The 115,343-nt window shown below is 63.8% G+C and carries 98 protein-coding genes and 2 pseudogenes (1 of these 100 running past the window's edge); 51 read left to right on the top strand and 49 right to left on the bottom strand.

Features of this window, described 5'->3' with window-relative positions:
• Positions 1-178 carry the 3' portion of a ribbon-helix-helix domain-containing protein gene (locus AC1Z32_RS35180; RefSeq protein WP_483483481.1) on the top strand. The gene continues 152 nt to the left of window position 1, outside the view, so 178 of the gene's 330 nt are visible here — the last part of the coding sequence; the start codon falls outside the window, past its left edge; the stop codon is at positions 176-178.
• Positions 179-233: 55 nt separating this feature from the next.
• On the opposite strand, the gene AC1Z32_RS35175 is transcribed toward AC1Z32_RS35180, so the two are convergent.
• From AC1Z32_RS35175 to AC1Z32_RS35130, 10 genes are all read right to left on the bottom strand, one after another.
• Positions 234-959: a hypothetical protein gene (locus AC1Z32_RS35175; protein ID WP_483483480.1), complete on the bottom strand. Its 726-nt coding sequence runs from the start codon at positions 957-959 to the stop codon at positions 234-236.
• A gap of 12 nt (positions 960-971) precedes the next feature.
• Positions 972-2,273, bottom strand: a complete 1,302-nt coding sequence (locus AC1Z32_RS35170; protein WP_483483479.1) for a hypothetical protein — start codon at positions 2,271-2,273, stop codon at positions 972-974.
• Positions 2,274-2,283: 10 nt separating this feature from the next.
• The gene (locus AC1Z32_RS35165) at positions 2,284-6,024 is read right to left on the bottom strand and encodes a tubulin-like doman-containing protein (RefSeq protein ID WP_483483478.1); all 3,741 of its coding nucleotides are present in this window, start codon (positions 6,022-6,024) and stop codon (positions 2,284-2,286) included.
• Positions 6,025-6,084: 60 nt separating this feature from the next.
• Positions 6,085-6,528 (bottom strand): hypothetical protein, encoded by a 444-nt coding sequence (locus AC1Z32_RS35160; RefSeq protein ID WP_483483477.1) that lies wholly within the window; start codon positions 6,526-6,528, stop codon positions 6,085-6,087.
• 47 nt (positions 6,529-6,575) lie between these two features.
• On the bottom strand, positions 6,576-8,048 hold the full coding sequence (locus AC1Z32_RS35155; protein ID WP_483483476.1) for a hypothetical protein: 1,473 nt from the start codon (positions 8,046-8,048) through the stop codon (positions 6,576-6,578).
• Entirely contained in the window at positions 8,045-9,526 is a 1,482-nt protein-coding gene (locus tag AC1Z32_RS35150) for a hypothetical protein (protein ID WP_483483475.1), read from the bottom strand. Before AC1Z32_RS35150 ends, AC1Z32_RS35155 begins: the two co-directional genes overlap by 4 nt.
• A gap of 371 nt (positions 9,527-9,897) precedes the next feature.
• Positions 9,898-12,636, bottom strand: a complete 2,739-nt coding sequence (locus AC1Z32_RS35145) for an MGH1-like glycoside hydrolase domain-containing protein (protein WP_483483474.1) — start codon at positions 12,634-12,636, stop codon at positions 9,898-9,900.
• Positions 12,637-12,705: 69 nt separating this feature from the next.
• Positions 12,706-13,467, bottom strand: coding sequence for a bZIP transcription factor (locus tag AC1Z32_RS35140; RefSeq protein ID WP_483483473.1), 762 nt, complete (start codon positions 13,465-13,467; stop codon positions 12,706-12,708).
• Between the two features lie 186 nt (positions 13,468-13,653).
• Positions 13,654-14,340, bottom strand: a complete 687-nt coding sequence (locus AC1Z32_RS35135) for a DUF3313 domain-containing protein (RefSeq protein ID WP_483483472.1) — start codon at positions 14,338-14,340, stop codon at positions 13,654-13,656.
• Positions 14,341-14,582: 242 nt separating this feature from the next.
• Positions 14,583-15,506, bottom strand: a complete 924-nt coding sequence (locus AC1Z32_RS35130; protein ID WP_483483471.1) for a transporter — start codon at positions 15,504-15,506, stop codon at positions 14,583-14,585.
• A gap of 215 nt (positions 15,507-15,721) precedes the next feature.
• On the opposite strand from AC1Z32_RS35130, the gene AC1Z32_RS35125 reads away from it, so the two are divergent.
• Both AC1Z32_RS35125 and AC1Z32_RS35120 read left to right on the top strand, forming a co-directional pair.
• Positions 15,722-16,783 (top strand): catalase family peroxidase, encoded by a 1,062-nt coding sequence (locus AC1Z32_RS35125; protein ID WP_483483470.1) that lies wholly within the window; start codon positions 15,722-15,724, stop codon positions 16,781-16,783.
• Positions 16,780-17,313 carry a cytochrome b gene (locus tag AC1Z32_RS35120; protein WP_483483469.1) on the top strand — a complete coding sequence of 178 codons (534 nt, stop codon included), beginning with the start codon at positions 16,780-16,782 and terminating at the stop codon, positions 17,311-17,313. Before AC1Z32_RS35125 ends, AC1Z32_RS35120 begins: the two co-directional genes overlap by 4 nt.
• 10 nt (positions 17,314-17,323) lie before the next feature.
• Here the strand turns inward: AC1Z32_RS35120 and pdxR are convergent, their stop codons facing one another.
• Positions 17,324-18,841, bottom strand: coding sequence for a MocR-like pyridoxine biosynthesis transcription factor PdxR (pdxR, locus tag AC1Z32_RS35115; protein ID WP_483483468.1), 1,518 nt, complete (start codon positions 18,839-18,841; stop codon positions 17,324-17,326).
• A 289-nt stretch (positions 18,842-19,130) separates the two neighbouring features.
• Here pdxR and AC1Z32_RS35110 point away from each other — a divergent pair, with 289 nt between their 5' ends.
• From AC1Z32_RS35110 to AC1Z32_RS35080, 7 genes are all read left to right on the top strand, one after another.
• Positions 19,131-20,279 (top strand): MGDG synthase family glycosyltransferase, encoded by a 1,149-nt coding sequence (locus AC1Z32_RS35110; RefSeq protein WP_483483467.1) that lies wholly within the window; start codon positions 19,131-19,133, stop codon positions 20,277-20,279.
• Positions 20,276-20,785: a hypothetical protein gene (locus AC1Z32_RS35105; protein ID WP_483483466.1), complete on the top strand. Its 510-nt coding sequence runs from the start codon at positions 20,276-20,278 to the stop codon at positions 20,783-20,785. Before AC1Z32_RS35110 ends, AC1Z32_RS35105 begins: the two co-directional genes overlap by 4 nt.
• Positions 20,778-21,416 (top strand): dual specificity protein phosphatase family protein, encoded by a 639-nt coding sequence (locus AC1Z32_RS35100; RefSeq protein WP_483483465.1) that lies wholly within the window; start codon positions 20,778-20,780, stop codon positions 21,414-21,416. The genes AC1Z32_RS35105 and AC1Z32_RS35100 overlap by 8 nt, the downstream gene beginning before the upstream one ends.
• Before the next feature lie 28 nt (positions 21,417-21,444).
• On the top strand, positions 21,445-22,074 hold the full coding sequence (locus tag AC1Z32_RS35095) for a YdcF family protein (RefSeq protein WP_483483464.1): 630 nt from the start codon (positions 21,445-21,447) through the stop codon (positions 22,072-22,074).
• A gap of 136 nt (positions 22,075-22,210) precedes the next feature.
• The gene (locus AC1Z32_RS35090; RefSeq protein ID WP_483483463.1) at positions 22,211-23,611 is read left to right on the top strand and encodes a saccharopine dehydrogenase NADP-binding domain-containing protein; all 1,401 of its coding nucleotides are present in this window, start codon (positions 22,211-22,213) and stop codon (positions 23,609-23,611) included.
• A 16-nt stretch (positions 23,612-23,627) separates the two neighbouring features.
• On the top strand, positions 23,628-24,800 hold the full coding sequence (locus AC1Z32_RS35085; protein ID WP_483483462.1) for a glutathionylspermidine synthase family protein: 1,173 nt from the start codon (positions 23,628-23,630) through the stop codon (positions 24,798-24,800).
• Between the two features lie 6 nt (positions 24,801-24,806).
• Positions 24,807-25,496, top strand: coding sequence for a hypothetical protein (locus AC1Z32_RS35080; RefSeq protein ID WP_483483461.1), 690 nt, complete (start codon positions 24,807-24,809; stop codon positions 25,494-25,496).
• On the opposite strand, the gene AC1Z32_RS35075 is transcribed toward AC1Z32_RS35080, so the two are convergent.
• The 15 genes from AC1Z32_RS35075 to AC1Z32_RS35005 all read right to left on the bottom strand — a co-directional run bounded on the left by AC1Z32_RS35075 (position 25,413) and on the right by AC1Z32_RS35005 (position 42,363).
• Complete coding sequence (locus tag AC1Z32_RS35075; protein ID WP_483483460.1) at positions 25,413-26,336, bottom strand: metal-dependent hydrolase; 924 nt, start codon at positions 26,334-26,336, stop codon at positions 25,413-25,415. The genes AC1Z32_RS35080 and AC1Z32_RS35075 overlap by 84 nt on opposite strands.
• Complete coding sequence (locus AC1Z32_RS35070; RefSeq protein ID WP_483484134.1) at positions 26,333-27,445, bottom strand: sterol desaturase family protein; 1,113 nt, start codon at positions 27,443-27,445, stop codon at positions 26,333-26,335. The genes AC1Z32_RS35075 and AC1Z32_RS35070 overlap by 4 nt, the downstream gene beginning before the upstream one ends.
• A gap of 5 nt (positions 27,446-27,450) precedes the next feature.
• Positions 27,451-28,107, bottom strand: coding sequence for a phosphatase PAP2 family protein (locus tag AC1Z32_RS35065; protein WP_483483459.1), 657 nt, complete (start codon positions 28,105-28,107; stop codon positions 27,451-27,453).
• On the bottom strand, positions 28,104-29,396 hold the full coding sequence (locus tag AC1Z32_RS35060) for a F390 synthetase-related protein (protein ID WP_483483458.1): 1,293 nt from the start codon (positions 29,394-29,396) through the stop codon (positions 28,104-28,106). The genes AC1Z32_RS35065 and AC1Z32_RS35060 overlap by 4 nt, the downstream gene beginning before the upstream one ends.
• The gene (locus AC1Z32_RS35055) at positions 29,393-30,199 is read right to left on the bottom strand and encodes an MBL fold metallo-hydrolase (protein ID WP_483483457.1); all 807 of its coding nucleotides are present in this window, start codon (positions 30,197-30,199) and stop codon (positions 29,393-29,395) included. The genes AC1Z32_RS35060 and AC1Z32_RS35055 overlap by 4 nt, the downstream gene beginning before the upstream one ends.
• Positions 30,177-31,190 carry an NAD-dependent epimerase/dehydratase family protein gene (locus AC1Z32_RS35050; RefSeq protein ID WP_483483456.1) on the bottom strand — a complete coding sequence of 338 codons (1,014 nt, stop codon included), beginning with the start codon at positions 31,188-31,190 and terminating at the stop codon, positions 30,177-30,179. Before AC1Z32_RS35050 ends, AC1Z32_RS35055 begins: the two co-directional genes overlap by 23 nt.
• Positions 31,187-32,167 (bottom strand): 3-oxoacyl-[acyl-carrier-protein] synthase III C-terminal domain-containing protein, encoded by a 981-nt coding sequence (locus AC1Z32_RS35045; RefSeq protein WP_483483455.1) that lies wholly within the window; start codon positions 32,165-32,167, stop codon positions 31,187-31,189. Before AC1Z32_RS35045 ends, AC1Z32_RS35050 begins: the two co-directional genes overlap by 4 nt.
• A gap of 7 nt (positions 32,168-32,174) precedes the next feature.
• Positions 32,175-33,287: a fatty acid desaturase family protein gene (locus AC1Z32_RS35040; protein ID WP_483483454.1), complete on the bottom strand. Its 1,113-nt coding sequence runs from the start codon at positions 33,285-33,287 to the stop codon at positions 32,175-32,177.
• Positions 33,288-33,444: 157 nt separating this feature from the next.
• The gene (locus AC1Z32_RS35035) at positions 33,445-34,767 is read right to left on the bottom strand and encodes an MFS transporter (RefSeq protein WP_483483453.1); all 1,323 of its coding nucleotides are present in this window, start codon (positions 34,765-34,767) and stop codon (positions 33,445-33,447) included.
• Positions 34,768-34,800: 33 nt separating this feature from the next.
• Positions 34,801-36,474 carry a GMC family oxidoreductase gene (locus AC1Z32_RS35030; RefSeq protein WP_483483452.1) on the bottom strand — a complete coding sequence of 558 codons (1,674 nt, stop codon included), beginning with the start codon at positions 36,472-36,474 and terminating at the stop codon, positions 34,801-34,803.
• Between the two features lie 195 nt (positions 36,475-36,669).
• Positions 36,670-37,494 carry an IclR family transcriptional regulator gene (locus AC1Z32_RS35025; RefSeq protein ID WP_483483451.1) on the bottom strand — a complete coding sequence of 275 codons (825 nt, stop codon included), beginning with the start codon at positions 37,492-37,494 and terminating at the stop codon, positions 36,670-36,672.
• Between the two features lie 9 nt (positions 37,495-37,503).
• On the bottom strand, positions 37,504-38,517 hold the full coding sequence (gene pta / locus AC1Z32_RS35020; RefSeq protein WP_483483450.1) for a phosphate acetyltransferase: 1,014 nt from the start codon (positions 38,515-38,517) through the stop codon (positions 37,504-37,506).
• 64 nt (positions 38,518-38,581) lie between these two features.
• Positions 38,582-40,348 carry a sulfoacetaldehyde acetyltransferase gene (gene xsc / locus AC1Z32_RS35015; RefSeq protein WP_096031860.1) on the bottom strand — a complete coding sequence of 589 codons (1,767 nt, stop codon included), beginning with the start codon at positions 40,346-40,348 and terminating at the stop codon, positions 38,582-38,584.
• 295 nt (positions 40,349-40,643) lie between these two features.
• Positions 40,644-41,492, bottom strand: a complete 849-nt coding sequence (locus tag AC1Z32_RS35010; RefSeq protein WP_483483449.1) for an IclR family transcriptional regulator — start codon at positions 41,490-41,492, stop codon at positions 40,644-40,646.
• A gap of 118 nt (positions 41,493-41,610) precedes the next feature.
• The gene (locus tag AC1Z32_RS35005) at positions 41,611-42,363 is read right to left on the bottom strand and encodes an IclR family transcriptional regulator (RefSeq protein ID WP_483483448.1); all 753 of its coding nucleotides are present in this window, start codon (positions 42,361-42,363) and stop codon (positions 41,611-41,613) included.
• Positions 42,364-42,523: 160 nt separating this feature from the next.
• Here AC1Z32_RS35005 and AC1Z32_RS35000 point away from each other — a divergent pair, with 160 nt between their 5' ends.
• The 5 genes from AC1Z32_RS35000 (at position 42,524) to AC1Z32_RS34980 (ending at position 48,928) form a co-directional block, all read left to right on the top strand.
• The gene (locus tag AC1Z32_RS35000; protein ID WP_483483447.1) at positions 42,524-43,510 is read left to right on the top strand and encodes an AAA family ATPase; all 987 of its coding nucleotides are present in this window, start codon (positions 42,524-42,526) and stop codon (positions 43,508-43,510) included.
• Entirely contained in the window at positions 43,507-45,240 is a 1,734-nt protein-coding gene (locus AC1Z32_RS34995; protein ID WP_483483446.1) for a cobaltochelatase CobT-related protein, read from the top strand. The genes AC1Z32_RS35000 and AC1Z32_RS34995 overlap by 4 nt, the downstream gene beginning before the upstream one ends.
• 275 nt (positions 45,241-45,515) lie before the next feature.
• Entirely contained in the window at positions 45,516-46,949 is a 1,434-nt protein-coding gene (locus AC1Z32_RS34990; protein WP_483483445.1) for an NAD(P)/FAD-dependent oxidoreductase, read from the top strand.
• Between the two features lie 43 nt (positions 46,950-46,992).
• The gene (locus AC1Z32_RS34985) at positions 46,993-47,382 is read left to right on the top strand and encodes a nuclear transport factor 2 family protein (protein WP_062609508.1); all 390 of its coding nucleotides are present in this window, start codon (positions 46,993-46,995) and stop codon (positions 47,380-47,382) included.
• 106 nt (positions 47,383-47,488) lie between these two features.
• A complete protein-coding gene (locus AC1Z32_RS34980) occupies positions 47,489-48,928 on the top strand; it encodes an amino acid permease (protein WP_483483444.1) in 1,440 nt (479 codons plus the stop codon).
• A gap of 44 nt (positions 48,929-48,972) precedes the next feature.
• Here the strand turns inward: AC1Z32_RS34980 and AC1Z32_RS34975 are convergent, their stop codons facing one another.
• Positions 48,973-49,734, bottom strand: coding sequence for an IclR family transcriptional regulator (locus AC1Z32_RS34975; protein WP_483483443.1), 762 nt, complete (start codon positions 49,732-49,734; stop codon positions 48,973-48,975).
• A 210-nt stretch (positions 49,735-49,944) separates the two neighbouring features.
• Here AC1Z32_RS34975 and sauS point away from each other — a divergent pair, with 210 nt between their 5' ends.
• The 3 genes from sauS (at position 49,945) to AC1Z32_RS34960 (ending at position 54,441) form a co-directional block, all read left to right on the top strand.
• Positions 49,945-51,408, top strand: a complete 1,464-nt coding sequence (gene sauS, locus AC1Z32_RS34970; RefSeq protein WP_483483442.1) for an acylating sulfoacetaldehyde dehydrogenase — start codon at positions 49,945-49,947, stop codon at positions 51,406-51,408.
• Positions 51,405-53,039 (top strand): AMP-binding protein, encoded by a 1,635-nt coding sequence (locus AC1Z32_RS34965; RefSeq protein ID WP_483483441.1) that lies wholly within the window; start codon positions 51,405-51,407, stop codon positions 53,037-53,039. Before sauS ends, AC1Z32_RS34965 begins: the two co-directional genes overlap by 4 nt.
• 61 nt (positions 53,040-53,100) lie before the next feature.
• The gene (locus AC1Z32_RS34960) at positions 53,101-54,441 is read left to right on the top strand and encodes an MFS transporter (protein WP_483483440.1); all 1,341 of its coding nucleotides are present in this window, start codon (positions 53,101-53,103) and stop codon (positions 54,439-54,441) included.
• A gap of 114 nt (positions 54,442-54,555) precedes the next feature.
• Here the strand turns inward: AC1Z32_RS34960 and AC1Z32_RS34955 are convergent, their stop codons facing one another.
• The gene (locus AC1Z32_RS34955) at positions 54,556-56,121 is read right to left on the bottom strand and encodes an AAA family ATPase (protein WP_483483439.1); all 1,566 of its coding nucleotides are present in this window, start codon (positions 56,119-56,121) and stop codon (positions 54,556-54,558) included.
• A gap of 604 nt (positions 56,122-56,725) precedes the next feature.
• On the opposite strand from AC1Z32_RS34955, the pseudogene AC1Z32_RS34950 reads away from it, so the two are divergent.
• The 3 genes and pseudogenes from AC1Z32_RS34950 to AC1Z32_RS34940 all read left to right on the top strand — a co-directional run.
• Positions 56,726-56,845: pseudogene (locus tag AC1Z32_RS34950) on the top strand (type VI secretion system contractile sheath small subunit); the annotation flags it as partial.
• A 45-nt stretch (positions 56,846-56,890) separates the two neighbouring features.
• Positions 56,891-58,444: a type VI secretion system contractile sheath large subunit gene (gene tssC, locus AC1Z32_RS34945; RefSeq protein WP_483483438.1), complete on the top strand. Its 1,554-nt coding sequence runs from the start codon at positions 56,891-56,893 to the stop codon at positions 58,442-58,444.
• Positions 58,445-58,663: 219 nt separating this feature from the next.
• The gene (locus AC1Z32_RS34940; protein WP_483483437.1) at positions 58,664-60,289 is read left to right on the top strand and encodes an FAD-dependent monooxygenase; all 1,626 of its coding nucleotides are present in this window, start codon (positions 58,664-58,666) and stop codon (positions 60,287-60,289) included.
• A 2-nt stretch (positions 60,290-60,291) separates the two neighbouring features.
• On the opposite strand, the gene AC1Z32_RS34935 is transcribed toward AC1Z32_RS34940, so the two are convergent.
• A complete protein-coding gene (locus AC1Z32_RS34935; RefSeq protein ID WP_483483436.1) occupies positions 60,292-61,116 on the bottom strand; it encodes a class I SAM-dependent methyltransferase in 825 nt (274 codons plus the stop codon).
• Positions 61,117-61,280: 164 nt separating this feature from the next.
• Between AC1Z32_RS34935 and AC1Z32_RS34930 the strand changes: the two genes are divergently transcribed.
• From AC1Z32_RS34930 to AC1Z32_RS34920, 3 genes are all read left to right on the top strand, one after another.
• Entirely contained in the window at positions 61,281-62,027 is a 747-nt protein-coding gene (locus AC1Z32_RS34930) for a glucose 1-dehydrogenase (protein WP_483483435.1), read from the top strand.
• Between the two features lie 127 nt (positions 62,028-62,154).
• On the top strand, positions 62,155-62,787 hold the full coding sequence (locus AC1Z32_RS34925; RefSeq protein ID WP_483483434.1) for a LysE family translocator: 633 nt from the start codon (positions 62,155-62,157) through the stop codon (positions 62,785-62,787).
• Positions 62,788-62,853: 66 nt separating this feature from the next.
• Complete coding sequence (locus tag AC1Z32_RS34920; protein WP_483483433.1) at positions 62,854-66,126, top strand: adenylate/guanylate cyclase domain-containing protein; 3,273 nt, start codon at positions 62,854-62,856, stop codon at positions 66,124-66,126.
• Between the two features lie 29 nt (positions 66,127-66,155).
• Here the strand turns inward: AC1Z32_RS34920 and AC1Z32_RS34915 are convergent, their stop codons facing one another.
• Together AC1Z32_RS34915 and AC1Z32_RS34910 are read right to left on the bottom strand one after the other, a co-directional pair.
• On the bottom strand, positions 66,156-66,413 hold the full coding sequence (locus AC1Z32_RS34915; protein WP_483483432.1) for a hypothetical protein: 258 nt from the start codon (positions 66,411-66,413) through the stop codon (positions 66,156-66,158).
• 106 nt (positions 66,414-66,519) lie between these two features.
• A complete protein-coding gene (locus AC1Z32_RS34910) occupies positions 66,520-67,623 on the bottom strand; it encodes a catalase family protein (RefSeq protein ID WP_483483431.1) in 1,104 nt (367 codons plus the stop codon).
• Between the two features lie 226 nt (positions 67,624-67,849).
• On the opposite strand from AC1Z32_RS34910, the gene AC1Z32_RS34905 reads away from it, so the two are divergent.
• The 6 genes from AC1Z32_RS34905 (at position 67,850) to AC1Z32_RS34880 (ending at position 75,131) form a co-directional block, all read left to right on the top strand.
• Complete coding sequence (locus tag AC1Z32_RS34905; protein ID WP_483484133.1) at positions 67,850-68,095, top strand: DUF6723 family protein; 246 nt, start codon at positions 67,850-67,852, stop codon at positions 68,093-68,095.
• A 168-nt stretch (positions 68,096-68,263) separates the two neighbouring features.
• A complete protein-coding gene (locus AC1Z32_RS34900; protein WP_483483430.1) occupies positions 68,264-68,491 on the top strand; it encodes a hypothetical protein in 228 nt (75 codons plus the stop codon).
• A gap of 183 nt (positions 68,492-68,674) precedes the next feature.
• The gene (locus AC1Z32_RS34895; RefSeq protein WP_483483429.1) at positions 68,675-69,334 is read left to right on the top strand and encodes a recombinase family protein; all 660 of its coding nucleotides are present in this window, start codon (positions 68,675-68,677) and stop codon (positions 69,332-69,334) included.
• A 324-nt stretch (positions 69,335-69,658) separates the two neighbouring features.
• Positions 69,659-73,825: a CheR family methyltransferase gene (locus AC1Z32_RS34890; RefSeq protein ID WP_483483428.1), complete on the top strand. Its 4,167-nt coding sequence runs from the start codon at positions 69,659-69,661 to the stop codon at positions 73,823-73,825.
• A gap of 52 nt (positions 73,826-73,877) precedes the next feature.
• Entirely contained in the window at positions 73,878-74,888 is a 1,011-nt protein-coding gene (locus AC1Z32_RS34885; RefSeq protein WP_483483427.1) for a chemotaxis protein CheB, read from the top strand.
• Between the two features lie 12 nt (positions 74,889-74,900).
• Complete coding sequence (locus AC1Z32_RS34880; protein ID WP_483483426.1) at positions 74,901-75,131, top strand: hypothetical protein; 231 nt, start codon at positions 74,901-74,903, stop codon at positions 75,129-75,131.
• Between the two features lie 366 nt (positions 75,132-75,497).
• On the opposite strand, the gene AC1Z32_RS34875 is transcribed toward AC1Z32_RS34880, so the two are convergent.
• On the bottom strand, positions 75,498-75,767 hold the full coding sequence (locus AC1Z32_RS34875; RefSeq protein WP_483483425.1) for a hypothetical protein: 270 nt from the start codon (positions 75,765-75,767) through the stop codon (positions 75,498-75,500).
• A gap of 68 nt (positions 75,768-75,835) precedes the next feature.
• The gene (locus AC1Z32_RS34870) at positions 75,836-76,375 is read right to left on the bottom strand and encodes a hypothetical protein (protein ID WP_483483424.1); all 540 of its coding nucleotides are present in this window, start codon (positions 76,373-76,375) and stop codon (positions 75,836-75,838) included.
• A gap of 675 nt (positions 76,376-77,050) precedes the next feature.
• Here AC1Z32_RS34870 and AC1Z32_RS34865 point away from each other — a divergent pair.
• Positions 77,051-78,289: a hypothetical protein gene (locus tag AC1Z32_RS34865; protein ID WP_483483423.1), complete on the top strand. Its 1,239-nt coding sequence runs from the start codon at positions 77,051-77,053 to the stop codon at positions 78,287-78,289.
• On the opposite strand, the gene AC1Z32_RS34860 is transcribed toward AC1Z32_RS34865, so the two are convergent.
• A complete protein-coding gene (locus AC1Z32_RS34860; protein ID WP_483483422.1) occupies positions 78,286-78,879 on the bottom strand; it encodes a ParB-like protein in 594 nt (197 codons plus the stop codon). The genes AC1Z32_RS34865 and AC1Z32_RS34860 overlap by 4 nt on opposite strands.
• A gap of 154 nt (positions 78,880-79,033) precedes the next feature.
• Between AC1Z32_RS34860 and AC1Z32_RS34855 the strand changes: the two genes are divergently transcribed.
• The 4 genes from AC1Z32_RS34855 to AC1Z32_RS34840 are packed head-to-tail and all read left to right on the top strand — an operon-like array spanning position 79,034 to position 83,379.
• Positions 79,034-79,876 carry a SulP family inorganic anion transporter gene (locus AC1Z32_RS34855; protein ID WP_483483421.1) on the top strand — a complete coding sequence of 281 codons (843 nt, stop codon included), beginning with the start codon at positions 79,034-79,036 and terminating at the stop codon, positions 79,874-79,876.
• A 13-nt stretch (positions 79,877-79,889) separates the two neighbouring features.
• Positions 79,890-81,098 carry a zinc-dependent alcohol dehydrogenase gene (locus tag AC1Z32_RS34850; protein ID WP_483483420.1) on the top strand — a complete coding sequence of 403 codons (1,209 nt, stop codon included), beginning with the start codon at positions 79,890-79,892 and terminating at the stop codon, positions 81,096-81,098.
• Positions 81,095-81,991: an alpha/beta fold hydrolase gene (locus tag AC1Z32_RS34845; protein ID WP_483483419.1), complete on the top strand. Its 897-nt coding sequence runs from the start codon at positions 81,095-81,097 to the stop codon at positions 81,989-81,991. Before AC1Z32_RS34850 ends, AC1Z32_RS34845 begins: the two co-directional genes overlap by 4 nt.
• On the top strand, positions 81,988-83,379 hold the full coding sequence (locus AC1Z32_RS34840; RefSeq protein WP_483483418.1) for a hypothetical protein: 1,392 nt from the start codon (positions 81,988-81,990) through the stop codon (positions 83,377-83,379). Before AC1Z32_RS34845 ends, AC1Z32_RS34840 begins: the two co-directional genes overlap by 4 nt.
• Here AC1Z32_RS34840 and AC1Z32_RS34835 read toward each other — a convergent pair.
• The 3 genes and pseudogenes from AC1Z32_RS34835 to AC1Z32_RS34825 all read right to left on the bottom strand — a co-directional run bounded on the left by AC1Z32_RS34835 (position 83,367) and on the right by AC1Z32_RS34825 (position 85,766).
• Entirely contained in the window at positions 83,367-83,567 is a 201-nt protein-coding gene (locus tag AC1Z32_RS34835) for a glycoside hydrolase family 15 protein (protein ID WP_483483417.1), read from the bottom strand. The genes AC1Z32_RS34840 and AC1Z32_RS34835 overlap by 13 nt on opposite strands.
• A 165-nt stretch (positions 83,568-83,732) precedes the next feature.
• A pseudogene (locus AC1Z32_RS34830) lies at positions 83,733-83,915 on the bottom strand (enolase C-terminal domain-like protein); the annotation flags it as partial.
• Positions 83,916-83,969: 54 nt separating this feature from the next.
• Positions 83,970-85,766, bottom strand: a complete 1,797-nt coding sequence (locus tag AC1Z32_RS34825) for a thiamine pyrophosphate-requiring protein (protein WP_483483416.1) — start codon at positions 85,764-85,766, stop codon at positions 83,970-83,972.
• Between the two features lie 277 nt (positions 85,767-86,043).
• Between AC1Z32_RS34825 and AC1Z32_RS34820 the strand changes: the two genes are divergently transcribed.
• A complete protein-coding gene (locus tag AC1Z32_RS34820) occupies positions 86,044-86,739 on the top strand; it encodes an MgtC/SapB family protein (RefSeq protein WP_483483415.1) in 696 nt (231 codons plus the stop codon).
• Positions 86,740-87,213: 474 nt separating this feature from the next.
• Here AC1Z32_RS34820 and AC1Z32_RS34815 read toward each other — a convergent pair whose 3' ends face one another.
• Both AC1Z32_RS34815 and AC1Z32_RS34810 read right to left on the bottom strand, forming a co-directional pair.
• A complete protein-coding gene (locus AC1Z32_RS34815; RefSeq protein WP_483483414.1) occupies positions 87,214-87,645 on the bottom strand; it encodes an RcnB family protein in 432 nt (143 codons plus the stop codon).
• Between the two features lie 313 nt (positions 87,646-87,958).
• On the bottom strand, positions 87,959-89,953 hold the full coding sequence (locus tag AC1Z32_RS34810; protein ID WP_483483413.1) for a protein-L-isoaspartate(D-aspartate) O-methyltransferase: 1,995 nt from the start codon (positions 89,951-89,953) through the stop codon (positions 87,959-87,961).
• Positions 89,954-90,082: 129 nt separating this feature from the next.
• Here AC1Z32_RS34810 and AC1Z32_RS34805 point away from each other — a divergent pair, with 129 nt between their 5' ends.
• From AC1Z32_RS34805 to AC1Z32_RS34795, 3 genes are read left to right on the top strand one after another with little or no spacing between them, the layout of a single operon-like run.
• Positions 90,083-92,050 carry a potassium transporter Kup gene (locus AC1Z32_RS34805; RefSeq protein ID WP_483483412.1) on the top strand — a complete coding sequence of 656 codons (1,968 nt, stop codon included), beginning with the start codon at positions 90,083-90,085 and terminating at the stop codon, positions 92,048-92,050.
• A gap of 9 nt (positions 92,051-92,059) precedes the next feature.
• Positions 92,060-93,331 carry an MFS transporter gene (locus tag AC1Z32_RS34800; RefSeq protein ID WP_483483411.1) on the top strand — a complete coding sequence of 424 codons (1,272 nt, stop codon included), beginning with the start codon at positions 92,060-92,062 and terminating at the stop codon, positions 93,329-93,331.
• Between the two features lie 60 nt (positions 93,332-93,391).
• On the top strand, positions 93,392-93,568 hold the full coding sequence (locus AC1Z32_RS34795; RefSeq protein ID WP_483483410.1) for a hypothetical protein: 177 nt from the start codon (positions 93,392-93,394) through the stop codon (positions 93,566-93,568).
• Between the two features lie 12 nt (positions 93,569-93,580).
• On the opposite strand, the gene AC1Z32_RS34790 is transcribed toward AC1Z32_RS34795, so the two are convergent.
• The 5 genes from AC1Z32_RS34790 to AC1Z32_RS34770 form a co-directional block, all read right to left on the bottom strand.
• Positions 93,581-93,799, bottom strand: a complete 219-nt coding sequence (locus tag AC1Z32_RS34790) for a hypothetical protein (protein WP_483483409.1) — start codon at positions 93,797-93,799, stop codon at positions 93,581-93,583.
• 33 nt (positions 93,800-93,832) lie between these two features.
• On the bottom strand, positions 93,833-94,111 hold the full coding sequence (locus AC1Z32_RS34785; RefSeq protein ID WP_483483408.1) for a hypothetical protein: 279 nt from the start codon (positions 94,109-94,111) through the stop codon (positions 93,833-93,835).
• Entirely contained in the window at positions 94,108-94,326 is a 219-nt protein-coding gene (locus AC1Z32_RS34780; protein WP_483483407.1) for a hypothetical protein, read from the bottom strand. The genes AC1Z32_RS34785 and AC1Z32_RS34780 overlap by 4 nt, the downstream gene beginning before the upstream one ends.
• A gap of 216 nt (positions 94,327-94,542) precedes the next feature.
• Entirely contained in the window at positions 94,543-94,779 is a 237-nt protein-coding gene (locus AC1Z32_RS34775) for a hypothetical protein (protein ID WP_483483406.1), read from the bottom strand.
• 75 nt (positions 94,780-94,854) lie between these two features.
• Complete coding sequence (locus AC1Z32_RS34770) at positions 94,855-95,439, bottom strand: glutathione binding-like protein (protein ID WP_483483405.1); 585 nt, start codon at positions 95,437-95,439, stop codon at positions 94,855-94,857.
• Between the two features lie 231 nt (positions 95,440-95,670).
• On the opposite strand from AC1Z32_RS34770, the gene AC1Z32_RS34765 reads away from it, so the two are divergent.
• Positions 95,671-96,789, top strand: coding sequence for a GGDEF domain-containing protein (locus AC1Z32_RS34765; protein WP_483483404.1), 1,119 nt, complete (start codon positions 95,671-95,673; stop codon positions 96,787-96,789).
• Positions 96,790-96,796: 7 nt separating this feature from the next.
• Here AC1Z32_RS34765 and metE read toward each other — a convergent pair whose 3' ends face one another.
• The gene (gene metE / locus AC1Z32_RS34760; protein ID WP_483483403.1) at positions 96,797-99,088 is read right to left on the bottom strand and encodes a 5-methyltetrahydropteroyltriglutamate--homocysteine S-methyltransferase; all 2,292 of its coding nucleotides are present in this window, start codon (positions 99,086-99,088) and stop codon (positions 96,797-96,799) included.
• Positions 99,089-99,201: 113 nt separating this feature from the next.
• Here metE and AC1Z32_RS34755 point away from each other — a divergent pair, with 113 nt between their 5' ends.
• Positions 99,202-100,110 carry a LysR family transcriptional regulator gene (locus AC1Z32_RS34755; protein WP_483483402.1) on the top strand — a complete coding sequence of 303 codons (909 nt, stop codon included), beginning with the start codon at positions 99,202-99,204 and terminating at the stop codon, positions 100,108-100,110.
• Positions 100,111-100,113: 3 nt separating this feature from the next.
• On the opposite strand, the gene AC1Z32_RS34750 is transcribed toward AC1Z32_RS34755, so the two are convergent.
• A complete protein-coding gene (locus AC1Z32_RS34750; RefSeq protein WP_483483401.1) occupies positions 100,114-102,183 on the bottom strand; it encodes a hybrid sensor histidine kinase/response regulator in 2,070 nt (689 codons plus the stop codon).
• Between the two features lie 268 nt (positions 102,184-102,451).
• On the opposite strand from AC1Z32_RS34750, the gene AC1Z32_RS34745 reads away from it, so the two are divergent.
• Together AC1Z32_RS34745 and AC1Z32_RS34740 are read left to right on the top strand one after the other, a co-directional pair.
• Positions 102,452-102,988, top strand: coding sequence for a DUF4142 domain-containing protein (locus AC1Z32_RS34745; protein WP_483483400.1), 537 nt, complete (start codon positions 102,452-102,454; stop codon positions 102,986-102,988).
• A gap of 68 nt (positions 102,989-103,056) precedes the next feature.
• Entirely contained in the window at positions 103,057-103,440 is a 384-nt protein-coding gene (locus tag AC1Z32_RS34740; RefSeq protein ID WP_483483399.1) for a DUF1801 domain-containing protein, read from the top strand.
• On the opposite strand, the gene AC1Z32_RS34735 is transcribed toward AC1Z32_RS34740, so the two are convergent.
• Positions 103,437-103,571, bottom strand: coding sequence for a hypothetical protein (locus AC1Z32_RS34735; protein ID WP_483483398.1), 135 nt, complete (start codon positions 103,569-103,571; stop codon positions 103,437-103,439). The genes AC1Z32_RS34740 and AC1Z32_RS34735 overlap by 4 nt on opposite strands.
• Before the next feature lie 231 nt (positions 103,572-103,802).
• Here AC1Z32_RS34735 and AC1Z32_RS34730 point away from each other — a divergent pair, with 231 nt between their 5' ends.
• From AC1Z32_RS34730 to AC1Z32_RS34715, 4 genes are all read left to right on the top strand, one after another.
• Positions 103,803-105,998, top strand: a complete 2,196-nt coding sequence (locus AC1Z32_RS34730) for a TonB-dependent siderophore receptor (protein ID WP_483483397.1) — start codon at positions 103,803-103,805, stop codon at positions 105,996-105,998.
• 167 nt (positions 105,999-106,165) lie between these two features.
• On the top strand, positions 106,166-107,179 hold the full coding sequence (locus tag AC1Z32_RS34725; protein WP_483483396.1) for an ABC transporter substrate-binding protein: 1,014 nt from the start codon (positions 106,166-106,168) through the stop codon (positions 107,177-107,179).
• 40 nt (positions 107,180-107,219) lie between these two features.
• Entirely contained in the window at positions 107,220-108,167 is a 948-nt protein-coding gene (locus tag AC1Z32_RS34720; protein ID WP_483483395.1) for a TauD/TfdA dioxygenase family protein, read from the top strand.
• 339 nt (positions 108,168-108,506) lie between these two features.
• The gene (locus AC1Z32_RS34715) at positions 108,507-110,090 is read left to right on the top strand and encodes an alanine/glycine:cation symporter family protein (protein ID WP_483483394.1); all 1,584 of its coding nucleotides are present in this window, start codon (positions 108,507-108,509) and stop codon (positions 110,088-110,090) included.
• On the opposite strand, the gene AC1Z32_RS34710 is transcribed toward AC1Z32_RS34715, so the two are convergent.
• Positions 110,087-110,833 carry a carbonic anhydrase family protein gene (locus tag AC1Z32_RS34710; protein WP_483483393.1) on the bottom strand — a complete coding sequence of 249 codons (747 nt, stop codon included), beginning with the start codon at positions 110,831-110,833 and terminating at the stop codon, positions 110,087-110,089. The two genes, AC1Z32_RS34715 and AC1Z32_RS34710, sit on opposite strands and share 4 nt — an antisense overlap.
• A 111-nt stretch (positions 110,834-110,944) precedes the next feature.
• Positions 110,945-111,841, bottom strand: a complete 897-nt coding sequence (locus AC1Z32_RS34705; RefSeq protein ID WP_483483392.1) for a LysR family transcriptional regulator — start codon at positions 111,839-111,841, stop codon at positions 110,945-110,947.
• A gap of 217 nt (positions 111,842-112,058) precedes the next feature.
• Between AC1Z32_RS34705 and sdhC the strand changes: the two genes are divergently transcribed.
• The 4 genes from sdhC to AC1Z32_RS34685 all read left to right on the top strand — a co-directional run.
• The gene (gene sdhC, locus AC1Z32_RS34700) at positions 112,059-112,469 is read left to right on the top strand and encodes a succinate dehydrogenase, cytochrome b556 subunit (RefSeq protein ID WP_483483391.1); all 411 of its coding nucleotides are present in this window, start codon (positions 112,059-112,061) and stop codon (positions 112,467-112,469) included.
• Positions 112,470-112,471: 2 nt separating this feature from the next.
• Positions 112,472-112,840: a succinate dehydrogenase, hydrophobic membrane anchor protein gene (gene sdhD / locus AC1Z32_RS34695; RefSeq protein WP_483481743.1), complete on the top strand. Its 369-nt coding sequence runs from the start codon at positions 112,472-112,474 to the stop codon at positions 112,838-112,840.
• 5 nt (positions 112,841-112,845) lie between these two features.
• A complete protein-coding gene (gene sdhA / locus AC1Z32_RS34690; RefSeq protein WP_483481744.1) occupies positions 112,846-114,621 on the top strand; it encodes a succinate dehydrogenase flavoprotein subunit in 1,776 nt (591 codons plus the stop codon).
• 22 nt (positions 114,622-114,643) lie between these two features.
• On the top strand, positions 114,644-115,343 hold a 700-nt coding region (locus AC1Z32_RS34685), incomplete at its 3' end, for a succinate dehydrogenase iron-sulfur subunit (protein WP_014193767.1).

Below are 115,343 nucleotides of genomic sequence, written 5' to 3'. Positions count from 1 at the left end.
CCAGTTCGCCGTCAAGCTCTACGATGAACTCATCGCGCTGCGCGGCGAGGTGCCGACCAACTTCGCCTCGTTCCTTCGCGTGTGCTGTCTGCGCTATCTGTCGATGCGCGAGGCGCAGCAGACGGAGGAAAGCGAGGCGGCGGGCGCCGTGGCGCTGCGGGTGCTGAAGGCGGGGTAGGGGCGCAGTATCGAGGGCCGGGTGAAGCGGTCGTGACGGCCCTCGCGGCTGGCTCTCAACGCGCCGCTACGATCTCCATCGCTCCATCCTCCAGCACGAGGCGCGTCTGCAAATCGCGCGTGGCGATCAGGCGATCGTTGACATAAAGCTCCGCTTTCATCGGATAGACGCCCTGGGTCACGCCCGGCGGCACGGTCAATTCGAACGTATTCTCGAAGCGCCCGCTCGACGCGTTCTGCGTCTCCAACGGCTTCGATCCCTGCTTGAACGGCGTGCCGTCCGGACTCGTGACGACGAGGCGTTCCTTCACCGTCTGCACTGGCTGCTCGCGGCCGTTCACCAGCTCGACCGTCGTGTTGATGAGCACCGGCTTTCCGCGCCTCGCGACGCCGTTCGTCTTGACGTCGTAAGCGACCACCTGCGGCTCGGGCGGAAGCTCGCCGCGCGCGCGGATATAGTCGCGGTCCGCCTGTGCCGCCGTCTTGATCTGACGCGAGCGCACATTGACCGCCCAGCAGCCCGCGCCGCCCAGCGCACCGCCCGCGGCGGCGCCGATCATGGCGCCCTTGCCGCCACCGGCCAGCGCACCGATGAGCGCGCCGATCGCCGCTCCGGCGACCACCGTGCCGGTCATCGAGCAGGGATCCTGCGCCGCCGCCGTGCTGCCCGCCGGGGCCGCGCCGGGTCCCGGCTGCGGAGGCGCCGCGCAGCCCGCGAGCAGCGATATCGCAAGGACCGCGATCGCGGACTTCTTCATGTTGTTGACGTTTCTGGCCTGCATTCCCCGTACCTTTTATTTGAGCGTGGTCTGTTCCGCGAGAACCTGATGTTCTCTTTCGGAGACGATCCGGGCGAGCGCGTCGATGTGCGGATTGGTCGGATCCATGCGTCGCGCGCTTTCCACGTACGTCCTCGCGACGTCGAAGCGGTTTTCACCGAGGGCCTTCTCGGCATCCCTGAGAAACTGGCGCGCCGCGCCCGCCTGCGAGGCTCCCGCGTTCTGCGCCGGCGCGTAGGCGGCAGGCTGCAATGGCGGCGCGGATTGTGCCTGTGCCTGTGCCGCCGTAGCCTGTGCCGCCGCAGCCTGCGCTGCCTGCGCAGCCTGCGCCGCCTGCACCGCCTGTGCGGCCGACGCGGCATCCGCCGCGCGCAGCATCTCCAGCCGCGCGTGCATATCGGACATGCCTTCGTGCTCGTGATCGAGCTTGTAGAGCTCCGTCAGCGCGGCGTTCGCCAGCATGACGTTGCTGGCATCGAGCGCATCGCTTGCCTTCTGTTCGACGGCCTTCGCCGCGGCCTTCGCCTGCTCCAACCGCTCCTTGAGGGACTCGGCATCGTTGAGCGCGGCGCATCCCGGAGACAGATTGCCGAATGCGTTGTCGGCGGCATCCAGCCGCTTCTCGTTCAGGCGGATGGCCACCGCTCGCAGCGCCTTCGTGCATTCGCGGCGAGTTGCCTGCGCCTCCGCGATCATCGTTTCCAGATCGCTTGCCTTCTGCGCGAGTTCACCCTTGCAGACGGCGCCTGCCGCCTTGCCCTGTTCCTGTGCCCCCTTCAGATCGCCGCTCTTGACGAGGTTGAGGCCTTGCTCGACGGCCTGGTTGCATTGCACCGTTTCCTTGTCCGGGCCGCGGTTCAAAAAGGCAGCGACGGCGATGACACCAGCCACGCCGAGCGCGACGTTGCGCAAGCCCTTGCCGCGCTTGGGCGTCGGAGCCGTCCGCGCCGATGGGCCAGCGGCGTCCCCACCGCCTGCGTCTTTCGCCTGCGCCGTTGCCCGCAACTCCGGTTCGCGCCGCGGCTGCTCGGGCACGGGCGCATCTGGCGCGCGTTTGGGCACGCGTTCGATCCGGCGCGCGGGCTTCGGCGGCTCCGGCGCTCGCGGCGCGGCAGCCGTGCGGTCGCTGGCGGGCGTTTGCACGGGCGCGGGCTTCGCCTGCGCCGGCGCTTCCGGCACGGCGCGCGCAGCCGGCTTCTGCGACTCTTGCGGCGCGGCCGCGCGGCCGGCGATCACGACGCCGGTCGCCGTCCCGCAGTAAGGGCAATAAGCGACGCTCGTAAAGAGACGTTGCTTGCATGAAGTGCACTTTTCCACGTCACGTTTCCTACATCGAGAGCGGCGGCGCCTGAGCGACGAGCGGCGGAACTGTCAGTTGCAGACTGCCGGCGAGTTCCTGCAGCGCCATGAGATCCGTCCACTCGGCGAGTCCCTGCCGCCATACCTTGGTCGATGCCGGCGCTACTTGCCCCGCCTGCACGAACTGCGCGATCTGCGCAGCGCTGTAAGGACCGTACTGCTGGCCGTTTACGCCGAGGAAATACTGCGCGGCGACGGGCGGCGGCGCGAAGCCGGGCGGCGCGGCGGGCGCGAGCGGCGGAGGCGCGTCGGGGGCAGCGCCCCATGCGGCGGCTTTCGGCTCCTGCGCAAGCACTGCGTCGGCTACGATCGGCCCGGACGAACGCAGCAGCGCATCGAAGGCGCCGGGCGTCAGCATCTCCGGCTTCAGCGCGTACTTGAGACGCGGCAGCTCGTCGTCGCCGGGCTCGCGGACTTCCCATTCGTAGGCATCGGCGTCGGACTCGCCGATGAGGGTCGTCCACGTCGCGAGTTCGTCCAGCAGGTGGTGCTCGTGACGGTCCGCGTCCTTCTCCGCGATGCCCTTGCGGCGCGCGCTTTCGCGCAATTCGCGCCTGGCTTCGGCGGCGATGGCGCTCGCAAAGCCCTTGCGCTCCTGCTGCGCGCCGTTGGCGTCGGCGACGAGCTTCGGCGTATAGACCCGCTTTTCATAGAAGCTGCACAGCGCCGACAACGCCACGGTCTGCAACCCGTCGAGCTCCGCGAGTCTTTCCTGCACGCGCGAGACGATCGCGCCCCGGTAGGTGACGGGCAAGCCGTTCTGACGGATCGCGCGCTCGTTGCCGATACGGCGGATGTCGCCGCGCGCCACCGCGAACTGATACTGGCCCGGCGGCGTCACGCGCTGCGTCGCGCGCGTGAGCACGCCCAGCATGATCGCGAGGATGAACTGCCTGAAGTCCTCGGCCAGACGGTTGATTTCATCGGTCGTGGGCGCCATCGGATGACTGAACTGCGTCGAGTCGATGTGCGTATGCGTCGGGCTCTTCTCATACTCCTTGCGATAGCTCGTGCGCCAGCTCTCCATGCCGCGCAGGATCGTCATCGGCACGCCGGAGAGTTCGCAATAACACACGGCGCGTCCCGGCTTGCCCGTCTCCACGATCGAAATCTGCGCCGGCGTGATGCCCGCATGCGTCGGCACGCATGCATCGATCTCCGCGCCGAAACGGCGATCGAACTCATCCGCGCGATACACGCCGATGAAGCACTTGTACTGGTCGGCGTTCACGGTGAAGTCGCCGGTGACGTTGCCATCGATCCACGGCATCGCGCACGCCAGCATCTTGCGGAAGACCTCGGCGCGCTGCGCGACTGGCATCTGCTCGAGCGCGGCGGCGAGCGGATCGCTGTCGTCGGCGGATTCGCTCGCCATCAGCCGTGTGAGCTGACGCTCGGCCATGCGCTTGACCTTGGTGAGGATCTCGATGCGCTGCTCCGAGTCGTTCAGCATCGGAAACAGGTGTTGCGAGCCGCCCAGATCCTTGAATGCCTCGTCCGCCCATTCGCGCAGGCGCGCCGAATCCGGCAGCGGCACATCGCGGCGCTCGGCGGCGACCGTGATGAGCGTGCTGTAGCGGTTGTTCAGATCGTTGACGAGGATTGCATTCGCATGGTTGAGCTGATGCAGCATCTCGATCACGTGATTGCGCCCGTCCTGCAATTCGCCGACGAGACCGTTCCACACCGCCCGGCCGTGCGAATCGATGCCCACTTTCGAGCCGAGCCACGCCGAAAGGTCGCCCATGAGCACGGCTGCCTCCGCCGCGGCTTTCGCGCGCAGATGGAACTTGAGCGCGTTGGCGATTTCTGTGCGCAGATGATCGAGGATGAGCGATGCCTGTTTCTCGCTGCTGCCGAGCGAGAAGCGCCGCTTCGTCTGCGCGAGGTTGTCGAGCAGGCGTTCGTATTCGCGCGTGCGGACCGCTTCCTTGATCTCGCGATAACGGTCCGCGTTCAACTGAAGCGCGGAGATGAGGCCCGTGCCGGGCGCTTCGAGCCGGTCCTTGATCTGCTCGACGAGCGAGAGCACATATTCGAGGCCGCCATACTCCTTGTTGTCGAGATAGGCGTACAGCTGGTCGCGGATCGCGCGCTTGATGCGCTCCAGCACTTCCTGACGACGCTTGATGACGCGGTCTTCGGTGGTGTCGGCGGTGGAGTCCTGGTCGCGCACGGCGTCGCGCTCCAGCTGCTTCATCGCCTCGCGGATCTGCGTGGGCCACTCGTCGCGCATGAATCCGGTGCGGATTCCGTCGATGCGCGTGGCCACGCGTTGCTCGATACCCGCAAGCAGCAAGCCCTGCTTGTCCTGCAGCAGATCCTCGGTGATCGCATAGTCGACGAACTCGCCGCTCGATCGCTTCAGCTCGACGGTCTTGTCGGAGAACTCCGGAAAGTCGCTGAACGGCATCGCGCTCAGAGCGGCATGCGCGGCCATGAAATCGTCGCGCTGCTTGTCGGTCGCGCGATTGGCGCCGAAGTCCGTGCCGCCGACGCCGAAGAACGCCTTGAGCATCTCGCCCGCCCAGCGATGCGTGCGCTCGTCGCGCAAGGCTTCCTGGCGCGTGTCGAGCACGGACTGCCCGAACGCGGAGTAGCGCTTCGAATAGGAGAGGCGCATGTCCGCGAAGCGGTTGCGCGGCACGAGCGCGTCGTGCAGGAAGTTCTTGTGCTGGGCCTGATTGACCGCGACCGAACGCTTGCGGCGCGCGAAGTCGCCCGAGGCGAAGTCCTCGAACAACGCGTCGGCCACCATGCTGTAGACATCCTGGATGTCCTTGGTGTGCTGTTGCGCGAGGTTGCCCGAATCGATCAGATAGACCTCGTTGTACGGCTCGCGCGGCAATTCGGGCTGGTCGACGGCGTCCCAGCGGCCGACATAGCCCTTGTTGCCCATCATCGCGGATTCGAGCTCCATCAGCGCCGCGTAGCCGTTCGCCTCGGTGCGGTCCTTGTTCTGCGCCGCATAGCCGGTAGGCAGGAACAGCATCAGTTCGACGTCGGCCTGGCCCACGCCGGTCTTCGCGAGCCAGCGTGCGAGGAGGCCCATGTCGAGAAACGCGCCCGAACCCGTTCCGCCCGCCACGGACCCGACGACGACGATCCGGAATTTCTTCGATTCCATGCGCAGGCCGAGTTCGACGAGCTGCTTCTCGTGCGACAGCCCGGACTGAAGCATCTTGAGCTTCGCGCGGATCTTGTCCCGGAGCTTCGCGTACTTGTCGAAGAGATAGAGGCGCGACACGGCGCGCACCTGTCCCGCGCCCTTCGCCGGATCGATGCCCAGTTCCCTGATCTTCTTCGGCGTGAGCGACAGCCATTCCTTGACGTGCGGATACTTCTCGAGCGCGTCGTCGTCACGGCTGTACTTGTCCATGTCGAACGGCTCGACGATCTTCTCGTCGTCCGTGAACTGCACGAGCGGAAACTGCAGATCGTCCGCCTGCGCCCGTCCGCTCTCGACCACGGCGCCGCTGTCGAGGTCGAACTGGATGAATTGCGCAACCGGAAAAGCGGTGAGACTTTCGAGCCGGTGCCGGCCGCGTTCGCCGCCCCACAGCGAGTTCAGAATGCGGCGGCGCACCCGCAACAGCACTTCCATCCCTGTTCCGCCGACACCGATGAACAGCGTAGGACGCAACTCGATGCTCTGTTCCTGCTTCTTCGCGGGATCGGTGCCAATGGTTTGATTGATGTTTCCTTGCATGTCTTTTTGGTCAGTCTTCAGATGGCGTGTGCTTGGAGGCGGGCTGCGTCGATCGACCGATTACTTGCGTCCCGACACGAACGTGAGAAGGAGCGCGACCACGGCGATCGCGCTGACCGGGCCGACGACGAAACCGTTCAGGAATTTCGCCGAGCTCACGCCGACGAGCACCACACCCGTCGCGAGGCTCGCGAGGAAGACGAACAGCCACCAGCCCGACGCGTTGGCGCGGGTGGGCGGCACGCGCTTGCCGACGAGCATGTTCGCGTAGGCGCCGCGCGCGAACAGGAACGCGATGAAGAGCACGAGCAGGATCGCGCCGCCGACCAGCAGATCGCGTGAGGACAGATCCGCGTTGATGACCGTCGTGTGGCTGGATACTTCGGTCGTGCCTGAAACCGAGCTGACGCTGGTGGTGGTCGTGGTCGTGCCCGGCTCGCTCGCTGCGGCGGTCTGCGGCGCGGGCAATGCGAAGCCGGGATTGTCCTTACGATCTTGTGCCACGTTGAATCTCCTGAGCCTCGAATGGGCGATGTTTGAAAAGAAAGGCGTTAAAGCACCGCGAGCGTGTGACCGCTGGCGATATTGGAGGGGATAGGCTTACCCAGCTTGCGCGCGATGGTCCCGATGACCTTCCCGTGCTCGTCCTTGATCTCGACGCTGGCGAAGGGCTTGAGCATCACGTTGCGGCGGCTCTGATCGACGAGGATCGAATAGCGCGCGCTTTTCCCGAATGCGAAAGCGAGGCCCGCCGCCGCGCCCACGAGCGCGAGAACCCCGAGGAGCGCGGCCACGACCGGCAGCAGCGGATACTGGATGCGCAGCAAGACCGGCACGATGGCGAGCGACGTGTGAACGCTCTTCGGCGCGAGGAAGATCTCGGAGATGGGGTCGCCGGGAAAATCCTTGCGCAGTTGCGCGGCGAAATCGTCCGACAGCGCGAGCTGCTGTCCGCTCAGGCTGAGACTGACGGACATCGGCACGACGACGCGCTTGCCCATCGCGGCGAGCGCCTGTGCCGACCAAGGCGACGGCACCTTCTCGACGGGCAACTGGAACCGCACTTCCACGACCTGCCGCTCGCCGGGCGCGAGATTCGCGACCGTTGCCGGCGACACCTGCACATCCGTGCGCTGGCCGTCGCGCTCGAGCGTGGCGTGCACCTGCGCTTGCTGAATGACGTAGGGATAGAAGAGGTTCTCGAGCGACGCCCGCAGCACGAAAGTCGGAACGACGCTCTTCGCATCGATATCGAGGACCAACGTTTTGCGGTCGTCGCCGAGGCTCGGGCGCACGTCCGGCATGTCCTTCACACTCTCGGGAACGAGCCGCAGGCCGTCGACATCGAGCGGCTTGAGCCGTGCCGGCGGGCGCGTGAGCACGCGCGACAGCCGGCCATCGCCGAGAATGCGGTCGAGCGCGGCGCCGGCGGGCTCACCGTAGGCGAGGGCGTAGACCATCAAGCCCTGCGCCGAATAGAGCTTGCCCTTCACCGGCATGCTCAGCGGAAACACGACGGTCTTCGTGATCGACGGATCGAGGTGAACGAGCCGGTAGAAATCGCGGTTGCGTTCGGCCGTGGCGGGATCGTTACCCGGGCTGTTCCGGTTGTTCGTGAAGATCCAGACGATGCCGGGCGTCGACCTGAACGGACCGATGATGGTCTTCGTCACCGCCTCGCGGAAGTCCGTGTCGGCGAGCGCCGGGCCGGACGCCTTGCGCGCCACGTCGAGCTGGCTCAAGGGCAGGGACGCCGCGCCTGTCTGCCGGCTCAGGAGTTTCGGCGAGACGTTGCCTGCGGTGTTCTGGTTGAACGCCAGCAGAAACACCGGATCGTCCTTGTCGGTGACCGCCTGCGCGACGGCCGCGACCAGGGGCTTGAGCCTCGATTGCGGATCGGCGTAGAACGGCTCCATCCATCCCGAGTTCTGCACGAGAAAGGCCTGCTGGATGCCCGCCGCGCCGGCGCTGCCCGCGCATGCGAAACACAGCATGGCGAGGCACGTTCGGATCAGGTGCTTCATGCGAGACTCCAGCCTTCGATGCGACGCATTTCCGGGTGCCAGGCCCATAGCCTGTTTTCGTGGACGAAGAGGCGGACGCGCCACGGCTCCGACAGGCTCAGCGTGTGAAAGGCGATTTCGTTGTCGTGGCCGTCGAGCCAGAGCGCGCCAGTGAGCCGGTCCTTCGAGCGAAGCACATCCGCTATGCCGGCGCCGCTCTTCGCGTGCAGGCGCAGGCCCACGACGCAGGCGCCTTTGTGAGATTCGAGAAGCGGCACGATGAAGTCGTCCGTCGAACTGTCGTCGCCGTGCTCGGGCTCTTCCCAGGGCGGTCTCGTCGATTTGGTCGAGAAGCGGAAGTTGATGCGGCCCGAGCAGGTGCGCGGAGCCGACACTTCCTGACACTCGAAGCGGGAGGAATCGATGCGGACGTAGACGTATATCTCCTGCGCCGCGTCGAAGCAGAGCTGCCACAGTTCTCCCGTGCCGGACAGGTAGGCGCTGCCGAAGCCGAATTCCGGTCTGATCCGGACGGGCCATGCCGAGAAAGACGCCTTGAAGTCTCCGCTGGCCAGCTTCTGCAGGCGCAGCACGCCGTTCGCGCACGGCCACAGGACGTTGCGTGCATTGGAGACCGGCAAGCCGATCTCGCCCGTATCCGCCGGCTCGTCGAGCGATGCGCCCGCGACGGCTTTGCCTTCTCCGTCGATGCCGATGAACGCGATGGCGCCGGCGCTATCCGTGGTCACCGCCCAGACGAGGTGTTCCAGCGCGATGGGCGAACCGGTCACCGGCGCGCCGCCTGCATACGAGAATTCGTACGTGAGCGCCGCTACGTCGAGACGCAGCGTGCAGAGCCCGGAGTCGGTCGGCACGTGGACGAGCGTGCTTCCCTGTTCGGCCGATCGCGCGAACTCGGCGCGCCAGGCCGCCGAGTCGATGCGGCATAGATCGACGGAGGTCTTCCCGGGTCCGCGCATGGGCATCCATTCGTTCGATGCCGGCAGATGCGCGTGCAGCCTGCCTTGCGCGGCATCGAATGCGACCAGCGCCGGCGCGCGCGTGCCGAAGCAGCCGGACAGAAAGTGATAGTCGCCTGCGGGCGGCAAGGGCATCGTCGCATCGGACGCGTCCTCCGCGCCGCGCGATCGGGCTTTGGCCAGATTCAGCGCGCTCGACGTCTGACGCAGGCCGCGAGCGTCGGTGACCGCCGATGTGTCGAAGAGCGCCTCGCCGAACGGCGGGAGCCATGTCGAGGCCGACGTGTCCGTCGCGACCGACAGCGGCTTGCCCGTCATCGGGGAATAGCGAAACTCGGGCGGATATCGCGTATCGCGGTGATCGCTTTCGACCGACATCCGAAAGAGCAGCGCGATATCGGTTGAAGCGAGTTCCGATGCTCGTTTGCCGCCCAGTGGAGTGTCGACGAGCGTGTAGCCCTGGTCGGACGTCTCCCAGACGCCCGAAGGCAAACTCCACGTGTTGTTTGTGCTCTGCATTCTCTTTCGCCTCTCGCGCCAGAGGGAAAGAAACGCTGCCGCTGGCATCTTGCGATCCGCGAACTGCCGCTACCCCTCGTGACATGGCCCAACTCTTGTTCTTTGTTCGAATGCCACTACTGCCACCTTTTTTCCTGCTGATGGCCGACATGCATGATGCGAACGCTTAAAAGCGTTATCGGCATCGGATGAGGAATCTTTAGGTTGATTCGGGGAGGAAGAGGACGAGCCGAGCGATGAATTCGCGGCGGGGCAGGCGTGATATGAACGCTGCCGAGGAGGTCATTCAATTATCGTATTGATAAGTATCGTGAATGGAAAGATCATTTTCGAGCCGGCTCGCCCACAGCGCCAGAACGCCGGCGTGGTCCTCACGTTCCGTTGCCATGTCCACCGCCCGCTTCCTGCCCGACGACTCCGGCCATGATGCGCCAGCGCTCGCTTTCCAGAACGGTCCGGGCGTCGATGCGTCCGAACAGGTCCAGGAGCGGTGCGACGAGACCCGTCCAGCCCGTCTGATGACTGGCGCCAAGCCCCGCGCCGTTGTCGCCGTGAAAGTACTCGTAGAACAGGATCAGGTCGCGCCAGTGCGGATCATCCTGGAACTTGCGGGTGCCGCCGTAGACGGGGCGTCTGCCATCCTCGCCGCGCAGAAACGTACCCGTCAGCCTACGGACGATCTCCTGCGCCACCTCGAAGAGCGTCATGTGCGTGCCGGACCCGGTCGGGCATTGAACCTTGAACTCGTCACCGAAGAAGCCGTAGAGATTCATCAGCGCCCTGACGATCAAAAGGTTCACCGGCATCCAGACCGGGCCGCGCCAGTTCGAGTTTCCACCGAACATACCGGTATTCGATTCGGCGGGCAGATACCGCACCTCGTAATCGAGGCCGCCGACATTGAGCACGTACGGATGGTCCAGATGATAGCGAGAGAGCGAACGAATGCCGTGCGGCCCAAGGAACTCATTCTCGTCGAGCAGATATCCGAGGACGCGCTCGAGCTTCCGCCTGTTCAGGATCGACAATAGCCTCCTTTCCTTATAGCCGATGAAGCCGGCATCGGTCGGCGCCACGTGGGCGAGCAGTTCGGGGTAGCGGCTTCGAAACTGCGCGATCAGTTCCAGCAGCTTCGGACAGCGCGAGACGTAATCGGCTTCGAAAACGGTCGACGCACACAGCGGCAGCAAGCCCACCATCGACCTCACCTTCAGGCGCATGGTCCGGCCATCGGGAAGCCGCAGCAGATCGTAGAAAAATCCGTCCTGCTCGTCCCACATCTCGTCGTTATGGTCGCCAAGCCGGTCCATCGCGTAGGCGATCCACATGAAGTGCTGCACGAACTTGAAGGCGATCTCCTCGTACAGCGGGTCATACTCGGTCAGGATGATCGCCATCTCCAGCATGCTCTGGCAATAGAACGCCATCCACGCGGTTCCGTCGGCCTGTTCGAGTGTTCCGCCCGTCGGAAGCTGCGCGCTGCGGTCGAACACGCCGATGTTGTCCAGCCCGAGAAAGCCGCCGGCGAATGCGTTGCGGCCCGAAGGGTCCTTGCGGTTCACCCACCAGTTGAAGTTGAGCATCAAGCCCTGAAACGAGCGTTCGAGAAAGCGCGGATCGGCGCGTCCCAGCGCTTTTTCGTACTTGTAGAGCCAGAGCGTGGCGGCGGCATGAACCGGCGGATTCACGTCGCTGAAGTTCCATTCGTAGGCGGGTATCTGGCCGCTCGGATGGACATACAGAATGCGCAGCATCAGAAGCAACTGCTCCTTGGCGAAATCGAAATCGACGAGCGCCAGGGAGATCGTATGGAAGGCCAGGTCCCAGGCCGCGTACCACGGATACTCCCACTTGTCCGGCATCGAGATCACGTCGGCATTCAGCATGTGAAACCACTCGGTGTTGCGCACATCGCGCCGGGCGGATTCGAGCAATGGATGACTCCGGTGCTCGCGCAGCCAACGCTCGAGATCGAAGTAGTAGTACTGCTTGCCCCACAACATGCCGGCCAAAGCCTGGCGATGCACCCGGCGCTTGTCTTCGCTCAGCGACTTCGGCGTCACGTGCTCGTAGAACGCGTCCGCATCGGCAATGCGGTCATTGAAGGTGTTCTCGAAGTTATCGAAGGGACTGTCCAACTTCGCTGAGCTAAGGCGTAGCCGGATGGTCGCGCTACCTTCGCCGGATACTTCGCACACGTAGCGCGCCGCGGCCTTCGTTCCCGACCCGGCCGGATTGACAGCATCGCGCTGCCCGGAGATGACATACGCGTGGAAGGCGTCTTTCACGTAGGGCGACGCGTTCGGTTGATTCCACAGACGCTGCGCGTTGCTTTCGTTCTCGGTGAAGAGCAGTTCGGTGGCGGCGTCGCAATAGAGCCAGTACTCGCCGAGATCATGATGCGTCGCACGAACGACGCCTGAACGCTCTTCGCATAGCGATGGCCTGCGATCGTCGTGGCCCCACGACCACGTATTGCGAAACCATATCGTTGGCAGGACCTGTAGCCGCGCGTCTTGCCGCGCGCGGTTGTGCACCGAAATGCGCACGAAGATATCTTCGGGGCCTGCCTTCGCGTATTCGACGAAGACATCGAAATACCGGTCGTCTTCAAAGGCGCCGGTATCGAGCAGTTCATACTCGAGTTCGTCTCGCGATCGCTTCCGGTTGGTCTCGACCAGATCGCGGTACGGATATTCGCGCTGCGGATACTTGTACAGATACTTCATGTACGAATGCGTGGGTGTGCTGTCGAGATAGAAGTAATACTCCTTCACGTCCTCGCCATGATTGCCCTCGCTATTCGTCAAGCCGAAGAGACGCTCCTTCAGAATCGCGTCGCGCCCGTTCCATAACGCGAGCGCGAAGCACAACTGCTGCCGGTCGTCGCACAAGCCGCCGAGGCCGTCTTCTCCCCATCTGTAGGCGCGCGAGCGGGAATGATCATGGGGGAAGTAGTTCCAGGCGTCGCCGTTGTCGCTGTAGTCCTCGCGGACCGTCCCCCACTGGCGTTCGCTGAGGTACGGCCCCCACTTCTTCCACGGCACCTGCGCAACGCGCGCATCGTTCAGGCGTTTTTCTTCTGCCGTATCGACGATCACAGGGCCCATGCTTTCCTCCGTGGCGGCGCGCCTGCCTGCGGCGAGACGAAAGCGCGGTTCTGCATCTTCAATAGCGCGTCAATGGCCAATGACCGCGAGCGCTTCGTGCATTGGCGACATCGATACGGTCACCATCCCGTCGAGCGGCGTATTCATTTCCAGAATCAGGAAGATTGCGATGGACGTGCACAGCGCGCCCAGGAACAACGCGATGGTGACCGTCGCATTCGCCGGCGTGAACACGCCAAACGCGCCAAAGATAATGCACAGCCAAATCACGAGCGTGATCAACAGCGCGGTAGGAGTCGAGCCCGCCGCCTGCAACAGGCCCAGTTCGCGCACGGCCAGTGCCTCGTCGGTCAGCTCGATCGCGCGCGCCTGTAAGCGCCGCTGCTTGTCGTTTTGCGGCGAGAGCTCCTCGATCCTGCGCTCCAGATCTTCCGCGCGTTCGAGTGCCTCGGGTTTGCGCAGCCTTGCCTGCTGTGCCGGGTCGCCTGACGCCACCTCCTGAACCGCCACGCTGACGATCTGTTTCAGCGTGCCGCGGATCTCCTGGGTCTGCGGCCCGTATTGCGCGAGCATGCGATCGAGCAGGATGATATTGACGGCATCGCGCGTCACGCTGGCATTCACCGTATCGAATGAGCTTTTCGCCGACGAAATCAGCAGCCCGAGCACCAGCGCGGCCATCGTGGCAATCAGGCCCGTCGCGAGCTTGACTACACCGATCGAGTCGTCGTCGAGATGGTGCGCCGGCAGCAGGGTGCGCAGATACAAACCCAGAAGTGCGCTACAAAAGACACAGACGAATATGATCAGGGCGACGATCAGATGGTTCATTGTTCGATCCTCCGTCGCTTCGTAGCGGCGGCGCCGCACCTGACGTGCTGCGCGTGTCGATCGCATCTGCGCGCGATGCCCGGTTTCGCAGGCAGCCCCGTTTCGATGAGAATCGATCGAGCACCGGCCTGGAACCGGTGCTCGCGCGATGACAGGCAGATCCGGACCCGGTCCGCATTTCGCCTGCTATCGAGGCCTCACGAACTGCGAGACAGACTTCGATACCGAGTCGCACCAGTCGTCCATGATCGGTTTGACCGACTCGAATGTAATCACCGGCATATTCGATGAGACGCGCTGCAAACGCTCGCCGGTATGCGTGCGCACGACCTTGGACAACACGTCCCCGGACAGGCTGTCCGTGGCAAGTGCCTCGACCAGCAACTTCGCCTGCTGCGGCGCGCCCGCGACGGTATTGACCGCCATCGTTGCGACAAAGGCCATGGGTACGACCTGATAGGGCTTGAGGCCTTCCGCCGTGCTGGCGACCCCGGTTATGGCCACCTGTAGCTTGACCACGCCTGGGCCGGGTGTTTCCACGACGCGCGTTCTCGACGCTATCGCCTGTCTCAGGCAGGTCGTGCCGTAGCCCCTTATCTGATCGATGGTCGCCTGACTGAGCTGATCGCTCGGTTCGGCTTTCGGGTACATCGTGATTGGCTCGACCATGACAGCGCTGTAGTTCGCGGGACTGAGCTTTGGATTGACGTACCGCAGGAACGTCTCCCCGTTGGGATCCTGGGTCTGCTGAAGGTTCGAGTAGTCTTTAAGGAAGCCTGAGTACTCGGATTGCGTGGGCGTATTGTTACTCGCACATCCCGCAACGAGCGTTACTGCGGCCGCAACCGCCGCGGCGCGAATCGTCTTACGCATAATGTCCTCCCTCGATTATTCGCTACATAGTTAAGTCGGCATTGACCCGCTCCTCTACACGCAATCGGGTCAGATGTAAGTTGCCGCTTCGGACTTCAATGCTGCGTAAGGTTTTCCGAAAGGTTACAACTCGCAGGTGGCTGCTCATTGACCCAAGTCAATATGTAACCAATAAAGTTTGGATTCCTCAATCCAAATTCACTACGTAACTACACACTGAATTCGCGAGGCGAGATTCGCAATCAGCGATCGAACCAGCGATATTGCAGCGCGAAGGAAATTTCCTTGTAATTGCCGCCCGCGCGCGTCACGAATCCGTTTGACAGCGCAAGCTTGGCGGCCCAGTTGCGGGCGAAGGGCGCAGCGAAGGTCAGTCCGTAGCGTATGTTGGACTGCCGGTCCTTATCGGGGCCGCCGTTCACACTGGTGCTGCCGCCGGCGGCGTAGCCGATGTCCGCGGCGATCCAGCGCCCCTGGCTGAATCCATAGCCGCCATGCAACTGGAGCGTCAGAAGTGGATTCTGACTACGCGTGTTGCCACGGAAGAAGCTGTTGTTGGTGGTAAAGAACCAGGTGCCGGCGGTGGCCTCGAAGAACCAGTTTCCCACGGGCTGCGAGATACCGATCTCCGGCTTGAACGCCCAGCGGTTGGCACCTATGTTGACGAGCCGCGACGGAACGTATTGCCCGGTGGGCGCGGACATCGTCAGGCTGAGACCGAACGAGCCCGAGGGAGCGTGACCCGCGAATTCCTCTGGAGACATCGCCCGGTTGCCGATCAGACTGACTGCGAAGCGCAGGCGCAGATCCCCCATGCCGGCCCGGTGAACCTCGGTCGGAGCGTCTATCACGTCGCCGCTGAGGTTGCCGCTCGTGTACGGAATCAGGAACGCTATCGATGCAGTGTGGCCCGCAAGCCCGAACGTGTGCTCATAACCGGCTGAGAAGGCGTTGATCCGGGCCTGAACATTGGTGACGGGCAACGACGGGTCGGTCAGAACGCTGCCGGTCAGATACGTGTACCCGACGACGATGAAGTTGGTGCCGACCGGCGACGCCGAATAGGTTCGTGGCTCCAGTTCCTGTCCGGATACCGGAGTTGCCGATGACAGAAGTCTCACGGCAATGAAGAGGCATGGCGCGCAACTGGGGGTGAGACGGCTCATTGTCAGTTGCCTCGATCGGTAGCGCGCCGCGCGTAACGAAGGCCATCGTACCGTGGAAGATGGGATCGCTGATGCGACGACTTGTAGGAGGCTACGGTAAAAGACCTGTTCTGAGAGCGCGAAGGGGGTATCTGCGAATTTTGCGCGTTGCTGGCACGATTCCGGTCACGCTGCTAGATTACCCGTGCAGCAGAATCGTTGATCGAGAGACTACGATGACTGACAAACACGCTTCCCCGCGTTCGCCCCTTCCTGCGCTCTTTATCATCGCGGCCATCGTCGCCGCGCTGGTCGCGGCGTTCGCCTACACGGCAGGCTGGCTCACGCCGCATCGCCTCACGCCGGCGAAGATCGTCGGCAGTCTCGCGCCGCCTGGCGGCGCGGTGCCCGGCTTCAGGCGAAATCATGCGAAAGGCATCTGCTTCACCGGCGACTTCGAATCCAACGGCTCGGGCGCGGCGCTCTCGAAAGCCGTGATGTTCCGGCCCGGCACCTATCCCGTCACGGGACGCTTCAACCTCGCGACGCCGGATCCGAAAGCATCGGATGCGATGGCGCGCGTGCGCGGCCTCAGCCTGCGCGTCGTGATGCCCGACGCCAGCGAGTGGCGCTCCGCGATGATCGATGCCCCGTTCTTCCCGGTCGCGACCCCGCAAGCCTTCTTCGAACTGCAACGGGCGCTCGCGAACAAGAACGATCCCGAGTCCATGCAGAAATTCGCGGCGGCGCACCCGGAGATCAGCGCGTTCGGTGCATGGGCGGGCAGCGCGCCATGGACGGGCTCATATGCCGAAGAGCGCTATAACAGCCTCAACAGCTTCATCTTCACGAATGCGGAAGGACAAGCTCAAACGGTGCGCTGGTCCTTCGTTCCGGCTGCGAAGGTCGAGAGCCTGTCACCCGATGAACTGAAGCAGAAGGGCGCGAACTTTCTCGATGCGGAGATCACCGAGCGCGTGCTGCGCGCGCCGCAACGCTGGGCGATGGTCGTCACGGTCGCGAATCCCGGCGATCCCACCGCCGACCCGAGCAAGGCCTGGCCCGAAGACCGCCACACGGTCGAAGTGGGCACGCTCGTCGTCAGGGCGATCGAACCCGAGCCGGATGGGCCATGCCGCGATCTCAACTTCGACCCTACGATTCTCCCATCGGGCATGCGTGTTTCCGACGATCCGTTCCCCGCCGCGCGCTCGGCTGCTTACTCCGTCTCGTTCAATCGGCGCAGCGCCGAGGACAAGGACTATCCGCACACGCCCGCGCAAGGAGCCACGCGATGAACGAGATCAACGCGCGGTTCTCGCCGCTGCAACGCGCCCTGCACTGGATCATGGCGATATGCATTCTCGCGATGCTGTTCATCGGTGTCGGCATGGTGTCGACGGTGAGGCCGGATTACCTCACGCTCGTATCGATACACAAGCCGCTCGGCGTCGCGATACTCGTACTCGCGCTGATTCGTCTCGCGGTGAGGATCACGCGCGGCGCGCCGCCGCTGCCCGCGAACATGCCCGAGCCGATGAAGCTCGCCGCGTACCTGTCGCACTATGCGTTCTATGCGCTGATGATCGCGCTGCCGTTGCTCGGCTATGGCATGTTGTCCGCGGCGGATTATCCAATCGTCCTGCTGGGCGTGCGCGTGCCTTCGCTGTTGCCGCATAGCAATTCGCTGCACACGATGCTCTGGAATGCGCATCGGTTTCTCGCGTTGTGTTTCTTCGCGTTGATCGTCGTGCATCTCGCGGCGGCGTTGTTTCATGCGCTCGTGCGGCGCGACGGCGTCTTTCACGCGATGGCGCCGTGGAAGTAGGCGTGTCGAGTCAAGGGCGCCGCTGCTGCACGACTTGCGCGAGCGCCCGCACGCCCGGCTCGATCAACTCCGCGCGTATCGCTGAAAAGCCCATGCGAAAGCACCGCTGACCATCGGCGGGATCGGCGAAGAACACGCTGCCGGGCTCGATCAGCACACCGAGCGCCTGCGCATCTTTCGCGAGGCGCGTCGCGTCGAGCCACGGCGGCCCTTCGACCCAGCACGACGCGCCGCCCGTCACCTTCGATGCGCGCAACTCCGGCAGATGCTTGCCGAGCGCGTCCATCAGCACTTCGGCGCGTTCCTTGTAGACGCGCCCGAGCTTGCGCAACAGCGTATCGTGGTGACCGAGCGCGAGAAAGGTGGCGAACGCCCGCTGAATGTACGCGGCCGGATGCCGGATCATCAGGCGGCGCAGCGCGCGCAATTCGCGTATCAGCGTGCGCGGCGCGACAACATAGCCGAGCCGCAGACCGGGCGCGAGCGTCTTCGACAACGAGCCGATATACACGACGCGCTCCGCCGTATCGAGGCTCTTCAATGCCGGATGCGGCGTGCCGGAGAACGAGTTCTCGCTTTCGTAGTCGTCTTCGATGACGATGAAATCATGCTTCACCGAAAGATCGAGCAGCCTGCGCCGCCGCTCGATCGGCATTGTCACGGTCGTGGGGCATTGATGGCTCGGCGTCACGTACACATAGTCGCACGGCGCGATCACGCTTTCATCGTCGATGACCGCGCCTTCTTCATCCACATCGAGCGGCACGATCTGCGCGTTGTGATGCTGGAAAATATTGCGCGCATCGGGATAGCCCGGGTTCTCCATGCCGACTTTCGTTTGTGTTCCGCACAGCAGATCGCCGATCAGATAGAGCGCCTGCTGACAACCGTTCGTCACGACGATCTCTTCGGGCATCGCGAACACGCCGCGGCGCGGCAGCACGCGCGTGCGAATCTGCTCGACGAGCGTCTCGTCATCACGTTCGATCAGGTCGGGCGCCCAGTTGCGGATTTCCATCACCGAGAGGCCGTGCATGCAGCTCTCGCGCCAGTCGCTCGTGGGAAAGAGCTCGGTATCGAACTGGCCGTAGATGAACGGATACTCATAGCTCTGCCAGTTAGACGGCTTGACGATGTTGCGTTGATTCGACGGCGCATGCCGGATTCGCGCGGCCCAGTCGGGATGCCCTTGTTGCGTCGGAATGGCGGGCGCGTCGGCTACGCCCGTCGCGGTGAAGCCGCGCTGCAGTTCGTCCGTCGCCGGATTCACGAAATGACCGCTGCGCTCGCGCGACACGAGATAGCCTTCCTCGACGAGTTGCTGATACGCGAGCACGACCGTATTGCGCGACACGTTGAGCTGATCGGCGAGCTCGCGGCTCGAGGGCAACGCGGAATCGGGCGCGATATGGCCGCTCAGGATCGCATTGACGATCATCTGGCGGATCTGGTTCTGCAAGCTCATCCCCGAGACCCGCGAGCGCTCGAAGAGCTGCGCCCAAAGCGTGGCGGTTGGGCGGGTCGGCATGCATGTCTCCTGTCATGGTTCTGGTGATTGTTCGATCTTACGTGCGGCTCGCTGCGTGCGCCAGTTGAAAAAAACTGTGCGATCGTGGCCGGTTTGGTGAAGGCACGCAACCCGGCCGGGTTGTAATAATTTTGCGGAATTGGGGATATCGCGGCGTTGACCGGAAAGCCCGAGGGGATAATCGCGATCTCGCATGCCGACGAGCGCCTGTTGTCGAACAGGAGTGAATTGAGAAGGATAACGAACGCATGCGTATCGGATTGCGACCCTTCCTCAATAAGCCCCCGAAATGCCCAAAATCCTTATTCTCAGCGTCAGCGCGGGCGCCGGTCACGTGCGCGCCGCAGAAGCCCTGTGTGCTTATGCGAAAACTCATCGGGCAGGCATCGAGGCCGTGCATCTCGATGTCATGGACTTCGTTCCCGCGAGCTTCAAGGCGCTCTATGCGGAGTTCTATATCAAGCTGGTTGCGCGTCAGCCCGCGCTCTGGAGTTACCTCTACCAGAAGACCGACAACGTTTCGCCGCGATCCTTTGGCGAGCGGATCCGGCGCGCCGTCGAGCGGCTGAACTGCCGGGCGCTGATGGCGGAAATCGGGCGGCATCGCGCCGATGCCATCATCTGCACGCACTTCCTGCCGGCCGAGTTGCTGTCACGCGAGCGGCGCATCGGTAACGTTCGCACGCCGGTCTGGGTTCAGGTCACGGACTTCGATCTTCATCGCATGTGGGTCGTGCCGGGCATGGAAGGCTATTTCGCCGCGAACGACGAGGTCGCATGGCGCATGGTCAACCGGGGCATTCCGACAACATCGGTTCACGTCGGCGGCATCCCCGTGATGCCCGCCTTCAGCGAGCGTTTCGACCGCGCCGCGTGCGCTCTCGAGCATGGCCTCGATCCCGCGCGGACGACGTTCCTCATGATGTCGGGCGGCGCGGGTCTCGGCGAACTCGACGCGCTCGCGGCCCGCCTGCTCCGAATGGACGGCGATTTTCAACTGATCGCCCTGGCGGGGCGAAACGAAGCGATGCTCGCGGCGCTGCATAAGCTGGGCGAGGCGCATCCGGGCCGCATGGTTGCGTCGGGATTCACGCCGAATGTGGAGCGCCTGATGGCCTGCTCCGATGTCGTCATCACGAAGCCTGGCGGGCTGACCACGTCTGAGTGTCTCGCGATGCAGTTGCCGATGATCGTCACCTCGCCGATTCCCGGCCAGGAGGAGCGCAACGCCGATTACCTGCTGGAACAAGGCGTCGCGCTGAAGGCTGTCGATCCGGTGGCGCTCGAATACCGGGTCCGCGCGTTGCTGGACGAACCGGCCCGACTGGAGGCAATGCGCGGCAGAATTGCAGCGCTCGCGCGTCCATACGCGGGACGGTTCGTACTCGACACGGTGCTCGACGCGCTCGACAACCCGGCCACGAGGGCGGCGGCATGAGCGCGCGCGTTCTTGTTCCGGGTGGGCGCACGGTGGCGCTCGTCGCGTGGGTCGTCCTGCTGGGTTTCTTCTTCGCCAACGTCGAGATTCAGATCGAGGGCAGCGCGGGCTGGGCCGCGAATCTGCCCACATGGCGCATCGAGCACCACTGGCTGCTCGACATCTTCTGGGGCGGCAGACCCATGACGGGATACCACGCATGGGTATTTCCCTTCGTCGCGCTGTTCTTTCATCTGCCCGCGATTTTTTTCGGCCGATGGTCGTGGCGTATCGAGGCGCGCATCATCGCTTGCATCATGACGTTCTGGCTCGTCGAGGACTTCCTCTGGTTTGTTCTCAATCCAGCGTACGGCATCGCGCGCTTCGATCCCGTTCACGTGCCGTGGCATATCCACTGGATCGGATTCGCACCCACCGATTACTGGACCATGAGCGCGGTTGCGCTCGTGCTGTTCGCCATATCGCGTGAGGGCGCATCGGGGTCAAGGCGATCGTCGCATGAGTAAGCCGTTCAATGTGCTCTTCTACGGCGCGGGGTTCGCGGTCGTGGCGTATGCCGTTGCGTCGAATGTGGTGAGTGCGCCGCGCGCGTCGCAGACCACGGACACGTCCACAGCGGTGAGGGTCACGCGCTCGCTCAACTGGGCGGAACCGATGATGTACACGGGCGTTGACAATCTGCATCGCATCACGCCGTCGCTCTATCGCAGCGCGCAAATCTCGGCGAACGACCTCCCGCAGTTGCGCGCGTTGGGCATTCGCAAGATCGTCAGCTTCCGCTCGTTTCATTCGGATGAGGACGTGCTCGCGGGAAGCGGCATCGTGCTGGAGCGCATTCGTATCAATACATGGAACATCCGGGACGAAGACATGATCGCCGCGCTCAAGGCGCTGCGCGATATCAATCGCGATGGTCCCGTGCTCATCCACTGCCAGCATGGCGCAGATCGAACGGGACTCGTGTCGGCGCTGTACCGCGTCGTGTATCAGGGATGGACGAAGCAGCAGGCCGAAGATGAGCTATTGCATGGCGGTTATGGCTTTCATCCCGTCTGGGCGAACATCAAAAGCTATCTCGAACGAGTGGATATCGAATGGCTGAGACGGCAGGTCGGCGTCGCGGCGGTTCATGCGTGAGGCGATCATGTCTACGAGACTGAGGCGAATGGCGCTGGGTATTGGCGCAGCGGTCGCGCTGTGCTGGCTTCTCGCTGCGGTTCTGATTTGCCTGCGAGGTCTCACCATGCCTTATGGAGACGCCGATGTCGCCGTGATCTTCGGCAACGCCGTCAAGGCAGATGGAAGACCGAAGTCCAATCTTGCGGCACGGCTCGACACCGCCTTGCAATGCCATCTTGCGGGTCATTGCCCGGTGCTTTTCGTGAGCGGAAGCATCGACGGTCCGGGTCTCAATGAAGCGACGGCGATGCGGACGTGGCTGATCGATCATGGCGTGGCGCAGGACGCCATCGTCGTCGATGAACACGGCGACAACACGCTCGCTTCGGCGCGCAATGCCGGCGAGTTCATGCGCGTTCATGGAATGACGCGCGTCATGCTCGTCACGCAGTACTACCATCTCGCCAGGGCGAGGCTCGCATTCGAGCGGACAGGGGCGCCTGTCGTGCTCGGCGCTTATCCGCATCGATTCCGGCCGATGGACGTCTATTCGAGCTGGCGCGAAGTGCCCGCATACGCCGTGTATTTCATTCGGCTCACGCTAGATACCGATGCGAGACCGGTTTCGTTCAGGCCGGTTCTGTTCCTGTTGAAGCTTTTTTCGAAGTCCGGATAACGGCATTGGACCGCGCAATGCGACGCGATCGATGGCGACCCGTGACGCCCCGCGGTGCAACGAGTTTTGACAGCGATTCATCGAATTCGGGCGTATTCTCACGCCTTGAGTGACAACAAGACGCGCGATCAGCCGAATGAACAAGAAGCGCACGGTCGTTGTCGTAGGGTTCGGGAATATCGGCCAAGCCTTGATTCCCTTGCTTCGCGACGCATTTCCCGAATGGCCGGTCACGGTCATCGACCAGTACGGCGATGAAGTACGAACGAGACTCGCAGGCCGTCTCGGCATCACGTTCATCGAATGCCGCGTCAGTGAAGCGAACTTCGCGGCCGTGCTGCAACCGCTCATCCAGGAAGGCGGCGTCCTGCTCAATCTGGCGCATGCGGTGAGCTCGTGCGCCCTTATCCGCTATGCGCAGCAAGCGGGCGCGCATTATCTCGATACTGGCATCGAACCCTGGCAATACCAGTTCAGCGCCGGCTCCGATACATCCAACTACGCGCTGCGCGAGCGTGTGCTCGAACTAAAGCGAAAGAGCGCGGGACGTACCACTGCGCTTGTTGCGCATGGCGCAAACCCGGGCTTCGTTTCGGTGCTGGTGAAAGTGGCGCTGCTGGATATGGCAAGCGTCGTCTGGCCCGAGCGCGCTGGCACGATAAAGCCGGCTTCACGCGCCGACTGGGCGCGTCTCGCCGCCGATCTCGATGTGCGCGTGATTCAGATCGCGGAATGCGATACGCAACGCGCCTTGCTCACGCGTGATGCCGATACCTTCGTGAACACGTGGTCGGTGGATGGCTTCATCGCGGAGTGCCGCCAGGAGACGGAGCTCGGATGGGGCGCGCATGAAGGCGCATTGCCGGATGGTGCGCATGTACACCCCGACGGCTGTCGCGCGGCCATTCGACTCGCCACCCGCGGCCACGAAACCATCGTGAAGACCTGGATGCCGCAACGCGGTGAAACGTCCGGCTGCGTCCTGACGCATAACGAATCGATCTCGATTGCGGACTTCCTCACACTCGGTGATTGCGGCGAGCCGGTGTATCGGCCAACCGTCTATTACGCGTACAGGCCCGTGGATGCAGCCATCGAATCGCTCGCGCTGCTCGATCGGCCCAGCGAACAGCGCGTACTGAAGGATGAACTCGTCGATGGCATCGATGAACTCGGCGTCCTGCTCATGAGCGGCCGGGGCGCGTCGCTGTGGCTCGGGTCCGCGCTATCGATACAGCGCACGCGAACGCTCGCGCCGTTGAACAATGCGACGAGTCTGCAAGTGGTGTCGAGCATCATCGGCGGCATCAAGTGGATGCTCGATCATCCCGATGAAGGCGTCGTCGAATCGGATGAACTCGATCACGCCGCGCTCTTCGATTCGGTTGCGCGCTTCTGGGAGCCGATTCAACGCCGCTACACGAACTGGCGCCCCGATCCTCTGCGTCACAAGCTCACGTTCGACGAATTCCTGCAAGCGGGCACCTCGCTCGAAAGGGTTCTCGAGAGTGAAGGCGCGTCGACGCATCCTGCATAAGGCATCGCAGCACATCATGGAACGTGTTCCGCAATCTCCGCGGCCGGACTGGCCGCAACGACTCGAATCGATCGGATTCCATTTTCATTCGCTCGATGAGAACAACGTCCCGCAACCAGTGGATCAGCACACATTCGTCTATTGGCGAGAGGATATTGCGTATCGGTTTTCCGAAGCGGAGATCGAACGTATCTATGCGGCCGCTCTGGAACTGAACCAACGCTGCCTCGACGCCGTCGAGCATGTGATCAATAGCAATCTGTTTCATAAGCTCGGCATTTCATCGCGGTTCGCGCAGTGGATCCGCGCATCGTGGGAGCGGGACGATCCCACACTCTTTGGCCGGTTCGACTTCACGATCGGCGCGGACGGGGCGCCGAAGATGTACGAGTTCAATGCCGATACACCGACCTCGATCATCGAGGCGAGTCTCGCGCAGTGGTTCTGGAAGGAAGACATGCATCCGCGCGAGGATCAGTTCAACAGCCTGCATGAATCGCTGATCGAACGCTGGCGCTGGCTGCGCGCGCACTATGCGGACAGGAAGCTGTTGCATTTCGCGTGCATGTTCGACAGTCAGGAAGACATATGCAACGTCGAATATCTGATGGACACGGCCGTGCAGGCGGGCTGGGCGGTCAAGCTGATAGACATGACCGATATCGGCAGTGATGGACGAGGTGCATTCTTCGATCTTCAGGATGTGGAGATCGAACTGATGTTCAAGCTCTTTCCATGGGAGTGGATGGCCACGTCGGCGTATGCCACCGATCTGTTCAGCGATCGTTGCCGCTGGGTGGAGCCGCCCTGGAAGGCGGTGCTGTCGAACAAGGGCATCCTGCCAATCCTTTGGGAGCTGTTTCCGGGTCATCCGAACCTTCTCGAAGCCTCGTTTCATGAAGCCCATTTCAGCCGACGTGCTTATGCGAGGAAGCCGTTGTTGTCGCGGGAAGGCGCGAACGTGACACTCGTCACGCCCGACGGGCGCTTCGAGAACGGCGGCGAGTACGGCGAGGAAGGATTTATCTATCAGGCATGGGCGCCGACACCGCGATTCGGCGATCGATTCGTCACGCTGGGCGCGTGGATCGTCGACGACGCCCCCGCGGGTTTATGCGTTCGCGAACAGTCCGGTCCCATTGCGACGAACACATCCAATTTCGTTCCCCACTATTTCACTCGGACCTGAAGCACGATGTCGAAGAAGAATAAGCGGGTTCAGGACTATGGGATATTGCTTGGCGGGCAGACACATGCGCCTGAAGTGAAACCGGCCGAGCCGGAGCCGAAGCGGAAGAACAGCAAAAAGCCCTTGCTGGTGCTGACCGGCATTGTCGGGGCGTCCGTCGCGGCGATCGTGATCGGAGCGAATGACACTGCACCGGACGATCCTGTCGTGGATGTCGAGCGCACGCGCTACGCCACGCAGGAGGAATGCATCGCTGACTGGAATAATGCGGCGGACTGCCAGTTCGTCGATGGCGGCGCGTGGGAGAGCATGGCAGCGGATGCGTCGGACGTGTCCGTCGCGCAAGCGGACCCGGGAACCTACGACTCGGGATCGCATGGCTCATCGAGTTCTTCGAGCACATACCACTATCACAGCACGAGTCACGCGGCCGGCGGCTGGTATGGACCCTACTACACGCGCGACGGCGTCATCTATCACAACAACGGCGTGCAAACCACGGGCAGCGTGCCCCCGACGCCGCGCGGCAACACCACATCCCTCTCGATGCGCAGCAGTTCGTTGAGCTCGGACCCGAGCGCCTTCAGCCGCACGCCGCGCTCCGTCTCCTGGTCAGAGAGCCGCGCCATCTCGCGCGGAGGGTTCACGTCGAGCGGCGGCGGTGAGCATGGGTTCGGGGGATCGAGGGGCGGGTGAGCGGCTCAACGCATCGAAGCGTGCGGCGAAACGGGCAATCAACGCGCGGTTGTCATGGCGCCAGGGATGAAAGCGCGGCGAGAACCACGCGAACCATGCCGGCGCCATTCGAGTGAGCGCGCCTGGCTTCACGAACTGCTCGCGGAGCAGCCGTAACCAGCCCTTCACGTCGGATGCTTGTCCATCGTGCCGAATCAAGTCGAAGGTAGTGCGCCATAGCAGGCTCGAGAAGACCAGGGTGACGACGAGCATCGCGACGCAGCGCATAACGTAACGACGCACCGGCCCTTTCACGGCGTTCGTGAACACATCGAAAGCTACGGCCTTGTGCTCGATCTCCTCGAGCGCATGCCAGTGCCAGAGGTCACGCATGCGCGGATCCGCTCCGGCGAGGACGCGTGGCTCGCATAACAGGCCATTGGCGAACATCGCGGTGAAGTGTTCCAGGCAGACGGTGAAGACGAGGCGCATCTCCGGCGACAGGAAGCGTCGCGCGAACTGCTGCTGCGCCGCGACGCGCCGGTCGAGTTCTGTCACGGGCATTCCCTGAGCGCGGAGTCTTTCGTTATAGCGGGCATGCTCGCGGCTGTGCAGCGATTCTTGCGCGATGAACTCGACGACGTCATGCTCCAGCGAGGCATTGCCGCGTACGCAGCTTCGATGCATCCGGACCGTCTCGATGAAAGCCCGCTCGCCTTCCGGAAAGATAATGGACATTGCATCGTAGAAACGCGTGCGATGACAATCCGCGCCGAGCCAGAAGCGTGGAATCGGTGCTTCCAGGCTGAAGCGGATGTTGCGTCGCTGCAGCGGCGTGGCGCGAGTCAGACCTTCGATCATTGCTGTGAAGAACCGGTCTTTTTCGGCGCGCGAATGCGACTCGCGAAAACGGTCGCGAGACCATGAAGTGGAATTCCGGCAATCGCTAGTATGCCGACGATATCGCGCATACCGAACATCGCTACGAGCACGAAGAGTTGAGCGCAGCCGATCGCGAGCCACGCGGGCACGCCCCATGCGCGGCCATCGGACATGCCGCCGAGCGCCAGCGTGCCCGCGAAAACGAAAGCGAAGAAGACCCATTGCTGCTGTCCGGGCCACGTGCCGTCGCGATGAACGAAATACGCGACGGCGCAGAAGAGAGCCAGTCCACCCGTGCCGATCGCGAACGACGATACCGCGTGGCGGGTTTCGCTGAACGTGGGGGCGCGCAGGCCCGCATAGCGCATGAGCGGAGCCACGTTCGCCCAGAACGGATTGGTCGATGCCGTGGGCCTCGCCACGCCGAGTCGTACCGGCACGTCAGCCAGCTCGGGCTGGAATGAGCCGAAGAGCTTGTCCCAGAAGAGGAATGTGCCGCCGAAATTGCGGTCGCGGTACTCACTATTCTGTCCATGATGCACGCGATGATGCGCAGGCGTGACGAGAACATGGTCGAGCCAGCCCGAGCGCCCGACGATGCCGTTGTGGTTGTAGAACTGAACCGTGTAGTGCAGCGTGGACACCGCGATGAAGACATCGAGCGGGACACCGGCAAGCGCGAGCGGGATCGTCGTGAAGGGCAGTGTCGTGAGCGAGGAAAGCCACGCGTTGCGGATGCCGAGCGACAGGTTGAAGTGCTCGCCTTCGTGATGCACGACATGGACGGCCCACAGCGCTGCGAGCGTGTGATGAATGCGGTGCATCCAGTAGAAGCCGAGATCCCAGGCCAGAAGCGCGAAGAACCATAAGGCCGCGCGATGCCAGCCGCTCACCCAATGCAGATTCATGTGCCGCAGCACCCAAGCGAACACTGCGACCTCTACGCCGCGCAGGATCCACATCAGGATATGTCCGGAATCGAGATTGAGCACCACGTCGCGCCACGGGATCGCCCTGCCGTTTCGGTAGTGGGTGAAATACAACTCGGCAAGCACACACACGACCATGCCGAGCAAGGGAAGTGCCATTGAGTTCAAGAGCGGTGCTCCAGCGGCGAATTGAGTCGGGACGCGACAGCTTTCCTGCGATACGACGGCACCATGCCCCATACGGCGCAGGCACAGCTCAGACCGAGCGCGATTCCCGCAGCGAGATCGACGGCGAGATGACGCCGCGCCTCCAAGACCGACCAGGTAATGCCAAGCCCCCAGATCAGCGTGAATGCGGTGCGAAACGGGCGTTCGCGTTGCCACAGCGCGGCGACAGAGAGCGCCGTCAGCGCGCCATGCAGGGACGGAAGACAGTTATGCGGCGAATCGAATTCGGCAAGGAATCGCCATGCATCGGCAGCGCGTGAACCGAAAGGGCTCGGCGGATAGACGAGCGTCGTCGGCCAGAGCACGAATGCGATCGCGGCGATCACCGCGCAAAGTTGGGTGGCGCGCATCAGCAGCCTGAGACGCGGGGCCGGCGCGCAGAGATAGGACATCGGCACGAACGCGAAGAAGGACAGATATAACCAGATCGCGGACGCGTCGAATGGAACGAGCCGGTCCAGCGCATTTTCATGGATGAGATATTCGGGACGCGACGATAGCCGTCCAATGGAATAGCACAGGCCGACGGTGCCCCAGCCGGCAACCATCATCATCAGCCTCGCGAAGAGGGACGCGTCCGGATGCGGCTTCATGCGTTCCCCACGATCTTGCGCACGATGCGCCTGCGCTTGACCGATAAATCGACGGGTGGCAGCGAATTGTGCACGCGCCATTCTAGCCGTGAGCCATCCACGCCTTGACGCATGAGATGCGCGGCGAGGCGTTCACGGCATGTATCGATGCACGCGGACGATGCTTCGACGTGCAATGACAGTCGTGTCTCGCCGTCCTGAATCAGCCGATAGTCGGCCTCGAACGGCAGGCTTTGCGCGATGACGCGCGAGATGCCATCCGCGAAGACATCGACGATGGAATCGTCACGGCCGGGCAGCTTCAGCAGATCGTCGCAACGGCCCTCGATACCCGCGAGCGCCATCTCGTGACTGCCGCATGGACAGGGCGATTCACGCTTCACGAGAATATCATCCAGACGATAGCGGATGATCGGTTGCGTATAGCGCGAGAAATCGGTGACGATGGGTGTGAAACGGCGCTCATCGATCCACTGCGGTTCGATATGGACATGTGCGTCGTTCAGATGCAGCGTGCCGTGCGCGCAGGTCGCGCCCAGAAAGCCTTCGGTTGCCTGATAGACCTCGCCGACATCACCGAAGGCCTGCTTCAGGTAGGCGCGATCAAAACTCTCGAGTACTTCGGCGCCTGAAATCACCTTGTGTGGATGGATCGCGAGCTGTCCGCTTACTCTGGCTCGAGCAAGCGCGCGCAGCACCTGAGCAGGACCGACGACGATCGTCGGCGCGTAGCGCTCGATGCGCGCGAAATGCTGCTCGAACGGCTCCAGAAGATCGAAGAACTCGAATGAGAGCCGGGGGCTGCGAACGGCGGTATAGAGGTTGTTGTTCGCACGCAGAAAGAGCGCGACGCGTTCTCCAGCGAACAGTCCGCGCGGCAGCAGCTTCGCGAGGAGCACGCCGGCCCACGTCCATTGCTCGCGCGAGCTCACGACGAAAACCCCTCGCGATCCCGACGTGCCCGAGGAAAGCCCGACACTGTAATCGCCGATGGTCGCCGAAAAGTCGCGTGAATGCTCGGCGCGCAGCGCGCAATTGCGCACTTCATCGAGCTTGAGGCCTGCGGTGTTCATCGTGTCGAAGTGCTCCATCATCGTGGCCTTGGTCATAATGGGCCACGCCGACAGAGGTTGCGAACGATAGGGCGCGAAGTATGGACTTCGCGAGAGTCGTCGTGCGGCGAATCTCCGCAGCCGTTCTTGCTGATGACGCTCCAGGTCCGCGCGGTCGTCGAATCTCAACTGCCGGGCGCGAAGGTATGACCACAGAATGTGCGCGAGCCGCGTCATACGGCACCCTCATGCGTGAGGCAGATACGAACCTGAGCGCTCGAATGCAGCGCATGCAACATGCGCAGCGTTTCGTGATAGCGATGCGGATCGTCCATGATGATGTGCGACAGGCGCGACGGTCCCACAAGCTCGCGATAGCTCGTGGGCGACCATGCGGCGTCCGATGCGAGCAGCACCCAGCCGTCGTCGGTCGAGACGAATGCGCCGAGATGTCCGGCCGCATGACCCGGCAAGTCGACGATCAGCAACTCGCCGCATGCGCCCGGCGCGGCATAGGCATGTGTGAAAGGGCTCAACTCGCCGGGCAGCGCGACCTTCTCGAATGTCTCGACCGCGGTGACGCGCGCTTCGAAGCCGGCCGGAATGAGGCCCGGCACGAAGCCCTTGCGCAATGCATGGAAGCCGCGCAGCAAGCGCGTCCTGTCCCAGCCTTCGCCCGACAGCCACGTGGGAACGTGCAGAAAATCCTTCAATCCTGCGATGTGATCGCCGTGGAAGTGCGACAGGATCACGGCATCGAGATCACTCGTCCTGATGCCGGCGCCGTGCAGTTGACGCGCGACCGATTCACTCGCATCGAAATGAACCGGGGTCACGCGGCGATACCATGCGAACAAACCGCTGCTCGTGCTGTCGATGAAGTGCGATGCATAGCCGGTGTCCCACAGCCATCGGCCGCGCGCATTCTCGATAAGATACGCGCGCGACGGAAACCGGCACGTCGCGAGTCCCGCGCCTTTCAGCGCCATGCATGCGGTGTGCGTGCAATAGCCGGCTTCAAAGACCGTAATCGTCGCCATGAGATCGGATCCAGCGTTGAGTGGCGTCGATTGCCTGGGCGAGCGGCACGATCGGCTGATAGCCCATCATGCGTTGCGCCTTGCCGATGTCGAGCGTCATGTCGTACTGAAGCACGCCGATGCTGTAACGCGTGAAGAGCGGCTCGCGTGCGTTCACACGGGACCAGGCCTCCATCGCGCGCGCGGCGAGATCGAGAAGTGGATAAGGCGCAGCGGCGATGCGAAACGGTATGCCGAGCGCGGGCAGGACCGCGTCGAGCATACGCCTCAATGTAATCGGTTCGCCGTTCGTGATGTTGAACGCTTCGCCCGACGGCAAGTCCGGCTGGCATGTGGCGAGATGCATCGCGTGTACGACGTTTTCCGCATATGTGAGATCCAGCAACGCGGTGCCGCCGCGTGGCAGCGGCAAGTGGTGCCGACGCTCGCGCAGCAGTGCGATGATGCGTGGAAGCAGCACTGCATCATGAGGACCGAAGATGCCTCGCGGCCGCAGCATGGTGAACGTCGTGCCGGGATAGCGCGCGGCCATGCCGCGAATGACATCTTCTGCTTCGGCCTTTGAACGCGCATAGTGATTGACGAAGCGCGCGGGGCGGAAGGCTTCACTGATGTTGCGGCGATGCGCGTAATCGAAGTAGATCGATGGCGTCGAGACATGAACGAAGCGGCGCACACCGCGTTCGGCCGCGGCCTGAGAAAGGCACTGCGTGGCGTGCACGTTGATCGCATCGAAGTCACGCTGGCGTCCCCATGGCGACGACAGCGCGGCGCAATGCCATACTGCGTTCACGCCATCGAGCAGAGCGTTCAACGCGTCAACACTGACAGTGACCAGATCGCAAGCAATGAAGTCGATACCTTCAGCCATGAACTCGGCCCCCACGCGAGCATTGCGGCCCGTCGCCCGAACCGGCAGGCCGCGAGCGCGAAGATATTCGACAGCGTTGCGGCCGAGCCCGCTGGTCGCGCCGGTGACGAGCGTGGTCATAGCTTGAGGATCATCCCGCCTACAGTGAGACCTGCCGCGGTTCCAATCAGCATCAACCGTTGACCGCTTTGCGCGCGAGCCGTAATGAATGCTTCGTGCAATGCAGTGGGAATCGACGCGGCGACCTGGTTGCCATGCGTGGCGTAGATATCGACGATACGTTCCGGCGTGACGCTCAACCGTTCGGCGGCGTGACGCATCCCGAGATGGCTGGCCTGATGTGGCACGATCGTGTCGATCTGATTGAGCGTGACCCCGGCATCCGCCAGGAGATTGGCGAGCAGGCCATCGATCACTTGCACGCTCAGCTTGAACACGCGCTTGCCGTCCATGTGAAACAGAAAATCAGCTGCGTCCATGCCCACGCGGGGATTGCGCCGTGTGCCGCCCGCGCGGATCTCACAGAACGTTTTGCCGTTGGGATAGCTGCGCAGAACGTAGCCCTCGACGCCTCGCGTGCCATCGCCGCGCTCCACGATCGCGGCTGCCGCGCCGTCGCCAAAGATGAGCGATGCTTCGGGCGATTCCCAATCGATGCCGCGCGACGCGAGATCGGACGCGACGACCGCGATGCGCCGATAGGCGCCCGCATTGAGCAGTCCCGCCGCGACATGAAGCGCCACCGGAAAGCTGAAACAGCTCGCGTTGATATCGAAGCCGGGCGTGCCGGGCCGCAAGCCCGCCGTGTCGAGAATTCTGCAGGCGGTCGACGGCAGCGCCTGTTCCTGCACGCCGGAAGCGGAGAGCAGAAGATCGATCGAGTCGGGCGGGATCGAGCCGCGCTCGAGCGCGTCCCGCAACGCCATCACGGCCAGCTCCGATTGACTCTCGTGCAACGCAGCGTGATGCCGGCACACGATGCCCGAACGCTTTTCGACATAGCCCGATGGCTTCCCGAGCGCCACGTCGAGTTGCGCCGACGTGATCCGGCAGGATGGCAATGCCTTGCCCGTGGATAGAATGCTGAGCGGAATCATGGCCTGGTCATACGTGGTCAGTGTCGGGGCGCTGGCCCAATGACTTGAGAAAGCGCTGCTGCGCCTGCCACAGTTCCCGATGCGTCAGACAGCGATAAGGCAGACCGTGCCGCCGCGCCGCCTGCTCGACGATCCTCGCGAGCGCGCCGTAGTGGCGATGACCATAATCGGGAAAGAGGTGATGCGTGAGGTGATGGTTGAGCCCTCCGAGCAGAGCATTGAGCATTCGCGGGCGCGCCGTCCAGTCACAGCACGTCAAGAACGCATGCTTCTCTCGCGTGTGCGGCAGCGGCTGGCCATCGCTCACGTCGAAGAATTGTGTATCGGCCCAATGCGTGCCGAGCAAAAGGATGAGGACAAAAAACGAGGCAGCCAGTTGGGCGAGCACGTAGCCACCGACAACCGCGCCGTAACCGATGACGGGGCCACGCAGAACGAGCGGAGCGACGAGAAACCCGCCGACGTGAAGCGCTTTCGTGAGCACGAAGAGCGCCCATCCCCGCGCGCCCGGAAGCAGGCGCTCCGACTTGAGCGGTGTCAGACCGAGACGATCGGACCAGTCATAGACGAGGCCGATGTACGGCATCGACAAGGCCGCGATGATCGGCCAGTACACATGCTGGAAGCGCTGGTGCGGATGCCATGGCTGAAAGGGCGTTTGCCGCAGGAAGCGATTGGCGGCGGTATCGAGATCATGATGCTCGATGTTGGCGTATGGATGGTGATAGCGCACATGACGCACTTGCCAATACACCGGTTCTATCCCGAGCGGCAACGCGATAATGCGCGCCACGATGGCATTCAGCGTTCGCGAGCGGCATAACGTGCCGTGCGATGCATCATGCATGGTGTTGACCGACAACATCACGGCGGCCGTCTGTGCGATCACGTACATCGGGATGAAGACGATCGCTCGAGTCGCGTGCATCGCCAGCCAGAAGAGCGATGCGGTGCAGAGAAAAAGAACGGCGGCCTTTAGCGCCGTTCCAATATTGCCGTGTCGATGATCGCGGCGGCATTCCAGATATTCGCGGGCCGATTCGCGGATTTCCTTCGAGAACGGCGTATCGACGGACTGAAGAAACCTGGGATGCGCTATGCGCGGGTTGTTATCGAACAATGCAACGCTCGGAGAATTTGACCGCAGGCATTATTTCAGACAACGAAGTGAAGGGGATGCCTTCATTGTCGTCTTTTGTTGCAACGTGCCGCCTGACTTGTCGAATCTCCGAGCGAAGCACTGCTCTACGCAAAACGTGGTCACATCGAGACGATCCTCAACTCGCCCCACCCACCGAAAACGCCAGCTCGCGCCGCTGCCGCATCCCCACCCATGCCGCCGAGAGCGCGCTGATCACGCCCGCCCCGAGGCAATATCCCGCGATCATCCACGGGTCGCCGCCATTGCGTTGCAGGAGCCACGTCGCGATGATCGGGCTGATGCCGCTCGCGAAGATGCCCGAGAACTGATACACGAACGAGATGCCCGAATAACGCACTTTCGCATCGAAGAGTTCGGAGAAGAGTGCCGCCTCGGGCCCATAGATCGACGCATACACCACGCCGAGCGGAATCACCACGGCGAGCCACGCGAGCATCGTGTTGCCGCCGCTATGCTTCATGAGCCAGAAGCCGAAGAACGCCGAAAGCCCCGTCGCCAGCGATCCCCAGAAGTAGATGCGCGCACGTCCGACACGATCCGAAAGCCGGCCGAAGAACGGAATCGTGAAGATCATCACGAATGCGGCGACCATCACGCCGAGCAGCGCATCGGTGCGTTGCAGATGCAGCGTGCCTGTCAGATATGAAATCGAGAACACGCCGAACACGTTGAAGAACACGCCGTCGATGAAACGCGCGCCCATGCCTGCAATCGTGTTGCCGGGATACTTCGAGATCACGTCGACGATCGGCATGCGCGCCTCGCTTCCGGTCTTCTGGATGCGCGCGAACTCCGGCGTCTCCATCACGTTCAGGCGTATATACATACCGATCGCAACGAGCGCGAAGGAGAGGAAGAACGCGAGACGCCAGCCCCACGCGAGAAACTGCGCATCGGTCAGTGTGAGCGAAAGCGTCGCGACCACGCCCGACGACAGACACAGCCCGAGCGCAAGGCCGATCTGCGGAATGCTCGCGTAATAGCCGCGCTTGTTCTCGGGTGCGTATTCGAACGCCATCAGCACCGCGCCGCCCCATTCGCCGCCCAACCCGATGCCTTGCAGCACGCGCAGGAACAGCAGGAGCGAAGGCGCCCAGATGCCGATCTGCGCGTAGGTCGGCACCATGCCGATCAACACCGTCGCGACACCCATGATCGAGAGTGTCATCACGAGCATGCTCTTTCTGCCGACTCTGTCGCCGAAATGGCCGAAGATCACGCCGCCCAGCGGACGGCTCAGAAAGCCGACGGCGAAGGTGCCGTATGCGAGCATCGTCGAGATGAGCGGGTCGCCGCTCGGAAAATACAGCTTGTTGAAGACGATGCCGGCGACCACGCCGTATAGAAAGAAGTCGTACCACTCGATCGTCGCGCCTATCAAACTGGCGACGACGACCTTTCTCATCTGCTTGCCATCCGTTCTGGGCAGTGCATTCATGGTTTGTCTCCTGATGATGTGTGAGACTTGTGTTCAGTCTCTCTGGCCTGCATGGGCAATGGGCATGTTCACAACGGCTTCCTGCATGTCTTCCACGCGCGTGACGTGCTGATAGCGCTGATCTTCGAGAATCATGTCGGCGGCTTTCTCCGCGATCATGATGACGGGCGCATTCGTGTTGCCCGATACGAGCTCCGGCATGATCGAGGCATCGACCACGCGCAGCCGGCCGATGCCGCGCACCTTCAGGCGCTCGTCGACGACCGCGAGCGCATCGCTGCCCATCTTGCAGGTCCCCGCGGGGTGATAGATCGACTGGCTGAACTTGCGCGCAACATCGAGCAGTTCGGCATCGGACTGATAGCCCGAACCGGGAATGAACTCCGACGCGATGTGCTTCGCGAGCGAAGGCGCGGCGGCGATGCGGCGCGCAACCTTGATGCCGCCGATCACCACGGGATGATCGCGTTCGTCGGAAAGATAGTTTGCGTGAATGGCCGGATATTGCAGCGGATTGTTCGAGCGGATCTCCACGCTGCCGCGGCTATACGGCCGCAACTGGCAAACGGAGGACGTGAACGCGGAGAACGGATGCGCGCCCTGACCGGGTTTGTCGGCGGAAAGGGGTTGCATGTGAAACTGGATGTCCGGGCGCGCGACATCCGGCGACGAGCGCGTGAAGATCGCAACCTGGCTCGCCGCGAGCGTAAGCGGACCCGTGCGCGAGATCGCGTATTGCAGGCCGATGAGCGCCTTCCTCAGCGGATTGTTGACCTCGTCGTTGAGCGTGCGCTCGCGCGTCTTGAAGACGAGCCGCACTTGCAGATGATCCTGCAGGTTCCTGCCGACGCCCGCCAGTTCATGTTTGATTTGCACGCCCGCGTCGTTGAGCACGTTCGCTGGGCCGACACCCGAGTTCTGCAGAATCTGCGGCGAGCCGATCGCTCCGGCCGCCAGAATCACCTCGACGCGCGCATGAACCGTCTTCACGACGCCTTCATGCACATACTCGATGCCCACAGCTTCCTTGCCGTTGAAGACCACCTTGCGGGTCTGCGCGCGCGTCTGCACGATCAGATTGCGCCGCTCGCGCACCGGCTTGAGAAAGCCCTTCGCAGTGCTCCAGCGAAAGCCCTTGTAGGCCGTCTGCTGAAAATAGCCGACGCCCTCTTGCGTCGCGCCGTTGTAGTCCTCGTTGAACGGAATGCCGATCTCTTGCGCAGCCGCGATGAAATGATCCGCGATAGGGCGACGCAAGCGCAGGTCAGAGACCTTCAAAGGCCCGCCGGCGCCATGATATTCGCTCGCGCCGTGCTCCTGATCTTCCGACTTCCTGAAGTAGGGCAGGACGTCCCGGAAGCTCCATCCCGTATTGCCGAGCTCGGCCCAGCGGTCGTAGTCCTCGTGCTGGCCGCGCACATAGAGCAGCCCGTTGAGCGAACTGCAGCCGCCGAGCACCTTGCCGCGCGGCCAGTCGATGCTGCGCCCGGCGACGGCCTCGTCCGGCTCGGTGCGATAGCACCAGTCGAGCTCGGGATCGTGCATCGTCTTGAAGTAGCCGACGGGAATATGAATCCACGGGCTCGTATCGGGTCCGCCCGCTTCCAGAAGCAGCACCGTGTTGCCCGGATCGGCGCTGAGCCGATTGGCGAGCACGCATCCCGCCGAGCCAGCACCGACGATGACGTAATCGACTTCCTGCTGCATGACACTCGTCTCCTGAAGTCTTCTTATTGAACGAATCGTTTCGCTTGTCGTACGTTCAATGTGGAAGAAGCCGGCGACGATGCCAAGAGAAAAACGCGGAAGGACGCGAAAGTGAAACGGAAAATGCGAAATCCGATTCAGAAGTGAACTGCCAGGATGATGATTCGGTATCCGAATCAAAGATGCTGCGGTGCGTCAGAAAGTAGCCGTGAGTTCGTCGGCGGCTTCCTGCAGGCGCGGCACGAACGTGAGCGCGCGCGACAGCGTCATGCGCGACACCGGGCCATGCACCGCGATGGCCGCGATGCATTTGCCGCGCGAATCGCATATCGGCACGGCGACGCACGCGATACCCAGCACGAATTCCTCGTTGTCGACGGCAATGCCTTTGTGCGCGATGCGATCCAGCTCGGCTTCGAGCAGGTTCGGGTCGTCGAGCGTGTTGGGTGTGAAGCGTTCGAGGCGCATCGCGCGGATGAGCGCGGATCGTTCATCGCGCGGCATCATCGAAAGAAGCAGCTTGCCGCTCGCGCTGCAATGCGCGGGCACGTGCGATCCGGGCTTGAGTTCCAGCCGCAGCGCCCACGGCGATTCGCAGCGGTCGAGATAGAGCACTTGCGTGTCGTGCAGCATGCTCAGGTTGCAGGTTTCGCCGAGATCGGCGACGAGGCGCTCGAGAATCGCGTGGCGTTGGCGTCGCGCGCCGCTGTGCATCATCACGTCGACGCCGAGCCGCTCCAGCCGCGGGCCGATCACGTACGCGTTCTTCTGGCCCGGCTCGCGCGCGACGAAGCCGCCCGCCTCGAGCGATTGCAGCATGCGATGCAGCGAAGCCTTCGGCTGCTCGATGATGTTCGCGAGTTCCGCGAGCGACAACGCGCCCTTCGCCGCGACGAGATGTTCGAGCACGCTGAATGCGCGCAGCGTGGGCGTATCCGCGCGCGCGGCATTGTCGATGAGCGGCGCGCTTTCTGTCGATTCAGGCTGAACGAATGCCTCGGTTTCGGCTCGCGTATCCATGATGCGAACTCACGACGTCTGATGCCGCGCCGCTTGCGCCTGCACGCAGGTCACGGCGATCACGTGATAGATATCGTCCGCGCTGCAGCCGCGCGACAGATCGTTGGCGGGCTTCGCGAGCCCTTGCAGCAATGGCCCGATGGCCTTCGCGCCGCCGATCCGCTCCGCGAGCTTATAGCCGATGTTGCCCGCTTCGAGACTCGGGAAGATCAGCGTGTTCGCGTGCCCTTCGATCTGCGAGTGCTGCACCTTGCGCATCGCGATTTCCGCGACGATCGCGGCATCGAGCTGCACGTCGCCGTCGATCGCGAGGCCGGGGCGTGCTTCCTTCACGCGCCGCGTCGCGTCGATCACCTTGTCGACGGCCGCATGATGCGCGCTGCCGCTCGTCGAGAACGACAACATCGCGACGCGCGGGTCTTCCATCAGCAGGCTGCGCGCGCTGTCGGCGGCGGCCATCGCTATTTCCGCTAGCTGCTCGGCATTCGGCTCAACGACAAGCGCGCAGTCGGAGAAGATCAGGCCGCCTTTCATCGTATGAAAAGGCTCGCACAGCATCATCAGGAAGAAGCTGGACACGAGCTTGAACGAAGGACGCACGCCGATGATCTGGATCGCGTTACGCACGACGTCCGCGGTTGTGTTCACCGCGCCGGAGACGGAGCCGTCCGCCTCGCCGAGCCGCACCATGAGGTTCGCGAAGCACAGTGGATCGAGCGCGGCGGCGCGCGCCTGATCGGACGTCATGCCTTTCTTCGCGCGCAACGCGAAGAGTTCTTCCGCGAAGCGTTCGCGAAGCGGTGACTGTGAAGGATCGATCACGTCGATGCCTTCGAGATCGATGCCCGCCCCGTCCGCGACCTGATACGCCCGCGCTCGCGCGCCCACGAGCACGATGCGCGCGATGCCTTCCTCGTGCGCGCGTGCCGCCGCCTGAAGCACGCGCGTGTCTTCGGCTTCGGAGAGGACGATGCGCATCGGCAGGTCGCGCGCCTGATCGATGATGCGGTGCATGGCTTTCATGGCGGGCTCATCATGTTTGGGAAGAAAACGCCGCTCCGGGGCGCGGAGCGGCGTGGCGCAGGACTTAGACGTAGTCCTTGTACTTGTCGAGCATGCGCACCGGTTTCGCAAGCGCGTCGCGGCGGAACGGATCGCCGAGTTCGCGCGTGCACATGATCTCGATGATCGTCGTCTTGCCGTGATTCATCTGCAGATCGATGGCCTTCTTCAGTGCCGGTCCCACATCCTCCAGCTTGTCGACGACGATACCTTCCGCGCCCATTGCCTTCGCGATTTCCGCGAAGCTCTGGTTGTCGAGCTCGCCCGCGACGAAGCGGCGGTTGTAGAAGTCCACCTGATTCTTCTTCTCCGCGCCCCATTGACGGTTATGGAACACGACAGCCGTCACCGGAATGTTGTGGCGCACGCAGGTCATGGTTTCCATCAGGCTCATGCCCCACGCGCCATCGCCCGCATACGACACGGCCGGCCGGTGCGGCGCCGCAACCTTCGCGCCGATGATCGTCGGGAACGCATAGCCGCAATTGCCCCAGCTCATCGCCGCGAAGAAGCTGCGCGGCTTGTTGAAGCGCAGATAGCTGTTCGCGACCGAGTTGATATTGCCGATGTCGGTCGAGACCATCACGTCTTCCGGCATCGCCTTTTCCAGCTCGCGCAACACCTGACGCGGATGCAGATACTGGCCGCCGCTGAACGGCTTCTCGTTCTTCTGCTCCTCGATCATGTCGAGGCTGTACGGGTCGCGCTCGTGGGTCCACTCGTCGAGCTCTTTCTCCCACGCGGCCTTCTCGGTAGCGATGGTTTTCGCGCGGGCGTCCTTCGTCGCGTCGCAGTCGAGTTTGCGATTCGCGAGACGTTGCGTGAGCGCGATGGCGGACGCCTTCGCATCGCCGCAGATGCCGACGGAGATCTTCTTCACGAGGCCGAGCATCTTGTGATCGGCATCGATCTGGATGACCTTCGCTTCCTTCGGCCAATAGTCGAGACCGTGCTGCGGCAGCGTGCCGAACGGCCCCAGACGCGAGCCGAGCGCGATCACGACATCGGCCTGACTGAGCAGCTTCATCGCGGCCTTCGAGCCTTGATACCCGAGCGGACCGCACCACAGCGGATGATTGGCCGGGAACGAGTCGTTGTGCAGATAGCTGTTCACGACCGGCGCGCCGAGACGCTCGGCGAGCGCCTTGCATTCCTCGATGGCGTCGGACATCACGACGCCGCCGCCCGAGATGATCACGGGGAATTTCGCTTCGGCGAGCAGATCCGCCGCTTCATTCAGGCTTTGATCGCCGCCGGGACCGCGATCCAGACGCTGCGGCTTCGGAATCTCGACCTTGACCTGGCCGTAGAAGTAATCGCGCGGGATGTTGAGCTGCGTCGGGCCCATTTCCGACATCGCGCGATCGAAGCACCGCGCGGTGAATTCGGCCATGCGCGCCGGATGCGTGACGTGCCCCTGATACTTCGTGAATTCCTGGAACATCGGGAGCTGCTTCGCTTCCTGGAAGCCGCCGAGGCCGATGCCCGTCGTGCCCGCTTCAGGCGTGACGATCACGACCGGGCTGTGCGCCCAGTACGCCGCCGCGATGGACGTCACGCAATTGCTGATGCCCGGGCCGTTCTGGCCGATCACGACGCCGTGGCGGCCCGACACGCGCGAATAGCCGTCGGCCATGTGGCCCGCGCCTTGTTCATGCACGACGGGAATGAGGCGGATGCCGGCGGGCGCGAAGATGTCCATCGCGTCCATGAACGCCGAACCCATGATGCCGAACATCTCGGTCACGCCATTGGCGGCGAGCGTTTCGACGAAGGCTTCGGACGGGGTCATCGCCTGCGGACCGGTGGGCGCCGCGCTGGTGGCGGCGAGGGTGGTCTGGGAAGGACGGGCTTGGTCGTGCTCGCTCATGAGTGTCTCCGGGGTTAAATAAAACGGAACATTTGGTTCCGAAATATGTATCGTGAACACATCGTAGGACGGGTCGTTTTCGGCGTCAACCTCTTTTTCAAATAAATGGAATGTTTTGTCTCTAAAAAATTCGGAATAGTGGGCTGCCCGGCGATGCCGGACCGCCGCCGAAGCCCGTGTGGCGGGCGTCGGCGGGAAGTTCGGGAGAAAGAGGGAGCTAGCGCGCGGCGGGACGTTGGCGCGCCATCAGCGTCAATCCATCGGACGCGTCGATGAGTGTCGCGAGCTTCACTGCGGTTTCGCGCAGTTGCGGGACGGCTTTTAAAAGGTCGTTGAGATTGGCGCGAGCGGTCGGCGCATGCGCGGCGAGGCACGCGAGCACGCGCCCGGTGGCGGCATCGGTGATGGGCACCGCAACCGCCACCATGCCGAGCACGAACTCCTCGTTGTCGATACCGATGCCGCGCGCGGCGAGCCGGTCCAGTTCGGCCTCGAGCAGCGCCTGGTCTGTCAGCGTGCGATGGGTCCGTTTCGTGAGCGTGAGCCGGCCGAGGATCTGGCGGCGCTCGGCGAGCGGCATGTGCGAAAGGAACAGCTTGCCGCTCGCCGTGCAATGCAGCGGCACGCGCATGCCGGCCTGCATATGCAGACGCAACGGCTCGGCCGTTTCGACGCGCTCGATATAAAGCACTGTATCGCCGTCGAGCGCGGTGAGATTGCAGCTTTCGCCGATCACGTCGACGAGAGAGCGCAGGATCGAGCGGCATGCCCGCGTGAACGCGTTGTTGGCAAGCGTCGCGAGCGCGAGCTGGGCGGCGCGGGGCCCGAGCGCGATGCCGCGATCGGTGCCGCGCGAGTCGGGGATGTGCGTGACGTAGCCTTGCGCTTCGAGCGAATCGATCAGCCGCAGCAGCGTCGCCTTGGGGATGCGCACGCGCGCCGCGAGTTGCGACAGCGTGTAGGTGTGGCCGGCCGACGCGAGTTGTTCGAGCACGGCGAGCGGACGGAGCGTCCGTGCCTCATCGCCGGCTGGCTCGGCGGGATCGTTGTGATTGGCGTCGCGCATGAACCGGAAATGGAACGTATGGTTTCAGATTACGGCGTACTTTACGCCCATTTCGGCCCATCGCGCCACAGTTTTCGGAACAGGCGGTTGCAGTTTTATTGTGAACGCAGTGTTCCGCTCAAAACGTCTTGCCGAGTTCCGCCGCTGCTTCCTTGAGGCGCGGCACCATTTCCAGGGCGCGGGAAAGCGGCGTGCGCGACACCGGCGCATGAACCGCGATCGCCGCGATGGTCGTGCCGCTCGCATCGACGATCGGCGCCGCCGCGCACACGATGCCTTGCACGAACTCCTCGTTGTCGATCGCGACGCCTTTCTTCGCGATGCGGTCGAGCTCCGCCTCCAGCATCTCGGTGTCGGTGATTGTGTTAGCGGTGTAGCGCTCGAGCTTCATTGCGCGCACGAGCGCATTGCGTTCCGCGCGCGGCTGTGACGCGAGCAGCAGCTTGCCGCTCGCGCTGCACCAGATGGGCACATGCGAGCCGGGTTTCAGATCGAGCCGCAGCGGCCACGGCGCTTCCACGCGGTCCAGATACAGCACTTCGTTCTCGTGCAGCATCGTGAGATTGCAGGTTTCACCGAGATCGGAGACGAGCCGCGTGAGGATGGCATGGCGCAGCCGCCGCGCGCCCGCGTGCGTCATCACATTGAGACCGAGTTGCGCGAGCCGCGGCCCGACCACGTACGCGTTCTTGTCGCCGGGCTCGCGAATCACGAGACCGCCCGCTTCGAGCGACGCGAGCATCCGGTGCAGCGAAGGCTTCGGCATGCCGATGTCCTCGGCCATGTCCGTCAGCGATACGGGATTGCCCGCCTGGACCAGATATTCCAGCAGCGCGAAGGCTCGCAGCGTGGGCGTGTCGGGCTTGTCCATCGGCATGTTTCCAGGTGAATTTGTTCGACATTATTTTAAATGAGGTGCCGATCAGCGCCCCATAGGTCGAACGGATAAAAATAAACGAAATGAATTGTTCCATAAAAATATAATTGCTATGCTGAGGCCTCGACGGACGACGAAGCGGAGACGAGGCATCATGATGCGCGATACATGGTTGGACGAGCCGGACCGGAGCGTGTCCGTGCGCACGCTTTTCGGCATCGACACGGATCTGAAGGTACCGGCGTTCGGCACGCGCGATCCGCACGTTCCGGAAATCGACGAGGCGTATCGGTTCAATCCCGAGGTCACGCTGGCGATCCTGGCGGGCTTCGCGTTCAACCGGCGCGTGATGGTCCAGGGCCTGCACGGCACGGGCAAGTCGACGCACATCGAGCAGGTGGCTGCGCGCCTGAACTGGCCGTGCATGCGCGTGAATCTCGACGGCCACGTGAGCCGTCTCGATCTCGTCGGCAAGGATGCGATCGTCGTGCGCGATGACGTGCAGGTCACCGAGTTTCAGGAAGGCATCGTGCCGTGGGCGCTGCAGCGGCCCGTCGCGCTGGTGTTCGACGAATACGACGCCGGCCGCCCCGACGTGATGTTCGTCATTCAGCGCATTCTGGAGCGCGACGGCAGCTTCACGCTGCTCGACCAGAACCGCGTGATCCAGCCGCATCGCTTCTTTCGCCTGTTCGCGACGACCAACACCATCGGCCTCGGAAACCTGAACGGCATGTATCACGGCACGCAGATGCTGAATCATGCGCAGATCGATCGATGGAACGTGGTCGCGACGCTGAACTATCTGTCGCGCGAGGAAGAGGCGAGCATTGTGCTCGCGCGCGTGCCGCAGCTCGATCACGACGCTGGCCGCGCGCTCGTCGATTCGATGGTGAGCATGGCGGGCCTCACGCGACGCGGCTTTCAGGCCGGCGATCTTTCAACGCTGATGTCGCCGCGCACCGTGATCAGCTGGGCGGAAAACTGCGAGGTTTTCCGCGATCCGAAGCTCGCGCTGCGTCTCACTTTCCTGAACAAATGCGACGAAGCGGAACGGCCGATCGTCGCGGAATATTTTCAGCGCGCGTTCGGCGAGGAACTCGATACGCCGTCGCAGTGGCACGACGAGCCGGCAAAATGAGCGACTCGCGTGAACTCGCGCAACGCGACGCGCTGTGCGCGGCGGCCGTGCGCGCGCTGACGGGCGACGAAGCGTTGCATTATCGCGGCGGCAAGTTGTATCGCCATTTGCGGCCTGTGCCGCTGCATGCGCCCCATTTGCGCGGCGATCGCAGGGACGAAGAGGATTTCGCATCGACACGCGGCGCGGCGGATGCGTCCGCGCTGCGCATCGCGCATTCGGATGCGGTGCTGCATCGCGCACTCGCGCCCGATGATCCCGTCGAGCACGTCGTCTTCGACATGCTTGAACAGTTGCGTTGCGAAATGCGCGTGCCCGCCGGCATGGAAGGCGTGACACGCAACGTACGGCATCGTTTCGATGCATGGTCGCTTGCGTGTTACGAACATGGCTTGCTCGACAGCGATATCGGCCTGTTGATCTATACGGTCGCGCAGATGGCCGAATCGCGTCTTTCCGGCCGCGCCGTGCTCGAAGCCACGGAAGGGATCATCGAAGCGACGCGCGCGGCGCTCGCCCCATCGCTCGGCAACGCGCTCGCGGGACTGCGGCGGCATGGCGCGGATCAGCGGGCTTATGCGGTGCATGCGCTCGATATCGCACGGCGGATTGGGGCGATGGTGCGCGACGTGCGGCATGCGTTCGTCGAAAGCAATGCATCGCCCGATGACGAGAAGGAGGAAGCCGCGCGCACCATGCTCGGCACATGGTTCGATATCGACGATGAAGACGGCGACATCGAACGGCTCGCGCTTGCCGTGAGCGGTGACAGCAGCGCGCGCGAGGCGTCGGGTGAGGACTATCGCATCTTCACCGCGTGCCATGACAAGACCATTCGCCCGGCTACGTTGATTCGCGCCGCGTTGTTGCGTGAATATCGCGAACGGCTGGACGATCTGATCGCCGCGCGCCATATCAATGTGCCGCGTCTCGCGCGCATGCTGCAGGCGTCGATTACCGTGCCGCGTCGCGACGGCTGGTCGTTCGGTGAGGAGGAAGGGCGCATCGACGGGCGCCGGCTCGCGCAGGTGGTCGCATCGCCGGATGAACGGCGCGTGTTCAGACGCGAGCGCGAGCGGCCGCATGCCGATTGCGCGGTGAGCTTTCTCATCGACTGTTCGGGGTCGATGAAGGCGAGCATCGAGCCCGTCGCGGCGATGATCGACGTGCTCGTGCGCGCGCTCGGCATGGCGGGCGTCGCGACGGAAGTGCTCGGCTTCACGACCGGTGCATGGAACGGCGGGCGCGCGAAGCTCGACTGGCTCGCGAAGGGCAGGCCGAAGTATCCGGGGCGGCTCAACGAAGCGTGCCACATGATCTTCAAGGAAGGCGATGCGAGCTGGCGCGCGGCGCGTGGCGATATCGCGGCGCTTTTCAAGGCCGATCTGTTCCGCGAAGGCATCGACGGAGAAGCGGTGGACTGGGCGTGCGCGCGGCTTATCGCACGAGATGAAACGCGGCGCATTCTCGTCGTGATCTCCGATGGCAGCCCGATGGACAGCGCCACCGCGCAGGCCAACGATCCGAACTATCTCGATCAGCACTTGCGCGAGGTCGTCGCGAAGCATGAGGCGGCGCGGAAGGTGGAAGTGCTCGGGCTCGGCGTGGGGCTCGATCTGAGCCCGTATTACCGGCATCACTTCGCGGTCGATCTTTCCGTGCCGCCCGATATGACACTCTTCGCGAAGCTCGCCGCATGGCTCGGTGCGCGGCGTCGAAGCAGCACTTGAATATCGCAGCACCACGCACCTTTCTCCCGATCTCCTTCAAACACGATGCGCGTCGCGTGATTTCCATCACGCGCGCACGTCGCGCCATGGCAATCCGCCGAACAATGGCATAGCGCCAGAAAACACCCATCGTTGAGGCCAGCAGCGCCGCGCAAACACGCCCCGCAAGGACCGCGCTGACTCATGTGTCCCTGGCACCAACGAAGGTTTTGGCCTGGTACTAAGAGGCAAAAAAAGTTCGGTGCAGTATGAGGGTACTTTCCAAGGAGTCATCGGTGGCTACTCTCGACTACGTTGCACCGGCCCACAACGACGCGTGCGCCCCATACGATCCGCTCTACGATCCGCTCGTCTCGCCCATCAGCCGCCAGGCGATGGACTATGCGCCCACCTACTGGGTTGCGACCGCTGGCGAGCCGCCCGCAGACGACGGTCCCTTGCCCGGCGATGCCGATGTCGATGTGCTGATCGTCGGCGCTGGCTTCACCGGCCTTTCCACCGCGCTCTTTCTGGCGCGCGAGCACGGCATCCGCGCGACCATCGTCGATGCGAATCGCACCGCGTGGGGCTGCACGAGCCGCAACGGCGGGCAAGGGCAGAACGCGAGCGGCCGTCTCTATCGCTCGCAATGGATCGAGCGCTGGGGCAAGGAAACGGCGCTCAAGCTCGATGCCGAAATCCGCGAAGGCTTCGACACGTTCAAGCAGCTGATCGGCGAATTTGCCTGCGATCCGCAGCCGGGCGGTCATCTCTACATCGCGCATCGCGCGCGCAAGATGGACTTCCTCGCCAACGAATGCAAGGTGATGCGCGATGTCTTCGGCTACGACACGCGCATGCTGAGCGCGAAGGAAGTCGCGCAGTCATATGTCGACGATCGCGAAAGCTGCGGGGCGCTGCTCGAGCCCGATGGCATCGGCGTGCATCCGCTCAAGCTCGCGTTCGGCTACCTGCGCATGGCGCGCTCGCTCGGCGTGAAGGTGCATCCGAGCACGCCCGTGCTGAACGTCGAAACGATCCGCGGCGTGCATCACGTGCGCACGCCGCGCGGCGTGATTCGCGCGAAAGCGGTCGCGTTCGCGACCGGCGGCTATACGCGCAACGACATGCATCGCGCGCTCTCCGCGAAGATCATGCCGATTCTTTCGAACTCGCTCGTCACGCGGCCGCTCACGCAGGAGGAGCTGGCTTCGACGGGCTTTCGCACGCGCCAGGTCATCACCGATACGCGCACGCTGCGTTTCTACTATCGCCTGCTGCCGGATAACCGTGTGCAGATCGGCAGCCGCAGCGCCATCACCGGCGCGGACGCGGCCAATCCCCGGCACATGGAAGTGCTGATCGAAGGGCTGCACCGCAAGTTTCCTTCGTTGAAGGGCATTCGCATCGATTACTCGTGGTGGGGCTGGGTTGATGTGAGCCACGACATGATGCCGCGTGTCGCGCAGCCCGATCCGCAGCAAAGCATCTTCTATGCGGTGGGTTACGGCGGCAACGGCGTGTCGTTCTCCGCGCATGCGGGGCGGCGCATGGCCGAGCGCGTCGCGGGGAAATGGCAGCACACGCGCGACGAGCTGCCGATCTACGACACCGCGCTCGAATATCCGAACGTGATGGGCATGGTGCGGTGGAAGGGCTTCGCGCCGTTCCGCCGTGTCGGCCAACGGTTTCTGTATCACAAGTATCTGGCGCAGGACGAGAAGCGCTGAACCCTCTTTGAATTCTTTCGCAACGTACTGAAAACCCCTTCAAATGAGCACTCAAATGAACCAGGACTACATCCGCCTGCTGGAAACATTCAACGATGCGTGGAACCGCCACGACATCGATGCTTTGATGAACTGCATGGCGGACGAATGCGTTTTTCATGGCGTGGCCGGGCCCGATGCTTTGGGCCGCACCTTCAAGGGCCGCGATGAAGTGCGCAAGGGCTTCACGCTCGCATGGGAAACGTGCCCCGACGCATCGTGGAAGGACGGCGAGCACTTCGTGAGCGGCGAGCGCGGCGTGTCGGAATCGACGTTTCGCGGGACGAAGACGGACGGCTCGCGCATCGAGGCGCGCATGGTGGACGTCTTCACGTTCAGGGACGGCAAGATCGCGGTGAAAAACGCCTATCGCAAGGATCGTCCGGCGCTTTGAAGCATGAAGGAGACCGGCACCACGTGACGCAATGAAACGCCTCGACCCGTTGGCACTGAACTCGCGGGCGAAGGCGCACATCGACTAGAGCAATTCAGGAGACGACATGCAATCGAGTACGGAGCAAAGCGATCTCAAATGCGGCCTCAAGCAGCGCCACATGACGATGATCGCATTGGGAGGCGTCATAGGCGCCGGACTTTTCGTCGGCAGCGGTGTGGTGATCCAGCAGGCCGGTCCCGCCGCGATTCTCTCCTTTCTCATCACAGGCGGCCTCGTGGTCCTCGTCATGCGCATGCTCGGCGAGATGGCCTGCGCGATGCCCGCCGTCGGCTCGTTCTACGAGTATGCGCGGCTGGCTTTCCGGACGCAGCGTGGGCCGGGCCGTCTTGCCGGCTTTCTCACGGGCTGGATGTACTGGTACTTCTGGGTCATCGTGATCGCGCTCGAAGCGGTCGCGGGCGCGAAACTCGTGCAGTTCTGGATACCCGATGTCCCATCGTGGATCATCAGTCTCGTGCTGCTCGTCGTGCTCACGCTGACCAACCTGATATCGGTCGCCAGCTACGGCGAGTTCGAGTTCTGGTTCTCGTCGATCAAGGTCGGCGCGATCATCGTGTTCCTGTTCCTCGGCGGCCTGTACGTCTGCGGTTTGTGGCCCGCGTCGATGCACACCACCGATGTCGCCGCGACCTTCCTCGGACATGGCGGCTTCATGCCCAACGGAATAGGACCGGTGATGACAGGCGCGGTGGCGGCGACAGGCTTTTACTTCGGCGCGGAGATCGTCACGATCGCGGCGGCTGAAGCGAAGGAACCGGCGAAGGCTGTCGCAAAGGCGACCAATTCGGTCATCACGCGCGTGCTGGTGTTCTATGTCGGCTCGGTCGCGCTGGTCGTGGCGCTCGTGCCCTGGAATTCGCATCAGATGGCGACGCCCTACGTGAGCGCGCTCAATGTGATGGGCATGCCCGCCGCCGCCAACCTGATGAACGCGATCGTGCTCACCGCCGTGCTGTCCGCGCTGAACTCGGGCCTGTATGCCGCCTCGCGCATGCTGTTCGCATTGACGCGCCACGGCGATGCGCCGCTCGGTCTCGCGAAGGTGAACAAGCGCGGCGTGCCGACACGCGCGATTCTGCTCGGCACGGTGTTCGGCTATGTGTCGGTGGTCATGTCGTATATCTCGCCGGATACGGTGTTCGCCTTCCTCGTCAATTCGTATGGCACCGTGGCGCTCTTCGTGTACCTGCTGATCGCGTTCTCGCAACTGCGTCTGCGTGCCCGCATGACGAGCTTCGAAGCGAACGACCTGCGCGTGCGTATGTGGGGATTTCCCTATCTCACGTGGCTCGCGATCTTCGGGATGATGGCGATTCTCGTGGCGATGGCCTTCATCCCTGACCAACGCAAGCCGCTGTGGCTGGGTGTCGCGAGCCTCGGCATTCTGATCGTCGCGTATATGGTGTTCAAGCGCGGCCGCAAGGAAGTCGAGATCGAATCAGACGAACACTCGACGCAGCATCTTCAAACCATCGAGCGATAAGCACTGAAGTTCACAGCCGGTTTGCTGCGATGCAAACCGGCTGTTCATTCTCTGAAAGTCTTGGCGGTTTCTTCAGCGGTGCGGCGCAGATCGGGCTCGAAGGCAAGCAGTTCTTCGAGCGCGACGCGTCCCACCGGCGCCTGAATCGCAATGGCCGCGCAAGCGCGATTGCGGTCGAGCATCACCGGCACCGCGATCGCAACGAGTCCCTGCAAATGCTCCTGATTGTTGATGGCCAGCATGCGGCGGCGCGTCAACGCAAGCTCGCGGCGCAATGCGTCACGATCCGTGATGGTGCGTTCCGAGTACGAACGCAGCGGCAGGCGCTCGATCATGCGCTCGCGCCGCTCCTTCGGCAGAAAGCTCAGCAGCAGCTTGCCGCTCGCCGAGCAATGCAAGGGCACATGCGAGCCCGGCTGCAGGTGCATGCGCAGCGGCCAGCCCGTTTCGACACGATCCACATAGACGACGTCGTTGCCCGCGAGCATCGTCAGATTGCAGGTTTCGCCGACGCGGGTGACGAGCTGTTCGAGCAGCGCATGACGCGCCGCAGCGGGGCCCGCATGCATCAGCACATTGATGGCGAGCGTGCGCACACGCGCGGAGCATTCGTAGAGCTTGTCGCTCGCGCCGCGCGTGATGAGCCATGCGTCCATCAGTTGCACGAGGATGCGATGCACTGTCTGCTTAGGCAGGCCCAGCGCATCGACGAGCTCGGTCATCGATAACGGCCGATTCGCCTCGGCAAGGGTTTCGAGCACGCGGAACGCGCGCACGGCGGCGGCATTCGATTGATTCGACGTCACGTTGCTTGTCTCCGTCTATCTACTTTGCGTTTGTATTTCATTGTGCGTCGAAAACACCGGTTTTCGGGACTCTGGAAAGTCCCGAAAAATTGAATTTCCGATGCTGGCGGTTTCGCTGCACGCGTTAGCCCGGAAAACGGGACCGCGGGATCGACACGGCTGACTAGATTGGATAGCACCTCCAATCTTCCAACAGCCGAGGTCTATCGCATGAATCACATGGCAAGCGGCGCAACGCTCGCGCGTCCCCGCGACAATGCTCCGGATACACAAGAACCCGATGTCGAACGCATCGTCGCCGCGCTCGTGGCGCGAGCGCGCGCCGCGCAGCAACGTTTCGAGCAGGCGGGGCAGGAGACGCTCGATATCGCCGCGGCCGCCGCCGCATGGGCGATCATGGAGCCGGCGCGCAATCGGCAACTCGCGGAACTCGCCGTACGCGACACGGGCCTCGGCAATGCCGACGACAAGTTCCGCAAGAACCATCGCAAGACGCTCGGCCTTCTGCGCGATCTGCACGGCGTCGCGACGTGCGGCGTGATCGCGCGCGACGAGGCACACGGAATCGTGGAAATTGCGCGCGCGGCCGGCGTGGTGGCGGCGATCACGCCATCCACGAATCCGGCCGCGACACCCGCGAACAAAATCATCAACGCGCTCAAGTGCGGCAATGCGGTGATCGTCGCGCCTTCGCCGAAGGGCTATTCGTCGTGCGCGCTGCTCATCGAGTTCATTCACGCGGAGTTCGCAAAGGCGGGTCTCGATGCCGATCTCGTGCAGATGTTGCCGCATCCGATCGGCAAGGCGGCGACCGCCGCGCTGATGAAGCTCGCGGATCTCGTCGTCGCAACCGGTTCGCAAAGCAACGTCCGCATGGCCTATACGAGCGGCACGCCGGCTTTCGGCGTGGGCGCGGGCAATGTCGCTTCGATCGTCACGGCGCGCGCGAATCCCGATGACGCGGCGCGCAAGATCGCCGTGTCCAAGACATTCGATAACGCGACGAGCTGTTCATCGGAGAACAGCGTGGTGATCGAGGACGCGATATACACGCGCATGCTCGATGCATTGACGAAGCAAGGCGGCGTGCTTCTGGATGCCGCGCAGAAGGCGCAATTGCAGGCGGCGATGTGGCATGAGGGCAAGCTCTCGGCGCGCTGCACCGCGCGTTCGGCGGCGACTATCGCGCGTGAAGCGGGCCTCGACGATATCGCCGCGCGCGAGCCGAAGTTTCTGATGGTCGAGGAGAGCGGCTACGGGTCCGAGTACCCGTTCTCCGGCGAAAAGCTTTCTCCGGTGCTGACGGTGTATCGCGCAAAGGACACCGAGGCCGCAATCGGTATCGTGCGCGGCATCTATGGCTACATGGGCGCGGGCCACTCGGTCGGCGTGCATGGCGCCGACGACGCGCTCGCCGTCACGCTCGGCACGCGCTTGCCGGTGGCGCGCGTGATCGTCGATCAGGCGCATTGCCTCGCGACCGGCGGCAACTTCGACAACGGCCTGCCGTTCTCGCTGTCGATGGGCTGCGGCACCTGGGGCGGCAACAATTTCTCGTCGAATCTCGGTTATCGGCAATACCTGAACGTCACGCGCGTCGCGTATCCGATCGCGGAGCATGTGCCCGAAGTCGATACATTGCTCGGCGATTACTTCCGGAGAATCGGACGATGAGCGCGCTCGCCGATCGAATCGTTGCTCATGACCGCGTGCCGCTCGATGCGCCGACTCTGCGCACATTGATCGATGCGCGCGCCGCACACGCGCCCGACAAGCCGTTTCTGCTTTCCATAACACAGGACGATGCGCTGACGTTCGGCGCATTGCGCGACGATTGCATCGCGCTCGAAGCGCGCTTCAGGGCGGCGGGTTTGCGTCCGGGCGATGTCGTGTCCGTCTTCATGGGCAACGGCATCCAGACCGCGCGGCTGCTGCTCGCGGCGATGTACAGCGGCCTCGTCGCGAATCCGCTGAACCTGTTGTGCCAGCCTTCGCAGGTGCGCTACATCGTCGAGCATTCGGATACGCGCGCGATCTTCGTCGCGGACGATACGCACGACATCATCGTCGAAGCAATCGATGCGTTGCGCGGCGAAGGCATGGAGCGAGAGATAGCGGTGGTGCGCACATCGCCGGATTCGCGTGCATTACCCGATATCCCGACGCTTCCCGCGCCCGCGATTCCGCTGGTGCGCGACGATGCGCCCGGCACGCGTATTGTCGCAAGCGATTCAGGCGCGATGAACGCCGGCGATACCGCGCTGCTCATGTACACATCGGGCACGACGGGCGCGCCCAAGGGCGTGCTGCTGAGTCATCGGAGCCTGCTCGCGAACATGCGCAACATCAGCGCGGAGCATCGCCTGACGGAAGACGATCGCGTGCTCGTGTCGTTGCCGCTCTATCACATCAACGGCCTCGTCGTCGCGCTGCTGACGCCGCTTTATCACGGCGGCTCGGCGGTGATGACGCCACGCTTTTCCGCGCGCACGTTCTGGAGCGAGGCATCGCAACACGCATGCACGTGGATCAACGTGGTGCCGACTATCGTCGCTTACTTGCTGAACGGCGAGGGCGCGCAGGGCTGCGATCTGTCGGCGCTGAAGTTCTGCCGCAGCGCATCGGCTGCGTTGCCGGCGGATCATCACCGCGCGTTCGAGGAGCGCTTCGGCATCGGCGTCATCGAAACGATGGGAATGACGGAGACCGCCGCGCCAGCATTCAGTAATCCGTATGATCAGGCGATGAGAAGGATAGGCAGCATTGGCTTGCCATCGGGCGGCGAAGCGAAGATCGTCGATCTCGAAGGACGCGAGTGCGTGGCCCACGAAACCGGCGAGCTCGTATTGCGCGGCGAGCAGCTGATGAGCGGCTATTACAAGCGTCCCGACGAAACCCGCAACGCCTTCACCGCCGACGGATGGCTGCGCACCGGCGATCTCGGCTATCGCGACGAAGCGGGCTTTTTCTACATCAACGGACGCGCGAAGGAACTGATCATCAAAGGCGGCGAGAACATCGCGCCGCGCGAGATCGACGAGGCGCTCCTGCGTCATCCGGGCGTACTCGAAGCGGCCGCTGTCGGCGTGCCGGATCCGGCGTACGGGCAGGACATCGTCGCGTTCATCGTGCCGAGCGGCGGCGCCGGTTCGCTCGATGTCGCCGATCTCCGCGCGCATTGCCTGCGTGAACTCGGCCGCTACAAGACACCGCGCGAATTCCGCTTCACCGATGCATTGCCGCGCGGACCATCGGGCAAGGTGCAGCGCCTGAAGCTCGTGCAGGGCCCGCCGCCCGCCGGATAAGCGTGCGCGGGTTCACTCGCAAGACTCGACCGTTCCACATAAGATGGACTTAGGAGACAGCATGAACAGGCATCGTCAGCGCGTGAAAACGCGCCATATCATTCTCGGCGTGATGTGTCTGATGTACTTCATCTCGTACATCGACCGGGTGAACATCGCCGTGGCGGGTCCGTTGATTCGCCAGGAGATGGGTTTGACGAACGTGCAGCTCGGGCTCGTGTTTTCCGCGTTTGCGTATCCGTATGCGGTGATGCAGATCGTCGGCGGATGGCTTGCCGACCGCTTCGGCCCCAAGCTCGTACTCACCGTGCTCTCGCTGATCTGGGGCGCGGCGACGCTCGCGACGGGCTTCGCGGGCAGCATCGGGATGCTCGTGTTGCTGCGGCTCGCGCTCGGCATCGGCGAGGGCGGCGCGTTCCCGACCGCCACGCGCGCCTTCACCTTCTGGATGCCGGTGCACGAGCGCGGCTTCGCGCAGGGCATCACGCACAGCTTCGCGCGGCTCGGCGGCGCGGTGACGCCGCCGCTCGTGCTCGCGGTCGTGGCGGCGGCGGGCTGGCGCGAGGCGTTCATCCTGCTCGGCGTCGCGAGTCTCGCGTGGACGGTGCTGTATCTCTGCGTCTTCACCAATTCGCCCGATGAAAACCGTCGCGTGACGCCCGAGGAAACTGCTGAAATCGGCTATCGCGCGGGGGAATGCGCGCGGGCGAGCAAGAACCCGACGCCGTGGCGCAAGCTGATCCACCGCATGTGGCTCGTGACGTTCGTCGACTTCTGCTATGGCTGGCTGCTGTGGGTGTATCTGACGTGGCTGCCTTCGTATCTGAAGGAGTCGCGCGGCTTCGATCTGAAGCATCTCGCCCTGTTCACCGCGTTGCCGCTGCTCGCGGGCGTGATCGGCGATACGCTCGGCGGCGTGCTCTCGGACCGCATCTACAGGATGACGGGGCGGCTGCGTCTCGCGCGTTGCAGCATTCTGGTGGTGGGCATGGGCGGCTCGCTCGCGTTCCTCCTGCCGATGGTCAATGCGCCGAGCCCGATCGCCGCCGTGTGGTTCCTCACCGCTTCGTTCTTCTTCCTCGAGATCACGAATCCGGTGTTGTGGACCTTGCCGCTCGATATCGCGGGCAAGTATGCGGGCACGGCGGGCGGCATGATGAACACGGGCTTCGGCGTGGCGGGCATGGTGTCGCCGGTGGCGTTCGGCTATCTGATCCAGCAGACGGGCAGCTATAACGTGCCGTTCACGATCTCGGCGGGGCTGCTCGCGGTGGGCGCGGTCGCGGCGCTCTTTATCGATACGAGCAAGACGGTGGAGGCCGACGAGGCCCGCGAGGCGAGGAGTCGCGAGGAGATGGGCGTGCCGGCGTTCGCAGGTGGGGCGGGGCAGTGGCATGAGTAGCGTGCGCCGTTGGCGGAGGGGATGACCTCGGCTTCCCCTCACGCGCGCCCATCTGAAGCGCACGAGTCCGTGCGCTTCAGATGGCAGATCATCTCGAACCTGCGGACCGGGCTGTCAAACGCCCGTGTGCGCGGTCTCGCCGCGATCGACGAACTCGATCGTCAGATTGCCTTCTTCCGAACTCGCGAGGCGAATCTCGGCGGGCGCTGCGCCGCTCGCCATGCGCGTGAGCAGCTCGCGCGAGACCGTCGGCAGGATGCGCTGATCGAGGAACGCGTCGATGTTGCGCGCGCCCGATTCGCGCGACAAGCACAACCCGGCAAGCGATGCGATCAGCGATTCGTCGCAGACGAGCGTCACATCGTGCTGGCGCTTTAGCCGGCCGGCGATTTTCGCGATCTTCAGCCGCACGATGCTGCCGAGCGCGCTCACATCCAGCGGACGGTAGACGAGCGTCTGGAAGCGCGCGAGCAGCGCGGGCTGGAAGTGCTTCACGAGCGGGTCATGAATGGCGTCGAGCAGCGCGGCATGCGCGATGTCGGGTGTGTCCATCGTCGCGTCGTGAATCTGTTCGCTGCCGAGGTTCGATGTCATCAGGATCACGCAGTTGCGGAAGTCGATCTCGCGGCCCTCGCCATCGCGCATCGAGCCGCGGTCGAATACCTGATAGAACATGTCGAGCACGTCGCGATGCGCCTTCTCGACTTCATCGAGCAACACGACGCTGTAGGGGCGCTGGCGCACCGCTTCGGTCAGGATGCCGCCGCGTCCGTATCCGACGTAGCCCGGCGGCGAGCCCTTCAATTGCGAGACCGTGTGCGCCTCCTGATACTCCGACATGTTGATCGTCGTGAGCGCGGCCTCGCCGCCGAAGAGCACGTCGGCGAGCGCGAGCGCCGTCTCTGTCTTGCCGACGCCCGAGGTGCCGGTCAGCAGGAAGACGCCGAGCGGCGCGTGCTCGCTCTTGAGCCCCGCCTTCGCGGTGCGCAGGCTTTGCGCGAGCATGCCGAGCGCATCGTCCTGCGCGATCACGCGTTCTTGCAGCTGATCTTCGAGCGCGAGCAGGTTGAGCAGTTCGTCTTCGACGAGATTGCCCACCGGCACGCCGGTCCATTCGGCGACGACGCGCGCGATGGCCTGCGCATCGACATCGGCGAAGATGAGCGGCGTCTTGCCTTGTGTTTCGGCGAGCGCTTTTTTCGCGGCGGCGAAGGCCTCTGCGTCGGGCCTGGCGTGGCCGTCGCCGCGTTGTTCCAGCAGCGCGCGAACCAGCGACATCTCGCGTTCGTAGCGCGCCTGAATGCCGGCGAGCTCCTGAGTCGCGTGCGATATGGCCGCTTCGAGCGCCTGGCGACGCGCGGCGGCATCGTCGATGCCCGCGCGCTCGTCCGCATCGATGCCCGCGCGTTCGAGTTCGAGCGCCGCCACGGCCGCGCGGGCGCGCTGCAGTTCGGCGGGCGGCGTATCGAGCCCCATGCGTACGCGGGCGGCGGCGGTGTCGATCAGATCGACGGCCTTGTCCGGCAGCTGGCGCGCGGGGATATAGCGGCGCGACAGCCTGACGGCCGCGACGAGCGCTTCGTCGCGGATATGCACGTTGTGGTGCTTCGCGTAGCGCGTGGCGAGTCCGCGCAGCATGAGGCAGGCCGCGTCGTCATCCGGCTCTTCGACCTTGACCATCTGGAAGCGCCGTTCGAGCGCCGCGTCGCGCTCGAAGTATTCCTTGTACTCGGACCACGTCGTGGCCGCGATGGTGCGCAGCTCGCCGCGCGCGAGCGCCGGCTTCAGCAGATTGGCCGCGTCCGAGCCGCCGGCCGAATTGCCCGCGCCGATCCCCGAGGTACCTCACGGTGGTTAATCGAGAACGACTCCGAGTGGTACAGCAGGAAGTTGCCCAAAAAGCCTCCCGGATTGCAGCCTCCTCAACAAGCCGCAGAGCAGCTTGAGCGAGACCGATTGTTGGACATCAAAATGTCGCAGCAGGTAATAAAGCGATACGTCGAGCTAATCGACCACCCCGGGCGGCCGACTATGATTACTGAGACAAAGCTGCTCTCGCGAGTCCCTCGCGGTCGAGATTGGTATCTGCTAAAACCTCGACTGCATAGAACGCGCGCTTTGGTCTTCCAGTTCGTTGAGGACCCTGAAGCTTTTGCAAATCGACTTTACGCGTGGGGCGAGGCGAATCCAGACTCGCATCGCTACCGGTCGACTTACCGACTACTGACGGCTTCTCTTGGGAGAAGATTGACGCCCGAGCAGATTCGCAACTGCATCGGTCTTCAACGGCACCTTCCGGCGCGAGTTCGAAAAAATCCTGAAGAGCAAGGAACTCTCGGACAAGCTGCGCGGCGAGCTTTCGCAGATCGCCACGGCGGCGACGCAACCCGAAGGAAACGCCTGAGCCCGGCAGGCCTCAATCCGGCAAGCATCCCAGACAGGACCGAACATGAACAAGAAAGAAGCCCGTGCGAGCGCCGCAGGCGAGACCGTCGTGCTCGACGCCCCGCAAGCGTCTCATGGCGACAGCGTCTATGAATCGCTGTGCAACAAGATCAACCTGAACACGGTGTCGCAGGCGCGTCCGCTCGAGGCATTCCGTGACAACGACATGCTGTCCGAAGCGTCCGCCGACGAACGCCTTGCGCGCGGCATGGGTGCGTTCCTCGATCTCGTCGCGCAGACGAGCAAGCCCGTGGATCGCCTCGACAAGTCGCTGCTCGATTTCTTCATCGGACAGCTCGATCGCCAGATCAGCCAGCAGCTCGACGCGGTCATGCACAACCCCGAGTTCCAGGCGCTGGAAGGCCGCTGGCGCGGCCTCAAGATGCTCGTGTCGCGCACGGATTTCCGCAAGAACGCGCGTATCGAAGTGCTGGATGTCTCGAAGGACGCGCTGGTCCGCGACTTCGATGATGCGCCGGAGCTGATCCAGAGCGGCCTGTATCGCCTGACCTACATCGAGGAATACGATACGCCGGGCGGCCAGCCGATCAGCGCGCTGGTCAGCGACTTCGAGTTCGCCAACTCGCCGCAGGACGTGGCCTTGCTGCGCAACATCTCCAAGGTCGCGGCGGCGGCGCACATGCCGTTCATCGGCTCGGTGGGCGCGGCGTTCTTCGGCAAGAAGTCGATGGAAGAAGTCGCGGCCATCCAGGACATCGGCAACTACTTCGACCGCGCCGAATACATCAAGTGGAAGAGCTTCCGCGACACGGACGATGCGCGCTACGTCGGCCTCGTGATGCCGCGCGTGCTCGGCCGCCTGCCGTACGGAAAGGACACGACGCCCGTGCGCGCGTTCAACTACGAGGAGCAGGTCAAGGGCCCGGACCACGATCGCTATCTGTGGGTGAATGCGTCGTTCGCGTTCGCGGCGAACATGACGCGCAGCTTCGTGAACAACGGCTGGTGCGTGCAGATCCGCGGCCCGCAGGCAGGCGGCAAGGTCGAAGATTTGCCCGTGCATCTGTATGACCTCGGCACCGGCGTGCAGCCGAAGATCCCGACCGAAGTCCTGATTCCCGAAACGCGCGAATTCGAGTTCGCGAACCTCGGCTTCATTCCGCTCTCGTTCTACAAGAACCATGATTTCGCGTGCTTCTTCTCGGCGAACTCGACGCAGAAGCCCGCGCTCTACGAGACCAAGGAAGCGACCGCGAACAGCCGCATCAACGCGCGTCTGCCGTACATCTTCCTGCTGTCGCGCATTGCGCACTACCTGAAGCTGATTCAGCGCGAGAACATCGGCACGACCAAGGACCGTCGTCTGCTCGAGCTCGAGCTCAACAACTGGATCAAGGGCCTCGTCACCGAGATGAAAGATCCGGGCGATGAACTGCAGGCGTCGCATCCGCTGCGCGAGGCGAAGGTGATGGTCGAGGACATCGAGGACAATCCAGGCTTCTTCCGCATCAAGCTCTTCATCGTGCCGCACTTCCAGGTGGAAGGCATGGATATCGGCTTGTCGCTGGTTTCGCAAATGCCGAAGGCGAAGAGCTGATTCGCCGAAGCGTTCGATAGCATTTGAGCAATGCGCCGGGGTGGCTCGATGAGCCGTCCCGGCGTAATCGTTTGGAGGGTGAAAACAAGCATCCTTCGTCAATCGCGACGACCGCGCCACAATCCCACCCTTAGCGGTTATTCTCCCTGACACCGGCCCACGACGACGAACCTCGTCACGCGCCAAGGCATCCCCGGTTTCTTCAGGAGAAATCGCATCATGCTCGATACGACAGATGTGCTGGTTGCCGGTGCGGGCCCAGTCGGCCTGATGCTCGCCGCTGAACTGCGCCGCGACGGCGTGAAGGTGCGCGTGATCGACGCGCACGACGAGCGCGTCTTCTTCGTGAAGGCGCTGGGCGTCACGGCGCGCACGCTGGAGATATTCGAGGACCTGGACATGACACGCGACGCGATCGACGCGGGCGTGTGGCTCACCGGCGCCGACACGTTTCAGGACGGCGCGCTCGCGTTCAGCGCCGAGATTCCGCGCGAAGGGCTGCCGTATGGCGCGCTCTCGCTCGCGCAGTTCGAGACCGAGCGCATTCTGGAGGCGGCGCTCGCGCGCAACGGCGGGCACGTCGAATACGGCGCGACGCTCGTCGATTTCACGGAATCGGGCGATGCCATCGACGCGCGCATCCAGGACGCCTGCGGCGAGAGCCGCATCATTCGATGCCGCTGGCTCGTCGGTTGCGACGGCGCGCGCAGCACGGTGCGGCGCCAGCTCGACGTGGCCTTCGAAGGCGATCAGTATCCGCAGACCTTCATGCTCGCGGATGTCGATGTCGACTGGCGTCTGCCGCGCGGCCGGATGTATCGCTTCAACGTGACGGGGGAGGGCGGCGCGGGATCGACCTCGCTCGCCGCGCTGCCGGTGCGCGGCTCGGCGCGCCGCTATCGGCTGTCCATGGTCCTCCTTCCCGATGATGCCGCCCGCCATACGCTGAACTCCACGCCCGACTTCGCCGAGATCGAGCGCATCATGCTGCCGATTCTGCCGAAGGACACGCGGCTCTCGTCGATGCGCTGGTCGTCGGTGTATCGCGTGAGCCATCGGATCGCGCGGAACTACGCGCGCGGACGCGTGTTTCTCGCGGGCGATGCCGCGCATATTCATCCGCCCGTCGGCGGGCAGGGCATGAACACCGGCTTGCAGGATGCGCACAATCTCGCGTGGAAGCTCGCGCTCGCGGCGCGCGGTGCGGCGGGCGCATCGCTGCTCGACAGTTACGAAGCGGAGCGGCGGCCGGTCGGGCTCGATGTCGTCGAATCGACGAGCCGTGCGTTGAACACGGTCCTCGCGCACGGCGAAATCAGGCCCGCGATGCGTGAGACGCAATTGCTCGTGGGTTATCGCGGCAGCCCGATCGTCGCGGACGAATGCGCTGACATGGCCGCGGAATTGCCCGCGCCTGGCGATCGCGCGCCGGAAGCGGGCGGCCTCGTGCAGGCCTTCGTCGGGCATGCGCAGCGGCTGCGCGATCATCTCGGACGCGGGCGTCACACACTCGTCGGCTATATCGATGACAATGCCGACGGCGCGCGCATCGCCGCGTTCGATGCGGCCGTGGATGCGTGGCGCGCGTCACTCGGCACGGCGGCGAGCGCGGTGTTGATCGTGTCGCCGGAGGTTGCCGCCGCGCCGGCGTTCAAACCCGCGCAGGAAGCGTATCGAACGCTGAGCGATAGCGAAGGCACGTTCGCCGACGCGTTCGGCGCGAAAAACGGCATGGCGTGGGCCGTGCGGCCGGACGGGCATATTGGCTATAGAAGCGCGTCCTGTTCATCGGAAGCGCTGATCGCATGGCTCCATCGCGTGTTGGGTCGAAAGGCGGCGCGCTAGCCTCAGCGCTGCACGGCGATCACGTGCGCCTGAATCTTGCCATCGACGGGACCGGAACCGAAGCGCGCCGCAATGGCCGCGGCGCATGCCGATGTCACCTCGTCGAGACGCATACCGCTGCGTGATTCGATCTCGTTGCGCAAGGGCGTGCCCTGGCAATACGCGATGGCGGCCACGTCCGCCGATGCCGCGCGGCTTCGATGCGTCACCGTATCGAAGCGCGGCTTCGCATCAAAGCCCGCGGCTGAAAGATCGCGCGATATCGCTTCCTGATTGAAGTAACCGTGCGGCGTGCGTTTCATGAAAAGCGGCGGATCCTCGGGAAAGAGGCGGCTGAGTTCGCCGGTTATCGCATCGGCAAGCTCGTTTTCTTCGATACGGTCCCACACGTTGAACAGCAGCGTGCCGCGGTTGCGCAACACGCGGCGCGCCTCAGCAAACGCAGCCGCTTTGTCCGGAAAGAACATCGCGCCGAACTGACACACGACGACATCGAAGCTCGCGTCATCGAAAGGCAGTTGCAATGCATCGGCCTGTTGCCATGTCACGGGCTTCTCGATGGGGATCATCGCGGCGCGATCGAGCATCGCCTGATTCAGATCCGTCGCGACGATATCGACGGGCGCGGACAACGCATGCGCCATCGTGCGCGTGACGGCGCCGGTGCCCGCCGCCGTTTCCAGTACTCGCGACGGCGCGAGCGCCACCACGCACTTCGCGATATCGCCGGCGTAGGGCTCGAAGAGCATCGGCACGAGAAGCCGGTCGTAAAACTCGGGTATCTGACCGGCGAAACGCGTGTCGGTGCGAAGCGTGTTCGTGTCCATGCGCGGCCTCCAGCAATGGATTATTCGTCTGAGCCTGCAAGTCTGTTCACTCTACGCGGCTTTATCGCGCTCGAAGAGATGTCTACAGTGAATGCTGTCACGCCGGTTTTGTCGAACGCAACCGGACAATCCTCGCATTAAATAATCTCTTCAAGGAACCAATCATGAGCAAACTCGCAGGCAAGGTGGCGGTCGTCACGGGCGCATCGAAAGGTATTGGAGCCGCTATCGCCAAGGCGCTCGCGGCAGAGGGCGCGGCAGTCGTCGTCAACTATGCGAGCAGCAAGGCGGGCGCGGATGCCGTCGTCGCGGACATCTCGAAAGCGAATGGACGTGCGATTGCAGTCGGCGGCGATGTATCGAAGGCCGCGGATGCGCAGGGCATCGTGAATGCCGCTGTCGAAACGTATGGGCGCCTCGATATTCTCGTCAACAACTCGGGCGTCTACGAGTTCGCGCCGCTCGAGGAAATCACCGAAGAGCACTTCCATAAGCAGTTCAATATCAACGTGCTCGGCACGCTATTGACGACGCAGGCCGCCGCGAAGCATCTCGGCGAAGGCGCGAGCATCATCAACGTCAGTTCGGTCGTGACCCGCATCACGCCGCCGGCGAGCGCGGTCTATAGCGGCACGAAAGGCGCCGTCGATGCGATCACGGGCGTGCTCGCGCGCGAGCTCGGCGCGAAAAAGATCCGCGTGAACTCGATCAATCCGGGCGTCGTGGTGACCGAAGGCACGCACAGCGCGGGCATCATCGGCTCCGATTTCGATGCGGCCGCGCTCGCGCAAACGCCGCTCGGACGTCTGGGCCAGCCGGACGATATCGCATCGATCGCGGTGTTCCTCGCATCGGACGATGCGCGCTGGATGACGGGCGAGAGCCTGATCGCGAGCGGCGGCATGCGTTGATGCGAAGGGCGCTCTCGCGTTCTTCGCTTTCGATCAAGTGTATCGACGCGCAGCGCCCGTTTTGTATCTGGCATAGCCGCGCTTCCGGCAAGAGAATGCATCGACTTCTCTCGCCGGAGCCCGCCTGATGCCGCACACCCCGCAACTGCTCGCATTCGCTCTCGTCGCCCTCGGCATGGCGCTCACGCCGGGGCCGAACATGGTCTATCTGATCTCGCGTTCGATCTGCCAGGGCCGCACAGCGGGCCTCATTTCGCTCGGCGGCGTTGCGCTCGGCTTCGTGTTCTACATGCTGTGCGCGGCGTTCGGCATCACCGCGCTGCTCATTGCGATTCCCTTCGCTTACGACGCGCTGCGCTTCGGCGGCGCGCTCTATCTGCTTTATCTCGCGTGGCAGGCCGTGAAGCCCGGCGGGCGCTCGCCGTTTCAGGTGCGCGACCTGCCGGTCGACAGCCCGCAAAAGCTCTTCACGATGGGCTTCGTCACGAACCTGCTGAATCCGAAGATCGCCGTGCTGTATCTGTCGCTTCTGCCGCAGTTCATCGATCCGGCGAACGGCAGCGTGCTCGGCCAGTCGCTCCTGCTTGGCGTCGTGCAGATCATGCTGAGCATCACCGTCAATTCAACGGTCGCCATGACGGCCGGATCGATCGCGGTGTTTCTCGCGCGCAAGCCCGCATGGCTTTTGATGCAACGCTGGCTGATGGGCACGGTGCTCGCCGGTCTCGCGGTCAGAATGGCGACCGAAGCGCGCCGCTGATACGCGTGCATCGGCTTCGCGCCACGCGCACTAGAATCGAAGAAACCGTGGCGTGGCGCGACGACGATGGACATCGCACAATGGCTGGGCGGGCTGGGACTCGGGCAATACGCACAGGCGTTCGCAGAGAACGATATCGACGCCGCGATGCTGCCCGGTCTGACCGACGCGGACCTGAAGGAACTCGGCGTACAGTCGCTCGGGCATCGCAAGCGTCTGCTCGCGGCGATCGCGGCCGCGAATGCCGCGTGTTCCGATGAAGCCGCGCCTGCCGAAGAACGCAGGCAGGTCACCATCCTCTTCGCCGATCTCTGCGGCTACACGGCGCTTGCGCAGACCATCGACGCCGAAGAACTGCGCGAGCTGATCGGCCGCTTCACGGATATCGTCGACGGCATCGTGCTCGCGTATGGCGGCACCGTCGACAAGCACATCGGCGATGCCGTGATGGCGCTCTTCGGCGCACCGCGCGCGCACGAGACCGATCCGCTGCGCGCGGCCCGCGCCGCGCTCGATATTCACGCGGCGCTTGCGGACTTCAGCGCGAGGAACGCGCGGCCGCTGAAGGCGCATATCGGCATTGCGAGCGGCGAAGTGGTGGCGGGCGCGATCGGCCGCGCGGGGGCGCGGGATTACACGGTGCATGGCGATTCGGTGAATCTCGCCGCGCGGCTCGTCGCGGCGGCGGGCGCCGGTGAGACGCTCTTGTCCGATGGCGTACGCCGCGCGCTCGGCGACAACGCGGTCTGCGATTCGACCGATGCAATGCGCTTCAAGGGCATCGATGCGCCCGTGCGCGTCTGGCGCCTGCAAAGCGCGATGCGCGAGCCCAGTCACGCCAACCGCGGCCGCTTCGTCGGACGGCAGGCGGAACTCGAACAGTTCCGCGTGATCGCGCGCGTGTGCGTCGGGCAGCGCGCGGGACATGTCATCTATGTGCGCGGTCCGGCGGGCATCGGCAAGACGCGTCTCGTCGAGGAAATGCGCGCATTCGGGCAGACGCTCGGCCTCACGGTGCATCGCGGGCTCGTGCTCGATTTCGGTGTCGGCAAAGGGCAGGACCCGGTGCGCGCGATCATCGGCAGTCTGCTCGGCCTTTCGTCATCCGCCGGCGATGACGAAGCGCAAGCCGCCGCCGATCGTCTCGTGAGCGCTCACGTCGTCATGCCGGAAGCGCGCATGTTTCTGCACGATCTGCTCGATCTGCCGCAAGCGGGCGAATGGCGCTCCCTTTACGACGCGATGGATCACGCCGCACGCAAGCGCGGCAAAGAGGCTGTCGTCGCGGCGCTGACATCGGATGCATGCCGCCGCGCGCCGGCGATGATCGTCGTGGAAGACCTGCACTGGGCCGATGCGCAACTGCTCGGCTATCTCGCCGCCTTCGCAGCGGGCATCGCGCACGGCGCGGGGCTGCTCGTGATGACATCGCGCATCGAAGGCGATCCGCTCGATGCCGCATGGCGCGCGCGCCTTCGCGGCCGGCCGCTCGCGACGATCGATCTCGGCCCGCTGCGGCGCGAGGAATCGCTCTCGCTCGCGAGCCATTTCATCGATGCGACCCAGCGCGTCGCGCTCGCGTGCATCGAACGCGCGGCGGGCAATCCGCTCTTTCTCGAACAGTTGCTGCACAACGTGGAGGAAGGCAGCGGCGAGACGATTCCGCCGTCGATCCAGAGTCTCGTGCTCGCGCGCATGGACCGCCTCGCGCCGCGCGACCGGACGGCGTTTCGCGCGGCGTCGGTGATCGGGCAGCGTTTCGATGCCGCGCTCGTGCGGCATCTGATCGACGATCCCGGCTACGACTGCGGCGCGCTCGTCGCGAATGCGCTGATCATCCCGGAAGGCGACAAGTTTCTGTTCGCGCATGCGCTGATCCAGGAGAGCGCTTATTCGACGCTGCTGCGCGGGCCGCGCCGCGACTTGCATCGGCGCGCGGCCGAGTGGTTCGCACAGAGCGATCCCGTGCTGCACGCGCAGCATCTGGATCGCGCGGACGACGAGCGCGCGCCGCAAGCCTTTCTCGACGCGGCCATCGCGCAACGTGCGAGCCGCTTCACCGAATCGGCGCTGCAGCTTGTCGCGCGTGGGCTCGATGTCGCGCGCACGGCGCGCGAGCGTCATGCGCTCATGTGCTTCAAGGGCGAGCTGCAGCGCGATCTGGGCGATATCGCGGCATCGATCGATACGTATCGCGCGGCCGTCGCGCACGCACCCGACGACGAGAGTCTCTGCGACGCGCAACTCGGTCTCGCCGAAGGCCTGCGCGTGAACGAAGGCCTTGCGGAAGCGCTCGCGCTCATCGATGCCGCGCAGAAATCGGCGCAACGCGACGAACGCGTGAGCGAGCTCGCGCGGCTGCATCATCTGCGCGGCAATATCCTGTTTCCGCTGGGACGCATCGACGAATGCAGGATCGAGCACGAGCGCGGGCTCGCGTATGCGAAGCGTCTGAACGCGCCGGAAGCGCAGGCGCGCGCGCTCGGCGGTCTCGCCGACGCCGCCTACGCGCAGGGCCGCATGAAGAGCGCGTTCGAGCATTTCAGCGGCGCTGTCGCGCTTGCGCGCGAGCACGGCTTCGGCCGAATCGAAGTGGCGAATCGCTCGATGATCGGCTTCAGCCGCATGTATCTCAACGAAGCACGCGAGGCGCTCGCGGATGCCGTCGAAGGCTCGCGCGAGGCGGCGCTCGTCGGACAGGCGCGCGCGCAGCTGCTATGCGAGACGCTCGGCGCGTTCGCGTGCCATGAACTGGGCGATGCGCGCGCGATGCAGCGTCATCTCGATCAGGAACGCGCGCTCATCCGGCAATTGGGCGCGCGCCGTTTCGAGGCGCAGAATCTGGAGTTGCAAGGGCGTCTGCTGCTCGACGGCGGAGATCGCAAAGAAGCCGTGCGCGTGCTGCGCGCATCGCTTGCGTTGTGCCGGGAGGTCGGCATGCAGTTCAGCGCGCCGAAGACGCTGGGCGCGCTCAGTCTCGCCGTCGACGATGACGCCGAGCGCGCGCGTCTCATCGAAGAAGGCGCGGATCTGCTGCGGCTGGGCGCCGTGGGTCACAACCATCTGTGGTTTCATCGCGATGCCATCGATGCGTGGCTCGCCGCCGGCGACGCGGCGCTCGCGCTTCGTCACGCCGATGCGCTCGATCGATACACGCACGCGGAGCCGCTGCCGTGGTCGCAATTGTTCGCGGCGCGCGGGCGGGCGCTCGCGGCATCGCATCTACGACGCGACGATGAAGCCATCGCGCGCGAACTCCGGCGCGTGCGGGAGGCGCTGATGCAGGCCGGATATGCGCGGCATCTGACCGCCGTCGATGCGGCGCTCGCGCGGTGTTGATTCGCGGGATCGGCTCGCCTTACTCCATTTCACGCGCCTTCCGCGAGCCGCAGCGACGATTTCACGACCTCCCCGCTCGTCGCGACGAAGTCCCGCGCCCATGCGGCGATGGCCGCCTCCGCCGATGCCGCGGCAGGCCTCACGACGTGGCTCGCGAAAGACACCTTGGGAACGTCGGCGTGCTTACGATAATCGCTGCGGCGGGAAAGCCATGCGTCACCTGTCCAGCCGTCGTTGGGAATCGGTTGAGGAAAGATCTCCAGAAAATATGCGCCCATTGAATACATGGCCGCCTTCTCGAACTTCCCGATAATCTGCGTCGAGCATGCGCCGGTCCAAAGCTCGCGATCAGGTGCAATCAACGCGGCGTTTCACGAGCGGGCAGTCGAGCAGTCAGTCCCCCGGTTGCGGCGCTTCGGCCGGCTCGTTCATCGGGCAGGCGTTGCGCTCGCGCCTGAAATGCGCGGACATCTCATAAGCCGGCTTGCGGCTTCGCATGACACCGCCCAGCGGCCGATGCGCGCGCACGCCGTGCCAAGGGCTGAAGGCCATGCACTCGTCGATCGCCGCGACGCGCGCCGCGCTCCAGCTCGCCTGCGGCGTCACGCGGATGCGCGCCACCGCCACGTACGGGCTCTCATCCTCGGGCCAGCGCACCGAGGCGTCCTCGATCGGCATCGTGTCGATGTCGGTGGCGAGCTGCACGCGCAACTCCCATTCGCCGCCGTGCGCCGCGAAGAAATCGCTCACGGCATCGCGCAAGCCGTTGGGCCGGTCGTCGAGATCGACCTGGGCATCGGTCAGCGCCGTGAGTTCCGTCGACACCGGCGCGACGCTCATCTTCGCGAAGTACGGGCCGTACAGCAGCGGCGCGGCCGTATAGAAGGTCTCGCCCAGGATATGCGTCTTCGGATGACCGCCGAGACGCTTCAGCATGCCGCTCTCGCCGCCCAGCTTCTCGACCAGCGTTTCCGCGCCGCGCAGCACCGCCGAAAAGACCTCTTTCGGGCCGGGCGCCTTGTCCGTTGTTTTGGCGAGCAGTTTCAGGTTGGCGAGAAAGGCCTTCGGCGTGCTCGCGGTGAACGCGGGCGCGTCGATCATGACGAAGTCCTGCGTGCGATGGCCTTCGCTGCCGGGCAGGCGCTCGCCCTCCACGCCGATCAGCTTGAGCGCGAGGCCGCGCGGCGTCGACACCTTGTCGTCGAGTACATCGCCGGGATTGGTGGAGAAACGCATGACAACAGGTATCACCGCTTCCCGCGCGAACACGCCTTGCGCGTAGGGCGTGGGCAAGCCGCCGGGCACGCGCACTTCGCCGATGACGAGTCCGTGGCTCTTCGCATGTACGCTGCGCAGGGCGTATCCATAGTGCCTGTAGCTCGTCTCGGCGATGGCGCGCATCGTTTGCACGAGCTCGACCGTGGTCTGCGCTTCGTCGTCGGGAATTACTTCGAATGCGGGGTCGAACTGAAGCGGAAGAACGGGTTGGTTGGACATGACATCTCCGCGCGGACATCGATGGAATCTGCAGCAATGGCTGTGCCCTTGGACCTGTCTGGCGCGGCGGCGTATGCAGGAATCGGGCCGGGGAAAGGGACGGCTTACGTACAGCGCCTTCGCTTGATCAGTGACGCAAAATGAATTCATCGAAAGTCAACGAGCGGTGGTTCCCGTGAATCAATCGAGCGGCAAGCGTCCCAAGTTGGTGCTGTTTCCGACGCGCATGGTGGCGCCTACGCCCGGAACCGGTGTGGACGATTTTCAGATCTACGCCTCGTACAGGGGCAGCATTGCGAGCGGCTTTTTCGGCACGCTGAAGGTCGTGCGAAAGACCGACGGCAGGCTGCTGTTTCCGTTCGACGGCGCGGACAACATCGGTCCGTTTCCGACCAAGGCCGCCGCGGTCGCCGCCGCGCTCGAGCGCGGCGACCAGGTGGTCGAAGCCGATCTGGCTCGGCCCGAACTCTGAACGTCCGGTCGGTCAGTCTCAAGGGGAAGTTTTCGGACACGGCATCTTTATGGTTTTCCCTAGTCGCCGGCTTATTCTTCTGATGGACAATCTGCGCACGCCTTTCGGCGGCTCGCACCGCCCGACAAGAGCAAGAACAGTCATCGGATAAAAGAGAGAGGGCGCGCCATGAATCAGCGTCAGGTCAACTATCGCGGCTTCATTATCACGCCGATGGCCGCCTACGACGGCGGCCTCTACGCGGCAATGATGATCATCTGCGACGGCGAGGGGCTCCAGCGCGCGAGCGGCGTGCTGGGACATTTCGCGTCCGCCGAAGAAGCCTGCGGCTTTGCGCTCATGGCCGGCAAGGACGAAGTGGACGGGCGCCTCTGGCGCGCGACCGCCGCCGCCTGAAACGCCGCTGCGCGCGCCGTTACCGGCTCATCGATCAAACCGCGTCCGCGTGGAAGCGTGTTCGAAACATGAGGCTTACGTACATTGAACACGAGGGTCTCGCTGTCATACTCCAGGCGTGCGCCTCGTCTCAACCGGCTCGGGTAGGGCGCGCATTTTCCGGGTTCGATAAAGGTCAGGCCGATGGCAATCGTCGTGTATGTCTTCGAGGAAAGCAGGGGTGTCCCGACACACGAACGCGATTTGTTCGAGATCGACGCCGCGGGCTATTTCGTCGATATGAGCGCGGTCTTCGTCGAGCGCTGCAGTTGCACGATGTCCGCGAGCGCGCGTCCGGCTTTTCAGCGCGTGCTGCGGCGCCTGCAGCCCGGTGACACGCTGATCACGACGAGGCTCTGGTGCCTCGGAAACAGTGTGCAGGACGTGGTCGCGAGCATCGACCTGCTCGGCAAGCGCGGCATCGCCACGGTATGTCTCGCCTATGGCAGGAAAGACCTTTGCTCGGGCGAAGGCGAAACCTTCGTCGAAGCGCTGCGGCTCGCCGAAGAACTGGAGCGCGTCACGCGCCGCAGCCGCGCGCGCGAGGCGGCGAGCGCCGCGAAGGAACGCGGCATCGCGCAGGGCCGCCCGAGTTCGCTGTCGCAGGCGCAGCAGCGCCAGGCGATGATCTCGCTCGGCGCCGGCCTCACGGTGACCGAGATCGCGCGCTCGCTCAATACGTCCCGCCAGACCATCATGCGCCTGCGCAACACGCATGCGCAGCAGCCGGCGGACGGCCCCGCGGAAGCGGACGTCGAGCCCGAGATTCAGCCGGCGCCGCTCGCCGCCAACGATTCGAAATAGCGGAATCGCGCGCAAGGCCGATGGCGTAATCCTCCGAAAAGTCTTCCTCCTGCGCCGCTGCGCAGCGATTTTTTTTGCCTCTTTGTGTCGATCAATCGCGCACGGAAACCGTTCGGATGATATTCATCACCCGAACGGTTCCGTTGCGTACACTACAATCGATGCCGTCTAAAAAGAGGCACGCGGGCAGTCGCCGGTGCCTTTCCTTGGAGCAACAATTCCAATACCAAAGATGTCAGAAGACAGGCACGGCGGATCACGAGTGAACTCGAACAAAATGCGCGGCGATCAGAAGGAGTGGATGAAACTGGAGGACTCGGAGACATGACCAGCAGTCGTACGAAGGCGCCGCCTTCCGAGAATTTCGAGCCGTTGCCGTTCGCCGTGGTCGGCATGGGCGCGTCGGCGGGCGGCATTGAAGCGTTGCTCAATTTCTTCGAAAATGCGCCGTCCGAAATGGACATGGCGTTCGTGGTGATCGTACATCTGGCGGCGGATCACCTGAGCCGCGCCGACGAAGTCCTGCAGCGCGTGACGGACATGCCCGTCACGCAGGTGTCTAAGACAACGGCCATCGAGAAGAACCACATCTACATCAACGCGCCGGGCAAGCACCTGGAGATGGCGGAGGGCTATCTCCATGCGGTGGATCGCGCGGGCGCGAGCGGCTCGCCCGCGACGATCGACCACTTCTTCGCGACGCTCGCGACCGCGCACGGCACACGCTCGATCGGCATCGTGCTGTCGGGCTCCGGCTCGGATGGCGCCGCGGGCCTCTCGCGCATCAAGGAGATGGGCGGCATCACCGTTGCGCAGAAGCCCGAAGACGCGCATTTCGCCGAGATGCCGCAGCACGCCATCACCACGCGCCAGGTCGACTTCATCCTGCCCGCGGCGGAGATGCCGGAAAAGCTGCTCGATCTCTGGACCAACGCGAAGAAGATCCATCTGCCGATCTCCGAAAGCGGCGAGTCGGCGGAGAAGGAGGTCTCGCCCACGGCGGGCGGCGCGGAGCGCGCGCTCGGCGACATCCTCATGCAACTGCGCGTGCGCACCGGGCACGACTTCCGTCACTACAAGCGCGCGACCATTCTGCGGCGCATCGAGCGGCGGATGCAGGTCAACGGGCTGCGCGACATCGGCGCGTATCGCGATTTCCTGCGCGCGAATCCGGACGAAACCACATCCCTGCTTGCCGACATGCTGATCGGCGTGACGCAGTTCTTCCGCGACCGCGACGCGTTCGAGGCGCTGCGGCGCGATGTCGTGCCGCAATTGCTCGATGCGACCAAGGGCGAGTCGCAGATCCGCGTATGGGTGCCCGGCTGCTCGACGGGCGAGGAAGCGTATTCGCTCGCCATCATGCTCGCGCAGGCGCGCGAGACCGCCGGATTCGAGGCGACCTATCAGCTCTTCGCCACCGATATCGACGAGCCCGCCATCGCGCAGGCGCGCGCGGGCTCCTATCTCGGCTCGATCGCGAGCGATATTCCCCCCGATCTCCTGCGCCGCTATTTCAAGCAGGAAGGCGGGCGCTATCAGATCGTGAAGTCGGTGCGCGAGCGCATCCTGTTCGCCGCGCACAGCCTGCTGCGCGATCCGCCGTTCTCGCATCTCGACCTGATCTCGTGCCGCAACGTGCTGATCTATCTCGATCGCGCCGTGCAGCGGCAGGTGCTCGAGCTCTTTCACTTCGCGTTGCGCGCGGGCGGCTATCTCTTTCTCGGCACGGCCGAATCCGCCGATACCGCCGACGATCTCTTCACCATCGTCGATAAGAAGAGCCGCATCTACCGCGCGCGCACGGTGTTGAACCGCGTGAAGCCGCCGGTCTCGTTTCCTTCGCTCGGACCCGTGAGCGTCGCGCCGCGCGAGGACCTCACGGTCGCGGTCGTGCCGGTGATGACCACGAGCCCGGAGACGCCGGAGCGCCGCAGCTTTTCCTTCGCGGCGCTGCATCAGCGCGTGCTGGAGGAATATGCGCCGCCGAGCGTCGTCGTGGATCGCGATTCGAACATCGTGCATCTCTCGACGACCGCCGGACGCTTCCTGCGCCACGGCGGCGGCGAACTGTCATCGAACATCATGGCGCTCGTGCTGCCGGAACTGCGGCTCGATCTGCGCACGACGCTCTTTCGCGCGCATCAGACGGGCGGCAGCGTCGAGGCGCGGCGCGTCAAGCTCACACAGGACGGCCGTGGCGTATGGGTCAACATGACGGTGCGCCCGTTCCACGATACCGGCGTGAACGCCGACTTCTTCCTCGTGTTGTTCGATGAAGTGCAGGAGCACATGGCCGACGAAGGACTGCCCGAGGAGCGAGGCCAGGACCCGTTGCTCATGCAGCTCGAACGCGAGCTGCAACACACGCGCGAGCAGCTCGCGACGACCATCGAGCAGCACGAGACCACGGTCGAGGAGCTGAAGGCGTCCAATGAGGAGCTGCAGGCCATCAACGAAGAGCTGCGCTCCGCGACCGAGGAGCTCGAAAGCAGCAAGGAAGAACTGCAATCGGTGAACGAGGAGCTCACCACGGTCAACGCCGAATTGCAGGCGCGTGTCGAGGACACGGCGAAGGCGAACGACGACCTGCAGAACATCATCGCGTCGACGGAAATCGCCACGGTGTTCGTCGACAAGCAGATCCGCGTCAAGCGCTTCACGAACAGCGCGACGCGCGTCTTCAAGCTGATCGATGTCGATATCGGCCGCTCGCTCTTCGACATCACGCATTCGCTGCGCTATTCCTCCCTGGCGGATGACGTGAAGCAGGCGTTCGAGACCCTGAAGCTCATCGAGCGCGAAGTGGAAAGCTCGGACGGCAAGTGGTATCTGATGCGTCTCTTGCCGTATCGCACCGCCGATGACCGCATCGACGGCGCGGTGCTCACGCTCATCGACATCACGGCGCGGCACATGGCCGAGGAACTGGCGCGCATCGGCGAGCAGCGTCTGCGGCTCGTCGCGCAATCGACCAACGACTACGCGATCATCGTGCAGGACCCGAGCGGAGTGATCGTCACGTGGAACGCGGGCGCGGAGCGTATCTTCGGCTTTAACGAGAAGGAGGTGGTCGGCAAGAACATCGCGCTGATCTTCAGCCCGGAGGACCGCGAAGCGCACGTGCCCGCGCGCGAGCGCGAGATCGCCGCGCGCGAGGGCCGCGCCGACGACGAACGCTGGCACGTCACGCGCGACGAACGCCGCGTGTATTGCAGCGGCGTCGTGACGCCAATCTCCGATCCGTCGTTCACCGGTTTCGCGAAGATCGCGCGTGACCTGACCGAGCGCAAGCAGCGCGAGGACGCGAACCGCGAGGCGCTCGCGCACGAGCACGCGGAGCGCGAGAAGGCGTCGCTGTCGAACCAGTTGAAGGACGACTTCATCGCGATGCTGTCGCACGAGCTCAAGCATCCGCTGAATCTCATCGGCATGAAGGCGGAAATCCTGCCGCGTCTGCCGGAGACGCGCGGGATCGAAGTGGTGCAGGAAACCGCGGATTCGATCCGCCGGGCCGTGCGCGGCCAGGCGCAGATCATCGACGATCTGCTCGATCTCTCGCGCGTGCGCACCGGCAAGCTCTCGTTGAGCATTGCGCCGGTGGATGTCGTCGCCGTGCTCGCGCGCATCGCCGACGCCAGCGAAAGCGAAGCCGCGCAACGCGAAATCGGGCTGCGCGCGAGCAATCTCGACCAGCCGATCTACGCATTCGCCGACGCGGTGCGCTGCGAACAGATCATCTGGAACCTCGTCTCCAATGCGCTGAAGTTCACGGAACGCGGCGGCTCGGTCGATCTGCGGATCGCGCGCGACGGCGGCATGGTGCGTATCGATGTCGTCGATACGGGGCAGGGCATCGAGGCGTCGGCGCTGCCGCATATCTTCGACATGTACCGGCAAGGCGGGCGCAATCCGACGTCCGGCGGTCTCGGCATCGGGCTCGCGCTCGCGAAGCAGCTCGTCGAGATGCACGGCGGGCGCATCCAGGCGCACTCAGATGGACTCGGCCGCGGCACGACCGTGTCGGTCTGGCTGCCGGCGGCGGCCACGCAAAAAGCCATGCCGGCGCGAAGCGAGGGACGCGCGCGGCCTGTCGCGGGGGCGCGCGTGCTGCTCGTCGACAACGACTCCGAGGCGACCGCTTCGTTCGCCGCGCTGCTCGAGCTGGAGCGGGCGTCCGTGCAGGTCGCATCGAGCGCGGAGCAGGCGCTCGAACTGCTCGCCAAGGGTCCGGTGGATGCGCTCATCACTGACATCCAGCTGCCCGGCATCGACGGTTACGAGCTCATCAGGAGCGTGCGCGCGGATGCCGCGCTCAACGGCCTGAAAGCGATGGCGGTGACGGCATTCGGCCGGGAAGAGGACAAGCGCGCGGCGCGTCATGCGGGCTTCGACGCGCACCTGAGCAAGCCGGTCGACTTTCCGGAGCTGCTTCATACACTCGACATGCTGCTCGACCCGGAGCGGCACAAGGAGGGCGGCGAAGCCTAGCGCCCGGCACCCGGCCCGACGATTGCTGCCCTGACAAGACCAGGGAGGCACTATGCGCGAACGGGACATCGTAGTGATAGGAGCGTCGAGGGGCGGGTTTCAGGGGCTGAAGGTGCTCGTCAGCCAGCTCCCGGGGGACCTGCCCGCGGCCATTTTCATCGTGCTGCATATCGGACGTCACGCGAGCGTGCTGCCCGATCTGCTCACGGCCTGGGGCCCGCTGACCGCGCGCTACGCGACGCACGGCGAGAAGGTCGAGCGCGGCGCCATCCGAGTCGCGCCGCCGGACCGGCATCTCGTGTTGTCGGAAGGGCGCGTGTGGCTCAACGAGGGCGCGAAGGAAAATTTCGCGCGCCCCGCCGCCGATCCGCTCTTTCGCAGCGCGGCGATGGAATACGGTCCACGCGTGGTGGGCGTGGTGATGAGCGGCGATCTCGACGACGGCGCGGCGGGCCTTGCCAATATCCGCGCGCAGCGGGGTTTCGCCATCGTGCAGAATCCGGACGATTGCGAAGCGACGAGCATGCCCCGTGCGGCGCTCGATTCCTGCGGCGCAGACCTGTTGTGCATGGAACAGGAACTCGCGCGCTGCATTCAGGCTGCGGTGCGAGGCAAATCGTCGGACGAGGCTTCCGAGGGAACGCATATGAACAAGCGAGTGTTCGAGCAAGAGGCGCGCATCGCCGCGAACGGCCTTTCCGATCCCGAGACGCTCGATGAAGTCGGCGAGCGCTCGGCGCTCACCTGTCCCGATTGCGGCGGCTCGCTGTGGCGCATCCGGGACGATCACCCGTTGCGCTATCGCTGTCATACCGGGCACGCGTTCACGGGGCTGTCGCTGGAAGAGGGCATCGAATCGCGCTCGGAGGCGGCGGTATGGTCGGCGATCCGCGCGGTGCACGAACGCGTGATCTTCGCGAAGGAGCGGCAGCGCTGGGCCGAGCGTTCGGGCAATCGGGAACAGATCGATATCGAGCAGGCGCGCATCGACGAAGCGGAGCAGCTCGCCGAGCTGCTGCGCGAGACGATGCGGGCGAAGTCGCTCGCGGAAGAGAAGGGCTGAGCGGTGGCGCGGATGGATCTCATCACGGAAACCCTCACGCTCGCGAAAGCCGAGCGCGATATTGATGCGGCGAAAGTGCGTATCGATCGGCAGAAGGAGATCGTCGGCATGCTCGCTCCCTCGGGGCCTCACTACGAAACCGCCGTCCTGCTGTTGCAGACCTTTCAGGAAGCGCTCGGGGCCCTGGAGGCGCATCGCAAGTTCATTGTGGAGCGGGTCGAGCAACTGAGGAACGACGCCTGAGCGCAACGCGACGCGGCTGCCGTGCGCCTGAACCGCGATACGCGGGAGCCGCAATGCGCTCGCGCATGCGCGCCGTGACAAGCGGATTCACACAGGGCGAGCGGGCCGCGCGCACCTTGGGGCGCGCGTGCTTCATCAGCGAGGCGCGCACGTCGTGTGCAAACTGTTGCAACGCGTCCGCCGAGCCGCTGACGCTCGTGTACGCTTCCTGTCCGATCCTGCCGTCGAGCAGAATCGTCATCCCGGATTTGCGGGCCATTTTCAATACGTCGGTTTGCATGATGTCGTGGGCTTTCGTCGCCCTCTCCAACCGTTGACTCCGCGCGGATCTGCGCGGAGCGCTTCATGCTTTACCTACAGCATTCGCTATGCCTCGCGGCCCGTCGCCATGTGCTGGCCTTTCGTCCAGAACGTGCCGAAGTCGAACGCGAGTTGCCCCTTCCTTATGAGATCGTCCGGCGAGCCGGGATCTTCCGCGACGAACACGCCCGCCACGCCGATGCCGCCCGTCGCGCGCACCGACTGCACGAGATTGTTCATCGTCAGGTTCGGCACTTCGTGGCCCTGACAGGTGCACTGATAGCCGACGCATTCGCAGCCGCGATCCGCGCCTTCGCCGCCCGTCCGTTCGAGCACGTGCTCGAGGGCATTGCCGTCGCTGTCTTGAATGACGCTTAGGATTGCAATGAAAAAAAGATGTGGCCTCAGCGGTCCGTGCCGTGAACTTCGCTCACGACCATCTTGCGAAGCTGATTGAGCACGCGGAGACTGCTGACGAGATTTCTCAGCAGGTTTTCCGAGTCTTCGGTGTCTCGGCCGCTGTACTTCAGCGATTCGAGGCGCCTTCTCTGCTCGGCGATTCGCTTACCGCAGTCAACGATATGCCTGTCCAGCCTTTCGAGCTCGTCTAAAGCTTTCGTGCGTGCCTGGGAATCGGTGGCCATCGTTCGGCTCGGGGTATCGGGCGCGCGAAAATGCATGCCGATAACACATGGTACAACGCGAGTTGATTTCCTACACCGAAGACGCGTGCGGCTAGGCTGATGATCGGAATGAAAAAGACCTAACGGTATGTAAAGCGTGCGGCAGGCCGTCGCGCGCATCACGTCGAGAAGCGCGGATGCAATGTCGTCCGATGTCGCGCTCGCATCGCCCGCATAATGCGCATCGAGAAAGCCCAGATGGACCGGACGCACGCTAAGCACATCGAACGCGGCGGCATCTTCGGCGTGGCGCGCTGGCATTGCTTCGTGCGCGTTCGCGAAGCCGCACCGCGCGTCCCAATCTGTGACGAGCACGTCAGTCGGCGCGCCCGCGAAAACCGTGCAGACGACGGCGTCCCGCGATGCGGCGAGCGCAGCGCCGCAACTGAAGACGGTATCGAGCAGGATCGCGTGCTTGTTCAGTTCACGGGCAGCGCAATGCCGTGCCGCAGCGTAACGCGATCCTCAGGGCCCCATCACGCGCCCCGCGTCGGGCGCAACAAATTACGTTTCCAACGATCCCCTTACGGCGGGTTGCCATTACGAATATCGATTTTCATCAGTCGAATAGACGGGCGAAGATCGATAACTCTATTCGCCAGAAAGACCATGAAGCTTGAATAACCGTGCGCAGAAGTTATGATGTACTAACGTATTCGTGGCCATGCACTGCGAACTGAACGACCATATCTTCTACCCGCTTTGGTCCTTCTCATGGGCGCCGCGTCAGAACGCGGCGCTGTCGTTGATTGGCGTATTCGGCAAGCGTTGCACGGCGGCCATCGCGTACTACGCGCATCGGCTCATTGGGCGCTTCCTTCATTTCCTGCATCGAAAGCCCGCTTTCTTCGCGACAGCGTGCGTTGCATTAGTCGAGCATTTCTCTTTCGGCAATGAACCGAGCGTCTGGTATCGAATTCAATCTTCGGGTGGGCCATGACCGAAATCATTTCAATGTATGCCCTTGCGCAAAACTGCACGCTTCTCCGTTTCATATCGGCGAAATGGGCTTCGAGGTTGCCGGCGCTCGCGGCTGCCGTCGTGCTCGCGGCGTGCGGCGCCGGTGGTGGCGACGCCGGCACGGGCACGACAGGCGATTCGCAGACGAGCTCTGCAAGTCCATCGGGCGCGGGGACTTCATCCGGCACCACGGCGTCGCCGGGCGGCGGCGCTTCAGCGCCTCAGGCCGCGTCGAGCCCGGCGCCCGCCAGCGGAACGATTACCACGGGCGCCGAGATGCCGGTGATCGCGCCTTCGGGCAGTTTCTTTTACGGCATGAACGGTCATGTCAATTGGGTCGGCCCATATACGATCTCGAGCCCGCAACAGCAGCTCGCGCAATTGAAGGATCTCAACGTCAAGCTCTATCGCAACGATGTGGGCAGCGTGGCGGATGCGGTAAAGCTCAAGCAAATCGCGCAAATGATGGCCCAGTCCGGTGTGACGGTTTATCCGGTGATCCTGCAGCAACTCAACTTCGCCGACGAGAACTCGGCCTATCAGGCGAGCTTCACGCTGGCCCAACAGATCGTCAACGTGCAGCGCTATGCCTGGTACGAAGTGACCAACGAACTCGCTGCGCAATGTCTCGTAGGCTGGGTGGACGGCGTGCGCAGCACCGACTTCAGGAACGACTGCTTCCAACTCGCGCGCGGCGCCATTCGCGGGCTGATCGCGGGCATCAAGTCGGTCGATCCTCAGGGCAAGATCATCATCGGCGGCAATACGTGGATGCATTACGGCTTCGATGTGATGCTCGCGAACGGCACGCAGCCGGACGGCACGAACGGTCATCCGGTCGTCACGTGGGACATCACCGCGTGGCACTGGTACTCGGAGCAGGGCGATATCCGCAACGCGTGCGGGGGAACGGGCTGCTACAACGTGATCGGCACGCTTCAGGCCTTCGGCAAGCCGATCTGGATCAACGAAGTGGGCATGCGCCCGTACTTCCCCGGCACGCCGGATCAGGCCGCGACATACATGGCGACCAACATGATGGGCGCGCTGCTCGCCATCGCGCCGCAGTACAACATCCAGTCGCTTCAGGTCTATGAACTCTACGACGATCCGCCCACCGGACAAGGTCCTTACGGCATCATGCTGAGCGACGGTCAGACGAAGAAGCCGGTCTACACGGCGGTCAGGAACTTCGTCGCGACGAATCCGCGCTAAGGCTGTTCGCCGATGAAACCAGGCAGGCCCGCGGCCGCATCGCCGCGGGCGAGATCGAGCGCGCGTTCGACCAATGCGTCGAATTGGGCGTCGTCGTCCGGTCGCGGCAGATTCGCGCGAAAGAAGTCCGCCCAGCGGAAATCGGCGAGCGGGACATCGGTTTTTTCATAGCCGCCGGCGTTGCGCACGAAGGCCGCGAGGCTGCGGAATTCGTCGTTCACCGCGTCCCACATGTGCACGGGCATATCCTTGAACGCGACACGACGGCCGTCCGCGTCATAGGGATACACCCACGCGCTGTTTTCAAGCGTGAGCCAGAACCCGGCTCGCGATAGCGAAGACAAGTCCCTGAGCAACACGTACGGCGCTTCCTTCACATGGATGCGCGCCAACGCGCATGCCACATGATGATGGTCGATCACGTACGGCTCGCCGCCCGGCCCGAGCACGACAGCGATCGGCTTCTCCGCGATGGCCATCTCCAGATCGTGCGCGCTCAATGCGCGATAGGCCGCGACCTTCTGCTGAATCTGGCGCTCGCCGTGTGTCATTTGCGTCGGGTGCAGTCTGTCGATGCGCAGCGTGTTCATGACCCGTCCCTCACAAAAGCCCCGACGTGCGTGCATCGAACGTCAGGCAAACCGCGTTCCCGGTCTGGAACCGCGCTTGCTTCCGGCAAGAAACAAGGGCGCGACGATGGACATCAAATCAGGGCAATACGGCCACGCGGCACGCAGACGCGCAATGAACCCGCTTCGCTGGATCAACGGGCTTGCGGTGCTGCGGGCGTACAAGGCGCCGTGGCTCGCGCACGATTTCATCGCAGGGCTGTCGGTCAGCGCGGTGCTGGTTCCGGCCGGCATGGCCTATGCGGAAGCGGCGGGACTTCCGGCGGTGAACGGCTTGTACGCCGCCTTCGCCGCGATGCTTGCCTATGCGGTCTTCGGACCGAGCCGCTTTCTCATCGTCGGGCCGGATTCTGCGCTCGTCGCGCTCTTCGCGCTCATCGCGGTGAGTGTCATGCCGCTGAGTCAGGGCGACCCGCATCGCGCAATCGTCGCGGCGGGCGCGCTCGCGGTGCTGGCGGGCGGCATCTGTCTCGTGGTCGGGTTCTTGAAGCTCGGCTTCGTCACCGAGTTGTTGTCGCTGCCCCTGCGCTACGGCTTTCTCAACGGCATTGTCCTCACGATCATCGTCGGGCAGATGCCCAAGCTGCTCGGCTTCAAGGGCAAGGGCGAGTCGTTTATCGCGCAGGTGCATGATCTGATCGGTGGCCTCGCCGCGTCGAAAGTGAACATGACGGCGCTCGCCATCGGCATTGGTGCGCTCGTGTCGATCCTGCTCTTCGAGCGCATCTGGCCGAAGATGCCGGGCGTGCTGATCGCGGTCGGCTTCGCGACGGCGCTCGTGAAGGTGATGGACCTCGGCGAGCGCGCGGGCGTCTCGACGGTGGGCAAGGTGCCGCGCGGGCTGCCCGCATTCGAATGGCCGCTGATTCCGCTCGACCAGTGGTGGCAGCTCGCACGATGCGGCACGCAAATGAAGCGGGCGCAGCCATTGCTGAAAACGCACAGGACTTCGGCTTGACAAGGAGTGTGCGATGAAAGCGGTAGTGTTTCATGGGGTAGGCGATATCTCGCTCGATAACGTGCCGGACCCTTCCATCCAGCACGATCAGGATGCAATCGTGCGCCTGACGGCGAGCGCGATCTGCGGCACGGATCTGCACATGGTGCGCGGCACGCTGCCCGGCATGGTACCGGGGACGATCCTGGGTCATGAAGGCGTCGGCGTGATCGAGCAGGTGGGCCGTGGCGTGCGCAACCTGAAGGCAGGCGATCGCGTGCTGATTCCTTCGACGATTTCCTGCGGCTGCTGTTCTTATTGCCGCAAGGGCTACACGGCGCAATGCGATTCGGCGAATCCGAACGGCGCGGCGGCGGGCACCGCATTTTTCGGCGGGCCGCAATCTACCGGGCCGGTCAACGGGCTGCAGGCCGAATACGCGCGCACGCCGCTCGCGAATGCGAGCCTCATCAAATTGCCCGAGAATGTCGATGATGAACGCGCGATCCTGATGTCCGATATCTTCCCGACAGGCTTTTTTGGCGCGCAGCTCGCTGAAGTGCGCGAGGGCGACACGGTGGCCGTGTTCGGCGCGGGACCGGTCGGCCAGTTCGCGGTCGCGAGTGCGTTCATGCTCGGCGCGGGTCGCGTGATCGTCGTCGACCGTCTGGCCGATCGTCTCGGCATGGCGAGCGCGCAAGGCGCGGAGGCGGTGAACTTCGACGAGGAAGATCCCGTCGCGACGATCCTCGCGCTAACGGGCGGCATCGGTGTGGATCGCGTCATCGATGCCGTCGGCGTCGATGCCGTTCACGCGCAGGGTGGTCCCGCCGCGTCGCAGGACAGCGCGAAACAGGGTGAGCAGGAGAGCCGCGCGGTCACGTCGGAGCGCAACGAGCGCAACGGCAACTGGATTCCCGGCGACGCGCCCACGCAAGCGCTCGACTGGGGCATCGCCTCATTGGCGAAGGCGGGCACGCTGGGCGTGATCGGCGTGTATCCGCCGAATGACCGGTTCTTTCCACTCGGGGTGGCGATGAACAAGAATCTCACCGTCAAGATGGGCAACTGCAATCATCGCGCGGTCACGCCGGCTCTCATCGAGCGCGTGAGCAACGGATCGTTCGATCCGCTGCGCGTGCTTTCTAACCGCGAGCCGATGATGCACGTGATCGAGGCGTACAAGGCATTCGATCAGAGGCAGCCGGGATGGATCAAGGTCGCTCTGGACCCCGCCGCGTGAGGGCCGCGCGGCCTTACTTGCGCGCCGCCGCGGGCGTCGGCGCGTGCGCGCTCGCGGCGTGGGCGGCGATCGAATGGACACGCCTGAAGCGCACGCCCGCGCTGAGCGACGACAGCGCCCGCGCAGGCATCACGGTGCGCCATACGCAGGCCGGGCCGTACCGCATGTTCTCGCGCCATGCGGCATGCGCGGGCGGTCATGCGCAGCGCTTGCCTGTCGTGCTCGTGCATGGCCTCGTGATCTCGAGCCGCTATATGGAGCCACTCGCGCTCGCATTGCGCGGCGATTTCGACGTGCACGCCCCCGACCTTCCCGGCTTCGGCGAAAGCGCGATGCGCGGGTCCACGTTATCCGTGCCCGAGCTTGCCGATGCATTGCGCCTGTGGCTCGGTGCGCGCGGCATCGAGCGGGCGATGTTCATAGGCAATTCGTTCGGCTGTCAGATCCTTGCGGATTTCGCCGCGCGCTATCCCGAGTCGGTCGACCGGCTCGTGCTGCAAGGACCGACCGTCGATCGCAATGCACGCTCGCTGATTGCGCAGATGCATCGCGACTGGCGCAACGGACGGCTCGAACAGGCGCGCTCGTCGGCATCGATCGGGCGCATCGACTATGCGAAGGCGGGCATTTTGCGCGCCCTCGCGACAATGCGCGAGCTCATGCGCGATCGCATCGAGCGCAAGCTGTCGCGCATCGCGGCGCCGACGCTCGTCGTCGCGGGCTCGCGCGATCCGGTCGCGCCGCTCGCGTGGGCGGGCGAAGTGGCGGCGCGCGTGCCGAACGGCGCGCTGCTGACGATCGACGGCGGCACGCACACGCTCAACTATGTCTATCCGCATAGCTTCGCGCTGGCGATCCGGCCGTTTCTTCTCCAGAGTGGCGCATCGACATGACGAGACCCCCGCGCGGCATTGCCCGCTTCGATTCGGCCGCAGGCATGGCGCAGGCGCTCGCGGCGTGTCTGCATGGCGAGCGCTTCAGCAGTCCGAGCCAGTCGCCGTTGCTCGACAGCCTCATGCCGCCGATCAACCTGCTGCCGAAGCGCGCCCGCGAATGGGTGTACACGGTGGGCGGCATGTCGGAGGGCATCACGGCACGGCAGGCGCGGCGGCTCGATGTGGAAGGTGTCGGTGAATGGATCGCGGGACTCTACCCGCAGCGCGCGTACGATGCCGCGTTCATTGGCTCGTCGAACGGCGCGCTCATGCATGTGGCGGCAGCGCTCCGCGTGCCGTGGCTGCCGCAGACTTTTCTATGCCCGTTGCGCGCGCCTTTCAGCGATCCCGACGATGCGCACAAGGGCTTCGATGACGGCCTGCCCGTGACCGATGCACTGCTACGTGCCGATCCGCGCATTGCCGTGCATCACATGCAGGACCCGAATCAGGATCGGCTGATGCTCTCCGCGATGAGCTATTTCCGGCTCAAGCTGCGCGCATTGCCGCTTGCTTATCGCGAGTTCCTGCTGCGCAATCTCGCGCCGGACGCGACGATTCATATCAGCCGATGCACGCGCGACTGGCCTGTCACGCGAACCGGCGACCGGTCGTTCTATCAGTTCGGCGCATTAGGCGGCGCGACCGAGGACGAGTACTTCAACGGCGGCGCGCGTGTCGCGCGCTATCTCGCGCGTTATGGCGTGCGGCGCACGAAATGGGACCCGCCCCCGCCGACGGAACGCGCGCCCGAAGCCGAATGGGGCTATGACGTGGCGCTCACGGAATCGATCGTCGCGCTGGCGAAGGAGAAGAACTGGCGTGTCCTTGAATGGCGCTTCGAGGAGCCGGAAGCGTTCAGCTTCGCGACGGCGGACTTGTATCGCGAGTGGTATCGCGGCATGGGCATCGAGGCGAAGCGGCTCGTCGTCGATTCGTTTCTGTTGATGGACCCGTACACGACCTTGCGTCTGCGCGCGATTCCGTTCTGGCTCGTGTTCTGCACGGAGCCTTCTTCCGAGACGCTGCGCCGTTTTCTCGACGGCGCGTCCTTCGACGATATCGACATGATGTTGTTTTCGCATGGAACCGAAGGCGTCGGATTGACGAGCATCGCGCAATGGCGCTCGCTGCTTGGGAAGGCGAAGCGCGAAGGGCGTTTTCTCGGCGTCGATGCGCGGCGCTATCCGCGCGACTTCGCGACGTTCGTGCGCTTCGATCGCGCGCTCGCTGAACTGGGGCCGCAATATGCTGTGCCTGCACCGATGCCGCTCGCCTTCTTCGAGAATGCGCTGCGCAAGCATGGTCCTGCCTACGGCATCACCGCGCACGATCACAACGCGTGAAGCGAATGCTCCGCATCGTGGAAGAAGCACGCCGTGTTGATCAGCGCGACATGAGAAAGCACTTGCGGAAAATTTCCGCATTGACGCTTTCTATCCGTGTCGAACTCTTCCGCAATCAGGCCAACGTCGTTCCGTATCGACAACACACGCTCGAACAACGCGTGCGCTTCATGTTCGCGTCCCTGCATCTGCATCACCTGCGCGAGCCAGGAGCTTCACGCGAGGAACGCGCCCTCGGGACGAGCGCCGTGCTCGTCGATACAGCGGAACACGAGACAGTCGTACATGAGATGCCGCTCGATCGCGTCGACCGTTGCGGCGATACGCGGGTCGTCGGCGGGCGGAAAACCGCGCATCGGCGGCAGCAAGAGACGCGCTTTCACGTCCCACAACGCGCAGTCGAGCACGGAGATCGCGGTGGCCGCGAAGCGCGAGCGGCCGATGTTGCGCACGCGTCGTTGCATGCGCTGCCAGAGCGCATCGATGTTCCATGCGTCCTCGCCGATCAACGTCGGCGCGAGCGTCGCGTCGTCGAATCGCTTCGATGGGCGCCTCGCGTTTGGACAGCTGCATGGCGGCTCTTTCGCGTGTTACCTGTCCTTGTGACCCGGAAGCACCGCGCCGAGCACCTGCTTCGCCGTATCGACGATCATATGGCCCTGGCTCGGATCGCCCTTCATGAGCGTGGTCGCGAATGCCTTCGCCTGCTGCATCGTGATATGCGGCGGCAGCGGCGGCACGTTCGGATCGGCCTTCACCTCGATCACGACGGGACGATCCGCCGCGAGCGCTTCATCCCACACGGCGGCCATGCGCTCGGCATCGTCGACATAAAAGCCCTTTAGCCCGATCAGCTCCGCGAACTTGTGATAAGGCACGGACGGAATATCCTGCGATGCCTCGAACTTCGGATCGCCTTCCATCACGCGCTGCTCCCACGTGACCTGATTCAGATCCTCGTTGTTGAGCACCATGCAGATCCAGCGCGGATCGGACCATTGTTTCCAGTACTTCGCGACCGTGATGAGCTCGGCCATGTTGTTCATCTGCATCGCGCCATCGCCGACGAGCGCGATCACGGGCCGCCCGGGATGCGTGAACTTCGCGGCGATTGCATAGGGGACCGCCGCGCCCATCGATGCGAGGCCGCCCGAGAGCGAGCATATCATGCCGCGCCTGATCTTGAGATCGCGCGCATACCAGTTCGCGACCGACCCCGAATCGCTCGTGACGATCGCGTTCGCGGGCACGCGCGGCGACAGCTCCCACACAGTGCGCTGCGGATTCACGCCGCCTTTCGCGGGCTCGATCGCGCGCTTCTCGAGCTTCTTCCACCAGTCCGCGAGCCAGCCTTCGATGTCCGCGCGCCATGCACGGTCCGTCTTCGGTTGAAGCAGCGGCAGCAGCGCGCGCAAGGTCTCGGCGCTGTCGCCGACGAGATTCACTTCCATCGGATAGCGGATGGACAGCATGTCCGCCTTGATGTCGATCTGCACGCCGCGCGCCGCGCCTTCCTTCGGCAGGAACTCGGAGTAAGGAAAGCCCGAGCCGATCATGAAGAGCGTGTCGCATTCGTTCATGAGCTTGTAGCTCGGCTCGGTGCCGAGCAGCCCGATGGAGCCGGTGACGTAGGGCAGGTCATCGGGCAGCGCGGCCTTGCCGAGCAGCGCCTTCGCGACGCCCGCACCAAGCTTGTCGGCGACGGCGATGACTTCATCGGTCGCCTGCAACGCGCCCGCGCCGACGAGTATCGCGACCTTCTTGCCGGCGTTGAGGACATCGGCGGCGCGTTGCAGGTCATCCGCATAGGGCACGGTCTTCGGCGCGCGATAACCCACGCCGGAATGCAGCGTGCCATGCTTGCGGCCCGGCGGCTCGTATTCGAGGTCCTGCAGATCGTTGGGCAGCACGAGCGCCGTCACCTTGCGCTCCGATAGTGCGATGCGCACCGCGCGGTCCACGAGATGACGGATCTGCGCCGGCACGCACGCCTGCTGCACGAAGGCGCCCGCGACGTCCTTGAACATCGCCACGAGATCGACCTCCTGCTGATAGTGGCCGCCCAGTGCCGCGCGCGCCTGCTGGCCCACGATCGCGAGCACGGGCATATGGTCGAGGCGCGCGTCGTAGAGACCCGTGACGAGGTGCGCCGCGCCCGGCCCCGATGTCGCGATGCACACGCCCAGCTCTCCGGTGAACTTGGCATGCGCGGAGGCCATGAAAGCGGCCATCTCTTCGTGACGCGCCTGAATGAACTCGATTTTTCCGTTCGCGCGATTGAGCGCGCCGAACACGCCATTGATGCCATCGCCGGGATAGCCGTACATGCGGCGCACGCCCCAGGCATGCAGGCGGTCGATCAGGAAATCGCCGACAGTGGTTGCCATGATGAATGTCTCCGGATGACAAGATCGAAAGGAAGGGCCGCGATGGCATGCGCACGACGGGCGAAGGCGGCTCGGTGTCTATCCTTTGTGCGCAATGCACATGCCGGTCATCGGGCATGACGGGCGCGACACTTGCTCAACGAGATCTATGCAGGCGGAGGCATTGACCGAGGGTGCATGGCGCCGCATTGTCCGGCGTCCCACGATCCGCGCACCGGCGTTCCCGCGTGCCGGGAATTTCAATCGGATGCTTCTGGGAAGGATGGAAATGGCGCACATGCCTCTCACGCTCGATTGGCTTGATGTTTGCATCAGGCTTTCACTCGCGGTCCTTGCGGGCGTTCTCATCGGCCTGAACCGGGGCGAGTCGGGGAAGGTGGCCGGGCTGCGCACGACACTGCTTGTCTGTCTCGCGGCATGTCTCGCGATGCTGCAGGTCAATGTGCTGCTCGGGCAAGCGGGCAAGACATCCGACTCGTTCATTCAACTGGACCTGATGCGCCTGCCGCTCGGGATACTCTCGGGCGTGGGCTTCATCGGGGCGGGCGCGATCCTTCGCAAGGACGGTCTGGTGAAGGGCGTGACGACGGCCGCGACCTTGTGGTTCGTCACGGTCATCGGGTTATGTTTCGGCGGCGGTCAGCTTGCGCTCGGCATGGCGGGGCTCTTGCTGGGCATCATCGTGCTGTGGTTTCTCAAGGCGGTGGAGAGCCGCATACCTCGCGAGAATCACGCGGACCTTCGCATCACCTACGAAAAAGACGCGTTCTCGCGTGAGACGCTGGCCGAGTCCATGCAAGCATGCGGATGCCGGCTCACTGCCGTGGGCGGATCCGCCAAGGGATCGGATTGCATGGAAGAGCGCTTCGAAGTGCGCTGGCACGGCCCGCCCGATTCGCAACAGATGCCGCCCTTCAACGAGTCCGCGCTGGCCGCGGGGGCCATGGAGACCGAATGGTCCGTTGTGCGTTAAGCGCTGGATTTTTTTAACGACGCAGTCCGTACAACGTTCGTAAGGCTAGGACAATGGACACTGGACGCGCCTTCTTTTTGACATATAAATTAAGAGGATTTTCCCGCGAACGAACTCAGGTGTGGAGATGCTGATACGCTGTGTGGCTTGCAACAAGCTGATTTATTCGGACGATGCACTCGAAGACGACACGTGCCCCGCATGCGGCTCTACGAACACCGTGCATATCGCGATGGGTTTCATTTTTGATCAGGAGGCCGCCACGCCGGAGACACCGGCGAGGCTTCCGGAACGGCGCGAAGCGTCCGAACTGATACATAGAAAGCCTTGATTGACTGATTGCGGCAGGGTGAAACACACACCTACTTCTTTTCCGCAACCGATAGTGCGCTTGGTTCCCCTCTCAGAAAGCGCATATTTGGCCCGCCTCGATGGCGGGCTTTCTTTTGGTGTGTGCGTATGAAGGGGAGGACGTTACTGCGACAACACGACCTGCGCGATGATCCCCGAGGCAACGGCGACCAGCAGATAGTCGGCGCCGACGCCTACCCATTGATAACCGCGCGGCGGCTGGCGCAGGCCCTGGCCGTGCCAGTCATCAACCACGTATTGACGATTCCGGTAATCGGACGAGAGGCGTTCGCCCTTGCGCCACTCGGGATGACGCGGCTCGTTGTTCACATGCTCGGGCGGACGCGGCCCGTTGTGATCGTGATCGTTGCGATCGTTGCGATCGTTGTGACCGTTCATCTCGGGGCCGTGGCCGGGAGCGCCGGGATTGCCCGGTGCGCGATGCATGTCGTGATACGCATCCGGTCCGCCCGGGACAGGTTGAGCGAAGGCCGCTGCGGCCGTGAATCCCATGCTCGCGCAAAGAAGCGCGGCGACGATTCGATTCTTCTTCATGGTTTTTCCTCTCGATGGTTGCGAACGGATGCTTTCGATGCCGGGACTTTACGCAATGAGGAATAAAAATGGCGTGAGCATGTGTAAGCAACGCTTACCTTTGATTACGCGCACAACTCGAATGGCATAGCGAATGATGTTGAAAGAAAAAGCGTAAGGACAGGATTCGCCATGTCTGCGTCGAAGGATGGAAGCAGGCACTTGATCGAGGTCCGCAAGGGACACGCCGAGCCCGATGCGCGGCTCGAATCGCCGCGGCTCAGGGAACCGTCGGCACCATCATCACGCGAGCACTCCGCTTGGGCTTCGTCCCTCACACGCCGAACGGAAATGTTTCCGGCGTCTCGCGCGTGTCCTGAGATGCCGTTATCGCGCTGACCGCGCGCGTCATATCGAACCATACGAAGGCATCGAATTGCGCGGGTAGCTCCGCCTGCGCGTAATGGCTGTAAAGCTCGGTCTCGGGCCGATAGATCACGCCGATGAAGCGTTCGAGCCGCTCTTCACGCAACGCACAGCGAAGCCCGTCGCCGATGCCTGCACGAAGATCGGCGAGACACGGACTCACGCCGGCCAGATGAAACTGATGCTCATAACTATCCGCGCGCGATGGCCGCACCTTCATGATCTGCATCGGCTCATCCCAGTCAGATGCCGCCGCGACCGTGCCCGTATGCGTGCCGAAGCCGATCAACGCGGCCTCGTCGCCGAAGCGTTCGCGGCATAGCTGGCCCACGTTGAGCTCGTCGCGCATGCGGCCCATTTCCGTCGCCGATGCATCGCCGAGATGCGAGTTATGCGCCCACACGATCGCGCGCGCATCCGGGCCGGATGCATCGAGCAGGCTTTCGAGCGTGTCGAACATATGCGTATCGCGCAGATTCCAGCTTTCGGCCGAGCCGCTGTACATCGCGCGATAGTATTGCTCCGCCGCGGCGATCAAGCGCGCGTTATGCGTCGCGTCGAGCAGGCGCGGATCGCTCGCGGGCGAAGCGAGGCGCTTCTCCAGCAGATCGCGCAGTTGCGCGACGACGGCCTGCTCGCATTTGCCGAAGCCCGCCTGCCACGCGGCGCGGCCATACACGGCGGGGTTCTTCTGCCACGGCGTGAGGCATCCATAGCGTTCGCGCCCGATGCGCGCCGCTTCGGGATCGTGCGCGTCGAGATACGCGAGCACTGCGGCGATGGACTCTGAGAGGCTGTACAGATCGAGCCCATAGAACGCGGCGCGGCGTTCATCGGGCAGCGCGGCATTGTGCTGACGCAGCCATGCGATGAACGCGGCGAACTCCGCATTGCGCCACATCCATGTCGGAAAGCGTTTGAACGGACGTGCTTCGGGCCGTGAGCGTGGACGTGCGCGCACATGTTCGTCGATGATGGCGGCATCGGGCCAGTCGGCCTCGACCGCGACGAAGCGAAAGCCGTGCTGCTCGATGAGACGCCGCGAGATCGCCGCACGCGCCTCGTAGAACTCGGCCGTGCCGTGGCTCGCTTCGCCGAGCAGCACGACGCGCTTGTCGGCGAAGCGATCGAACGCCTGTGCGAAATCGGGCGCATCGGGCGCGGGCAATCGCACGGCCGATGCGCGGATCAGCTCGGGCAACGAGCGCGGGACCGGCTTGGCAGCCCCGGGCCGATCCGCCTCTATCGCAGGCTCTTCGCTCCAGCCTGCCGCGCCGATCAACGGCACGAACATCACGCCGCCGAGATCTTCCTCGCGAAACTCGTGCTCGCCCGTGCGCGTGAACTTCATCAGATGCTGAGACTCGCGCGCATCCCCCACCGGCATGATGAGCCGCCCGCCGATCTTCAGTTGAGCACGCCATGCAGCGGGCACATCGGGGCCGCCGGCTGCGGCGATGATCGCATCGAAGGGCGCATGCTCCGGCAGTCCCAGCGTCCCATCGGCGTGATGCACGATGACGTTGGTGAGGCCGAGCCTGCCGAGCAACGCGGCGGCATCGTCGGCGAGTTCGCGATGACGCTCGACCGAATCGACACGCGCCGCGATGCATGCCGCAATCGCCGCCGCATAGCCTGAACCCGTGCCGATATCGAGCACGTGATCATCCGGTTGGAGGCCGGCGGCTTCGAGCATCAGCGCGACGATGTAAGGCTGCGAAATGGTCTGGTTCGCGGCGATCGGCAACGGGCTGTCTTCATACGCGAACTCGGCGAGCGCGGGCGCGACGAAGGCCTCGCGCGCAATCGCGCCCATGCATTCGAGCACACGAGCGTTCGCGATGCCGCGGCCCTTCAGTTGCCGCTCGACCATTCGTTCGCGGGCTTGTGCAAAGTCATTCATGTTCGATTTCCAAAGGCCGGACGCTTCATCGAGCAGCAAGCGACGGACCCAATTCGACGGCGCACATGCCGACGCGGTATGCGCCTTGCTAGGCGTTCGGCACGGCCTATCAGGAGACGCAAACGTCGGATGACATCGACTTCGAACGATGCTCGCGGGCATCACGCCCCGAGCCCCACGCGCGACGACACGCAGCCGGCCAGCGATCGTGAGCCAGCGGCGGCGCCTGAGAAAGCGCTGTCCGGTCTCATGCTGGGCGCGCTCGGTGTCGTGTTCGGCGATATCGGCACGAGCCCGATCTACGCGCTCAGGCAAGGCGTGAGCGAGGCGGGCGCAGTCGATGCGGCCATCGTGATGGGCATTCTGTCGATGATCGTGTGGGCGGTCGTCATCGTCGTGATGGGCAAGTACGTGTGCTACGTGATGCGCGCGGACAACGAAGGCGAGGGCGGTATCGTCGCGCTGACGGCGCTCGCGCGCTCGGGATACGAGCAGCAAGGGCGGCGCGTGCCGCATCTCCTGTTGATGGCCGGGCTCTTCGGCGCGGCGATGTTCTACGGCGATTCGATGATCACGCCCGCGGTGTCCGTGTTGTCCGCCGTCGAAGGACTGAGTCAGGTGAGCGCGAAGTTCGAGCCGTTCATCGTGCCGATCGCGGTGGCGATCCTCATCGCGCTCTTTCTGTTTCAGCGGCGCGGCACGGCTGTCGTCGGCAGGTCGTTCGGGCCGGTGATGTTGCTGTGGTTCGTCTATCTCGCCGCTGTCGGCATCTACAGAATCGCGCAGCATCCCGATGTGCTGCACGCGCTTTCCCCGGCTTATGCAGGGTCGCTCGTGCTCGCGCACACGGGGCTCGCGTTCACCATTCTCGGCGCCGTGATTCTCGCGTTGACGGGGGCCGAAGCGCTCTATGCGGACATCGGCCACTTCGGGCGGCGCGCGATCCGGCTCGCGTGGCTCGTCGCGGTGTTTCCGTCGATCATCGTCGGCTATTTCGGGCAGGCCGCGACGATACTTCATCAGCCGGGCGCGGCGAAGCAGCCGTTCTTCTTCGCCGCGCCATCGTGGGCGCTGATCCCGACCGTGCTGATCGCGTTGCTCGCGACCGTGATCGCATCTCAGGCCGTGATTTCAGGGGCTTTTTCGATGACGAGCCAGGCCATCGAGCTCGGCTTTCTGCCGCGTCTGCGCGTGATCGAAACGTCGGCGTCGCAGCGCGGGCAGGTGTATGTGCCCGCCGTGAACATGGTGCTGTTCGCCGCCGTGATGTTTCTGGTGCTCGCGTTTCGCAGCTCGGACCGGCTGACCTCGGCGTACGGCATCGCGGTTGGTCTGACGATGCTGATCACGACCGTGCAGATGGTGAGCGTCACGCGCAACATCTGGCGCTGGCCGTGGTTCGCGGTCGTGGCGCTCAGCGTGCCCCTCATCGCGATCGATGCGCTGCTGGTCGCGGCGAACGTCCACAAGATTCCGCAGGGCGGCTGGTTCCCGGTGGCGATCGGCGTCGTGCTGTTCGTGCTGATGGCGACATGGCATCGCGGGCTCGAACTCGCCGAACTGCACGCATCGCGCGCCGAGCCGCTCGCCGGTTTCCTGCGCGATGTGCTGCGAAGCGCCGAGCCGCCCGCGCGCGTGCCGGGCACGGCGGTTTATCCGGGCGGCACGCCGGGCGCGACGCCTTCCGCCCTCGCGAGCAACGTGCGCCATAACCGCGTGCTTCACCATACCACCGTGATCTTCGCGAACCGCTCGGAATCGGCGCCGCGCGTGGACGAGCACATGCGCATCGACGTGCGCGATCTGGGCGCTGGCTGCTATGAGGTGATTTCGCGTCATGGCTTCGTCGAGCGGCCGAATCTGCCGCGCCTGCTCGCGTCGCTCGACGGCCAGCTCGGCGACTGGCGCTTCGACCCGAAGCACACGACTTTCTTTCTGCCCCGCGACGAGGCAGCGCCCGGCTGCTCGCACGGACAGATGCCGCGCTGGCGCGAGCGTCTCTTCGGCGAGATGTCGTTTCATTCTGCGTCGAGCGCGGAATATTACGGACTTCGAAGCGAAGATGTCGTCGAGCTCGGCGTGCAGGTCGTGCTTTAACCCATTCCTATGCAAATACACAACGTCAAGGCGACCCGTCCGCTGCTCGCCGTGAGCTTCTTCGCAGCGGACGTTCAGGCGGGCGTCGGTCCGTTTCTCGGCATCTATCTTCAGTCGCACGGCTGGACGCCGGATCGCATCGGCACCGTGCTGACCATCGGCGGGATCGTCGGCATGCTCGTCACGACGCCCGCGGGCGCGCTCGTCGATGCGACACCGCACCGGCGCGCCGTCGTCGCGATCGCGAGCGCGTTGAGCATCGTCGCGGCGATCATCATCTGGCTATGGCAAGGCTTGTGGCCGGTCACGCTTTCGCAGATCGCCACGGCAACGGCAGGCGCGACGATGGGCCCGGCGCTCGCGGGTCTCACGCTCGGCATTGTCGGGCGGCAGAACTTCGACCGGCAGTACGGACGCAATCAGGTCGCGAATCACGCGGGCAATATCGCGGCGGCCTTGCTGTCGGGCTGGCTCGGCGCGTGGCTCGGCATTCCCTATATCTTCGCGTTGAGCGCGGCGTTCGGCGCGGGCTGCATACTCGCGGCGCTGTGGATTCCGCCGCGCTCGGTGCATCGGCATTTCGCGCGCGGCATCGCGAAGGAAGATAACGACGATCCCTCCGACATCCACGCCGACGCCATGCGGGTGCTCCTGCGCAGCCGTCCCCTCCTCGTGCTTGCCGGCGCGCTCGCCGCGTTCAATCTCGGCAATTCGGCGATGCTGCCGCTCTATAGTCTCGCGGTGGCGTCGACGCACACCGCCGATCCCAGTCATGTGACGGCGGCCAATATCGTCATCTCGCAGGTGATCATGCTGATCGTGGCCGCGTACGCGAGCCGCGCGATCCGCCGATGGGGCTTCTGGTGGATCATCTTCATCACGCTTGCAACATTGCCGCTGCGCGCGGTGACGGCCGCATGGATCGCGCCGTCATGGGGCATCGTGCCGGTGCAGATCTTCGACGGCATCGGCGCGGGCTTGCAGAGCGTCGCGGTGCCGGCGCTCGTCGTGCATCTGCTGCACGGAAGCGGACGCGTGAATCTCGGGCAGGGCGCCGTGCAGGGCGTGCAGGCGGCGGGCGCGTGCTTCAGTCCGATGCTGGGCGGATGGCTCGCGCATCTCTATGGTTATCCGGTCGCATTCATGGCGCTCGGGAGCCTGTCGATCGTGTCGCTGGCGATATGGGTCGGTTATGGACGGCAGGTTCGGCGTGCGTGCGACTCGCGGCGCGACGAACTCGGCAAGCTCGCGGACGTGGATTCATCGGCGCTGTTGCCGTGACCGCGCGCGCGGCACACGGAATGCGGGCTCGTCACCGTACGACCGAGACCGGAGATGAGGATGAATCTTTCGCACTGCCCTTTCGATGCACGCCGACGCATGCATATTCCGACGCCCGACGTGGACCCGGAACCGTCTGTGCCGCCGGACGGCGATCCCGCTCCCGTGCCGCCCGATGGCACGCCGCGCCCCATCGGCGATCCGCCGAGCCGGACGCCGCCGGAGCACGTGCAATGAGCCGCCGGGCGCTCATTGCGCGGCGTTTCCGGCGGGAAGCGCATCCGCCTTCGCGTTCGCGTGCGTCTTCGCGCCTCCCATCGCCGCTTCGAAGCTGTCGAGCGGCCGGTCGCGCATTTCCGTGAAGCCGTCCGCGTCGATGGTGTAGGACCAGGTGCACTGTCCGGTCGGATCGCTATCGACGGTGATTTCGACGTGGTGCCCGTTGCGGACGTAGGTCTCGGTAGACATGATGGATTCTCTCGTTGATGAAAGGCGCCGTGCTCAGGACATGCCCGCGCCGCGCAACCGCTTGAGCGCAAGAATCGCGGCGGCGGGCACATGCACCGTGCCGAAGCCGAGCACGAACACGAGCCAGCGGGGAATCGGCAGGTCGAGCGTGTAGGCGCCCATCGCGCCGAACGCGAGCGCCACGACGATCAGCACGACATGCGCCGTGCGGCGTTTCGCCGATCCGCTCGTGAAGCTCGGGATCTCATAGTGCGTATAGCAGACGATCACGCCCATCAGCGCGGCCGCGACGAAGGCCTGCCATGGAATCACGGTTGGGTGGATTCGGGCGGCACGCGGTTCTTTTCCTGCGTCGACGGCAGTTCGTTTTCCGATGCCTCGTGCGTGCGCTTTTCGCGCTCGTCGAGTTGACGCTGCTTCGTGTCCTGCGGCGACGCCGGCTGGGCATCGCCGCGGCCCACGGGTTCGTCCACGGGTTCGTCCATGTCGTCGGCGGTGGCGTGCGGCACGGGCTTGTCTGGCTGCATGGTGGCCTCCGGAATGCGTGAAGCGGCGCGCGGGGGCGCACGCCGTCGTGTCGATCGGAGCAAGCGGCGGGCCCGTTCGCGTCGAAGGGCGAACGCGCTTACCACCCTTGCGCGCCGCCGTTGCCTGTCGACGGGCTCGTCGAGCCGTTCAGAGCAGGGCCGGATGCACGGCGAGCAGAAAGAGCAGCGTGCCCGTCACCGCCACGGCAAGCACGATCAGGCTGACGAAGCGGCGGCCGCCTGATCGCAGATGCGCCCGAACGCGAGCAGCGCGGCGACGTTGCCGATCACGTAGGTCGCGCACTGGAGCGTGATCGTCAGGTCGGAGAGGCCGAACTCGCGTTGATAGAGCGGATAAAGCGGCGTGACGAGCGTGCTGCCCGCATAAAGCACGCCGAGCAGGATGGCGGCCGCGACGAGAGATGCGCGGCCGCGCGTAGTCGCACGATGCATGAATCACCCGGAAAGCGTGCTTCCTTTCATGCGGGTGAGCAAGCGGCGTTCCGCGGTTCTGTCAGGCGGGATGCGTCATTCCAGCCCTTCGTGCTCGAACGCGAGCTTGACGGCGGGCCGCTCGCGCATGCGCTTGTAAAACGCCTGCAGCTCCGCGGGCGTATCGATGCCGGTTTTCTGTGCCCATGTCAGCATCGTGAAAAGATACGCATCCGCGACGCTCACCTTGTCGCCGAAAAGATAATCGCCGCGCAGCATCTTGGCGGCGAGTGCGAAGCGCTGGCCGATCTTCTCGCGCGCGGCCGATGCTTCCGCATCCGAGGTCGCCCGGAAAACGCGGCCGAACTGCTTGTGGATCTCGGTCGAAATGAACGCGAGCGTTTCGAGCAGGCGCAGGCTGCCGTCGTCGCCGGAGGGCGCGAGCGCGGGCGCCTTTTGCGCGACCCACCAGAGAATTGCGATGTTCTCGGTGAGGCGCTTGCCGTCGTCGAACTCGAGGACGGGCACATAGCTCTTCGGATTGATCTCGTCGAACGGTTTGCCGTCTTCCGTGCGCTTGGTCTTGAGGTCGACCTTCACGCGATCGAACGTCAGGCCTGCTTCATGCATAGCGATGTGATCGGCGAGGCTACACGCGCCGGGCGAGTAATAAAGTTTCATGATGCGCGGCTCCTATTTCCGTGTTCGCAGTTGGGGAACGTGGTTGAGCGAGCAAGGCCTATGCCGCGCGATGTAAGCGCGATTAAAGCTTGGCTGCGGCTGTGCCGATGACATGAATGCGCCGTTTTCGCAGCGGTAAGAGGCGAAAGGTAAGATACGGCCGTTTGTCGATGCACTGTCCGCCGCCGATGACGGCCGGGGTTCCGGCCACCGCACGTGGCGGGCTTTTCCATGTTCCACACACCTGACACCGAAACCCTTCGCCTTTGCAGCGTGCTCGCGAGCACGGCGTTCGGGCTCGTCTTTGCGTTGGTGCGCTTCGGCCGGACCATCGAGCCGCAGTTCGTGCACTGGTCGGCAAGCTCGTTTATGTATGCCGCGGTGCTGATCGGTTTCGGGTTCACCCGGGGGCAACTGGTTCCCGTCGGCTTGCTGCTCGGCGCGCTCGCGGCCACCAACATGCTGATCGTTTCCGGCTTGCGCGCGTTCGACGGCAAGCCGCCGTTTCGATGGTGGATGCTCGCGCCGGTCGCGGGCTGCGCGGCGGCGCATATCCTGCCCGCGTGGATCGGCGGCCATGGTCCGATGGTGTCGCCACTGACGCATGCGGGCGACACGATCGGCGTCGCGGTGTCCGCCGCCATCACGGGCGTGACGCTCTGGTCGAGCGGGCGGCGCGAGCAGAGCCGCGCGAGGCGTATCGCGGGCCTCGCGATGCTCGGCTATCTGCCGGGTTACGCGGTGACGCTCGCGGCATATGCGTGGAACGGGCCGCGCATGAATTATCTCGCGCTGATTCCCACGCTCTCGGATCAGTTGCTCCTCGGCGTGCTCAATCTCGGCCTGCTCGCGATTCCCGCCGAGCGCGCACAGCAGCGCCTGCGCGACGCCGCGCTGCGCGATCCGCTGACGGGCGTCTGGAACCGCGCCGGATTCGACCGCTACGCGCGCCGTCTCGCCGCGCCCGGCGCGGCCGTGCTCGCCATCGACCTCGATCATTTCAAGCAGATCAACGACCGGCACGGGCACCTCGCAGGTGACAACGTGCTGATCGAGCTCGCGCGCCTCGCGGGCGCGGAAGTCGAGTCGCTCGGCGGCGAGTTCGGGCGGCTCGGCGGCGACGAGTTCGCCGCGATTCTGCCGGCGTCGCGCGCACCGGATGAAGCGGCGTGCGCGAAGCGGATCCACGACGCATGCCGCCGATCCACCGAAGGCATGCCGGAATGGACGACGAGCATCGGCGTGTCGCGAATCGGCGCGAACGAGGCGGGCTTTCACGACGCGCTGCAACGGGCCGATGTCGCGCTTTATCGCGCGAAGTTGGCGGGGCGCAACATGCTGACCGCCTGAAGCGGAATCACGCCGACGCGCGCAAGGTCCGCGCCGCCGCGACCATGTTCCTGAGCGCCGGAATCACTTCATTCCATTGACGCGTCTTGAGGCCGCAGTCGGGATTCACCCACAGCCGCTCGCCCGGAATGCGCTCGGCTGCTTTCTTCATCAGATCGACGATATGCGCCTCGCTCGGAATGTTGGGCGAGTGAATGTCGTAGACGCCCGGCCCGATCTGATTCGGATACTTGAAGTCGTCGAAGGCGTCGAGCAGTTCCATGTCGGAGCGCGACGTTTCGATGGTGATGACATCGGCATCCATATCCGCGATCGACGCGATGATGTCGTTGAACTCCGAATAGCACATGTGCGTGTGGATCTGCGTTTCATCGCGCACGCCGTTCGCCGTGATGCGGAACGCCTCCACCGCCCAGCGCAGATACTCGCTCCATTGCGCGCGGCGCAGCGGCAGGCCTTCGCGCAGCGCGGCTTCGTCGATCTGAATCACGCGCACGCCGGCTTTTTCCAGGTCCAGCACTTCTTCGCGGATCGCGAGCGCGAGTTGCCGGCACGACACCGAACGTGGTTGATCGTCGCGCACGAAGGACCAGTTCAGGATCGTGACCGGACCGGTCAGCATGCCCTTCATCGGCTTCGTGGTTTGCGCTTGCGCGTATCGGATCCACTCGACCGTCATCGCCTTCGGGCGGCTGATGTCGCCGAAGAGAATCGGCGGCTTCACGCAGCGCGAGCCATATGACTGCACCCAGCCGAAGGCGCTGAATGCGTAGCCATTCAACTGCTCGCCGAAATATTCGACCATGTCGTTGCGTTCGGCTTCGCCGTGCACGAGCACGTCGAGCCCGAGCGCTTCCTGTTCCTTCACGGCGCGCGTGATTTCCCTTTCCATCGCGGCCTTGTAGTCCGCTGCATCGAGCGCGCCTTCACGGAACCGGCTGCGCGCCTGGCGGATCTCGCTCGTCTGCGGGAACGAGCCGATGGTCGTCGTCGGATAGGCGGGCAGGTCGAGCATCGCGGCCTGCTTCCTTGCGCGTGCTTCGTATGCGCTCGCGCGCTGGCCGAACGCCGCGTCGATCTTCGCGACCGCGGCCTTCACCACCGGATCGTGCACGCGCGATGACGTGCGGCGGCTTTCGATGGCCACCGCGTTGTGCGCGAGCGCATCGGCCACCGATGCGCGGCCTTCGTTCAAGGCGCGCGCCAGCACGTCGAGTTCGTCGAGCTTTTGCAGCGCGAAGGCGAGCCACGATTCGATGTCGGCATCGAGCCTTGCTTCGCTGCGCAGATCGACGGGAACATGCAGCAGCGAGCACGACGGCGCGATCCACAGCCGCTTGCCGAGCGACGCGTGCAATGGCTCAAGCCATTGGAGCGCGGCATCGAGATCGGTCTTCCAGATATTGCGGCCATTGATCGCGCCCACCGAAAGCACCGATGTATCCGGCAATCGCGACGCCGCTTCCGTTGCCTCGTCACGCGCGTTGACGGCGTCGATATGCAGACCGTCGACAGGCAGCTTGCACGCAAGGTCGAGGTTCTCCTGCAACTCGCCGAAGTAAGTCGCGAGCAGAAGACGCACGCGGCGCGCGGAGAGCGCATCGTAAGCGGTGACGAAAGCATCGCGCCATTGCGCATCGAGCTCGGTGACGAGCGCGGGTTCGTCGATCTGCACCCACTCGATGCCGAGCGCCGCGAAGTGATCGAGCAGCGCGGCATACACGGGCAACAGGCGCGGCAGGAGCGCGAGCTTGTCCGAGTCGTCCTTCGCCTTGCCAAGCCACAGATACGTTACCGGCCCAATGATGACGGGCTTCGCGTTCACGCCGAGCGCGCGTGCTTCGCCGAGCTGCGCGACGAGACGTGACGTGTCGAGGCTGAACTGGGTGGCGGCATCGAACTCGGGGACAATGTAGTGGTAGTTGGTATCGAACCACTTCGTCATCTCGCCCGCGGCCACGCCGCCGCAGCACGCAGCGTGCTCATCGTTGTTTTCCGCCGATCGCCCGCGCGCGACGCGGAAGTAGTTGTCGAGGGCATCGCCATGAAAGGCGCGCACGCGCCCGGGCAGATTGCCGAGCGTGAAGCTCATGTCGAGCACCTGATCGTAAAACGCGAAATCGCCGACCGGCACGAGATCGAGACGCGCCTGATGCTTCCAGTGCCGCTCGCGCAACTGCGCGCCGACTGCCTTCAGTTCATCGCGCGAAGACTGGTTCTTCCAGTAGCTTTCGAGGGCGAACTTCAGTTCGCGTTGCGCGCCGATGCGCGGAAAACCCAGATTGTGTGTCGTGACCATCGTGCGTGTTCTTGTCGATATAAAAGGATGTAGCAGCGATGATAGAATTTTCGATGCATGAATAAAAATGGTTTAATTTCATGCATCGATTAACTTTCTTCATGGAGACGCGAATGCTTGAACGCGCTCATCTGATGGTCGTGAGAGAGGTCGAGCGGCAGGGTTCGCTGACCGCCGCCGCCGATGTCCTCAATCTCACGCAGTCCGCGTTGAGCCATACCGTGAAGAAGCTGGAGCAGCAATTGGGCACGCCGGTGTGGACGCGCGAAGGGCGCAGCATGCGGCTCACGCAGGCGGGTCACTATCTGCTCGGCCTCGCGAACCGGATGCTGCCGCAATTCGAACTGGCCGAAGCGCGCATGAAGCAATACGCGCAAGGCGAGCGGGGCACCTTGCGCATCGGGATGGAATGTCACCCGTGCTATCAATGGCTGCTCAAGGTGGTGTCGCCGTATCTCGCGCGCTGGCCCGATGTCGATGTCGACGTGAAGCAGCGTTTCCAGTTCGGCGGCATCGGCGCGCTGTTCGGCCATGATATCGACGTGCTCGTGACGCCCGATCCCTTGAAGAAGCCGGGCCTGCGCTTCACGCCCGTATTCGATTACGAGCAGGTGCTCGTGGTGCCCGAAGAACACGCGCTCGCCGATGCCGCTTACGTCACGCCCGAGCAGGTCGCGCAGGAAGTGCTCATCACGTATCCGGTCGAAACCGATCGCCTCGACATCTACACGCAATTCCTGACGCCCGCGAACGTCGTGCCGAAGCGCCACAAGGTGATCGAAACCACGGACATCATGATGCAGATGGTCGCGAGCGGGCGCGGCGTGGCGGCGCTGCCGCGCTGGCTCGCGGAGGAATACGCGGACCGCATGCCGCTCGCCGTGCAGAAGCTCGGCAGGAAAGGCATCGCGAAACGGATCTTTCTCGGCACGCGCGAGGTCGATGCGGGCATCGACTATCTCGCGGCGTTCATCGCGCTGGCGAAGAAGGCGGACTGGGCGAAGGCGCGCGTGTCCCGCTGACGCTCAGCCTCGCGCGTCGAGCGCATGGCGGATAGTGCGCGCGAGATCGTCGAAGGTGTAGGGCTTCTTCAGCAGCACGACGCCTTCATCGAGGCGCCCTTCGTGAAAGATGATGTCGCGCGTATAGCCCGATGCGAACACCACGGCCGCGCTGTACGGCGGCGCGCTCGCGATCTTCGCCAGCTCGTTCGCGCGGATGGTGCCGGGCATCACGACATCGCTGAAAAGCAGATCCACGTCGCCATTCTTCTGCAGCACCGCGAGCGCCGAATCCGCGTCCTGCGCCGACAGCACCTTGTAGCCGAGCTGCGCGATCATGTCGATGGTCGCGAGGCGCACGTCGGGATCGTCCTCGACCACGAGCACGACTTCACCGCCGCTCGATGCTCGCGGCCGCGCGCCGCTCGTGTGCGCCGTCTCCGCTTGCGTGCAGCGCGGGAAGTAAAGCGCGACGGTCGTGCCTTCGCCGAGTTGCGTCTTGACGTCCACGCAGCCCGAGCTTTGCGACACGAACCCGAACACCATGCTGAGGCCGAGGCCCGTGCCCTGGCCTTCGGCCTTCGTCGAATAGAACGGCTCGAACATGCGGGCCTTCACGCTGTCGTTCATGCCTGCGCCGTCATCGGTCACGGCGAGCCTCACATAGTCGCCCGCGGGCAGTGCGAGGCCGGTGGCGCCGTCGTTGCCGATGCTGGCATTCGCGACCTCCAGCAGGATGTGGCCGCCTTCCTTGATCGCGTCGCGCGAGTTGATGACGAGATTGAGCAGCGCGTTCTCGAGCTGATGACGATCGACGAAGAGGTTCCAGGCTTCGCTCGATACCGAAGTCTTCAACTTGATCGATTCGGGCAGCGCGCGCTGCAGGAACTCGCACATGTCCGCGACGAGCTTCGCCGGATCGACAACCGCGGGATTGAGCGGCTGGCGCCGCGCGAAGGCGAGCATCTGCGAAGCGAGCTTGCCGCCGCGCGCCACGGCTTCGCTCATGACCTGCAGCCTGCGCGTCAGCTCCGGCTTGTCACGTGTGGCGAGCTCGATGAGCTGCAGGTTCGCCGAGATGATCTGCAATACGTTGTTGAAGTCGTGCGCGACGCCGCCGGTGAGATTGCCGATGGCTTCGAGCTTCTGCACCTGACGGAAGCGCTCCTCGGCCTCGACGCGCGCCGCGACTGCTTCCGCGACACGCTCTTCGAGCGTCTGCGTGAGCTTGAGCAACTTGTCTTCCGCGATCTTGCGTTCGTGTATGTCGACGAGCACGCCGGGCAGGCGGATCGGTTTCATCGCGGCGTCGAACTCGCAGCGTCCGCTGGAGAGCGCCCATCGATATTGGCCGTCCGGGGCTCGCAGGCGCAGCTCCATCTCGTGACGCCCGTCGGCGCTTTCGAGCGCGCGGCGCATGGACGCCTGCACGTGCTCGGCGTCTTCCGGATGAAGATTGACGGCGAGCGTCTCGAAGGGAAAGGGCTCGTCGGTTTCGCCGGCCATGCCGAAGGTCCTGGCGAATCGTTCGTCGCCGCTGATGTGTCCGGTGGCCGGGTCCCATACCCACGTGCCGAGCACGATGCCGGAACTGAGCGCGAGCCGCAGGCGCTCGTTCGCCTCGCGAAACGCGCGCTCGGCGGCGTCGCGGCGCTGCTCGGCGAGCACCTTGCCGGTGGTCTCGAAGACGGTGGCCAGCACGCCCGCCGGATGCCCGTCGTCTTCGGCGACGGGGCTATAGTGCAGATCCATCCACACGTCCTCGGGCTGGCCGCTGCGATGCAGCGTGAGGCGCTTCTCGATATAGGAGAGCGTCGCGCCCGACAGGCAGGTGTCGACAACATTGCGATTGAACGCGGCGATTTCCGGCCAGCCTTCCTCGACCGGCTTGCCGAGCAGAAACGGATGACGCCCGCCGGCGAAGCCCGCGTAAGCGTCGTTGTAGATCATCGTGCCCGGGCGGCCCCATAGCATGACGAGGGGCACGGGTGAGGCAAGCAGAAGTCGAACGGCTGCCCGCAGACTCCTGGACCATCGGTCGATCGGACCCAGTGCGGTGTTGGACCAGTCGAGGCCGGCGATGCGCGAGGCCATTTCGCCGCGCCAGCCTTCGCAGTCGAAGGATTGCTCGGGCCAAACCGTTTCGGGTTTCATAGCGATGAAAATATGATTGAACGCGCCGCGCATCTTTTGAATAGCGGCGTTCATGTCTTTTGACTGAAGGCTACATCTTAGTTCAAGCATGACCCTGAACTCCACCGGGGCCGCGGAGCAGAAACACAAGGCTTGCCATATGAACGAATCGGGCTTCAAATTCCATAACGGCGCAACAACGGCGGCTTGCACTTCAAGGAAGGCGTAGATGAAAGGAACACGCATCGCGGCGGCGCTGCTCATGCTTCTGACATGGATGGCTGGCGCGCAGGCGGACGAGCCGCTGACCGATGGACAAATGCTGGGTGTCGTGTTCGTGGCGAATCAGGTGGAAATCGCGGCGGGCAATCTGGCCTTGCGCAAGACGCGATCCTATAGCTTGCAGGTCTTCGCGAATCGCCTCATATCGGAACATGGGCAGGTCAATCAGGAGATCGCCGCGCTGACGCAGCGCACCGGCGCGCAGCCGCAACGCAGCCCGACGAGCGATGCACTGGCGAAGCAGAGCATCGATGATCTCGCCGCGCTCGAAGACGCGGGCAGCTACGACTTCGACGAAGCGTATCTCGATCGCGAGGTGGTCTTTCTGCAGAAGCTGGTCAATAGCGTCGACGGTTATATCCGCTCGGCGCGAAGCGCGGATGTGCGCACCTTGCTGATCCGTTCGCGCCCGTCCTTCATCTTTCATCTCGATCAGGCGCACAGGCTGCAACTGACGATAGGCAGTCCCGGCCTCAGGCGCTGATGCCGCTACGTTAAGATGACCGTCGCCGATACAAAACCATAACCGGAACACGGAGGCACGGAGAGCACATGAATCCATCGCAACGAATCGACGCGTTGATCGCAGGCATCACCGACTGGCGCGGCGAGACATTCAGAGAGGTGCGCAGGGTCATCCTCGAAGCGGATGACGCGATCACCGAGGAATGGAAGTACATGGGCAGTCCGGTGTGGTATCGCGACGGCATGATCGCGGTGGCCAATGCCCACAAGGGCAAAGTGAAACTCACTTTCGCCAGCGGCGCGAGCCTGCCCGATCCCGACAAGCTCTTCAATGCGGGCCTCGAAGGCAACGCGCGGCGCGCGATCGATTTCCTCGAAGGCGACAAGGTCGACGCGCGCGCGCTCAAGACGCTCGTGCGCGCGGCGATCGCGTTCAACCAGTCGAAATCGAAGAAAAAAGCGGCCGGCTAGGCCACGCGCCACGCGCCGCCCAGCGCGGGCGGCTGAACGACGCCATCGGGCACCTTGGCCTGATCGCGCAGACGCGCCGCGAAGGTGCCGGTGCCGAAGCGTTCCACAAGCGGCAACGGGGTTCGCAGCACCTCGGTCGCGTACTCATGCGCGAACCAATCGGGGCCGCCTTCGAGGCGCCCCGGTCACTCCAAACCGCCTCACGCCCCACCTCGATTCATTTCCCGCGCTCCCGATATTTCTGTCGTATCCCGACAAAAACGTTCGAATGACTTCTTTACAAATCCAAAACGTCCGGTCACAATGCGACCGCAAATAATAACGATTCGCATTCACACGCAACGACATCGAAGAGAACCAGAATGAAATCAGGTACGACGAGCCCGGTCGCGATGCGGCCGTTGAAGCTGGCAGCGCTGCTTTTGTTCGCGGCGGCGCCGCTCGCCCACGCGCAATCGACGGACTCCGTGCCGTCCGCGGCCGAACCCGCTGCGACGGCGGCGCCCGCGGAGAGCACGCTTCCAGCGGTGAAGGTCACGGCGCAGAACGAGGATCAGCCCTATGGTCCGACGAAAGGCTATGTCGCGAAGGAATCGACGGCGTTGAAGTCGAGCACATCGCTGCTGGAGACGCCGCAATCGGTCTCGGTCGTCACGCGCGAGCAGATGGATCAGCAGAACGTCCAGACGCTCAACGCGGCCGTGCGCTACGTGTCGGGCGTCACACCGGAGACGCGCGGCGGCATTGCGACCCGCTATGACATGCTGAAGGTGCGCGGCTTCGACGCCGACAAATACTGGAACGGCCTCAAGCTGCTCGACAACGGGTGGTATGCGGTGCCCCAGCTCGATCCGTACATGATGGAGCGCATCGAAGTGCTCAAGGGGCCCGTGTCCGTGCTCTACGGTCAGGCGGCGGCGGGCGGCCTGCTCGATCAGGAAAGCAAGATGCCGACGGTCGTGCCGCTGCACGAAGTGGGCGTCGAGTTCGGCAACTACGCTCACAAGCAGGCCACGTTCGATTTCTCCGGGCCCATCGCCGGCGATGAACGCTATCTGTATCGCCTCACCGCCATCGCGCGTTCGGAAGACGGACAGGTTCAATCGACGTACAACAAGCGCATCGCCATTGCGCCGTCGTTCACGTGGCGTCCCGACAACAAGACTTCGCTCACGCTGTACGGTCTCTATCAGCGCGATCCGCGCAGCACGTCGTATGGCAGCGTGCCGCCGCAAGGCACGGTGCTTTTCAACCCGAACGGCAAGTTGCCGAGCGACTTTTACGACGGCGATCACAATTTCGAGAGCTTCAATCGCGCGCAGGAAGCGATCGGCTACAAGTTAGACCGCAAGCTCAGCAACGCGTGGACGTTCCGCTCGAACGGCCGCCTGCTGCATCTCGCGCAGGACTACAAGAGCGTGTACGCAAGCGCGCTGGAAGACGACCTGCGCACGCTCGATCGCGGCACGGCGGCGTCGAAGGACAATCTCAACACGATCTCGCTCGACAACCAGCTCGAAGGCAATTTCTCGACCGGGGCGATAGATCATACGGTGCTGTTCGGCTTCGACTATCAGCATTACGCGAGCAACTTCGACGCGGGCTTCGGCGCCGCACCGACGCTCGACATGTTCGCGCCGAACTACGACCAGACGATCACGCCGCCGGACCGCTATCACCAGGTGTTGAGCGGCACGCAGTACGGCGTCTATGCGCAGGATCAGGCGCGCTGGGGCAACGTGATCCTCACGCTCGGCGCACGTGAGGACTGGGCGAGCAGCGATTCGAACAACACGACCTACGGCATCGTGTCGCATCAGTTCGATCGTGCGTTCACGTTCCGCGCCGGTCTGACGTACGTGTTCAACAACGGCATCGCGCCGTATGCGAGCTACACCGAATCGTTCACTCCGCAAGCGGGCACCGACATCAACGGCAATCAGTTCTCGCCCGAGAAGGGACGTCAGTACGAAATCGGCGTGAAATTCCAGCCGAAGGGCTACAACGCGTTCTTCTCGGCTGCGCTGTTCGATCTGACACGCAAGAACCTGCTGACGGTGAACGCGGACAATCGGAACTTCCAGTCGGCCGTGGGCGAAGCGAGATCGCTCGGCGTCGAGCTCGAAGCGAAGGCGAGCCTCACGGATTCGTTGAACGTCACCGCGAGCTATACGTACCTCAATACGAAGTACACGAAGGACAACAGCGGACTCGACGGCAAGTTCCTGCCCGCCATTCCGCAGAATCAGGCTTCGCTGTGGGCGTATTACACGATCGATCGCGGACCGCTCGCCGGTCTTTCGATGGGCGCGGGCGGACGCTATACCGGCACGACGTACAGCAGCGACAACAGCTTCAAGGTGTCGAGCTTCTTCCTCGTCGATGCCACGCTGCGCTACGACCTTGGCCGCGCGGCGGCGCAGTTGAAGGGCGCGGAGCTTTACGTGAACGCGCAGAACCTCTTCAACAAGGAATATGTCGCGTCGTGCTATTACGGCAGCTGGTGCGCATTCGGTTATGGACGTCAGGTCTTCGCCGGCATGAACTATCACTGGTAAGCACGCTTCATCGCACTGCGCCTGGTACTGCGCAGTGCATCGAAACGTCGTGAGCGCCTCCCCGGCGCTTATCGCGAACGATGCTATCCGTATCGGGATTTCTTCGTTCGCGTGTGAGGAAGCGGCTAGTACATTGATCGCTCGCCGCGCTTCCACGATATCCCCGCATGACGACACCTTCACTGCAACGCCTCTGCGCCCTGTTCGCGTTGATGGCCGCATTCGCCTGGCCGATACATCGCGCGCACGCCGAAGGAAAAGTGAAGATCGTCGATCAATACGGCATCGGCTCGCTGCTGCTCAAGGTGGCGAAGGATCAGAAGCTCATCGAGAAGGCGGGCGCGCGCTCGGGGCTCGATATCGACGTGCAATGGAACACGCTCTCGGGCGGCGCGGCTGTGAACGAGGCGCTGCTTTCGGGCGCGGCGGATGTCGCGACCATCGGCATCGGCCCGTTGATGACGATCTGGGACCGCACGCGCGGGCATCAGGACTTTCGCGCGATCGCGGCGCAAAGCGCGGTGCCCGTGTATCTCGTGACCAACGATCCGCGCATTCGCAGCATCAGGGATATCGGCGAGAAGGATCGCATCGCGGTGGTGTCCGTCGCGGTGTCGCAGCAGGGGCGTCTCTTGCAGATGGCATCGGCGCAGGCATACGGCGATGCCAGCTATGCGCGCCTCGACCGCTTCGAAGTGAACATGCCGCACGCCGATGCGACGACCGCGATGCTCTCGGGCAACTCGGTCATCAATCTGCATTTCTCCAACGCGCCGTATCAGTATCAGGAACTCGAAGACCCGAAGATCCACAAGGTGACGAGTTCCACCGAGATCCTGGGCGGACCGTCGACGGGCAGCGTCGTCGTGACTTCCGACAAGTGGCGCAAGGACAACCCGAAGACTTATGCGGCCGTGCGCGCGGCGCTCGACGATGCGGCGCGGCTCGTCGACAAGGACAAGGCGCAGGCCGCGGCGATCTACATTCGCCAGGATGGCTCGAAGCTATCGCCCGCGTTCGTCGAGCGCATTCTGAGCGACAAGGAAGCGAGCTTCGCCACGACACCGCAAAACACGCTGCAACTGGGCACGTTCCTGCATAAGGTGGGCGTGATCCGGCACGAGCCGAAATCGTGGCGCGATTACTTCTTCGCCGACGACGCGAGCGCGCAAGGCAGTTGAGCACACCGGCCATTTCAGTTGATGTCGACAGGAGACCACGATGAACGCAGCAGCCATTGCCAATGAAACGGAATTGACCGTCAGCCCGCTTTCGGCGCATATCGGCGCGGAGATTGGCGGCGTCGATCTCACGCGTCCCTTGTCTGCCGAACAGGTGAGCGCGATCCGCGCCGCGCTGCTCAAATGGCGCGTGATCTTCTTTCGCGAGCAGTTCCTGAGTCACGAGCAGCACGTCGCGTTCTCTGCGCAATTTGGAAAGCTCACGGTGGGGCATCCGGTGTTCGGTCACGTCGAAGGACATCCGGAGATTTACTCGATCTCGAAGTTTCGCAAGGCCACGCGCTTCGAAGGCCAGGCGCTTTTGCGTCCGTGGACCGGCTGGCACACGGATGTCACCGCCGCCGTGAATCCGCCGTTCGCATCGATCCTGCGCGGCGTGACGATTCCGCCCTATGGCGGCGACACGCAATGGACCAATCTCGTGATCGCGTACGAGAAGCTGTCCGCGCCGCTGCGCGCTTTCGTCGATGGCTTGCGCGGCGTGCATCGATTCGCGCCGCCGCAGGGCGCGAGCGGCACCGATGCATTCACGAAGGCCGTCACGGATCACACGCTGGTGAGCGAGCATCCGCTCGTGCGCGTGCATCCCGAAACCGGCGAGCGCGCGTTGTACGTGAGTCCGGGCTTTCTCAAGCATATCGCCGGATTGGCGCCGCGCGAGAGTCAGGTGTTGCTCGAACTGTTGTGGGAGCACGTCACGCGGCCTGAGTTCACGGTGCGCTTCAAGTGGGAGCCGGGCAGCGTCGCGTTCTGGGACAACCGCACGACGGCGCATCTCGCGCCGAGCGATATCTTCGATCTCGACTTCGATCGGCAGCTTTATCGCACGACGCTCGTCGGGGATGTGCCGGTCGGTCCGGATGGGAAGCCGTCCGTGGCGGTCGACGGCTCGCCGGTGGGCGCGGCTGCTGCGATCGCGTTGAATTGATGCGAGCTGCTCGATGGCGCCACCGTTGCGCCATCGACGCTGGACGCATCGCAACTAACTGTCTTGTTGAACCACGTCACTGAGTCAGCTTCGCCATCAGCCGTCAAAACGAAGGTTCGTTCGCGGGGACGAGCCTTCGTCGAAGTCCATCGACACTGATGTGTTGAACTCCACGCCGATTGCGATAAACGCGCGCCTGAACGCGGCGCGCGGAAACGTATAATCGCGCCTCACACGTTCGTGCCGCGCAGGCACGCCCACCAGTCTCAAAAACCGCTGGTTTCTCAATATTCCTAACGCCTGTGTCTCACAGGCTGAAGCACGAAAGGAACGCCCCGCGTGGAAAGTCTCTTCCAAACCGTGAATGCACTGTTTGCGTTCATTGCGCCCGTCTCGGATTTCTTGTGGGATTTCCCCACCAATTTCAAGGCCTATTCGCAAATCCCCGTGCTCGGGCAGTTCTCCTTCGCGATTCTGCTGCTCGTCGGCGTGGGCATTCACTTCACGATCCGCACGCGATTCATCCAGACGATGAACGTCGGCAAGATCGTGCGCATCATGTTGCGGCGTCAGCCGTCGAAGACCGGCGTCAGCGCGCTCGCATCCTTCATGCTCGGGCTCGCGATGCGCGCGGGGCCGGGCAATATCGTCGGCATCACGGGCGCGATTTCCGTCGGCGGGCCGGGCGCGCTGTTCTGGATGTGGGTGGCCGCATTTTTCGGCATGGCCACCGCGTTCATGGAGTCGACGCTCGCGCAGCTCTTCAAGGAGAAGAAGCACGACGAGTTCGTCGGCGGATTGCCGTTCTATGGGCGGCGCATTCTCGGCGACAGGCGCATCGTCGGCACGTTTCTGTCGATCGTGTTCATCGTGTATGCCCTTTTCAACGTGCCGCCGCAAACGTTCAACGTGTTCACCGCGATCGGCACCATTGCCGACACGGTGGCGGGCACGCATCTCGCGCGCCAGTCGACGGTGTATTACGTCATCGCGGTTGCGCTCATCGCGGCGTGCGCGTTCATCATCATGGGCGGCATCCGCCGCGTGACCGCCTATACCGATGTGCTCGTGCCCATCAAGGCGACGCTCTTCTGCGTGATGTCGCTCGTCATCATCCTGATCAATCTGCCGCTGATTCCGTACTTTTTTCATGAGGTGATCGTCGGTGCGTTCGCGCCGCACGCGCTCTTCGGCGGCGCGATAGGCACCGCGCTCGCGCAGGGCGTGAAGCGCGGGCTGATGTCGAACGAAGCGGGGCAGGGCACCATCACGATGGCCGCCGCGATCGCCGACAACGATCACCCGTGCGAACAGGGTTTCGTGCAAAGCCTCGGTGTGTTCTTCGACACAATGGTCATCTGCACGATGACCGGCTTCATCGTCGTGATGGCGCACGTGTGGACCGGCACCGTCGACGGGCAGGCGTGGGAGTCGGTCAGGGCATCGAAGATCACGGTGTATCTCGCATCCGTCGAAACGCTCGTGCCCGTTTCGGTCGCGCATGTCATCAAGATCGTGATGTGCGTGTGCTATGGGCTCTTCGCGTTCACGACGCTGCTCGGCATGATTTCATTCGCGGAAATCTCGGCGAACTTCATTTCGCGCAGCCGCGGTTTCATCACCGGCATTCGTGTAGTGGGCTCGCTCGTGTTCGTGCCGTTCGGCGCGCTGACCGTGCTCGCCGGCCTCGAGTTGCCGAATCTCTGGGCGCTGTCCGATCTGATGAACATCGTGATGGTGCTGCTCAACGTGCCGATTCTGCTGATCGGGCAGCGCCTCGTATACCGCGCGCTCGCGCATTACCGCAGTACGCGCGGCGGGCCGTTCGTCTCCGAGCGCATCGGCGTACGGACCGAGTACTGGACAGCCGTTCGCGGCGTCGCGACGCACAAGGAAGAAGTCCGCGAGCGCGTCGAAAGTTAAGAGAAGAACTCCACCGCGCCCGTGCTCAGGTTGTACATCGAGCCGGTTATCTTGATGGCGTGCTGGCTTTCCATCTCGCTCAACACGGTGCTGTCGCGGCGAATCTGCGCAATGGTCAACTCGACATTCTTGCGCGCGACCTTGTCGACGAACGCGTAGTTGGTCGCGGTGCGTTCACCGTCGTACTGCGTTGCGTCGACGGCGGGCTTGATGCGCGCGAGTAGTCCGGTGAGATGGCCCAGTTCGGCATTGGCGATCGCACCTTTGATCGCGCCGCACGAGGTATGTCCCATCACGAGCACGACTTTCGCGCCCATCAACTTGCACGCGAATTCCATGCTGCCGAGGATATCGTCGTTCTCGATATTGCCCGCGATGCGGCAATTGAAGATATCGCCGATGCCCAGATCCATGATGACTTCGGCGGGCGCGCGCGAGTCGATGCAACTGAGCAGCACCGCCGCCGGATACTGTCCCTTCGCGCTCGCCTTCTGCTCGCGCAGATAGTTGCGCGGCTTTCGCTCGCCCTTCTGAAAGCGCTCGTTGCCGCGCTTCATCGCATCGATGATCTGCTCGGGCGTCATGCCGTCGCGCTGTGCACGGGTCAATGCATCGGCGCGGGCGGATGTGACGAGAAGCGGCGGGGCGGTCAGCCCGGCGATAGTTGCGGATGCAACTGATCTGAGGAAACCCCGGCGGCACGCGGGCGAGCATTGCAGCGGATGTTTCATTTTTTCGCGCATGACCTTGCTCCTCGTTCCCAAAGGATTCGGCCTTCTTGACGCTCTTCTTGCCAGCTGAAGTGTTGGACGGAAATGCGCCGAATTCAATGCGCGCTTATTCCGATGACAAGCTCACGTCGATGAAGTAACGACTTCCCGAGCGATGTCGAGGAAATTGGCGGTCTTCGCGGCGGTCGCATCAATGCGCGATGCCAAAGCCAGGCGGATGGTGATGGCGCTGCCGAGCGCATCGGTATAGGCGACGCCATCCACCTGAATCTGGCACACGGACGCCGGCACCAGCGAGACGCCGAATTCCGCCGCGACCAGATTCACGACTGATGAAAGCTGCGGCGCCTGTTGTCCGGCGACCGGCTCGAATCCCGCTTCCCGGCACGCGCCGACGATCACGTCGTGTAACGTGGGGCTGGCCTCTCGCGGCAGCATCACGAACGGATCGTCGGCCAGCGCCTCGAGCGGCACCTTGCGCTTTTTCGCGAGCGCGTGCGTGGCGGGCAGCACGATTTTCATCGGCTCGATCGCGATGTGATTGATCTGCACGCCCGCGGGCGACTGGCTACCAAGACGCACGAAGGCCACGTCGACGCGGCCGGCATCGAGATGGGCGAGCAGTTGCGCCGTGTTGCCTTCGGTGAGCGTGAGCGTGACATTCGGATACGCCTGCCGATACGAGCGAATCAGCTTCGACACGACAGGATTGAACGCGGCCGATCCCGTGAAGCCGATATTGAGCTGCCCGATCTCGCCGCGCCCAGCGCTCTGCGCCTTTTCGACGGCGAGGCGTGCGTCATTCATGAGGCGCTTGGCATCGACGGCGAACGCCTCGCCGGCTTCCGTCAGCACGACGCCGTGCCCCGTGCGGCGAAACAACCGCACGCCGAGTTCATCTTCCAGCGCGTGAATCTGCTGGCTGAGCGGCGGCTGACCGATGCCGAGCCGTTCCGCCGCGCGCGTGACATTGCGCTCCTCGGCGACGGCGAGAAAATAGCGGATATGGCGAAGTTCCATCCGATATCTTTAAAAAATATTTCAGAAAGACGCGATAGATATTGGACAGTATATCAATCGCGCGACAAAATACCGCTATCGCGCAATGCGCGGGCTAAAAACTTTTCCCCAATTACATCGCCGGACGCTTTTCGAGGCGGATCAGGCTGGACGAGTCGCGCCCGTGTCGACCATCGACGCCGCGCGAATCGTCAATCAGATTGGGAAGGGGTCTAATGTGGCTGAAGCATTGAAAAAACCAAGGCCGGAGTACCGGAACATCGGGATCGGCCAAATCGCGAAGTATCGCTTGCCGCTGGCAGGGAAGATATCGATCCTGCATCGCATCAGCGGGCTTTTGCTCTTCGTGTGTCTGCCGTTCATCCTGTATCTGCTCGATCAGAGCCTCACGTCGGAGATCTCGTTCGACGCGTTCAAGGGCTTCCTCGCCAACCCCGTCGTCAAGATCGTCACGCTCGTGCTGTCGTGGGCGTATCTGCATCACTTCTGCGCGGGCATCCGCTATCTGTTTCTCGACATGCATGTCGGCGTGAACAAGGAAGGCGGCAAGCAGACCGCGCTCGTCGTGCTGATCGTTTCGCTGTTGCTCACGCTCGCGATGGCCCTCAAGATCTTCGGAGTGTTCTAAACATGGCAACGCAAAATCGAGTCGGCCCGAAGCGCCTGGTCGTGGGCGCGCATTACGGTCTGCGCGACTGGCTCGCGCAACGCATCACCGCGGTCGTGATGGCCGTGTACACCGTCATTCTTCTCTTCTGGTTCTTCGGCGCGCACAACTTCTCGTATGAAGGCTGGGCGGGCATCTTCGCGACCCAGTGGATGAAGCTCGCCACCTTTGTAGCCCTGCTTTGCCTCTTCTACCACGCGTGGGTCGGCATTCGCGACATCTGGATGGACTACGTGAAGCCCATGGGCCTGCGCCTGTTCCTGCAGGTGTTGACCATCCTGTGGCTCATCGGATGCGCCGGCTACGCTGCACAGATTCTCTGGAGAGTTTAAAGAACATGGCTGCAATCAAGACTTCCCTGCCGCGTCGTCGCTTTGACGTGGTCATCGTCGGTGCGGGTGGATCGGGCATGCGCGCATCGCTGCAGCTCGCGCGCGCCGGGCTCTCCGTCGCGGTGCTGTCGAAAGTGTTTCCGACGCGCTCGCATACCGTGGCCGCGCAAGGCGGCATCGGCGCTTCGCTCGGCAACATGAGCGAAGACAACTGGCACTATCACTTCTACGACACCATCAAGGGCTCCGACTGGCTCGGCGACCAGGATGCGATCGAGTTCATGTGCCGTGAAGCGCCCAATGCCGTCTATGAGCTCGAGCACATGGGCATGCCGTTCGACCGCAATCCGGATGGCACGATCTATCAGCGCCCGTTCGGCGGTCACACGGCGAACTACGGCGAGAAGCCGGTGCAACGTGCATGCGCCGCGGCTGACCGTACCGGTCACGCATTGCTGCACACGCTGTATCAGCAGAACGTCGCGGCGAAGACGCACTTCTTCGTCGAGTGGATGGCACTCGACCTGATCCGCGACGCCGACGGCGACGTGCTCGGCGTCACCGCGCTCGAAATGGAAACGGGCGAGGTCTATATCCTCGAAGGCAAGACGACGCTGTTCGCCACGGGCGGCGCGGGCCGCATCTTCGCGGCATCGACGAATGCGTTCATCAATACCGGTGACGGGCTTGGCATGGCCGCGCGTTCGGGCATCGCGCTGCAGGACATGGAGTTCTGGCAGTTCCACCCGACGGGCGTGGCGGGCGCGGGCGTGCTGATCACCGAAGGCGTGCGCGGCGAAGGCGGCATTTTGCGTAACGCGAACGGCGATCGCTTCATGGAGCGCTATGCGCCGACGCTGAAGGATCTCGCACCGCGCGACTTCGTCTCGCGCTCGATGGACCAGGAGATCAAGGAAGGCCGCGGCGTGGGTCCGAACAAGGATCACGTGCTGCTGGACCTGTCGCACATCGGCGCGGAGACGATCATGAAGCGTCTGCCGTCGATTCGCGAGATCGCGCTGAAGTTCGCGAACGTCGACTGCATCAAGGAGCCGATTCCCGTCGTGCCGACCATCCACTATCAGATGGGCGGTATTCCGACGAACATGCACGGTCAGGTCGTGGGCACGGCCAAGGGCTACAACGATCCGGTCAACGGCTTCTACGCGGTGGGCGAATGCTCGTGCGTATCGGTGCACGGCGCGAACCGTCTGGGCACGAACTCGCTGCTCGATCTGGTCGTGTTCGGGCGTGCTGCGGGCAATCACATCATCAAGCACGCAAGCGAGATGAAAGAGCACAAGCCGCTGCCGGCCGATGCCGCCGACTTCGCGATGGAACGTCTCGCGGTGCTGGAGAAGTCGACCTCGGGCGAATACACGCAGAGCATCGCCAACGACATCCGCTCGACGATGCAGGCGCATGCGGGCGTGTTCCGCACGGCGAAGCTGCTGGAAGAAGGCGTCAGCAAGATCGCCGAAGTGGCCGAGCGCGTGAAGCACGTGCATCTGAAGGACAAGTCGAAGGTGTTCAACACGGCGAAGGTCGAAGCGCTGGAACTGGCGAACCTGATCGAAGTCGCGCGCGCGACGATGGTCTCGGCCGAAGCGCGCAAGGAAAGCCGCGGCGCGCACGCGCACAGCGACTACGAGCATCGCGACGACGAGAACTGGATGCGCCACTCGCTGTGGTTCAGCGAAGGCGATCGCCTCGACTACAAGCCGGTGCAGATGAAGCCGCTGACGGTTGAATCGGTGCCGCCGAAGGCGCGGACCTTCTAAGGCACGAACGAAGAGAATCGAAATGGCAAAGAGAATTTTTGAAGTCTATCGCTACGATCCGGACAAGGATGCAGCGCCGCGCATGCAGACGTACGAGCTCGATCTGACGCATGAACGCATGCTGCTCGACGCGCTGGTCAAGCTGAAAGAAGTCGATGAGACGCTGTCGTTCCGCCGCTCGTGCCGCGAAGGCGTGTGCGGCTCGGACGCGATGAACATCAACGGCAAGAACGGCCTCGCGTGCCTGACGAATCTGAACGAACTGCCGCAGAAGATCGTGCTGCGTCCGCTGCCGGGTCTGCCGGTGGTGCGCGACCTGATCTGCGATTTCACGCAGTTCTTCAACCAGTATCATTCGATCAAGCCGTATCTGATCAACGATACGCCGCCGCCGGAAAAGGAGCGCCTGCAATCGCCCGTGGAGCGCGATGAGCTGGATGGCCTCTACGAGTGCATTCTGTGCGCGAGCTGCTCGACGTCGTGCCCGAGCTTCTGGTGGAACCCGGACAAGTTCGTGGGACCGGCGGGCTTGCTGCAAGCCTATCGCTTCATCGCGGACAGCCGCGACCAGGCGACGGGCGAACGCCTCGACAACCTGGAAGACCCGTATCGTCTGTTCCGTTGCCATACGATCATGAATTGCGTCGACGTGTGCCCGAAGGGGCTCAACCCGACCAAGGCGATCGGCAAGATCAAGGAATTGATGGTGCGGCGGGCTGTCT

Source organism: Caballeronia sp. 11_S32, from assembly GCF_056930355.1.
This window is presented reverse-complemented; position numbering and strand designations above follow the sequence as displayed.

What these genes read in the sequence shown, in the direction of transcription:
- AC1Z32_RS34955 (WP_483483439.1), bottom strand. Translation starts at nt 56,121, where the DNA reads ATGGTCAAGGTCGAAGAGCCGGATGACGACGCGGCCTGCCTCATGCTG.
- AC1Z32_RS34740 (WP_483483399.1), top strand. Translation starts at nt 103,057, where the DNA reads ATGAATCCATCGCAACGAATCGACGCGTTGATCGCAGGCATCACCGAC.
- AC1Z32_RS34880 (WP_483483426.1), top strand. Translation starts at nt 74,901, where the DNA reads ATGGATCTCATCACGGAAACCCTCACGCTCGCGAAAGCCGAGCGCGAT.
- AC1Z32_RS34870 (WP_483483424.1), bottom strand. Translation starts at nt 76,375, where the DNA reads ATGCCAGCGCGCCACGCCGAAGATGCCGCCGCGTTCGATGTGCTTAGC.
- AC1Z32_RS35055 (WP_483483457.1), bottom strand. Translation starts at nt 30,199, where the DNA reads ATGGCGACGATTACGGTCTTTGAAGCCGGCTATTGCACGCACACCGCA.
- AC1Z32_RS35090 (WP_483483463.1), top strand. Translation starts at nt 22,211, where the DNA reads ATGAACAAGAAGCGCACGGTCGTTGTCGTAGGGTTCGGGAATATCGGC.
- AC1Z32_RS35130 (WP_483483471.1), bottom strand. Translation starts at nt 15,506, where the DNA reads ATGAGCCGTCTCACCCCCAGTTGCGCGCCATGCCTCTTCATTGCCGTG.
- AC1Z32_RS34865 (WP_483483423.1), top strand. Translation starts at nt 77,051, where the DNA reads ATGACCGAAATCATTTCAATGTATGCCCTTGCGCAAAACTGCACGCTT.
- AC1Z32_RS35145 (WP_483483474.1), bottom strand. Translation starts at nt 12,636, where the DNA reads ATGGGCCCTGTGATCGTCGATACGGCAGAAGAAAAACGCCTGAACGAT.
- AC1Z32_RS35120 (WP_483483469.1), top strand. Translation starts at nt 16,780, where the DNA reads ATGAACGAGATCAACGCGCGGTTCTCGCCGCTGCAACGCGCCCTGCAC.
- AC1Z32_RS34905 (WP_483484133.1), top strand. Translation starts at nt 67,850, where the DNA reads ATGGTGGCGCCTACGCCCGGAACCGGTGTGGACGATTTTCAGATCTAC.
- AC1Z32_RS35135 (WP_483483472.1), bottom strand. Translation starts at nt 14,340, where the DNA reads ATGCGTAAGACGATTCGCGCCGCGGCGGTTGCGGCCGCAGTAACGCTC.
- AC1Z32_RS34860 (WP_483483422.1), bottom strand. Translation starts at nt 78,879, where the DNA reads ATGAACACGCTGCGCATCGACAGACTGCACCCGACGCAAATGACACAC.
- AC1Z32_RS35005 (WP_483483448.1), bottom strand. Translation starts at nt 42,363, where the DNA reads ATGGACAAGCCCGACACGCCCACGCTGCGAGCCTTCGCGCTGCTGGAA.
- AC1Z32_RS34775 (WP_483483406.1), bottom strand. Translation starts at nt 94,779, where the DNA reads ATGCATCGTGCGACTACGCGCGGCCGCGCATCTCTCGTCGCGGCCGCC.
- AC1Z32_RS34930 (WP_483483435.1), top strand. Translation starts at nt 61,281, where the DNA reads ATGAGCAAACTCGCAGGCAAGGTGGCGGTCGTCACGGGCGCATCGAAA.
- AC1Z32_RS34840 (WP_483483418.1), top strand. Translation starts at nt 81,988, where the DNA reads ATGACGAGACCCCCGCGCGGCATTGCCCGCTTCGATTCGGCCGCAGGC.
- sauS (WP_483483442.1), top strand. Translation starts at nt 49,945, where the DNA reads ATGAATCACATGGCAAGCGGCGCAACGCTCGCGCGTCCCCGCGACAAT.
- xsc (WP_096031860.1), bottom strand. Translation starts at nt 40,348, where the DNA reads ATGACCCCGTCCGAAGCCTTCGTCGAAACGCTCGCCGCCAATGGCGTG.
- AC1Z32_RS34810 (WP_483483413.1), bottom strand. Translation starts at nt 89,953, where the DNA reads ATGAATGACTTTGCACAAGCCCGCGAACGAATGGTCGAGCGGCAACTG.
- AC1Z32_RS34805 (WP_483483412.1), top strand. Translation starts at nt 90,083, where the DNA reads ATGACATCGACTTCGAACGATGCTCGCGGGCATCACGCCCCGAGCCCC.
- AC1Z32_RS34800 (WP_483483411.1), top strand. Translation starts at nt 92,060, where the DNA reads ATGCAAATACACAACGTCAAGGCGACCCGTCCGCTGCTCGCCGTGAGC.
- AC1Z32_RS34720 (WP_483483395.1), top strand. Translation starts at nt 107,220, where the DNA reads ATGAACGCAGCAGCCATTGCCAATGAAACGGAATTGACCGTCAGCCCG.
- AC1Z32_RS34750 (WP_483483401.1), bottom strand. Translation starts at nt 102,183, where the DNA reads ATGGCCTCGCGCATCGCCGGCCTCGACTGGTCCAACACCGCACTGGGT.
- metE (WP_483483403.1), bottom strand. Translation starts at nt 99,088, where the DNA reads ATGGTCACGACACACAATCTGGGTTTTCCGCGCATCGGCGCGCAACGC.
- AC1Z32_RS34910 (WP_483483431.1), bottom strand. Translation starts at nt 67,623, where the DNA reads ATGTCCAACCAACCCGTTCTTCCGCTTCAGTTCGACCCCGCATTCGAA.
- AC1Z32_RS34995 (WP_483483446.1), top strand. Translation starts at nt 43,507, where the DNA reads ATGAGCGACTCGCGTGAACTCGCGCAACGCGACGCGCTGTGCGCGGCG.
- AC1Z32_RS34890 (WP_483483428.1), top strand. Translation starts at nt 69,659, where the DNA reads ATGACCAGCAGTCGTACGAAGGCGCCGCCTTCCGAGAATTTCGAGCCG.
- AC1Z32_RS34745 (WP_483483400.1), top strand. Translation starts at nt 102,452, where the DNA reads ATGAAAGGAACACGCATCGCGGCGGCGCTGCTCATGCTTCTGACATGG.
- AC1Z32_RS35105 (WP_483483466.1), top strand. Translation starts at nt 20,276, where the DNA reads ATGAGCGCGCGCGTTCTTGTTCCGGGTGGGCGCACGGTGGCGCTCGTC.
- tssC (WP_483483438.1), top strand. Translation starts at nt 56,891, where the DNA reads ATGAACAAGAAAGAAGCCCGTGCGAGCGCCGCAGGCGAGACCGTCGTG.
- AC1Z32_RS35060 (WP_483483458.1), bottom strand. Translation starts at nt 29,396, where the DNA reads ATGACGCGGCTCGCGCACATTCTGTGGTCATACCTTCGCGCCCGGCAG.
- AC1Z32_RS35045 (WP_483483455.1), bottom strand. Translation starts at nt 32,167, where the DNA reads ATGATTCCGCTCAGCATTCTATCCACGGGCAAGGCATTGCCATCCTGC.
- AC1Z32_RS35070 (WP_483484134.1), bottom strand. Translation starts at nt 27,445, where the DNA reads ATGGCACTTCCCTTGCTCGGCATGGTCGTGTGTGTGCTTGCCGAGTTG.
- AC1Z32_RS34935 (WP_483483436.1), bottom strand. Translation starts at nt 61,116, where the DNA reads ATGGACACGAACACGCTTCGCACCGACACGCGTTTCGCCGGTCAGATA.
- AC1Z32_RS34835 (WP_483483417.1), bottom strand. Translation starts at nt 83,567, where the DNA reads ATGCAGGGACGCGAACATGAAGCGCACGCGTTGTTCGAGCGTGTGTTG.
- AC1Z32_RS34895 (WP_483483429.1), top strand. Translation starts at nt 68,675, where the DNA reads ATGGCAATCGTCGTGTATGTCTTCGAGGAAAGCAGGGGTGTCCCGACA.
- AC1Z32_RS34855 (WP_483483421.1), top strand. Translation starts at nt 79,034, where the DNA reads ATGAACCCGCTTCGCTGGATCAACGGGCTTGCGGTGCTGCGGGCGTAC.
- AC1Z32_RS35000 (WP_483483447.1), top strand. Translation starts at nt 42,524, where the DNA reads ATGATGCGCGATACATGGTTGGACGAGCCGGACCGGAGCGTGTCCGTG.
- AC1Z32_RS34710 (WP_483483393.1), bottom strand. Translation starts at nt 110,833, where the DNA reads ATGCGCGAAAAAATGAAACATCCGCTGCAATGCTCGCCCGCGTGCCGC.
- AC1Z32_RS34925 (WP_483483434.1), top strand. Translation starts at nt 62,155, where the DNA reads ATGCCGCACACCCCGCAACTGCTCGCATTCGCTCTCGTCGCCCTCGGC.
- AC1Z32_RS34965 (WP_483483441.1), top strand. Translation starts at nt 51,405, where the DNA reads ATGAGCGCGCTCGCCGATCGAATCGTTGCTCATGACCGCGTGCCGCTC.
- AC1Z32_RS34900 (WP_483483430.1), top strand. Translation starts at nt 68,264, where the DNA reads ATGAATCAGCGTCAGGTCAACTATCGCGGCTTCATTATCACGCCGATG.
- AC1Z32_RS35075 (WP_483483460.1), bottom strand. Translation starts at nt 26,336, where the DNA reads ATGATCGAAGGTCTGACTCGCGCCACGCCGCTGCAGCGACGCAACATC.
- AC1Z32_RS34820 (WP_483483415.1), top strand. Translation starts at nt 86,044, where the DNA reads ATGCCTCTCACGCTCGATTGGCTTGATGTTTGCATCAGGCTTTCACTC.
- AC1Z32_RS34920 (WP_483483433.1), top strand. Translation starts at nt 62,854, where the DNA reads ATGGACATCGCACAATGGCTGGGCGGGCTGGGACTCGGGCAATACGCA.
- AC1Z32_RS34725 (WP_483483396.1), top strand. Translation starts at nt 106,166, where the DNA reads ATGACGACACCTTCACTGCAACGCCTCTGCGCCCTGTTCGCGTTGATG.
- AC1Z32_RS34825 (WP_483483416.1), bottom strand. Translation starts at nt 85,766, where the DNA reads ATGGCAACCACTGTCGGCGATTTCCTGATCGACCGCCTGCATGCCTGG.
- AC1Z32_RS34790 (WP_483483409.1), bottom strand. Translation starts at nt 93,799, where the DNA reads ATGTCTACCGAGACCTACGTCCGCAACGGGCACCACGTCGAAATCACC.
- AC1Z32_RS34985 (WP_062609508.1), top strand. Translation starts at nt 46,993, where the DNA reads ATGAGCACTCAAATGAACCAGGACTACATCCGCCTGCTGGAAACATTC.
- AC1Z32_RS34780 (WP_483483407.1), bottom strand. Translation starts at nt 94,326, where the DNA reads ATGCAGCCAGACAAGCCCGTGCCGCACGCCACCGCCGACGACATGGAC.
- AC1Z32_RS34960 (WP_483483440.1), top strand. Translation starts at nt 53,101, where the DNA reads ATGAACAGGCATCGTCAGCGCGTGAAAACGCGCCATATCATTCTCGGC.
- AC1Z32_RS35085 (WP_483483462.1), top strand. Translation starts at nt 23,628, where the DNA reads ATGGAACGTGTTCCGCAATCTCCGCGGCCGGACTGGCCGCAACGACTC.
- AC1Z32_RS35155 (WP_483483476.1), bottom strand. Translation starts at nt 8,048, where the DNA reads ATGAAGCACCTGATCCGAACGTGCCTCGCCATGCTGTGTTTCGCATGC.
- AC1Z32_RS35140 (WP_483483473.1), bottom strand. Translation starts at nt 13,467, where the DNA reads ATGAACCATCTGATCGTCGCCCTGATCATATTCGTCTGTGTCTTTTGT.
- sdhA (WP_483481744.1), top strand. Translation starts at nt 112,846, where the DNA reads ATGGCTGCAATCAAGACTTCCCTGCCGCGTCGTCGCTTTGACGTGGTC.
- AC1Z32_RS35065 (WP_483483459.1), bottom strand. Translation starts at nt 28,107, where the DNA reads ATGAAGCCGCATCCGGACGCGTCCCTCTTCGCGAGGCTGATGATGATG.
- AC1Z32_RS35030 (WP_483483452.1), bottom strand. Translation starts at nt 36,474, where the DNA reads ATGCAGCAGGAAGTCGATTACGTCATCGTCGGTGCTGGCTCGGCGGGA.
- AC1Z32_RS35095 (WP_483483464.1), top strand. Translation starts at nt 21,445, where the DNA reads ATGGCGCTGGGTATTGGCGCAGCGGTCGCGCTGTGCTGGCTTCTCGCT.
- sdhD (WP_483481743.1), top strand. Translation starts at nt 112,472, where the DNA reads ATGGCAACGCAAAATCGAGTCGGCCCGAAGCGCCTGGTCGTGGGCGCG.
- AC1Z32_RS34885 (WP_483483427.1), top strand. Translation starts at nt 73,878, where the DNA reads ATGCGCGAACGGGACATCGTAGTGATAGGAGCGTCGAGGGGCGGGTTT.
- AC1Z32_RS34795 (WP_483483410.1), top strand. Translation starts at nt 93,392, where the DNA reads ATGAATCTTTCGCACTGCCCTTTCGATGCACGCCGACGCATGCATATT.
- pdxR (WP_483483468.1), bottom strand. Translation starts at nt 18,841, where the DNA reads ATGCCGACCCGCCCAACCGCCACGCTTTGGGCGCAGCTCTTCGAGCGC.
- AC1Z32_RS35150 (WP_483483475.1), bottom strand. Translation starts at nt 9,526, where the DNA reads ATGCAGAGCACAAACAACACGTGGAGTTTGCCTTCGGGCGTCTGGGAG.
- AC1Z32_RS34770 (WP_483483405.1), bottom strand. Translation starts at nt 95,439, where the DNA reads ATGAAACTTTATTACTCGCCCGGCGCGTGTAGCCTCGCCGATCACATC.
- AC1Z32_RS35080 (WP_483483461.1), top strand. Translation starts at nt 24,807, where the DNA reads ATGTCGAAGAAGAATAAGCGGGTTCAGGACTATGGGATATTGCTTGGC.
- AC1Z32_RS35010 (WP_483483449.1), bottom strand. Translation starts at nt 41,492, where the DNA reads ATGCGCGACGCCAATCACAACGATCCCGCCGAGCCAGCCGGCGATGAG.
- AC1Z32_RS35125 (WP_483483470.1), top strand. Translation starts at nt 15,722, where the DNA reads ATGACTGACAAACACGCTTCCCCGCGTTCGCCCCTTCCTGCGCTCTTT.
- AC1Z32_RS34765 (WP_483483404.1), top strand. Translation starts at nt 95,671, where the DNA reads ATGTTCCACACACCTGACACCGAAACCCTTCGCCTTTGCAGCGTGCTC.
- AC1Z32_RS34940 (WP_483483437.1), top strand. Translation starts at nt 58,664, where the DNA reads ATGCTCGATACGACAGATGTGCTGGTTGCCGGTGCGGGCCCAGTCGGC.
- AC1Z32_RS35035 (WP_483483453.1), bottom strand. Translation starts at nt 34,767, where the DNA reads ATGAATGCACTGCCCAGAACGGATGGCAAGCAGATGAGAAAGGTCGTC.
- pta (WP_483483450.1), bottom strand. Translation starts at nt 38,517, where the DNA reads ATGAAAGCCATGCACCGCATCATCGATCAGGCGCGCGACCTGCCGATG.
- AC1Z32_RS35025 (WP_483483451.1), bottom strand. Translation starts at nt 37,494, where the DNA reads ATGGATACGCGAGCCGAAACCGAGGCATTCGTTCAGCCTGAATCGACA.
- AC1Z32_RS34755 (WP_483483402.1), top strand. Translation starts at nt 99,202, where the DNA reads ATGCTTGAACGCGCTCATCTGATGGTCGTGAGAGAGGTCGAGCGGCAG.
- AC1Z32_RS34705 (WP_483483392.1), bottom strand. Translation starts at nt 111,841, where the DNA reads ATGGAACTTCGCCATATCCGCTATTTTCTCGCCGTCGCCGAGGAGCGC.
- AC1Z32_RS34815 (WP_483483414.1), bottom strand. Translation starts at nt 87,645, where the DNA reads ATGAAGAAGAATCGAATCGTCGCCGCGCTTCTTTGCGCGAGCATGGGA.
- AC1Z32_RS34730 (WP_483483397.1), top strand. Translation starts at nt 103,803, where the DNA reads ATGAAATCAGGTACGACGAGCCCGGTCGCGATGCGGCCGTTGAAGCTG.
- AC1Z32_RS35175 (WP_483483480.1), bottom strand. Translation starts at nt 959, where the DNA reads ATGCAGGCCAGAAACGTCAACAACATGAAGAAGTCCGCGATCGCGGTC.
- AC1Z32_RS35165 (WP_483483478.1), bottom strand. Translation starts at nt 6,024, where the DNA reads ATGCAAGGAAACATCAATCAAACCATTGGCACCGATCCCGCGAAGAAG.
- AC1Z32_RS34915 (WP_483483432.1), bottom strand. Translation starts at nt 66,413, where the DNA reads ATGTATTCAATGGGCGCATATTTTCTGGAGATCTTTCCTCAACCGATT.
- AC1Z32_RS34980 (WP_483483444.1), top strand. Translation starts at nt 47,489, where the DNA reads ATGCAATCGAGTACGGAGCAAAGCGATCTCAAATGCGGCCTCAAGCAG.
- AC1Z32_RS35100 (WP_483483465.1), top strand. Translation starts at nt 20,778, where the DNA reads ATGAGTAAGCCGTTCAATGTGCTCTTCTACGGCGCGGGGTTCGCGGTC.
- AC1Z32_RS35110 (WP_483483467.1), top strand. Translation starts at nt 19,131, where the DNA reads ATGCCCAAAATCCTTATTCTCAGCGTCAGCGCGGGCGCCGGTCACGTG.
- AC1Z32_RS34850 (WP_483483420.1), top strand. Translation starts at nt 79,890, where the DNA reads ATGAAAGCGGTAGTGTTTCATGGGGTAGGCGATATCTCGCTCGATAAC.
- AC1Z32_RS35050 (WP_483483456.1), bottom strand. Translation starts at nt 31,190, where the DNA reads ATGACCACGCTCGTCACCGGCGCGACCAGCGGGCTCGGCCGCAACGCT.